Source organism: Corynebacterium minutissimum, assembly GCF_000805675.1.
GTDB lineage: Bacteria > Actinomycetota > Actinomycetes > Mycobacteriales > Mycobacteriaceae > Corynebacterium > Corynebacterium minutissimum.
In genome coordinates, this window is record NZ_JSEF01000004.1 from 171,202 (window position 1) to 285,591 (window position 114,390).

General features: G+C 60.8%; 107 protein-coding genes, 5 tRNA genes, 1 other RNA gene and 1 pseudogene (2 of these 114 cut by a window edge). 68 read left to right on the plus strand and 46 right to left on the minus strand.

Annotated elements, in window-relative coordinates:
* The 4 genes from NX84_RS01560 to NX84_RS01575 all read left to right on the plus strand — a co-directional run.
* Positions 1-909: the 3' portion of a SulP family inorganic anion transporter gene (locus NX84_RS01560; protein WP_039673043.1), read on the plus strand. Its footprint begins 546 nt before the window's first position; 909 of the gene's 1,455 nt are visible here — the last part of the coding sequence; the start codon falls outside the window, past its left edge; its stop codon occupies positions 907-909.
* Between the two features lie 131 nt (positions 910-1,040).
* On the plus strand, positions 1,041-1,523 hold the full coding sequence (locus NX84_RS01565; RefSeq protein ID WP_039673045.1) for a ferritin: 483 nt from the start codon (positions 1,041-1,043) through the stop codon (positions 1,521-1,523).
* A gap of 63 nt (positions 1,524-1,586) precedes the next feature.
* Positions 1,587-1,994 carry a hypothetical protein gene (locus NX84_RS01570; protein WP_039673047.1) on the plus strand — a complete coding sequence of 136 codons (408 nt, stop codon included), beginning with the start codon at positions 1,587-1,589 and terminating at the stop codon, positions 1,992-1,994.
* On the plus strand, positions 1,927-2,505 hold the full coding sequence (locus tag NX84_RS01575) for an HAD-IA family hydrolase (RefSeq protein WP_039673049.1): 579 nt from the start codon (positions 1,927-1,929) through the stop codon (positions 2,503-2,505). Before NX84_RS01570 ends, NX84_RS01575 begins: the two co-directional genes overlap by 68 nt.
* 71 nt (positions 2,506-2,576) lie before the next feature.
* On the opposite strand, the gene NX84_RS01580 is transcribed toward NX84_RS01575, so the two are convergent.
* Positions 2,577-3,653: an HNH endonuclease signature motif containing protein gene (locus NX84_RS01580; RefSeq protein WP_231913722.1), complete on the minus strand. Its 1,077-nt coding sequence runs from the start codon at positions 3,651-3,653 to the stop codon at positions 2,577-2,579.
* Positions 3,654-3,705: 52 nt separating this feature from the next.
* Entirely contained in the window at positions 3,706-4,776 is a 1,071-nt protein-coding gene (locus tag NX84_RS01585; RefSeq protein ID WP_039673289.1) for an ROK family transcriptional regulator, read from the minus strand.
* A gap of 98 nt (positions 4,777-4,874) precedes the next feature.
* Between NX84_RS01585 and NX84_RS01590 the strand changes: the two genes are divergently transcribed.
* The 3 genes from NX84_RS01590 to NX84_RS01600 all read left to right on the plus strand — a co-directional run bounded on the left by NX84_RS01590 (position 4,875) and on the right by NX84_RS01600 (position 8,538).
* The gene (locus tag NX84_RS01590; protein WP_039673051.1) at positions 4,875-5,444 is read left to right on the plus strand and encodes an LOG family protein; all 570 of its coding nucleotides are present in this window, start codon (positions 4,875-4,877) and stop codon (positions 5,442-5,444) included.
* 69 nt (positions 5,445-5,513) lie between these two features.
* Positions 5,514-7,181 (plus strand): DUF885 domain-containing protein, encoded by a 1,668-nt coding sequence (locus tag NX84_RS01595; protein ID WP_039673054.1) that lies wholly within the window; start codon positions 5,514-5,516, stop codon positions 7,179-7,181.
* Between the two features lie 106 nt (positions 7,182-7,287).
* A complete protein-coding gene (locus NX84_RS01600) occupies positions 7,288-8,538 on the plus strand; it encodes an ATP-binding protein (protein WP_039673056.1) in 1,251 nt (416 codons plus the stop codon).
* Here the strand turns inward: NX84_RS01600 and NX84_RS01605 are convergent.
* Positions 8,518-9,570 (minus strand): AbrB family transcriptional regulator, encoded by a 1,053-nt coding sequence (locus tag NX84_RS01605; RefSeq protein WP_231913721.1) that lies wholly within the window; start codon positions 9,568-9,570, stop codon positions 8,518-8,520. The genes NX84_RS01600 and NX84_RS01605 overlap by 21 nt on opposite strands.
* A gap of 22 nt (positions 9,571-9,592) precedes the next feature.
* Between NX84_RS01605 and NX84_RS01610 the strand changes: the two genes are divergently transcribed.
* Complete coding sequence (locus NX84_RS01610) at positions 9,593-10,363, plus strand: TSUP family transporter (protein WP_039673061.1); 771 nt, start codon at positions 9,593-9,595, stop codon at positions 10,361-10,363.
* Between the two features lie 3 nt (positions 10,364-10,366).
* Here the strand turns inward: NX84_RS01610 and NX84_RS01615 are convergent, their stop codons facing one another.
* Both NX84_RS01615 and NX84_RS12445 read right to left on the minus strand, forming a co-directional pair.
* Positions 10,367-12,577 (minus strand): ATP-dependent RNA helicase, encoded by a 2,211-nt coding sequence (locus tag NX84_RS01615; RefSeq protein WP_039673064.1) that lies wholly within the window; start codon positions 12,575-12,577, stop codon positions 10,367-10,369.
* On the minus strand, positions 12,570-12,743 hold the full coding sequence (locus tag NX84_RS12445) for a hypothetical protein (protein ID WP_231913720.1): 174 nt from the start codon (positions 12,741-12,743) through the stop codon (positions 12,570-12,572). Before NX84_RS12445 ends, NX84_RS01615 begins: the two co-directional genes overlap by 8 nt.
* 137 nt (positions 12,744-12,880) lie before the next feature.
* Here NX84_RS12445 and NX84_RS01625 point away from each other — a divergent pair, with 137 nt between their 5' ends.
* The 9 genes from NX84_RS01625 to NX84_RS01665 all read left to right on the plus strand — a co-directional run bounded on the left by NX84_RS01625 (position 12,881) and on the right by NX84_RS01665 (position 17,732).
* On the plus strand, positions 12,881-13,417 hold the full coding sequence (locus NX84_RS01625) for an NADPH-dependent FMN reductase (protein ID WP_039673068.1): 537 nt from the start codon (positions 12,881-12,883) through the stop codon (positions 13,415-13,417).
* 5 nt (positions 13,418-13,422) lie between these two features.
* The gene (locus tag NX84_RS01630; RefSeq protein ID WP_039673070.1) at positions 13,423-14,139 is read left to right on the plus strand and encodes an SDR family oxidoreductase; all 717 of its coding nucleotides are present in this window, start codon (positions 13,423-13,425) and stop codon (positions 14,137-14,139) included.
* An 80-nt stretch (positions 14,140-14,219) separates the two neighbouring features.
* Complete coding sequence (locus tag NX84_RS01635) at positions 14,220-14,894, plus strand: LysE family translocator (RefSeq protein WP_039673072.1); 675 nt, start codon at positions 14,220-14,222, stop codon at positions 14,892-14,894.
* 30 nt (positions 14,895-14,924) lie between these two features.
* Positions 14,925-15,209 carry an RNA-binding S4 domain-containing protein gene (locus NX84_RS01640; protein ID WP_039673291.1) on the plus strand — a complete coding sequence of 95 codons (285 nt, stop codon included), beginning with the start codon at positions 14,925-14,927 and terminating at the stop codon, positions 15,207-15,209.
* Positions 15,209-15,913: a VOC family protein gene (locus tag NX84_RS01645; protein ID WP_039673074.1), complete on the plus strand. Its 705-nt coding sequence runs from the start codon at positions 15,209-15,211 to the stop codon at positions 15,911-15,913. The genes NX84_RS01640 and NX84_RS01645 overlap by 1 nt, the downstream gene beginning before the upstream one ends.
* A 28-nt stretch (positions 15,914-15,941) precedes the next feature.
* Positions 15,942-16,265: an MGMT family protein gene (locus NX84_RS01650; protein ID WP_039673076.1), complete on the plus strand. Its 324-nt coding sequence runs from the start codon at positions 15,942-15,944 to the stop codon at positions 16,263-16,265.
* Entirely contained in the window at positions 16,265-16,615 is a 351-nt protein-coding gene (locus tag NX84_RS01655; protein ID WP_039673078.1) for a DMT family transporter, read from the plus strand. Before NX84_RS01650 ends, NX84_RS01655 begins: the two co-directional genes overlap by 1 nt.
* Positions 16,612-16,920, plus strand: a complete 309-nt coding sequence (locus NX84_RS01660; protein ID WP_039673080.1) for a DMT family transporter — start codon at positions 16,612-16,614, stop codon at positions 16,918-16,920. Before NX84_RS01655 ends, NX84_RS01660 begins: the two co-directional genes overlap by 4 nt.
* A gap of 29 nt (positions 16,921-16,949) precedes the next feature.
* Entirely contained in the window at positions 16,950-17,732 is a 783-nt protein-coding gene (locus tag NX84_RS01665) for a hypothetical protein (protein WP_052319611.1), read from the plus strand.
* Positions 17,733-17,747: 15 nt separating this feature from the next.
* On the opposite strand, the gene NX84_RS01670 is transcribed toward NX84_RS01665, so the two are convergent.
* Positions 17,748-18,596: a PrsW family intramembrane metalloprotease gene (locus NX84_RS01670; RefSeq protein ID WP_039673082.1), complete on the minus strand. Its 849-nt coding sequence runs from the start codon at positions 18,594-18,596 to the stop codon at positions 17,748-17,750.
* A complete protein-coding gene (locus NX84_RS01675; protein WP_039673296.1) occupies positions 18,593-19,087 on the minus strand; it encodes a hypothetical protein in 495 nt (164 codons plus the stop codon). Before NX84_RS01675 ends, NX84_RS01670 begins: the two co-directional genes overlap by 4 nt.
* Before the next feature lie 42 nt (positions 19,088-19,129).
* Between NX84_RS01675 and NX84_RS01680 the strand changes: the two genes are divergently transcribed.
* Entirely contained in the window at positions 19,130-21,046 is a 1,917-nt protein-coding gene (locus NX84_RS01680) for a M13 family metallopeptidase (RefSeq protein WP_039673084.1), read from the plus strand.
* Between the two features lie 14 nt (positions 21,047-21,060).
* The gene (locus NX84_RS01685; RefSeq protein ID WP_052319612.1) at positions 21,061-21,915 is read left to right on the plus strand and encodes an alpha/beta hydrolase; all 855 of its coding nucleotides are present in this window, start codon (positions 21,061-21,063) and stop codon (positions 21,913-21,915) included.
* Between the two features lie 17 nt (positions 21,916-21,932).
* Here NX84_RS01685 and NX84_RS01690 read toward each other — a convergent pair whose 3' ends face one another.
* The 5 genes from NX84_RS01690 to NX84_RS01710 form a co-directional block, all read right to left on the minus strand.
* Entirely contained in the window at positions 21,933-25,277 is a 3,345-nt protein-coding gene (locus tag NX84_RS01690; RefSeq protein ID WP_039673088.1) for an arabinosyltransferase domain-containing protein, read from the minus strand.
* Positions 25,278-25,321: 44 nt separating this feature from the next.
* A complete protein-coding gene (locus tag NX84_RS01695; RefSeq protein WP_039673090.1) occupies positions 25,322-27,265 on the minus strand; it encodes a galactan 5-O-arabinofuranosyltransferase in 1,944 nt (647 codons plus the stop codon).
* 38 nt (positions 27,266-27,303) lie between these two features.
* A complete protein-coding gene (gene dprE2 / locus NX84_RS01700) occupies positions 27,304-28,062 on the minus strand; it encodes a decaprenylphospho-beta-D-erythro-pentofuranosid-2-ulose 2-reductase (RefSeq protein WP_039673092.1) in 759 nt (252 codons plus the stop codon).
* Positions 28,063-28,076: 14 nt separating this feature from the next.
* Positions 28,077-29,492 (minus strand): decaprenylphosphoryl-beta-D-ribose oxidase, encoded by a 1,416-nt coding sequence (gene dprE1 / locus NX84_RS01705; RefSeq protein WP_039673094.1) that lies wholly within the window; start codon positions 29,490-29,492, stop codon positions 28,077-28,079.
* A 171-nt stretch (positions 29,493-29,663) separates the two neighbouring features.
* Entirely contained in the window at positions 29,664-29,942 is a 279-nt protein-coding gene (locus NX84_RS01710) for a hypothetical protein (RefSeq protein ID WP_039673096.1), read from the minus strand.
* A 36-nt stretch (positions 29,943-29,978) separates the two neighbouring features.
* Between NX84_RS01710 and NX84_RS01715 the strand changes: the two genes are divergently transcribed.
* The 4 genes from NX84_RS01715 to NX84_RS01730 are packed head-to-tail and all read left to right on the plus strand — an operon-like array spanning position 29,979 to position 32,200.
* A complete protein-coding gene (locus tag NX84_RS01715) occupies positions 29,979-30,401 on the plus strand; it encodes a hypothetical protein (RefSeq protein WP_039673098.1) in 423 nt (140 codons plus the stop codon).
* A 20-nt stretch (positions 30,402-30,421) separates the two neighbouring features.
* Positions 30,422-31,297, plus strand: a complete 876-nt coding sequence (locus NX84_RS01720) for a plasmid pRiA4b ORF-3 family protein (RefSeq protein WP_039673100.1) — start codon at positions 30,422-30,424, stop codon at positions 31,295-31,297.
* Between the two features lie 44 nt (positions 31,298-31,341).
* A complete protein-coding gene (locus NX84_RS01725; RefSeq protein ID WP_039673298.1) occupies positions 31,342-31,731 on the plus strand; it encodes a GtrA family protein in 390 nt (129 codons plus the stop codon).
* A gap of 10 nt (positions 31,732-31,741) precedes the next feature.
* On the plus strand, positions 31,742-32,200 hold the full coding sequence (locus NX84_RS01730; RefSeq protein WP_039673102.1) for a GtrA family protein: 459 nt from the start codon (positions 31,742-31,744) through the stop codon (positions 32,198-32,200).
* Between the two features lie 21 nt (positions 32,201-32,221).
* On the opposite strand, the gene glfT1 is transcribed toward NX84_RS01730, so the two are convergent.
* On the minus strand, positions 32,222-33,136 hold the full coding sequence (gene glfT1 / locus NX84_RS01735) for a galactofuranosyltransferase GlfT1 (protein WP_174519870.1): 915 nt from the start codon (positions 33,134-33,136) through the stop codon (positions 32,222-32,224).
* A 33-nt stretch (positions 33,137-33,169) separates the two neighbouring features.
* Between glfT1 and NX84_RS01740 the strand changes: the two genes are divergently transcribed.
* A complete protein-coding gene (locus NX84_RS01740) occupies positions 33,170-33,775 on the plus strand; it encodes a GNAT family N-acetyltransferase (protein WP_039673106.1) in 606 nt (201 codons plus the stop codon).
* A 111-nt stretch (positions 33,776-33,886) separates the two neighbouring features.
* Here the strand turns inward: NX84_RS01740 and wzt are convergent, their stop codons facing one another.
* Together wzt and wzm are read right to left on the minus strand one after the other, a co-directional pair.
* Positions 33,887-34,684, minus strand: coding sequence for a galactan export ABC transporter ATP-binding subunit Wzt/RfbE (wzt, locus tag NX84_RS01745; protein WP_039673108.1), 798 nt, complete (start codon positions 34,682-34,684; stop codon positions 33,887-33,889).
* Between the two features lie 12 nt (positions 34,685-34,696).
* Positions 34,697-35,548 carry a galactan export ABC transporter permease subunit Wzm/RfbD gene (gene wzm / locus NX84_RS01750; RefSeq protein WP_052319621.1) on the minus strand — a complete coding sequence of 284 codons (852 nt, stop codon included), beginning with the start codon at positions 35,546-35,548 and terminating at the stop codon, positions 34,697-34,699.
* A gap of 195 nt (positions 35,549-35,743) precedes the next feature.
* Here wzm and NX84_RS01755 point away from each other — a divergent pair, with 195 nt between their 5' ends.
* Entirely contained in the window at positions 35,744-36,955 is a 1,212-nt protein-coding gene (locus tag NX84_RS01755; RefSeq protein WP_039673110.1) for an aminotransferase class V-fold PLP-dependent enzyme, read from the plus strand.
* An 18-nt stretch (positions 36,956-36,973) separates the two neighbouring features.
* Here NX84_RS01755 and NX84_RS01760 read toward each other — a convergent pair whose 3' ends face one another.
* Positions 36,974-37,930: an NAD(P)H-quinone oxidoreductase gene (locus NX84_RS01760; protein WP_039673113.1), complete on the minus strand. Its 957-nt coding sequence runs from the start codon at positions 37,928-37,930 to the stop codon at positions 36,974-36,976.
* Between the two features lie 15 nt (positions 37,931-37,945).
* The gene (locus NX84_RS01765; RefSeq protein ID WP_039673115.1) at positions 37,946-38,842 is read right to left on the minus strand and encodes an NAD(P)/FAD-dependent oxidoreductase; all 897 of its coding nucleotides are present in this window, start codon (positions 38,840-38,842) and stop codon (positions 37,946-37,948) included.
* Between the two features lie 225 nt (positions 38,843-39,067).
* Here NX84_RS01765 and NX84_RS01770 point away from each other — a divergent pair, with 225 nt between their 5' ends.
* The gene (locus NX84_RS01770; protein ID WP_039673117.1) at positions 39,068-40,789 is read left to right on the plus strand and encodes a SulP family inorganic anion transporter; all 1,722 of its coding nucleotides are present in this window, start codon (positions 39,068-39,070) and stop codon (positions 40,787-40,789) included.
* A gap of 119 nt (positions 40,790-40,908) precedes the next feature.
* Positions 40,909-40,996: transfer RNA gene (locus NX84_RS01775), tRNA-Ser, on the plus strand.
* A 424-nt stretch (positions 40,997-41,420) separates the two neighbouring features.
* Here the strand turns inward: NX84_RS01775 and NX84_RS12450 are convergent.
* From NX84_RS12450 to NX84_RS01795, 4 genes are all read right to left on the minus strand, one after another.
* Positions 41,421-41,627, minus strand: coding sequence for a type II toxin-antitoxin system RelE family toxin (locus NX84_RS12450; protein ID WP_231913718.1), 207 nt, complete (start codon positions 41,625-41,627; stop codon positions 41,421-41,423).
* A 9-nt stretch (positions 41,628-41,636) separates the two neighbouring features.
* A complete protein-coding gene (locus tag NX84_RS01785) occupies positions 41,637-41,891 on the minus strand; it encodes a type II toxin-antitoxin system Phd/YefM family antitoxin (protein ID WP_370664347.1) in 255 nt (84 codons plus the stop codon).
* Between the two features lie 61 nt (positions 41,892-41,952).
* Positions 41,953-42,696 carry an NAD-dependent deacylase gene (locus NX84_RS01790; RefSeq protein WP_039673122.1) on the minus strand — a complete coding sequence of 248 codons (744 nt, stop codon included), beginning with the start codon at positions 42,694-42,696 and terminating at the stop codon, positions 41,953-41,955.
* Between the two features lie 4 nt (positions 42,697-42,700).
* Positions 42,701-43,432 (minus strand): DUF1648 domain-containing protein, encoded by a 732-nt coding sequence (locus NX84_RS01795; protein WP_039673125.1) that lies wholly within the window; start codon positions 43,430-43,432, stop codon positions 42,701-42,703.
* A gap of 94 nt (positions 43,433-43,526) precedes the next feature.
* On the opposite strand from NX84_RS01795, the gene NX84_RS12455 reads away from it, so the two are divergent.
* Entirely contained in the window at positions 43,527-43,826 is a 300-nt protein-coding gene (locus NX84_RS12455; protein ID WP_082013882.1) for a hypothetical protein, read from the plus strand.
* Positions 43,827-44,663: 837 nt separating this feature from the next.
* On the opposite strand, the gene NX84_RS01800 is transcribed toward NX84_RS12455, so the two are convergent.
* The 4 genes from NX84_RS01800 to NX84_RS01815 are packed head-to-tail and all read right to left on the minus strand — an operon-like array spanning position 44,664 to position 47,767.
* A complete protein-coding gene (locus tag NX84_RS01800; RefSeq protein WP_231913717.1) occupies positions 44,664-45,743 on the minus strand; it encodes a ThiF family adenylyltransferase in 1,080 nt (359 codons plus the stop codon).
* A complete protein-coding gene (locus NX84_RS01805; RefSeq protein ID WP_039673126.1) occupies positions 45,740-46,159 on the minus strand; it encodes a molybdenum cofactor biosynthesis protein MoaE in 420 nt (139 codons plus the stop codon). The genes NX84_RS01800 and NX84_RS01805 overlap by 4 nt, the downstream gene beginning before the upstream one ends.
* Entirely contained in the window at positions 46,149-46,619 is a 471-nt protein-coding gene (locus tag NX84_RS01810) for a MogA/MoaB family molybdenum cofactor biosynthesis protein (protein ID WP_039673129.1), read from the minus strand. The genes NX84_RS01805 and NX84_RS01810 overlap by 11 nt, the downstream gene beginning before the upstream one ends.
* The gene (locus NX84_RS01815; RefSeq protein ID WP_039673131.1) at positions 46,616-47,767 is read right to left on the minus strand and encodes a molybdopterin molybdotransferase MoeA; all 1,152 of its coding nucleotides are present in this window, start codon (positions 47,765-47,767) and stop codon (positions 46,616-46,618) included. The genes NX84_RS01810 and NX84_RS01815 overlap by 4 nt, the downstream gene beginning before the upstream one ends.
* Positions 47,768-47,807: 40 nt before the next feature.
* Here NX84_RS01815 and NX84_RS01820 point away from each other — a divergent pair, with 40 nt between their 5' ends.
* Positions 47,808-48,062, plus strand: a complete 255-nt coding sequence (locus NX84_RS01820) for a MoaD/ThiS family protein (protein WP_039673307.1) — start codon at positions 47,808-47,810, stop codon at positions 48,060-48,062.
* Here the strand turns inward: NX84_RS01820 and NX84_RS01825 are convergent.
* Genes NX84_RS01825 through NX84_RS01840 form a run of 4 tightly spaced genes read right to left on the minus strand, consistent with a single transcriptional unit; the run spans position 48,059 to position 52,617 of the window.
* Positions 48,059-48,430, minus strand: a complete 372-nt coding sequence (locus tag NX84_RS01825; RefSeq protein ID WP_039673133.1) for a phage holin family protein — start codon at positions 48,428-48,430, stop codon at positions 48,059-48,061. The genes NX84_RS01820 and NX84_RS01825 overlap by 4 nt on opposite strands.
* A gap of 21 nt (positions 48,431-48,451) precedes the next feature.
* Positions 48,452-49,510: a histidinol-phosphate transaminase gene (hisC, locus tag NX84_RS01830; protein ID WP_039673135.1), complete on the minus strand. Its 1,059-nt coding sequence runs from the start codon at positions 49,508-49,510 to the stop codon at positions 48,452-48,454.
* Positions 49,511-49,520: 10 nt separating this feature from the next.
* Positions 49,521-51,194, minus strand: a complete 1,674-nt coding sequence (locus NX84_RS01835) for an alpha-keto acid decarboxylase family protein (protein WP_039673136.1) — start codon at positions 51,192-51,194, stop codon at positions 49,521-49,523.
* Between the two features lie 25 nt (positions 51,195-51,219).
* The gene (locus tag NX84_RS01840; protein ID WP_231913716.1) at positions 51,220-52,617 is read right to left on the minus strand and encodes an amino acid permease; all 1,398 of its coding nucleotides are present in this window, start codon (positions 52,615-52,617) and stop codon (positions 51,220-51,222) included.
* Positions 52,618-52,730: 113 nt separating this feature from the next.
* Between NX84_RS01840 and NX84_RS01845 the strand changes: the two genes are divergently transcribed.
* The 3 genes from NX84_RS01845 to NX84_RS01855 all read left to right on the plus strand — a co-directional run bounded on the left by NX84_RS01845 (position 52,731) and on the right by NX84_RS01855 (position 54,504).
* The gene (locus NX84_RS01845; RefSeq protein ID WP_039673138.1) at positions 52,731-53,885 is read left to right on the plus strand and encodes a PucR family transcriptional regulator; all 1,155 of its coding nucleotides are present in this window, start codon (positions 52,731-52,733) and stop codon (positions 53,883-53,885) included.
* A gap of 45 nt (positions 53,886-53,930) precedes the next feature.
* A tRNA-Ser gene (locus NX84_RS01850) sits at positions 53,931-54,019 on the plus strand.
* 137 nt (positions 54,020-54,156) lie between these two features.
* Positions 54,157-54,504: a hypothetical protein gene (locus NX84_RS01855; RefSeq protein WP_039673140.1), complete on the plus strand. Its 348-nt coding sequence runs from the start codon at positions 54,157-54,159 to the stop codon at positions 54,502-54,504.
* A gap of 63 nt (positions 54,505-54,567) precedes the next feature.
* Here the strand turns inward: NX84_RS01855 and NX84_RS01860 are convergent, their stop codons facing one another.
* From NX84_RS01860 to NX84_RS01870, 4 genes and pseudogenes are all read right to left on the minus strand, one after another.
* On the minus strand, positions 54,568-54,930 hold the full coding sequence (locus NX84_RS01860; RefSeq protein WP_039673142.1) for a DoxX family protein: 363 nt from the start codon (positions 54,928-54,930) through the stop codon (positions 54,568-54,570).
* On the minus strand, positions 54,927-55,355 hold the full coding sequence (locus NX84_RS01865; protein ID WP_231913715.1) for a TetR/AcrR family transcriptional regulator: 429 nt from the start codon (positions 55,353-55,355) through the stop codon (positions 54,927-54,929). Before NX84_RS01865 ends, NX84_RS01860 begins: the two co-directional genes overlap by 4 nt.
* Before the next feature lie 33 nt (positions 55,356-55,388).
* A pseudogene (locus NX84_RS13100) lies at positions 55,389-55,478 on the minus strand (hypothetical protein); the annotation flags it as partial.
* Between the two features lie 79 nt (positions 55,479-55,557).
* Positions 55,558-55,947, minus strand: a complete 390-nt coding sequence (locus NX84_RS01870; protein ID WP_039673144.1) for an NUDIX hydrolase — start codon at positions 55,945-55,947, stop codon at positions 55,558-55,560.
* A gap of 197 nt (positions 55,948-56,144) precedes the next feature.
* Between NX84_RS01870 and NX84_RS01875 the strand changes: the two genes are divergently transcribed.
* The 13 genes from NX84_RS01875 (at position 56,145) to NX84_RS01940 (ending at position 71,140) form a co-directional block, all read left to right on the plus strand.
* Positions 56,145-58,685 carry a YhgE/Pip domain-containing protein gene (locus NX84_RS01875; RefSeq protein WP_039673146.1) on the plus strand — a complete coding sequence of 847 codons (2,541 nt, stop codon included), beginning with the start codon at positions 56,145-56,147 and terminating at the stop codon, positions 58,683-58,685.
* Positions 58,685-60,733, plus strand: a complete 2,049-nt coding sequence (locus tag NX84_RS01880; protein WP_039673148.1) for a YhgE/Pip domain-containing protein — start codon at positions 58,685-58,687, stop codon at positions 60,731-60,733. Before NX84_RS01875 ends, NX84_RS01880 begins: the two co-directional genes overlap by 1 nt.
* A 120-nt stretch (positions 60,734-60,853) precedes the next feature.
* Positions 60,854-62,218 (plus strand): TrkH family potassium uptake protein, encoded by a 1,365-nt coding sequence (locus NX84_RS01885; RefSeq protein ID WP_039673150.1) that lies wholly within the window; start codon positions 60,854-60,856, stop codon positions 62,216-62,218.
* A 1-nt stretch (position 62,219) separates the two neighbouring features.
* Positions 62,220-62,903 (plus strand): potassium channel family protein, encoded by a 684-nt coding sequence (locus NX84_RS01890; RefSeq protein ID WP_039673153.1) that lies wholly within the window; start codon positions 62,220-62,222, stop codon positions 62,901-62,903.
* 60 nt (positions 62,904-62,963) lie between these two features.
* Entirely contained in the window at positions 62,964-63,326 is a 363-nt protein-coding gene (locus NX84_RS01895) for a YidH family protein (protein WP_039673155.1), read from the plus strand.
* Positions 63,323-63,622 carry a DUF202 domain-containing protein gene (locus NX84_RS01900; RefSeq protein ID WP_039673157.1) on the plus strand — a complete coding sequence of 100 codons (300 nt, stop codon included), beginning with the start codon at positions 63,323-63,325 and terminating at the stop codon, positions 63,620-63,622. Before NX84_RS01895 ends, NX84_RS01900 begins: the two co-directional genes overlap by 4 nt.
* A 346-nt stretch (positions 63,623-63,968) precedes the next feature.
* Positions 63,969-65,543, plus strand: a complete 1,575-nt coding sequence (locus tag NX84_RS01905; RefSeq protein WP_039673159.1) for an SLC13 family permease — start codon at positions 63,969-63,971, stop codon at positions 65,541-65,543.
* A gap of 33 nt (positions 65,544-65,576) precedes the next feature.
* Complete coding sequence (locus NX84_RS01910; protein WP_039673161.1) at positions 65,577-66,644, plus strand: GTP-binding protein; 1,068 nt, start codon at positions 65,577-65,579, stop codon at positions 66,642-66,644.
* A gap of 151 nt (positions 66,645-66,795) precedes the next feature.
* A tRNA-Arg gene (locus NX84_RS01915) sits at positions 66,796-66,871 on the plus strand.
* Positions 66,872-67,490: 619 nt separating this feature from the next.
* Positions 67,491-67,955 (plus strand): hypothetical protein, encoded by a 465-nt coding sequence (locus NX84_RS01920; protein WP_039673163.1) that lies wholly within the window; start codon positions 67,491-67,493, stop codon positions 67,953-67,955.
* A 931-nt stretch (positions 67,956-68,886) separates the two neighbouring features.
* Complete coding sequence (locus tag NX84_RS01930) at positions 68,887-69,792, plus strand: DUF418 domain-containing protein (RefSeq protein WP_039673167.1); 906 nt, start codon at positions 68,887-68,889, stop codon at positions 69,790-69,792.
* Entirely contained in the window at positions 69,792-70,940 is a 1,149-nt protein-coding gene (locus NX84_RS01935) for a trypsin-like serine protease (protein WP_039673170.1), read from the plus strand. Before NX84_RS01930 ends, NX84_RS01935 begins: the two co-directional genes overlap by 1 nt.
* 11 nt (positions 70,941-70,951) lie before the next feature.
* Entirely contained in the window at positions 70,952-71,140 is a 189-nt protein-coding gene (locus tag NX84_RS01940; protein WP_039673172.1) for a hypothetical protein, read from the plus strand.
* Positions 71,141-71,412: 272 nt separating this feature from the next.
* On the opposite strand, the gene NX84_RS01945 is transcribed toward NX84_RS01940, so the two are convergent.
* A complete protein-coding gene (locus NX84_RS01945) occupies positions 71,413-72,441 on the minus strand; it encodes a prephenate dehydrogenase (protein WP_039673174.1) in 1,029 nt (342 codons plus the stop codon).
* A 39-nt stretch (positions 72,442-72,480) separates the two neighbouring features.
* Here NX84_RS01945 and NX84_RS01950 point away from each other — a divergent pair, with 39 nt between their 5' ends.
* The 4 genes from NX84_RS01950 to NX84_RS01965 all read left to right on the plus strand — a co-directional run bounded on the left by NX84_RS01950 (position 72,481) and on the right by NX84_RS01965 (position 73,934).
* Positions 72,481-72,984, plus strand: coding sequence for a tRNA adenosine deaminase-associated protein (locus NX84_RS01950; RefSeq protein WP_039673176.1), 504 nt, complete (start codon positions 72,481-72,483; stop codon positions 72,982-72,984).
* Between the two features lie 34 nt (positions 72,985-73,018).
* Entirely contained in the window at positions 73,019-73,462 is a 444-nt protein-coding gene (locus NX84_RS01955) for a nucleoside deaminase (protein WP_039673311.1), read from the plus strand.
* Positions 73,463-73,554: 92 nt separating this feature from the next.
* Complete coding sequence (locus tag NX84_RS01960) at positions 73,555-73,752, plus strand: CsbD family protein (RefSeq protein WP_010188406.1); 198 nt, start codon at positions 73,555-73,557, stop codon at positions 73,750-73,752.
* A 91-nt stretch (positions 73,753-73,843) separates the two neighbouring features.
* Positions 73,844-73,934 (plus strand) — tRNA-Ser (locus NX84_RS01965).
* A gap of 48 nt (positions 73,935-73,982) precedes the next feature.
* Here NX84_RS01965 and NX84_RS12900 read toward each other — a convergent pair.
* Positions 73,983-74,150 (minus strand): hypothetical protein, encoded by a 168-nt coding sequence (locus NX84_RS12900; protein WP_010188407.1) that lies wholly within the window; start codon positions 74,148-74,150, stop codon positions 73,983-73,985.
* A 181-nt stretch (positions 74,151-74,331) separates the two neighbouring features.
* On the opposite strand from NX84_RS12900, the gene NX84_RS01970 reads away from it, so the two are divergent.
* The gene (locus NX84_RS01970; RefSeq protein WP_039673179.1) at positions 74,332-76,764 is read left to right on the plus strand and encodes an MMPL family transporter; all 2,433 of its coding nucleotides are present in this window, start codon (positions 74,332-74,334) and stop codon (positions 76,762-76,764) included.
* A gap of 6 nt (positions 76,765-76,770) precedes the next feature.
* Positions 76,771-78,054: a tRNA guanosine(34) transglycosylase Tgt gene (tgt, locus tag NX84_RS01975; RefSeq protein WP_039673181.1), complete on the plus strand. Its 1,284-nt coding sequence runs from the start codon at positions 76,771-76,773 to the stop codon at positions 78,052-78,054.
* On the opposite strand, the gene NX84_RS01980 is transcribed toward tgt, so the two are convergent.
* The 3 genes from NX84_RS01980 to NX84_RS01990 all read right to left on the minus strand — a co-directional run bounded on the left by NX84_RS01980 (position 78,042) and on the right by NX84_RS01990 (position 79,784).
* On the minus strand, positions 78,042-78,773 hold the full coding sequence (locus tag NX84_RS01980) for a sortase family protein (RefSeq protein WP_039673183.1): 732 nt from the start codon (positions 78,771-78,773) through the stop codon (positions 78,042-78,044). The genes tgt and NX84_RS01980 overlap by 13 nt on opposite strands.
* A complete protein-coding gene (locus tag NX84_RS12905) occupies positions 78,766-78,930 on the minus strand; it encodes a DUF6290 family protein (protein ID WP_169744695.1) in 165 nt (54 codons plus the stop codon). Before NX84_RS12905 ends, NX84_RS01980 begins: the two co-directional genes overlap by 8 nt.
* Positions 78,931-79,049: 119 nt before the next feature.
* On the minus strand, positions 79,050-79,784 hold the full coding sequence (locus NX84_RS01990) for a queuosine precursor transporter (RefSeq protein WP_052319615.1): 735 nt from the start codon (positions 79,782-79,784) through the stop codon (positions 79,050-79,052).
* A gap of 436 nt (positions 79,785-80,220) precedes the next feature.
* Between NX84_RS01990 and NX84_RS13105 the strand changes: the two genes are divergently transcribed.
* From NX84_RS13105 to NX84_RS02035, 9 genes are read left to right on the plus strand one after another with little or no spacing between them, the layout of a single operon-like run.
* Positions 80,221-80,871 (plus strand): hypothetical protein, encoded by a 651-nt coding sequence (locus NX84_RS13105; RefSeq protein ID WP_231913714.1) that lies wholly within the window; start codon positions 80,221-80,223, stop codon positions 80,869-80,871.
* Positions 80,871-83,954 (plus strand): vWA domain-containing protein, encoded by a 3,084-nt coding sequence (locus NX84_RS02000; protein ID WP_039673187.1) that lies wholly within the window; start codon positions 80,871-80,873, stop codon positions 83,952-83,954. The genes NX84_RS13105 and NX84_RS02000 overlap by 1 nt, the downstream gene beginning before the upstream one ends.
* A gap of 58 nt (positions 83,955-84,012) precedes the next feature.
* Positions 84,013-87,681, plus strand: coding sequence for a tubulin-like doman-containing protein (locus tag NX84_RS02005; RefSeq protein ID WP_039673189.1), 3,669 nt, complete (start codon positions 84,013-84,015; stop codon positions 87,679-87,681).
* The gene (locus NX84_RS02010) at positions 87,681-90,560 is read left to right on the plus strand and encodes a hypothetical protein (RefSeq protein ID WP_039673191.1); all 2,880 of its coding nucleotides are present in this window, start codon (positions 87,681-87,683) and stop codon (positions 90,558-90,560) included. Before NX84_RS02005 ends, NX84_RS02010 begins: the two co-directional genes overlap by 1 nt.
* Positions 90,561-90,584: 24 nt before the next feature.
* Entirely contained in the window at positions 90,585-92,981 is a 2,397-nt protein-coding gene (locus NX84_RS02015) for a SaeA-related protein (RefSeq protein ID WP_039673193.1), read from the plus strand.
* 2 nt (positions 92,982-92,983) lie between these two features.
* Entirely contained in the window at positions 92,984-94,663 is a 1,680-nt protein-coding gene (locus NX84_RS02020) for a GAP1-N2 domain-containing protein (RefSeq protein WP_052319616.1), read from the plus strand.
* 57 nt (positions 94,664-94,720) lie between these two features.
* Entirely contained in the window at positions 94,721-95,683 is a 963-nt protein-coding gene (locus NX84_RS02025; protein WP_039673195.1) for a hypothetical protein, read from the plus strand.
* Complete coding sequence (locus NX84_RS02030) at positions 95,680-96,690, plus strand: TRAFAC clade GTPase domain-containing protein (protein WP_039673197.1); 1,011 nt, start codon at positions 95,680-95,682, stop codon at positions 96,688-96,690. Before NX84_RS02025 ends, NX84_RS02030 begins: the two co-directional genes overlap by 4 nt.
* Complete coding sequence (locus tag NX84_RS02035; protein WP_039673199.1) at positions 96,687-97,211, plus strand: hypothetical protein; 525 nt, start codon at positions 96,687-96,689, stop codon at positions 97,209-97,211. The genes NX84_RS02030 and NX84_RS02035 overlap by 4 nt, the downstream gene beginning before the upstream one ends.
* Positions 97,212-97,214: 3 nt before the next feature.
* On the opposite strand, the gene NX84_RS02040 is transcribed toward NX84_RS02035, so the two are convergent.
* Complete coding sequence (locus NX84_RS02040; RefSeq protein WP_039673201.1) at positions 97,215-98,558, minus strand: hypothetical protein; 1,344 nt, start codon at positions 98,556-98,558, stop codon at positions 97,215-97,217.
* Positions 98,559-98,611: 53 nt separating this feature from the next.
* Here NX84_RS02040 and gluQRS point away from each other — a divergent pair, with 53 nt between their 5' ends.
* On the plus strand, positions 98,612-99,553 hold the full coding sequence (gluQRS, locus tag NX84_RS02045) for a tRNA glutamyl-Q(34) synthetase GluQRS (RefSeq protein WP_039673203.1): 942 nt from the start codon (positions 98,612-98,614) through the stop codon (positions 99,551-99,553).
* A gap of 11 nt (positions 99,554-99,564) precedes the next feature.
* Complete coding sequence (locus NX84_RS02050; protein WP_039673205.1) at positions 99,565-99,900, plus strand: hypothetical protein; 336 nt, start codon at positions 99,565-99,567, stop codon at positions 99,898-99,900.
* A gap of 302 nt (positions 99,901-100,202) precedes the next feature.
* On the opposite strand, the gene NX84_RS02055 is transcribed toward NX84_RS02050, so the two are convergent.
* Positions 100,203-100,291, minus strand: a tRNA-Ser gene (locus NX84_RS02055).
* Positions 100,292-100,458: 167 nt separating this feature from the next.
* Between NX84_RS02055 and ffs the strand changes: the two genes are divergently transcribed.
* The 6 genes from ffs (at position 100,459) to recR (ending at position 106,239) form a co-directional block, all read left to right on the plus strand.
* Positions 100,459-100,557: signal recognition particle sRNA small type (ffs, locus tag NX84_RS12465), an RNA gene on the plus strand.
* Positions 100,558-100,637: 80 nt separating this feature from the next.
* Positions 100,638-101,909, plus strand: coding sequence for an aspartate aminotransferase type Ic (locus tag NX84_RS02060; RefSeq protein ID WP_039673207.1), 1,272 nt, complete (start codon positions 100,638-100,640; stop codon positions 101,907-101,909).
* Positions 101,857-102,474 (plus strand): suppressor of fused domain protein, encoded by a 618-nt coding sequence (locus NX84_RS02065; protein ID WP_111689406.1) that lies wholly within the window; start codon positions 101,857-101,859, stop codon positions 102,472-102,474. Before NX84_RS02060 ends, NX84_RS02065 begins: the two co-directional genes overlap by 53 nt.
* Positions 102,475-102,545: 71 nt before the next feature.
* The gene (locus NX84_RS02070) at positions 102,546-105,029 is read left to right on the plus strand and encodes a DNA polymerase III subunit gamma and tau (RefSeq protein ID WP_039673210.1); all 2,484 of its coding nucleotides are present in this window, start codon (positions 102,546-102,548) and stop codon (positions 105,027-105,029) included.
* Between the two features lie 57 nt (positions 105,030-105,086).
* Positions 105,087-105,467, plus strand: coding sequence for a YbaB/EbfC family nucleoid-associated protein (locus NX84_RS02075; protein ID WP_039673213.1), 381 nt, complete (start codon positions 105,087-105,089; stop codon positions 105,465-105,467).
* A 115-nt stretch (positions 105,468-105,582) separates the two neighbouring features.
* Positions 105,583-106,239: a recombination mediator RecR gene (recR, locus tag NX84_RS02080; RefSeq protein ID WP_039673215.1), complete on the plus strand. Its 657-nt coding sequence runs from the start codon at positions 105,583-105,585 to the stop codon at positions 106,237-106,239.
* On the opposite strand, the gene NX84_RS02085 is transcribed toward recR, so the two are convergent.
* From NX84_RS02085 to leuA, 6 genes are all read right to left on the minus strand, one after another.
* A complete protein-coding gene (locus tag NX84_RS02085; RefSeq protein ID WP_197712570.1) occupies positions 106,236-107,228 on the minus strand; it encodes a DUF3800 domain-containing protein in 993 nt (330 codons plus the stop codon). The two genes, recR and NX84_RS02085, sit on opposite strands and share 4 nt — an antisense overlap.
* A gap of 130 nt (positions 107,229-107,358) precedes the next feature.
* On the minus strand, positions 107,359-108,138 hold the full coding sequence (locus NX84_RS02090; protein ID WP_039673217.1) for a type 1 glutamine amidotransferase: 780 nt from the start codon (positions 108,136-108,138) through the stop codon (positions 107,359-107,361).
* Positions 108,131-109,417: a Mur ligase family protein gene (locus NX84_RS02095; RefSeq protein ID WP_039673219.1), complete on the minus strand. Its 1,287-nt coding sequence runs from the start codon at positions 109,415-109,417 to the stop codon at positions 108,131-108,133. The genes NX84_RS02090 and NX84_RS02095 overlap by 8 nt, the downstream gene beginning before the upstream one ends.
* Positions 109,418-109,440: 23 nt before the next feature.
* Positions 109,441-111,036: a DNA polymerase III subunit epsilon gene (locus NX84_RS02100; RefSeq protein ID WP_039673221.1), complete on the minus strand. Its 1,596-nt coding sequence runs from the start codon at positions 111,034-111,036 to the stop codon at positions 109,441-109,443.
* Between the two features lie 49 nt (positions 111,037-111,085).
* Complete coding sequence (locus NX84_RS12310) at positions 111,086-113,323, minus strand: hypothetical protein (RefSeq protein ID WP_052319618.1); 2,238 nt, start codon at positions 113,321-113,323, stop codon at positions 111,086-111,088.
* Positions 113,324-113,769: 446 nt separating this feature from the next.
* On the minus strand, positions 113,770-114,390 hold the 3' end of the coding sequence (gene leuA, locus NX84_RS02110) for a 2-isopropylmalate synthase (protein WP_039673223.1). The gene runs 1,194 nt beyond the window's last position; 621 of the gene's 1,815 nt are visible here — the last part of the coding sequence; the start codon falls outside the window, past its right edge; the stop codon is at positions 113,770-113,772.

Consider the following 114,390-nt stretch of genomic DNA (forward strand, 5'->3'; position numbering starts at 1 on the left):
GTCAGCGTGCTCACCGCGCTGTGTGGTTGGGACGTTCCAGACGTGGCGGACCAGGGCGAGCTGCCCACGTCCTTGCCTGGTTTTGTCATTCCGGATGTGCCGTGGACGATGGACACGCTCATGCTGTGTCTGCCCTATGCGCTGGGAGTGGCGCTGGTGGGGCTCATGGAGTCCCTGCTCACCGCCAAGCTTGTCGACGACCTCACGGATACCCATTCCGACAAGACCCGCGAATCCGTGGGCCAGGGCATCGGTAATATGCTGGCGGCCGCGATTGGTGGCATGGGCGTGTGCGCGATGATTGGTCAGACCATGATCAACGTCAAGGAATCCCAGGCACGCACGCGCTTGTCGACGTTCCTCGCCGGCGTCTTCCTCCTTATCCTCATCCTCGTGCTGGGCGATACCGTGGGGCGCATTCCTATGGCCGCGCTCGTAGCGGTCATGTTCATGGTGTCCTTCCACACGGTGGATTGGCATTCGGTGCGCACTCTGCATCGTATGCCTTTGAGTGAGACCGTCGTCATGCTCGTGACGGTGATCGGGACCTTGGCCACGAATAACTTGGCCGTCGGTGTGATCCTCGGCGTCCTCACCGCCACGGTGGCCTTTGCGCGCCGCGTGGCGCACCTAGTGTCGGTGGAGCTGGAAGGCAACGTCTACACCGTGCGCGGCCAGCTCTTCTTCGCTTCTTCCAACGATCTGGTCTACGCCTTTGATTACACCCTGCCGGTGAAGGAGGTCATCGTGGACTTTAGTCGGGCCGATATTTGGGACGCGTCGACCGTGGCGGTACTCGACTCCGTGGAGAGTAAATACGCTGCGCGCGGGGTCACGGTGTCCTTCCGTGGGCTGGATGTGGCGAATGAGCAACGCTACCGCCGTCTCAGCCAGGGGTTGCGGAAATAGTAGGCGCAGCTTAGGTAAAGCTGTCCCAAAAACTGTTATGAAGTGCGAATTTGCTAAAGCTTACCTTGCTAGCGCGGGCGGAGTTTTTCTGTATTGTGGGTAACACAAAACGCACGAAAGGAATGACTCTCATGGATGAGAAACTGCAAACGCTCCTTAACGCCCAGGTCAACAACGAGCATGGCGCGGCCCTGATTTACACTCAGCTGGCCTATGAGATGGACAACCTGTCCTTCCCGGGCATGCGCGATTGGTTCTTCAAGCAGGCAGAGGAAGAGCGCGAGCACGCGCAGAAGTTTGCTGAGCACCTGCTGGACCGTGGCTACCGCGTCGAGCTGGAGGATATCCAGGTGGGCTCCGTCAAGGCAGCTACTCCGCTCGATGCCTTCGAGGCCTCCCTCGCGCATGAACAGAAGGTCTCGGAGCAGATCCGGGAGATTGCCCGCACTGCGGATGCCGCTGGCGATCTCGATTCCCGCGCCCTCATCAACTGGTTCCTCGATGAACAGGTGGAGGAAGAGGCCAGCGTGTCTGAGGTTATCGACCAGCTGAAGCTGGTGGGCAACGATGGCTCCGGCCTCCTGCGCATCGATAGCTCGCTGGCAGAACGGTAACGAAGCCATATAGTTTGAACGAATTCTCCCACAGCCCTCGCGGTTGATGGGAGAATTTCTTGTATGACTAACACGCGGCTGATGCTTCTAGGCGGTGCCCTCGCCGGGCTGGCAATGGCACTGGTGGGTGGTATCTGGCTAGCCGCGACTAATGTGGCGCTGGGGACCTTCTTTTTTGCGTTGGCACTTATGTTGGGCCCGTTCCTCGGCGTGGCTCTGTTGGTATGTGCTGCGGCGGCGTCGACCGCGCTGAGCCGCTCTCTGTTTAGCGTCGGAGGATTGTTCCTGGTGGGGGCAATCTCCACCCTGGGCGCGCTGCCGTGGGGCCGCGTGAGTGTCTCGCTGCCGCTCTTCATCGTTGGCACGCTGACTGGTGCGGTGGCGGTGTGGCTACACTGGGCGCATGGCCACTCTGCTCTTCGATCTGTACGGCGTGCTCATGCGCTCAGCCACGCCCGCCGGGCACGCTGAGCTTGAAGATTACGTCCGCCCGGTCAACCCGGATCACTTTTGGTCCACGTATGAGGAGTTTCGCCCAGCCTATGATGCAGGGCACCTGAGTGATTCGCAGTATTGGGGCCGCATTCGTGCCCTGACGGATCTTGCGCCTTTCGACGTCTCCCAGGCGGTGGAGCTAGATACGGAGCACCTGCTGGAGGCCGACGAAGAGATGGTGGACCTTGTCCTGAGGTTCATCGGGGAGGGCCACAGCGTTGGTATCCTCTCCAACGTTCCCGCGGCATTGGGGGCGAAGGTCCGTGCGTCGCAGCCTTGGTTGGAGGAGTGTGCCGCCGTGACGTTGAGCTGCGATATCGGCGTGGCGAAGCCCGACCCGGAGGCCTATCACGTGGCTGTCGATGCCCTCGGCGCCCAAGCCAAGGACACCTACTTCTTCGATGACCGCCCGGACTTTGTCGCGGGCGCACAGCGCGTCGGGCTGAATGCACATCTTTTTACCGGCCCCGATTCGGTGCGTTTTTAGCGCGCAATCGACATGTGGGATCGCCAACGCCGCGGAAGGCCCTGTGGGCGTCCGCGTGGCGTGGCTGTGGTCTAGCCGGGTTTGTCTGGTCCCCGTGCTGTAGCTTGCTGGGCTTGTTGATACGCTGCCTGGGCGGTGATTGGTTCTCCCCAGGGCGGAATGTAGTCCACCTCGCCGCGGAGGCGGAAGACGTAGCCGGCTCCGGTGGGTTTATCCGGGTCATCATCATTAACCCCGTTGTGATAAGCACACAACATGGTCAGATTCGGCGGGTTGGTAGCCCCACCGGCTTTCCACGGCACTAGGTGGTGCACGTGGGCATAATCAGCAGGTTTGTTACATCCCTTCCTGGCACAGGTGGGGTGCTCGGCACTGGCCATCATGCGCTGCTCGAACCCGGCAAGGCGTTTCATGCGATGCAGCCATACCGGCCCGATGGTGGGGTGGATGAGAGTGACGTAGCCGATCTCGGCAAACTTGTAGTTCAGAAACTGCGTGCCAGTCATACGGCCACCGTTGGTGAGCTCGAGGATGATGTCGTCACCGTCGCCGGAGATAATCTTGTCGAGCTTGTCCAATGTAACGACCACGCTGGTGAGGACAGCTGGTTTGGTACCGCCGTGAGATTTACTGAAGAAAACGTGCCTGGAAGCGTCAAGCAAGTTTTTCTGGTTGATGGATTCCAACACGCCACGCATCTCGGTGACGGTCATGGGGTCATCGGTAATCGTGAGTGAATGCGGGCCTTCCGAGCGGTAGGTCATGCGTACCCCCGGGGTGGGGATACGTTTGGGCTTGAGCTCTTTGAGCCGTTTGGCCGCCACAGCTGGGATGCTCGATGCTGGTGTACCGGCGAGCTTTACACGCAAGTTCCACGCGTGCAGCTGGTTCTTCAGTTTCTTCGTGTAAGACTCAATCAGGCTCAGCGTGGCCAGATCATGGTGTTGTTCGGCGACTCGGCTACGGGCAGTGCGTTGTTTGCCCGTGAATTTCGTGGCGCCGAAGTAAATGTGGTTTAAACGTGCCAGCTCGGCGGCATCGGCAGGTGCAGCGCCGAGTGCGCGTAAACGTTTCTCGCCTCCTACCGCTTGCTCCACCAACGTGATCCCCGAGTTGCGGTAGGAGAAATAGGTCTCTAAATCCCCCATGGGCCAGAACACTAAAGCACCCTCACCAACCCTGCAACCGGAGAGAAAAACTTTAGGCGGCCTTTGCCTCGCGGCCCAGCTCAAGCGGGACGCGCAACAACGGGTCGAGGGCCACAGCGCGGGTGCAGGCCCGGACAATCTCGGAGGGCGACGGAATCATACGCAGCTCCAACGCCTGGTCGGTGTTCTGCCGCACGGTAGCCGCGAAGAGCTTCGGGGCAGCGGGATCGTCGGAGAACGCGCCTCCCGCCACCACGAGGGTGTCCGGTGCGTGCTCAGCCACGAGGGAGGCGGCGATGGTGCCGAGGGAGCGGGCGCGGTCGTCGAGAAGCGCACGCGCAGATGGGTCCTGCACTGCATCCGGAAGGGACTCCGCACCTGCGGCCGCCAACACGGCCTGGGTGGCCAGGGAATCCGGGGCGGTAAGCTCCAGCGGAGCAATCTCATCGTTCACGGTGAGGGCCGCGCCGACCGAGTCATCCGCGTAGAGCACCATGACGGGTTTCTCCGCACCGAGCTCCGTGGATTGCGTCTCCGAGCCGAGGATGGCAGGGATGACGGAGGAGACAACAACCGGCACACCGAACTGGTACTGCAGGCGGCTAGTGATATCCATGCGCTCCCAGCCCAGGTTGTGGGCCGTCACGCGGCCGGATTCATCCACACAGCCGGACGTGGTCACGCCGACGGAGACCAAACGGCGGTCGAGGCCTGTCATGAGACGGTTCATGCCCGCGATGATGTGCTCGATAACGTCGCCCTCACTCAAACGGAACACGGGCGTTGCCACATCTTCCTCGCAGAGTGTACGGCCCTTGGTATCGAAGAAAGCGATGCGCGTGAACGCGGTACCCACCGCGATGCCGGCCAGCATCCAGTCATTATCCGCGACCTCCAACGGAACGGTCGGGCGCCCACGGCCGCGGGACTGCGTGAGGTCGGTGCGCTCGCGAATCAGTCCGGCACTCAAAAGTGCAGCGGTGGCGCGGGTAATGGTGGGCTGGGATAGCCCGGTGGCTTCTACCAGCTCACTGCGGGTAACGACGGGGTTGAGTCGAATGATGTGGAGGCACTTCGCCGCAGGGGTACGAGGGCGGGTGAACACGGGGCCAGACTTGATCATGGCGTCAAGTATAAATTCAGCAGACCGCATTGTCTAATAGAAATTAGCTTCCAGTAGACATCATGGTCTAGGGGTGGTGCTGCGATAGAGTGAAACTCATGGATTCTGTTGCTGTGTATTGCGGCTCAGCCGCCGGAAATTCTGAGGCTTATGCGCAGGCTGCGCGCCACGTGGGGGAGGAGCTCGCGCGCCGCGGACTCACCTTGGTCTACGGCGGCGGTGACGTTGGTCTTATGGGCATCGTCGCGGATGCCTGCCTGGCGGCTGGCGGTCATGTCATCGGGGTTATCCCACAGCAGCTCGTTGATGTCGAGCTCTCACATCCGAACATCACGCAGCTCGAGGTCGTTGACACCATGGCGCAGCGCAAGACACGGATGGAGGAGCTCGCGGATGCCTTCGTGTGTTTGCCGGGCGGTGTGGGCACCCTGGAGGAGCTCACAGAGGTTCTCACCATGCAACAGCTCGGCAACATCGACGGGCCTGTGGGCCTGGTGGATGTGCAGGGCTTTTGGCAGCCTTTCGTGCATATGTACTCCGCGATGGTGCAGGAGGGCTTTGTTCAGCAGCGCTTCCTCGATGCGCTCGTCGTGGAGTCGTCGCCAGCCGCTGTACTGGATGCTTTCAGCTCCTGGACCAGCCCGGGCAGCAAGTGGGGCAACAATTAGCTAACAACCTGGCACAAAGCCGCCGCTGGGTTGGCCGAACCGAGAGGTTTTTCGTTAGACTTCGCCCTTATGAGTTTTGACCAGAACGCAGAGCGCCAGCCGTCGTTGCTGGACGCGTCGTGCGATAACTTCGTTCACGACCTCGCGCAGCTCACACCTACCGATGCCACCGCGTGGGGCATCCCTGGCTTCGATGGGGAGCTCGAGGATTTCTCGCCCGAGTATTACTCCGCCGTTGCGGACCGTACGCGTGAGATGCTGGCGGACCTCGACGCACTCGATGACACCACCGATGAGTCGGATGATGACGATGACTTCGACGAGGTGGATTACGTTACTGCTGAGGTCTTGCGCGATCGTCTCTGCCTGGATCTTGACCTCCACCATGCTGGTGAGGACATCCGTTGCCTCAACAACATTGCCTCCCCAGTGCAGACCATCCGCGACACGCTCATGCTCATGCCGCGCGATACCCCTGAGCAGCTGGACATGTTGCGATCGCGTTTGTCGAGGGTGCCGGCGTCGTTAAGCGGCTACAAGGAGTCCCTCATCGAGGCGGCGTCGCGTGGCATGGTGGCTCCGCAGCGCCAGATTTCCGAAGTATTCGTGCAGAGCGAGCGGCTTGCCGACGCCGGCTCCATGCTCGAGGACCTCGGCCTCGACGGCGATTCTGCCGAGGTCACGAAAGCCAAGGAAGCTTTCGGCGAGTTCGCTGACTGGCTCTCCAACGAGCTGCAGCCGCAGGCCCCGTCGCAGGATGCGGTGGGCCGCGAGCGCTACGAGCGCTTCTCCAAGCTCTTCGTCGGCGATGCGGTGGACCTTGATGAGGCTTACGAGTGGGGCCTAGAACAGGTGCGTTCCATCAAGGCAGAGCAGGAGAAGATTGCCCACCAGCTGTACGGTTCGGACGTGACGGTCCGCGCGGCGATGCGCAAGCTCAATGAAGAGGAGCGCTATCAGCTGCACGGCACCGACGCGCTGGTGGAGTGGATGCAGTCCACCGCGGACCGCGTGATTAAGGACCTCAACGGCACCGCCTTCGACATCCCGGAGGCCGTACGCGACATCGAGTGTTGCATCGATCCGGCCGGTACCGGCGGCATCTTCTACACCTCGCCCTCCGATGACTTCTCCCGCCCGGGCCGCATGTGGTGGTCCGTGCCCGCGGGCCAGGAGCTGTTCCACACGTGGCAGGAGCTGACTACCGTCCATCATGAAGGTGCGCCGGGCCACCACCTGCAGATTGGTGCCGCGCTGACCCAGCCGGACCTGAACCTGTGGCGCCGCGCAGTGACGTGGAACTCCGGCCACGGCGAGGGCTGGGCTCTGTACGCGGAGGCGCTCATGGCGGAGCTGGGCTACATGGATGATCCGGGCTTCCGCATGGGGCTTCTCGACGCCCAACGTTTCCGCGCCGCCCGCGTCGTCGTGGACATCGGACTCCACTTGGGTAAGGCTCTGCCTGATTGCAACGCTTCTGGTGTTTGGGACAAGTCCCACGTCAAGACCTTTATGCGTGAGAACACCGCGATGGATGATGCCAACCTCTCCTTTGAGGTCACCCGCTACTTGGGCTGGCCGGGCCAGGCTCCGTCCTACGCGCTGGGCCAGCGCCTGTGGCAGCAGACCCGTGACGCTGCGGTGGAGCAGGGCATGGAGGTTCGGGACTTCCACTCCCAGGCCCTGGCGTTGGGCTCGGTGCCGATGTCGATCCTGCGCGAGACCATTCTGGATTAAATCCCCAGGTTGCGCGCCTGACTCTTGGATTTATCCACACCTGACTCTTGGATTTATCCACTAGTGACTCTGTGATTTATCCATTTTTCGGGCTAAGGTACCTGGTATGTACCTGCCCCGAATCGTTGATGCAGAAGTCGAACGAGGGCTCCGTGTTTCGGGTGCCCTCTTTCTTAAAGGCCCCCGCGCGAGTGGAAAAACTTCCACGGCACGCCAATTTGCCAAGTCTGTTATCCAACTTGACCGAGACTCCCCAGAGGCAAACCTTGCGCGCATGCAACCGGCATTGGGGCTTGAAGGCGCACGGCCGCGGCTCATTGATGAGTGGCAGGTTGTCCCAGCTATCTGGAATGAGGTGCGCCATGCAGTCGATGACTCGCAGGACAAAGGGCAGTTTCTCCTCACAGGTTCCTCCACGCCCGATGGTGATGCTACCCGGCATTCTGGTGCGGGCCGGATTCGTTCCATTCAACTGCGAACATTGAGCTTGGCAGAGCGAGGACTTGGTGCCGAGCACGTCTCACTGGGCTCAATCATTGCGGGCAATCAAGAGCCCACCGCTGGGACAGATGCTACCGTGGCTGATTATTCCCGTTGGATCGTTGCTGGTGGTTTCCCGGAGTTCTTTGAGCTTGATCCGCTCGACGCGCAGGAAGGGATGGAGTCCTATCTGACAGAAATGAGTGAGCACGACTATCCCGAACTCGGCGGACCACGACGCGATCCGCGCCGTTTTCAGTCGTTCCTTCATGCTTATGCCGGACTGGTTGCCCAACCGGCTACTGCTGCTGCGATTCGCAAACGCATTGGAGAACTCAGTAGCGCTACTTCGACGCCAGCCGCAGAAACTGTGAACGTCATTCACGATTTTGCTACGCGCCTCTTCCTCATTGAGGACCAGCCGGCGTGGTCACCACGTACTCGTTCGAAGACGTCCATGGTTCAAATGCCGAAACGTCAATTAGCCGATCCCGGTTTGGCTGCTGCTTTGTTGGGAACGGGGCCAGACAAACTGCTTGGGGATTTAGAGGCTCTAGGCATTCTCTTCGAGGCGCAACTTGTCCACGATCTGCGCGTTTATGCGCAGGCGCTGCGTGCGCGCGGAGTATTCCACTTGAGGGACATGAAGGGGCGCGAAGAAATTGATGCAGTGGTGGAGCTCCGAGACGGTTCGTGGGTAGGGTTTGAAGCGAAGCTTTCTCACAACGAGGTTGATGCTGCGGCGGCACATCTAAAGCGCGTAGCCGCTAAACTCTCTTCGCCACCAGCAGCGCTGATAGTTGTGATTCCGAGTGGGCCGGCTTTCCAACGCCCAGATGGGGTGTGGGTGGTTCCCCTAGCGGCGCTTGCGGAATAGCCCCAGGATCTGGGGCAGGTAGCCGGCGATGACGAGCACGATGATGAGCCGGATAATCTGCACGGCCACGACCGCAGGGCCGGCACCGCCTTCCGCGGAGAGCGCGAGGACGGTCTCCAGCGCGCCGGGTGAGGTGGCGAGGTACGCCTCGAAGTAGGTGATGTCCAGCCACGCGGTGAGTGGCAGGGCGGTGAGTGCGCACACGCCGATGACCACGACGATGAAGAGGATGGTGGCGGGCAGCTGCTTGGCAAAGGACGTGAGTGCTGGCACGGAGAGGCCACCGCCGCAGACCCAGCCGATGGACATAAAAGCCATAATTTTGAAGACGTAGAGCGGCTCCAAGGTGTGGCCGGCGGGCAGGAATTGCGCCACGATGACGGTGAGGATGAGCGGGCCCAACACCGCAGCAGCTGGTAAGCGAGCGAGTTTGCCAAGGTGCTCACCCAGAATCGCAATGGCGATGGTCAGCAGCACAATCCACCACGTGGTCTCGCCGTCGATACTCATATCGACGCTCTGGCCCGCGGGGGCGCTCAGAAACGAGACCACCAAGGGGAGGGACACCGACACCGCGAGAAGGCGCAGGTATTGGGTCAGCGCCACATAGCGGTAGTCCGCACCCAGCTCGCTGGCCAGTGCCGGCATGAGCGAGGCACCGCCCGGCAGCATGGATAAGATGCCCGTCTCCCAGGAGATATCCTTCGGCTGCGAGCGGTGCAGAAGCACGCCGCCGGCGACGCCGATGAGCACGGTGATCAACGACATCGTCACCGCAGCCGGCACAAAGCCGATGAGCGTGGAGGCGGGGACCAAAGTGAGTGGAATACCGGCCATCATTCCGATGAAACCGCGGGCCATGGCGTAGAAGCGGTCATTGACGGCGAGTTCCTTGCCCGTCGTCAAGGCCATGGCTCCCGAGACCACGATGGCGCCGAGGATCCAGGCTGCGGGTACGTGAAGGTAGCTCAACAGCGCCCCGAGAGCTGCAGACCCCGGGGCTACGATGAGCCACCTCGCGCGAACAGACATGCAATCGAGTTTAATGATGGGCATGGACTTTGGATTGAGCGGTTGGGCGGTTCTCACCATTGGCGCTGCCGTCGCCGGGTGGGTTGACGCCGTCATTGGCGGCGGCGGGCTCGTGCTCATTCCGCTCATTCTGGCCGTGGCTCCGCAGCTCGCACCCGCGACGGCGTTGGCGACGAACAAGGTGGCGGCGGTGTCGGGAACGGCGTCGGCGGCCGTTACCTTAGTAAAGAAGGTGCGCCCACCGAAAGGCGAGCTTATTCGCATGGGACTCATCGCGCTCGTGTGCTCCGGCCTCGGCGCGGTGGCAGCCGCGCTCATGGACAAGGACGTCATGCGCCCGGTCATCATCGTGCTCATGGTGGCCGTTGGTATCTTCGTGGCCTTTCGCCCGGATTTTGGCAGCGGTGACGGCCAGGGCCTGCGCGGCGGCTGGCGCACGTGGGCAGCACTGGGCGCTGTGGCTGCTATCGCGTTCTACGACGGCATCTTCGGACCCGGCACCGGCATGTTCCTCATCATGGCGTTTACCGCCATCTTCTCCCAGAATTTCCTCACCTCAGCGGCGATGGCGAAGGTGGTCAACACGTGTACCAACGTCGGCGCCCTCGTGGTGTTTATCGCGGGCGGCCACGTGGTGTGGGCGCTGGCCCTCGTCCTCGCGGTGGCCAATATTATCGGCGCGCAGCTAGGGGCGCGGACAGTGCTTGGCGGCGGCGCGAAGCTCATCCGCTATGCGTTGCTGGTACTCGTCGTGGTGATGAGCGTGTACCTGTCCTGGCAGCAGTGGGGCTGATTTCTACATTCGGTTCTTCGTCTTCGCCGTAGCCACCGCGTTCCACGGATCTTCTGGCCACGGGTGCTTGGGGTAGCGCCCGCGCATGTCGGCACGCACGCCGGCATAAGGCCCAGCCCAGAAGCTCGCTAGGTCATCGGTGACGGCGAGCGGGCGGCCGGCGGGGGAGAGCAGGTGAAACTGTACGCGGTGGCCGCAGTATTCGGGGGATTCGGCCAGGCCGAAGCATTCTTGCAACTTGATGGAGACCACGGGGCGCTCGCCGGACCAGTCGATGCGCGCGTCGCGTCCGGAAGGCACCGGCAAGCGTTCTGGTGCGAGCTCTTCGAGGCGGCTAGCCTCGGGCCAGGGCAGAAGGCGCTGCAGTGCTGGGTACATGTCCGGCTTGTGGCCTTCTGCTAGCTCACGTAGTTCTGGCTCGAGCCACTCCAGGCTGGCGCTGGCACTTTCGACGTCCGGCCACGGATCGCCGTAGGCTGCCCGCAGGTGGCGCATACGTTCCCGCAGGTTCTGAGCCTTCTCACTGAACTTAAACAGTTCGAGGCCGTGGCCCGAGTTGCGCAGGGCCGCAACGGCTTCATCTCCGGAGACCTTCACCGGGGTTTCAGAAAGCACAATGGCGCCGGCCGCGCGCACCCGAACGCCGCGGACCTTGGAGCCCTCAAGGAAGGCGCGGGTCTCCTCGGTAACGCCGACGATATCGAGGGCGTCATTCTCCGCGATGGGCTCCGCCGCGCGGATGATGGCGTTGCCGGCATTCGACAGGGATACCTCGGCGACGGCGAGCCACTCGTGGCCTGCGTTCGCGGAATCCAGGACCCGGGCACGCGTGCCACTCGCGAGCAGGTACTCTTTCTCGTCCACGCGCTTGGCCACGAACTCGGGGAACGCGTTGGCTACGACCACGCCCGGGTCCACCGGGCCCTCGTTCGGTACCAGGCGGGCCAGGCGTTTCGGATCGGAATCATCGAGGCGCGCAATCGTGTCAGCGGCACCGGAGCCATGTTTGAGCAGGGCAGCTCCCCACCGCGGGTGCGTCGGTAGCAGCGCGAGCTCCTCGGTGGCGTTGAGGGAGCGGAGGGTGCGGTGGGCGTCGGCAAGCGCGGCGTGGGGCGGGGGATCCAGGAGCGGGAAATCCGGGCCCGCGCCCCAGCAGTCCAGGAAGAGCGCTGCCTGGGTGAGGTCCGCAGAGAGGATCTCCGGGGTGACGTGCGGGGAAAAGTGCTGGTAGTCATCCTGTGAATAACAGCGGATGACGGCGCCCGGCGCCTCACGGCCGGCGCGGCCGGCGCGTTGATCGGCGCTGCTTTTCGACGTCGACACCGTCACCAACCCACTCATCCCGCGCTGCGCATCGCGCTTGGGAACGCGCGCAAGACCCGCGTCGATGACGGTGCGTACGCCCGGCACGGTGAGCGAGGACTCGGCGATGGACGTGGCCACGACGATGCGCTGCTCGGCGGTGTAGAGCGCGGCGTCCTGCTCGTGGGTGGTCTGGCGGCCGTGGAGGGGGAAAACGTTGTGGCCGGCCAGTGCCTCACAGACGAGGTTGACCTCGCGCACGCCGGGCACGAAGACCAGGGTGGACTCGTGCTGTTGGGCCGCGATGTTCGCCACGGCTCGATAGAATTCTCTGTCTCCTGCCGCGCGGCCCGGGAGTGGTTGGTAGGAGATGTCGAGCGGGTAGGTCACGGCCTCCGTGGAGTGAATGGGAGCGCCGCCCATGAGCTGGGAGAACCGGGCGGCGTCGACAGTCGCGGACATGGCGATGACGCGGAAATCCTCACGGAGCTGGGCCAATTCGAGGCACATTCCGAGGACCAGGTCGGTATCGAGCTGGCGCTCATGGACCTCATCTATGGCAACAGCAGCCACTCCTTCGAGCTCCGGATCGCGCAACAGGCGGCGCAGCAGCACGCCGGGCGTGACGAACTCGACGTCCTGGCCCTTGCGGGAATCACCGCGTACCGCATAGCCGATGCGCTGGCCAGACAGCTCCTGAAGGCGGTTGGCCGCCGCACGCACCGCCACGCGGCGCGGCGCGGTGACGAGAACCTTGCCGCAGCCCGCCGCCTGGTTGGCCAGGGCCGGCGGAACGAGCGTGGTCTTACCCGTGCCCGGCGGGGCCTGGACCACCACGTGTCCCTCGGCAGGAAGGGAATCGATGGTCTCCAGGACGGGCAGGCCGCGGCCGATGGTGGCGAGATCAAACATGGAGATCCTGGCGCTCCCGCACGTCCTCGTTGAGCTCCTTGACCAAGCGGAAGCCGCGCTGGTGCTCCGCGCGGACCTCGTCGTTGACGCCTGGCATGAACCACTGCCCGCTGGCCATTCGTTCAAAGGATCCGAGGTGGGGGTCGACCGAATTCTCCTGTGGCATGCCGAAAGAATAGACATGTTGCTCGGAGATGTCGATTTTTATCTTTCTGATGTGTCAAAGGGGCCGGCATATACGCGTAGGCTCAATGAAGGAAAGTTGACGTGTAAATAAAACACAGAAGGGTTCGTTGAATTCTTATGGCAAAAATCGGCATCATTCTTGGCTCTACCCGTGACGATCGCGCCGGGCTGGCCATCGCTCAGTGGGTCACTGACCTAGCCCAAGGCCGCGACGTTGACTACGAGCTTATTGACCTTAAGGCTTTCGACGTACCGATTCTCACCTCATCTGTCATCCCAATGGCCGCCAACAAGAACTATGACGATGACAAGGTACAAGCCTGGTCCGATGCCATTGATGCCTGCGACGGCTATATCTTCGTTACCCCGGAGTACAACCACTCCGTCCCGGGCGCCTTCAAGAATGCCGTCGACCAGCTCGGTGCCGAGTGGGTAGCCAAGCCGATTGCGTACGTGGGCTACAGCTTTACCGGCGGCATCCGCGCGGTGGAGGCGTGGCGCCTCATCATGGCTAACTTTTCGATGAGGCAGCTGCGCACCCAGCTCGATATCTCGCTCAATACCGACATGACGGACGGCACCTTCACCCCGGCTGATTTCAAAGCGGAGATTGTGACAAACATCTGCGCGGAGCTGGAAGAAGCCCTATCCTAAAGCGCATGGCAGATACAGCACGCGTCGCAGTCGTTACGGGGGCATCGTCGGGGATTGGGGAGGCGTCGGCACGAGCATTGGCTGCCGACGGCTGGCATGTCGTCGTCGGCGCACGCCGCATCGAGCGCCTAGAGGCCCTAGCCAAGGACATCGGTGGTGAGGCTTATGTGCTGGACGTGACCTCGGACGAGTCCGTCGCGGAATTCGCCTCCCACCTGGACCGCGTGGACCTGCTGGTCAACAACGCCGGCGGCGCGAAAGGCTTGGAGCCGCTCGTGGAGACCACCGTGGAAGACTGGCAGTGGATGTACGAGGTCAACGTGTTGGGCACCGTGCGCATGATTCAGGCACTCATGCCCCAGCTCCACGCCGCGCCTGAGAACTCTGGCCTCATCATCAACATGGGTTCCGTGGCGGGGTGGAACGTCTACGAAGGCGGGTCCGGCTATAACGCCGCGAAGCATGGAGTGCGCGTGATTTCTCGTGCGCTGCGCATTGAGGAACATGGCGTGCGCGTCACCGGGCTCGACCCAGGCCGCGTAGCGACGGAGGAGTTCTCCCTCAACCGCTTCCGCGGCGACCAGGCTCGTGCCGATGCCGTGTACGACGGCGAACTCAACCTCACCGCGGAGGACATCGCTGAGACGGTGCGTTGGGTGGCCTCCCTGCCCAGCCACGTCAACATTGACACCATGACGATTAAGCCGCGCACACAAAGTTAAAGTACCTGTTTCGCTGCAGGTGAGACGCCCCTTATAGTGGCATGCGTTAGTAACAATGCATGTGAGTATGGGGGTGTTAGATGGCACTTGGTGCCCTTGCGGCCTTGATGGGAGTGTGGTTCGCGGCGATGGCCTCGCCGGGACCGGATGTGGTGCAGATTATTCGGCTGGGCGCACGGTCAACACGCGCGGCAGTGTGGGCAGCTATCGGCAGTACCACGGGCTTGGTGGTGTGGACGGTGGCCTCGCTGGCGGGATTGACCGCGCTGATTTCGGCGCATCCTGTCATCCTCGTAGCACTGCAGGTTGCTGGTGGTGGCTACTTGCTGTGGATGGCTTTTTCTGCCATTAGCGGTGGCATTAAGGAGCGTCGGGCGCCCGCAACCGTGGTGGGCACCGAAAAGAGCGCTCCACAGCCGCGCGGGTTTACCCCGGACGGGATCATCAAACTCGGTACCGCGTACCGCATGGGCCTGGTCAGTGATCTCTCTAACCCCAAGGTGGTCATTTTCTTCGGCGCTATCTTTGCCAATTTTATTGACCCAGGCATGGGATTTGGCGCCAACGCCTTGGTGGGCTCCGTGCTTATCGTTGAAAGCCTCATGATTTTTGTCGGCGTCGCGCTGTGCACTCGTGCGGTGTCGAAGTGGATGTCGAAGAACTCAGCCAGTGTCGACATTTTCAGTGGCGTGGTGTTCGCCCTACTCGGTGTGATCATTTTGGCAGAGGGCATCCGTGGGGTCCTTGCTCTTTAACCACGGTGGTGGCTAGGTATGCTGGTCAGCATGCTAGACGTCTCAATTAGGGGAGAATCCATCAAGCTCGGCCAGTTCCTCAAGCTGGCTTCCTTGGTCGCTACCGGCGGCGAGGCTAAGGAGCTCATCGAGCAGGGCCAAGTCACCGTCAACGGTGAGGTTGTTACGCAGCGCGGAGCCACGCTCGCGCTTGGCGACGTCATCTGTGTCACCGACACCTGCGTCCGCGTCGCCGCTGAGGACGAGGATGATGATTACTTTGATGAAGCCACCGCCGATGATGATTTTGATCCCGAGAAGTGGAGGAACCTCTAATGCCGGCTTTTGAAGCGGAAGTAGGCATGCCCTACGGGATTACCTTGGCTAGCTCTGATGTGAAAGCGTCGGAGAAGTTTTACTCCGCGGTGTTGGGCTGGGAATTTGAGGATGGCGTTGCCCGCCTCCAGGGCCTGCCCGTCGCAGAGATAGTTCCGGGCCAGGACACCTGGGCCACCTACTTCCTCTCCCGTGATCTGGAAGCTGATTGCGCCCGGGTGGAGCAGCTCGGTGGCAAGATTTTGGCCTTAGGAGAGCCTTTGGCTCTCGTCCTCGATAACACCGGCGCCGTGTTCGGGCTGGTGCAGCCGGAGCTGGACCGCTTCGTGGCCGGCGGCGAGCCGGGCACCCCGGTGTGGCATGAGCTGGCTGTTTCCGAGAACTTCCGCTCCGCCTTGGACTTCTATGGCGAACTTTTTGACTGGGAGATCCGCGGCGATGAAGAGTACGCGCTCGCGGAAGAAGAAGGCGCTGCCTTTGCCGGCTTCTGGCATGCAGAGGGCCTGCCCAGTTTCTGGCAGACCTACCTGGGCGTGCGGGATGTCGACCGGGCGGCCAGGGCCGCCCTTGATAATGGTGGCGAGGTGATTCGTGAGCCCTATGAGTCTCCCTTCGGCCGCCTGTGCCTCATTGCCGATTCAACCGGTGCGACCCTGACCCTGTGCGAGGTCGAGGACGCCCCCGACGAGCCCATCGAGCTCTAACCGGATCTCTTGGAGAGCACGCGTCACCATGACGACACCTGGACGTATCGAGGACGTGCGGGCCGTCGTGCGCCGAATTCCGCCCGGTAACGTGTCCACCTACGGTGAGATTGCCAAGGTGGTCGGCGTGGGCGCGCGGTACGTGGGCTGGGTGATGTCGAAGGGCGCAGACCTGCCCTGGTGGCGCGTGGTCAACAGTACGGGCCGCGCCCACACCTCTGCCGCCCACGACCACTGGGATGCGGAAAGGATTCCGCACAACGGTGACCGCGTGCTCCTTGCGGAGTGTGGGTTGGATGCGGAGGATCTGAGGGGCGTCGGCAAGCACGCCCATAAAAGAAAGGACACGTGATGCGCGCCTGGTTGTTTCTTGGCATCGCCATCCTCAGTGAGGTCATCGCCACGCTCTGCCTCAAGGTCGCGCTAGCGCACCCAGCGGTATACGTCGTGGTAGTGCTGGGATACGTTGCAGCCTTTTCCTCGCTGCACCAGGTGCTGCGCTGCGGCATGCATGTGGGAGCGGCCTACGGAATCTGGGGCGCTACGGGCGTGGTCCTTACCGCGGGGTTATCCGCATTGCTCTTCGGGGAAGAACTTACACCCCTCATGCTGGTGGGCATGGGCTGCATCATTGCTGGCGTGGCCTGCGTGGAGATGGGCGGCCGTGAGCCAAAGCCTGAGCTCGTGGAGGTTCAGCCGTGACCTGGCTAGCCCTCGCGATCCTTATTGAAGTGGCCGGCACGCTGGGGCTGCGCATGCTGGCCGTACACGGTCAGAAGTCGTGGGTTGTGTGGGTCGTGGCGGCCTACGTGTCCTCCTATGTGTTCCTCTCGCTGGCCCTGCGCGACGGTATGCCACTTGGCGTGGCGTATGGAATCTGGACTGCCTGCGGTGTTGCGCTTACCGCGCTGGCCTCCTTTGCGCTTTTCCGTGAACCGTTTACGTGGCTCAAAGGACTCGGCGTGGCGCTTATCATTGGGGGAGTACTCCTCGTAGACATGGGCTAAACCTCAAGATGAGGTCTAGACTCAGCATCGTGCTGACAAAAACTGGAGCCCTCGCGCTTACCCTCACCGCTACGCTTGCCGCGGCGCCGGCCGCCCAAGCCCTCACCTTTGACCCGGGAAAAGTCCCGCCACGTACGCAGATGACCGTGCGCTATGCCGACGGCAATGTCGCATCCACGCCTAATGGCCACGAGTCCCGTCCCGCTGTGTCCCTGGTCAAGCTGTACCTGGGTATGTGGGTGCTGAAGTACGGTGCGCCGGAAGACAAAGCCCGCGTGGAAAACATGATCCGTTTCTCTGAGGACGGCACCGCAAGCGACTTAGAACGCAAGTACCCCCAGGCCATCCCTGGCATTATTAGCGAATACCAGCTGGGGGAGACCCACCACAATGGATATTGGGGCCAGACTACGACGTCGACGGAGGACCTCGCCCGATTCCTTGGCGCCATCTTCACGGACCCGGTTGCAGCCCCCATTATGAAGGGCATGTCCACGGCAGCACCCGCGGCATCGGATGGCTACCGTCAGGACTTCGGCACCGCGCAGATTCCGGGCATTTTGGGCACTAAGTTTGGCTGGTCGGATGACCGCCAGGTGCACGCCACCGCGTCCTTTGGCCCAGGCTACACCGTGGCGGCCAATACCTATGGCTCGCCGGGTGACCTCACTGCGGATGTACTGGGTGCTGTCGACGTTTCTGCACCGCCGGCGATACCTGCACCGCCCGCCCCGCCGGCACCGCAGGACCTGCGCGATCGCGCATGCGAGGAGCTCAAGCGCATTGTGCCGGGCTCCTCCCACGCGTGTTAATCACAAGAGCCTCACCTATGCCCCGCGCAGGCTGGCCGCGCCAGGCGAGTGCGAATACGTGTCATCGTTCTTGGCTAGGCGATGCGCGCGGATGCCCAGGTAGATGACCGTCGGGTACATAATGAGCGCCACGAGGATGTACTGCGTGACGAGCTGCCACGTTTCTTCCCACATGTAGTTCCACGCAAAGTGGAGGCAGAAGGAGAAAAACAGCGCGCCTACGCCGATGCCGAGGCGCCACCACCAAGGCTTATGCGCGGCATAGATGGCCCATCCGATGCCGAACCCGGCGATGGCCGTGAGGCTCATGTGCAGGCACGGCCCGGCCACGAGGCGCAGGCCCCACATTTGGAACATGCCAATCCAGTCTGAGGAGTGGTGCATCAGTGCACCCATGGCGGAGTACAGGCAGTTTTCTAGGACCTCGAAGCCCCAGCCGACGAGCGCGCCGACGATGAAGCCGTGCCAGGGCCGGTTGAGCTGGCGGAAGCTGAGGAGGACGAAGACCACGCCAAGGGCCTTGGCAAATTCCTCCGGATAGGCGCCGCCCCAGGACATCATGGATTCCTCCCAGCCCAGACCCACGGAGAGGTCGGTCAGTGGGGTCGCTGACAGCAGCGCCAAGGTCACGGCAGCACCGGCGCCCCAGAGCACGCTTGCCGACGCCCACCCTTTCCCCGGCCGTGCCCACATCGGACTGCGACTCCACAGGAACAGGCCCAGCGCCAAGAAGGCGAAGCCGATGATGAGACTTACGAGGCCCGGCAGCGGAGCCACGAAGAAAATGCCGAGCAGGTTAAACAGGGAAATCGGCAGGCACAGACCAATGATGATCCAGAGGGTAACGCGGAAGATTTTGCTCATCGGAAAGCCTCCATAAATTGTTCGGCAAGGTCGGCCGGCTCACCATTAGAGAAGATGATCTGGTAGTTAAGATCTCCTTTGGCCACGCTGAAGGCGAAGACCGGAGTGAAGCCATCTTTTTCAAGGGTAAGAATGCCGTTGGCATCTTTCACGTCCTCTTCCCGCGGCATGCCTTCGAAATTGGTTGCGCGCACTGCGCGGCGCAGGGCGAGTTCATCGTCCTCAACGCCTTCGGTGATATAGGCCTCGACCAAGGTATCGCCGCAGTCCCAGGCCTGGTTGGCCATGGAATCATGGTTCACGCTGCATTTCAGACCGTCGATGGGCTGGCGCCAGTCAGGGTCATCGAGCACCACCTCTTCCATCTCAGGTTCGCGCTCGGGCAAGGCCAAGCTCAGTACAGCGGGTGAACCAAGGACAAGGAGGGTTGCCCCGAGCACGGCGAAGAAAGGTCCCGTCATCTTCGCCGGCGGAAAACGATAAGAAGTCATGCGCACCACACTAACGTGTGCTTCTGGCATAGAGTGGCGTGCATGAAGGATCTGTACCAATTTGTTAACGGCCCGTGGGTTGAATCCCACGTCATTCCGGATGACCGCGGAGTAGATGGCACTTTCCACGCACTGCGTGATGAAGCCGAAGAGCTCGTCCATGACATCGTCAAGGAGGATTCTGGCCGCCCAGGAACCCTCTACGCCTCCCATATGGACACGGAGGGAGTCAATGCTGCGGGTACCGATACTCTGGCAGCTGACCTAGACAAGCTCGTTGCCGCTGACCCTGAGGAGCTGGCCCACAACCTCGGTGTGCTCGAGCGCGAAGGTGTGGGCGCGCCGGTGACGTTCTGGGTCGAAAAGGACTCGAACTCTGAAGATGCGGTGGCCTACATTATCCAGTCCGGCCTGGGCCTGCCCGATGAGGCCTATTACCGCGAGGAGGCCCACGCTGAGGTCCTTGCCGCCTATGAAAAGCACATGGCCGCCATGCTGGGTTTCCTCGATCCGGCTCGCCTGTTTGGCCTCGGTGCAGAAACCGCAGCGACCCGTATCGTGGCCCTAGAAAAGGAGCTTGCGGCCGGCCACTGGGACGTGGTGGCCTCGCGCGATGCGGTGAAGACGTATAACCCGGTGGACGTCGCCAAGCTGCCCAGCATCACCCGCGCCATCCTGAAGGGTGGGGGACTGCCGGAGCACCGCGCGGTGGCAATGATGCCTTCTTATTTTGAGCACCTTGAGGGCCTGTTCACCGCTGGCCGCATGGCGGATTGGCAGCTGTGGGCCACGTGGCACATTTTGTTGTCGCGCGCACCCTACCTTACTGAGGAGATTGGCCGGAAGAACTTCGAGTTCTACGGCACCACGCTTTCTGGTGCTACGGAGCAGCGCGATCGCTGGAAGCGCGCCGTGGGCCTGGCGGAAAACATGGTGGGACAGGAAATTGGCAAGGTCTTCGTGGACAAGCACTTCCCGCCGTCCTCCAAATCCGAGATGGATGAGCTGGTGGATTACCTCACCGCTGCCTACCGCGAGCGCATCTCTCGGTTGGAGTGGATGACCCCGGCCACCCGCGAGCGCGCGCTGGAGAAGCTCTCCCAGTTCAAGGCCAAGATCGGCTACCCGGACATCTGGCGTGACTACTCCGACCTGGAGTTTTCCCCCAAGGGCGCGGACCTGGTGGCGAATGTGCGCGCAGGTAGCGCGTGGAACCACGACTACGAGCTGGCCAAGATTGGCAAGCCGGCCGACCGTGATGAGTGGTTCTCCACCCCGCAAACCGTCAACGCCTTCTACAACCCGGTGGTCAATGACATCACCTTCCCGGCTGCTATTCTGCGCCCGCCTTTCTACAACCCAGAGGCAGACGCTGCGGAGAACTTCGGCGCCATCGGTGCGGTTATCGGCCACGAGATTGGCCACGGTTTCGACGACCAAGGCTCGCAGTACGACGGCCAGGGCAACCTCAATTCGTGGTGGACCGATGAGGACCGCGCCGCCTTTGAGAAGCTCACCGCCAAGCTCGTGGATCAGTACCAGGGCAAGGTGCCGAAGGTGCTGGAAGGTACCGACTCTGCCGGCGTGAACGGCAGCTTCACCTTGGGTGAGAACATCGGTGACTTGGGCGGACTGGGTATCGCCGTGGTGGCTTACAAGAACTACTGCGCCGACAAGGGCCTAGACATCAATGGCCAAGTGGCACCGTTTGAGACCGAGGGCGCTGAGCCGGAACTGGCGCAGCACGAGTACACCGGCCTGCAGCGCTTCTTCCTGGCCTGGGCGCGCGTATGGCGCACCGCTATTCGCCCGGAGATGGCCGCCCAGTACCTCGCCATCGATCCGCACTCCCCGGCGGAATTCCGCTGCAATATCATCGCGGAGAACATCGATGAGTTCTACCAGGCCTTCGACGTCGAAGGCGGCATCGCACCGGAAGAGCGCGTCACCATCTGGTAGTACCCTGGGGTGCCATGAGTGAGTGGACCATCGGTGGTACTGACCGCCAGCTAACACCGGAAGAACAACTGGAACAGCTTTCCTCCTACATGGAGGTGCACTACCCGCTACCGGATTTCCGCCCACCGTGGGCCGGTGGCGGGTCGCCGGAGGCCGATCGCTACTGTGCGCTGCTGCCCGATCGCATAGTGCAGGCCTCCATGATGGTCTTAGGCTCTGCGGTCGATCACTCCCTGCCGGGGACGGTGTTTACGGACGGCGTCAGCGTCCGGGAGGCTGAGGTCGGGGCGATCTTTGAACCGTCAGAAGCTGAGGGCGGTCGCTGGGCGGTGTCGCTGCACTCCGGTGGTTGGTGGCGTGGTGACGGCAAAGCACTGGAGATGCAGTGGCGTCCCGAAGTGGCCGCGGCGGCGCAGCTATCCGGAACCACCATCATTGACGTCGATTACCCGCTCGCGCCTAAGCACACCGTGGCGGACATGGTTGAGTCCGTTCAGGCGGCCGTCGATTATGCCCGCGCCCACGGCGCGGAACACGTGACGGTATGGGGCTATTCCTCTGGCGGCGCACTAGCGGCGCTCGTGCCTGCCGACGCCCTCCTGCTCACCTTCCCCGATTTCGACGCGCTGGAAAAGCTACCGGAGGAGATCCGTGGCGACTATGCCCTTGACGAGGAGGCACTAACCGCCCAGTATTCGCGCATCCTTGTCCAGACCGCGCTGCAGGATGAGATTGCCGCGCGCGTCAATATCCCCGGAGCGCAGACCGCCGAGTACGTGTCGATGCACCGAATTTCCACCCCCACGGTGGCCCGTCAGCGCATTAAAGAAACGGCGGACTTTCTTAAGTCCGCCGCCTCAACTTCTTAGCTAGGCCTGTCTAGCTTTTACTGTTCCCACTCGGGGCGAATCTTCATCTCCGAGTTCTTCCACAGCCCGGAGCGCTGGATGACCTCGTGGTTAATATCCGCCTCGATGGGGGCGTCACCCTGGGAGTTCGTGCGCAGCTCGTACTTCTCAATGGAGCCCCAATCGCGCGCCCAATCGTTGTTGAGGTAGCTCGGGATCTCGTAGGAGTAGTTCACTGCCTCCGCTGTGGCCATGGCGCCACCGCCGGAGAAGGACTGGAAGTCCGTCAGGGAGTTCTGCGCGGCGGCGTCGGGAAGAATGCGGAACTGCGGAATCTCCGTCACGCCGGCATAGTGGTCAAAGGTGCGCTGGCACGGGAACTGCAAGGCTACCGACCAGTCCAGCAGGGCCGGGGTACCGGAATCGAACTGCGAGCTAATCGTGGCCAGCTCCGGAACGCGCGGCGGGGTAAAGGCCATCCAATCGTCTTCATCCGTGGAGTCATCGACCGCCACGAGACGCACCACGTTGGCCTCCTCCGGCAAATCCTTGAGGGCGATGCGGAGGTTGCGCCACTTCGGCGTCGCGCCGACGTCGGAAAGCTCGGCTTCACCCGTGTTCGTGACCTTGCCGTTCTTGAGGGTGCCGTACTCCAAGGTGAGTTCGGTACCTTCTTGCTCCACGCCGTTGACGTCGTGGTGGTAAATCTTGCCTGCGGCAGACACCGCCAGGACCGGGGTGTTCTCGGACTCTTCCGGCAAGTTGTACCACTGCGTCGTGATGGTGGCGGAGGAGCGCTGCGACTCAGAATAGGAACCCATGACCGGGACCTTGCGGTAATCCAGGTTGAAGGGCAGGTGCATCTCCGAGCCGTTGACGCCCAGGGTGCCGCGCACGCCACCCGCGGAGGAGTCGGTAACCTCGGCGGCCTTCTCCTCGTTCTCCGTGGTCTCAGTGAGCTCTTTCTGCTCGTTGGATGAGGCGGAAGAATCACCGGTGGTGTTCGCAATAGCGCCTACCGACGCCGAGTTGAGGTTCTCCGGCTCGATATCTTCCTTGATCATGTTGGGGCCGAAACCGTAGTTGTCCTCCTTCGTATTCACGAGCGAGTCCTTGAACTCGCCCTCGACCGGGGTGAGGAAGGCATCGTTGGTGTTGGTCTCTACCAGAGTGGAATCCGCCAAGGAGCACACATTACCGCGCAAGGACGCGAGGTTGCCCTTGCCCACCGAGTAGGAATCCGCCTGTGCCACGTAGCCCTTGGCAAAAGAGGCACACGAGAATGCCACGATGAGGATGCAAGCAGCGGCAATGGGAGCAGACATGGCGCCGGCCCAGCGCGAGACCTTGGCAGCGGAGGCCCTCTCAAACTCCTCGAGGGTGCCGTTCGCCTTGGCCTTGTTCTTGCGGTAATCGTGAACCAGCGACTGGTAGAGGCCAATAGCCAGCACCACCATGCCGATGGCCAGCACCACCGTGTTGGCCTCGATGGCCTTGAATTGTACGGTACGGTCCCACCACGGGATGCCGAAGGAGGAGACGTACCACCAGGCGTTCCAGCCACCCAGGGAGATCGCCATGAGGAAAATCACCGCGGCGATGGAGAAGGTACGGGCGCGCGGCGAGCGCATGGCGATTTGGGAGAGCACCACGGATCCGAGTGCCGCGATAACACCAGCGATGCCGGCGTAGATACCGAAGTGGTGTGTCCACTTCGTCGGGGTAAACATGAGGAAGAACGCCGACAGCGCCATGATGGCGAGCAGGCGCTGGGTAGGACCAACCTCCGCGCCAACAACGCGATGGTTCTTGATGAAGGCGTAAATAATGAGTGCCAAGCAGAAGAGCATGGTGAACATGGCAAAGCGGCGCGTGAGCGAGCCGTCCACGGAAGGTTCAAAGAGCGTGGAGTAGCGCACGAACTCCGAGTACCACGGCAGCGAGGGGCCTACCTGGGAGCGCACGCGCGTGGACTCGAGAACCGAAGCCAAGGTTTGATCACCAAAGGCCGCGACCATGACAGCGGTGCCGCTGGCGAGGAACGGGGCGATGAGGGCCAGCCATCCCACCTGCTGTGCCCGTTCGCCCATGATGCGGAAGAGCGCGGGCAGGCACACCAGGAAGATGCCTACAGCCGTCAGGCCCGTCGGGCCTGCGGCCAGGGTAATGGACGCAACGATGGTGCCTACCGCTGCCGGCAGGAGGCGGTGTGTGGAAATAGCACGCTCAAAGGACGCCCACGTCACCATGACACCCAGCGCCACGATGGGCTCGGGGCGGATGCCGTTGTTGTACGGCAGCCAGAAAGCCAAGAACATGAATGCGGCGGTCCAGTGCGCCAAGCGCCTGTCGTTAACGCGGCCGCCAAAGCGCGGCAGCATCTCACGCGAAAGAATGAACCAAATGATCAGCGCCGAAATAAGGGAGGGCAGGCGCACGATGATAGAGGCGCTGGAGAGCTGGGAAAGCCACGCCACGAGGTCATAGTAGGGTGCGCCGAACGGAGCCTCGGGCACGCCGTACCAGCGGTAATAGTTCGCCATATACGTCGCATGATCCGAGACTCGGCCCATGGTGAGGATGAAGCCATCATCAGAGGTATTGGAACCGAAGATGTACCACCAACCGAGGATGGCAGCCACGACGCCATCCAGCGGGCGGATCTGCTTCCAGGTCTCCGGCATGAAGCCAAAGTGCTTGCCATCGAGGCGGTCAATGCGCCACAGGCACACCAAGCTGACCACGACCATGGCCAAGCCCAGCCACATGGCGATGAGCTTGATCACTGTGGGTGAGGACGTGAATCGGGAGTTGACCTCCACGTGGATGCGCAGGTCTTTTCCAAGTTCCTGGAGGTTGTCCGGAGTGTCATCAATTTCGGTGTACACGCCGGTGACCTGCGGACGCATGTCCTCGTCAGAGGTGGTTGTGTGCTTGCCCACGGTGACGGTGGTGCCGTCCTCTGTGGCATTGATGCTGAGGGTGGCGTCGTCAGGCAGCTTCGCCACCTGCTCAGGGGTAAGTGAGAACAGTACCTCGTCGAGGCTGGTGACGGAAAGCCCATCCTCGCCGGCGCGGACGAACATGCCGCGGTTGGAGGCCTTCTTCGACTCTGGCGGAATGGTGCCGTAGAGCAGGTCTTGGCCTTCGCGGAGCTTATCGACGGCCGCCAGTGGGATCTCTGCCTCAATCTCCTCCGGCGCCACTGAGATGAGCGGTGCGTTGATGGACTGCAGGGAGTCCTGCTGAGGCCAATCGAAGGAGGACTGGGTTTGGTTCACCGGCAGCAGCGGCGTGGCCACAAAGCACAGAAAGCCGATGAGGCCGGCAATGATGGCGGTGAGCCGCAACGACTGCGGGGCTGAGGTTTTCCTATCTGACACGGCGATCAGTGTACGTCACTGCCTCGCCGTATTGAGAAATGCTGTTATGTACGCGCCGCCACAACGAAGGGACCGATTTGGGTTGTTTCCCAGCCCTTCTCAAAAACTTCGGGGTTGAAGAACACCGCACGGTAGCGCACGTTGGGTTGGTTCGGGTAGATATCCTCCGCCAAATGCGTCTTGTATCCGTCCCCGGGTTCTTCCACATCACCGCGGAAGATGAGGACATCGGGCGCGCGCCAAGGCGAGGAATCGAGAGATGCTGCAAACTCCTCGGGGCTCTGCTCCCAGGAACCCTTCGCCCAGTCCTCAATTTGCAGGTTACGGGTGGTGAACTCACCGAGCGGGTTGGCGTAGTGGCTGGTGAAGGCGTTGAACCCGTAGTAGGGGTTGTAGGCCATGAAGAGTTTTTCGTCGGTCAACACGACGGTGTCGTTAGCCGCGTGGCCTTGAGTATCGATGAACTCTCGAATCTTGCCATAATCAGCAGCGGAATCGCTGGTGTAGCGGTCTGCGCGCTCGCCGTAACCATCGGTATCGGTATAGGCGTGGTCGAGGGCCGATTCGTTGGTGGCAGGGATCTGCTGGGCATAGTAGACACCGCCCATGCCCAAGATGATGGCGAAGGCTACGGTGACTCGCTTGCTCGTGGTGCCGATCATGTGTGCTGGGTAGAGGGATGGCAGTCCCATCAGCCGGAAATCCGCGAGTGCGAGGATGCCGGCAGTGGCGAAGAGAAGCACCACAACGATTTCGAGGCGGAAGCCCAACAACGTGTGGCCAGCCAGGGTCATGACCATGGAGGCCACAGTCCACAGGTAAGTACCTACGAGTGCGGTGCTCAGTGAACGCAGGTCCGGCTCATCGATGCGCAACACCAAATACACCAGGCCAATAAGGCTGAGCATGCCGATGACCGATAGTGAGAGGAAAGGCGCAGGGATCTGGGTCCCTTCCTCCGGAAGGTAGTGCTGCGCGGCGGACTCCAAAGGACTGGTGGCCTGCAGGACACCAGCGATATAGGGAGCCCACGCGATAGCCGCGATGGCCAAGGAGCCGACGGCGATGGCGGCGAGATGCACGAAAGGAGTCCACGTGCGCTCCGATACGCCGATAACGAGTGCGATGAGGGTGACGATAGTCAGTGACACCGCGCCGGTATAAAGCGTATAGAAGCACGCGGAGATACCCAGGTAGAGAGCAATAGCGAGCGTTGCGAACCAGGAGCCGTCGAAGGCACGGGAACACAGGAGGGCGACCGCAGGCACGCCCATGGCGAGGACCGCGGAATAAGGTTCCTCGGCACCCAGAGTGAGTGTCACCGCGGTAGTGGTCAGCGCGATAGCGGTGGCCACGGGAAGGGAACTGACCAAACGCTGCCACAGGGGAACCAGGATGCACCCGGCTACTGCCAGCGAAATGAGTGCCCACGGCTGGTAGACCTCCCAGCCAGGCATGTTGAGAAGATTAGCCAGGCGGCCGCCCATCCAGAACCAGCCCAAGGGATAGAACGTGGGCAGCCCCTCATAGTTCATGTCCGCATAGGAGCTGGCCTCAGTGGCGCGGGTCAGGAACTGGGTACGGAAGACTTGGTCCACCTGGACACCATCGAGCCACAGGCGCGACGCCGAGAGCGGCAGGCCGATGGTGGCGAGGGTCAGCAGGGCAGGCGAAATGTAGCACAGCGCAATCGTGAGCCACGAGCGCCAGCGCGGGCGCTGGGTGCCATTGTGCTCGTCAAAGAGCCACCACACGCACAGCGCGCCGACGAGTCCGACGGTCAGCACCGTTCCCGTCGTGCTGAGAGCACGAGTGACCATGGAGGTGCTAAACGCGGGCAACGAGACCGTCTTGAACGCAAAAAAGCCAAGGAGCGTGATGAGGCCGCCGCCAAGAGCGGCGGCGGCGATACCCACAAGGCTGGCGCGACGCGAGAGACGGTCAGCGTCATATTCCATGGCGGGGGACATGGCAGGGGACTCAGTCATGCTTTAAGTCTCCCACACGCTACGGACTTAGCGGAACTTTAGAACGGCAGCTTTCGGAAGATTGCCTGCGGGATGAACTTGAAGCCCAAAGACACGTACTCGAAGAACGGGTGTACGTAGATGGACTGCTTGCCATCCAACACAGCCTTGACGGTGGCCTTGGCCACGTCAGAGACGTTAACGGTCAGCGGTGCTTCACCAGCGTCGGCGGACATCTTCGTGCGCACCTGGCCCGGGCGGACCACGAGCACCTTGGCGCCGGATCCGCGCAGGGCCTCGCCCAGGTTGATGAAGAAGCCATCGACGCCGGCCTTGGAGGCGCCGTAGACAAAGTTGGAGCGGCGCACGCGCATACCTGCGACGGAAGACAGTGCCACGATGGTGCCGTGACCCTGCTCCTTGAACTTCTGGCCCAACAGCACGCCGAGGGAGACCGGTGCGGTGTAGTTGGTTTGCGCAGACGCCACGGCCTTGGCCTGGTCCTGCCACAGCTCTTCTTGGTCACCAAGGGTTCCGAAGGCAACGATGGCGATGTCGACGTCGCCACGCTCAAACGCGCGCTTGACGACGTCCCCGTGGCCCTCGAAGTCAGTCGCGTCAAAGTCAATGACCTCGACGTCGCCACCGCGGGACTCGATGGTTGCGCGGGCATCCGCGATACGCGGTGAGTCGGCACGAGCCGCCAGAGTGACCTTGGCCGGGCCGCGCTCGAGGAATTCCTCGACGATGCCCAAGCCGATTTCGGAGGTGCCGCCGAGAAGGAGGATGTGTTGTGCTTGGCCTACTGCATTCAGCATGAGGTGATTCCTTTCTAGTGCAGCTCGAGGCGGCGGGACATATCGGAGGCAAAGACGCCGGTCGGGTCAATCTCGTTGCGGGTCTTGAGCCAGCCTTCCATGCCTGGGTACATCTTATGGAACTTCTCCGCCGAGGTGCGGGACTCCTTGGCCAAGTAGAGGCGGCCGCCAAACTCCATGACGCGGTTATCCAGATCGTCGAGGAAAGCGCCCAGGCCCGGCTTAATGGGGAAGTCCACGCAGACGTTCCAGCCCGGCATCGGGTAAGACAACGGAGCCTTGTTACCCGGGCCGAAGAGCTTAAACACGTTCAGGGCAGAGTAGTGACCGGACTTCTGCATGTCGCGGATGATGTCCTTGAAGGGCTCGACGGCGTCGGTCGGCACCACAAACTGGTACTGCAGGAAGCCGTTGGATCCGTAGCCACGGTTCCACTCGCCGATGAGATCCAGCGGCTGGTAGAACTGCGTGAGGTTTTTGACCTGGTTACGCGCCGGGGAACCCATGAGGTAGTACGCCTCACCGATGGCCATGAGGGACAGCTTGTTCATGGTGAAGTTCGGGAAGATATCCGGAACGGTCATCAGCTGCGGGGCGTTGAACTTCAGCGGGTCCTTCGCCAGCTTCGGGGCGAGCTCTTCCAGCTGTGCCAGCGTGGCCAGGGAACCACGGGAAATGGTGGAGCGGCCCAGCTTCGGCTCTGGGGAGATGACGTCGAACCACGCGGAGGAGTACGTGTAGTTGTGCTCCGAACCATCGGAGTGGAAGGCTACGGTCTCATCAAGATTGCTTGTGCGGTCGGTATCCGCGATGAAGTAGGCGGTCTCCGTCTTGGTCATCTTGATCTTGGCGCGGAGGATGATGCCGGTCAGGCCCATGCCACCGACGGTGGCCCAGAAGAGCTCGCCTTCCGGATCCTCATCTGAGCCTTCCGGGGTCAGGTGCAGGACGCGGCCATCGGCCACGAGCAGCTCCATGGAGACGACGTGGTTACCGAAGGAACCTGCAGAGTGGTGGTTCTTACCATGAATATCCGGACCAATGGCACCACCGATGGTGACCTGGCGGGTACCCGGCAGGACCGGGACCCACAGGCCGTAGGGAAGGGCGGCCTTCATGAGCTGGTCCAAAGTGACGCCACCGTCAACGTCGACGATGCCCGACTCTGGATCTATAGAGTGGATGTTGTTGAGGGCCTGCATATCGATGACGAGGCCGCCGCCGTTCTGGGCGGGGTCACCGTAGGAGCGGCCCATGCCGCGGGCGATAACGCCGCGGCGCAGGTGGGATGGTTTATCGGCGTTGTCCTCGGCAACCTGGGCAACGGCGGTCTTGATGACGTCCACATCCGGGGTGGACAAGACATGAGCGGTCGACGGCGCAGTGCGGCCCCAACCGTACAGGGACTTCTCAGTAGTATGCAGTTCCATCTCTTCTTCTTTTGACTCGATGTGATGGGTCGATTCTCCACCCTACATAGCAACAGAGGCATATGGCGTGAGGGAAAACGTGAGATTAGGTACACATACAAAACAAACCGGACAGGCGTACTGTCCGATTGTGCCCGTTTGGGTACATGCTAAAAGTCGAGGAGTGCGGCCTTAGTACAGATCCATGATGTCTCGGATCTCCGCGGGCAGTTCCTCTTGGCTCGTGATCTCCGGTCCCTCATACTCGCGGAGGAGCTCGTAGACTCGCGTCCGTGATGCGGAATCGAGGATTGGCAGCTCTTCAGCGATGAGCCTGGTCATGAAACCGTCGAGAGGCAATGCGGTGTGCTCGGTGGCCAGAAAGTGGCCGTGGCGCTTATCGTCCTCAGCACGGTCGTCGTGAGCCGCGCGCTGCGCCGGGGTGAGGTGCTCTTTCTTGGAGGAGTACATGCACGGTAGCCTACCGTCCGCCTAAAGTGGGGCGGTATGACTTCACCCAAGACCGATAATTACGCGCTGGATGACACCCTCGCTGGACGTATTACTCAAGCCGCGGCCGTGGGCATCATGACCGCGTTTCCTGATTGGATCAAGAACAAGACCGCTTTGGTCTGCGCTTATGTGCTGTCCTTCCTCGGGTTCGGTGCGCTTGTAGCCTACGTCAACGCCGAGAGCCACGAGGACCAACCGGAGCCGGAGACTCCCGACGTCCCCGTATGGGCCATCCCGGTTGCCTTCGGCATTTTGGTGCTTGGCGGCTGGCTTTCCATCAAAACTCAGAAGAGCCTCGTGGGCTTTATCCGCCGCCGCGGAGTGTCCAAGCCATGGACTGTGTGTGGCGCTATCGGTGCTGCGCTCGTCTTCGTTCTGAGCGAGTTGGAGGCGCGCGAGAACGCCGCCCGCAACTAAAAATGCGTATGGTGGGGCACATGAGCTCAAAGGTCACAGATCTGGCGCAGGTCCGCGCCGATCGTGGCGACGCCGCTCGCACCTTGCTCTGCCAGGTCTCCAACGTCCGCGCGGATGCTGAAGTGCACCGCCAGATTGGTTTCTCTGACGCGCTGACGCTCAACGAGCTTCACCACATCCTCGAGGTTTGCTTCGGCCTTCCGGACGAAGATTCTCCGTGGCACTTCTTCGAGCACCACGACGCCCGCGGCGAGCGCATTGATCCGAATCACGCCGTGCGTGAATTTCTTCGCCGCGAAGGCGAGCAGATGGATTATGCCTGGGGGCTGTGGGATTTCGAGATCGTCGTTGTCGAGACCTATCCGCGCGATAGCGGCACCCCGGAGGCTCTGTGCGTGGGCGGCTCAGGTTCTTTCCACACGCCGTTTGATCTCACCGCTGTTAATGCAGAACTCACGGGTCAAGAAACCATCGACGAGGTCCTCGAACTTGTCGTCGCCCCCGTTCGCGCGCTCATTGAGCGCACCCGGCTCTACGATTTCGTTCCACTCCTCCAAGCACTAGACCTGCGCCGCGAGATAACCGTCGATGCCTCCACACTCAGCCAATTGCGCACGTTGCCGCGTGAGGTCACCAACGAGGGCAGGGACGCTTTCTGGTCCATGGCTCTCGCATTGTCCTGCATGGGTGGCCGTGAGCTGACAGATTCCGTTGTGGAAACGTCAATGGCGGCGCTGGGCTGGGTCGATGATGATGGCGAGGAGCTTCGCGGCCCTGAGATCCGGGACTTGTGTACTGCGTCCCTCGAGGTTTTGGCGTCCTTAGGAGCCTATGGCGCAAATGCCGCCGCGCCGGTAGATCGCTTGGACATTTACCGTGCCCTTGTGCGCGGGTAGAGTATTCGGCCGTGACTAAACCAACCTCGACCGGTGACTCCACTCTGAAGACGCAGCTCGTCCGCTTCGTCTCCGTCGGTGTCTTCACCGCCGCCATTGATTATGGCCTTACCTTATTCCTTACCTATCTCGGGCTGCACCGTTCTCTAGCTAAGGCCATCGGCTGGGTCTTTGGCACCATCGCAGCCTACGTGGCCAATGCTCGGTGGACCTTTGGCGCACAGGTGTCCGGCCGTACTGCCGGCGCGGTGGGAATGCTTTATCTATCCACCTTTGCGGTGCAAAACTTCCTCTACTGGGTACTCAATGCTCCTCTTATTAGTTTGGGCTTTGAGGGTGCCCTCAAAGACACCATTGCCTTTGTCATCGCACAGGGCGTGGCAACGGTGACCAACTTCGCTATTCAGCGCGTCTTTATTTTCAGGGGCAAGTAAACTCCCTGCTATGCCCACTCGCGCCGAACGCCTTTCCCAGTCGAATTCCCTGCATGCGCAGGGCGCGAAGTTCGCTATTACGGGAGCAATCGCCGCGGTTATCGACGTCTCCATAACCTGGCTCTTCCAGATTGGTTTGGACCTCTTTGGTGACGTGACCTCGCGCACCTTGGGCTTTGCCGCCGGCACCCTCGTGGCGTACGTGCTTAATCGGCGGTGGACCTTCAACGCGAATGCGTCGAAACGCCGCTTTGCGGCTGTCATCGCTACCTACGCCATGACTTATGCGATCAATATCCTTCTGTATCGCTGGGCGTTCCCTTTCTTTGACCACAACCTGGAATGGCCCTCCTCGTGGGCGCTCGCCGTGGCTTTCGTCATTGCGCAGGGCACGGCGACGATTATTAACTTCCTTGTGCAGCGCTGGGTCATTTTCCGCAGCACGCGGAAATCCTTTGAAGTGGAGTAGCGACGGAGCGTGGCAGAGACTTTATGGGCGGCGAAAGTCTTCCTTGCGGCCACGGTTGTGCAGGCGCAGCCACTCCATAAAGCCCTTGACATCATGCTGCTGGACAAGGAAAAACCAGCCAAAGCGCGCGAACTCCTGTGGCAGGAGCTTGCGCATGCCGCGCTGCCACAGCAGGTAGCCGCGATTGCGGTAGGTGAAGAAGCGCTTGAACTCGCCTTCCGGGTACTGAGTGTGCATTTTTCCACCGAGGATGGGCTTGAACTCATCGGAGCCGTCCGGGTGGAGGTAGCTCGTGGTCAGCGCGGTGCCGAAGCTCAAGCCTGAGTTGACCAGGCGGCGGTGGTACTCCACTTCATCGCCGCGGATGAACAGGCGGTAGTCCGGCACACCGATGATCTCCATGGCCTCGGCGGAGATGAGCGCGCCATTGAAGAGGGAGGCGATGCCGGGGAGAAAATCACCTTCGAGCTCGCTCATGTAGCGCCGCCACACTAGACCCTGGCGCAGTGGGAAAGCCAGTTTGGCGGGCTCGTTGATGTTGCACACGGCGGGGGAGACCTCGTGCAGGCTGTTTTCTTCCGCGACGCGGTAGAGCTCCTCCAGCACGTGGTGGTCGGCAGGACGGCCGTCATCATCCGCGCACCACACTGCGTCTGCACCCAGGGCGAGTGCGGTGAGGAAGCCCAGCGCGAAGCCGCCCGCGCCGCCGAGGTTGGTTTCGGAAGGCACGTAAACGCCACGCTCGCCGGCCAGTTCGTGGAGTAAATCCTCCACGGCTTGTTCCGCGCCGTTATCCACCACGATGACCCACTGCACCGGGTGCGTTTGGTTCACCACCTGCTCAAGCGAGGCGCGCAGCAGCTCTACGCGCTGGTGGGTGACGATCACAGCGGCCGTCGTTCCGGCTTGGGACAAGGTGGCAGTCATGCGTTCCATTGTGCCACCCACAGTGCTCAGTAGGATGTTGCCATGGCTGTGAAAGATATCGAAGAGATGTGGGCTCCGTTCAAACTCACGGTGCAGGTAGGCAAGCTGACGCTGCGGGTTCTGCGCGATAGCGATATCGCCGCCATTCACGGCGTTACCGCCGCCGAGATTTTCGGCGAGCCGCTTCCGGATTACACGTTCCCGTGGCTGAAGGAGAAACCTGATCCCAGCTTTCGGTGGGCACACCGCGCGCAGATGTCCCCAGAAGAATGGTCGCTGGACTTCGGTGTCCACCTCAATGGTGAGGTCATTGGTTCAGTAGATCTGCGGGCGAAGAATTTCCCCGACAACCATGAGGTTGAAACCGGTTCGTGGATTTACCACCGCCTTCAGGGCCGCGGGATAGGTACGCAGATCCGTCATGCCGCTGCAGTCTTCTGCTTTGAGTACTTGGGCGCATGCCAGCTGCGCTCCGAGTGGGAGCCGGGAAATGAAGCTTCCCAGGCTGTATCGCGCAAGCTGGGCTACACCATCAACGGCAACAAAGCAGTGTTGCGCAAAGAGGATTATCAGCCGGGGCCGGAAGTGACTGTCAGGGGCATGACCGAGGAGCTGGGTGCGATGCTCGGGGTGAGGTGCCCTAAGTGACGAAAGTTTGGTCAGCCATTCGCTGAGGGCCGGCAAGATTGGCAGCTAGGGCAGTAGGAACAGCGAGGATTTCGTGAAAACAAGTGAATAGTTGCCTGTTTTCACGGAAACTTAGGCGTTCTCCTCGTTATCGAAACGCTTGCGCAGATCCCGCACGTACTGGCCAACCTCAGGGCCTTCGTACTCGCCGACGACGTCGGAGACCTCGCCCACCGACCGAATCTGACCGTGGTCGATCCATAGGGCGGTATCGCACAGTTGCGCCAGGAAGTCATTGGAGTGGGAAGCGAAGACTAGGATGCCGGAGCGCTTCACCAGATCCTGGAGGCGCACACGGGCCTTGGCCATGAAGGCGGCGTCGACGGCGCCAATGCCTTCGTCGAGAAGCAGGATCTCCGGCTCAATGGAGGTCACTACGCCCAGCGCCAGGCGCACGCGCATACCCGTGGAGTAGGTGCGCAGCGGCATGGAGAGGTAATCACCCAGCTCAGAGAACTCGGCAATCTCATCCATCTTGGCCTTCATCTGCTTGATGGTCTGGCCCAAGAAGAGGCCGCGGATGATGATGTTGTCGTAGCCGGAGACCTCTGGGTCCATGCCCACGCCGAGGTCGAAGACCGGGGCCACGCGCCCGCGGACGTCGGCAGCGCCGCGCGTAGGTTCGTAGATGCCGGAGAGAAGGCGCAGCAAGGTCGTTTTACCAGCGCCGTTGTGGCCAACGAGCCCCACGCGGTCACCTTCACGCAGGTGGAGGTTGATGTCTTTAAGTGCTTCCACCATGACCACGTTCTGGTCATTCTTACCAATGGAGCCACCGGCGGTGGAGAGCATTGCCTTCTTCAGCGAACGGGACTTGGCATCAAAGATGGGAAAGTCCACGCAAGCGTTATACGTATCAATGGAAACCATGGACAATCCTTTCTAGACCCAGTAGGAGACGCGGAAGCGCCACTGACGCATGGCCAAACCGGCGATGAGCAGGCCGACGACGGTGCAGCCAATGACGATAAACCAGTGATAGGCCGGCACGTGCACACCAATGAGCGGGCCGCGGACAATCTCCATGTAGTGATAGAGCGGGTTGAGCTCCGCAATACGCGCGCGGCTCGCCACGGCTTCGCCCTGTTCTTTGAGCGTGCTCGTCATCCACACGATCGGCGTGACGTAGAAGAGCAGCTGTGTCAGTGCCTCCAGCAGCGGGGCGACGTCACGGAAACGAGTGGCGATGATGCCGAAGAACATGGCCACCCACACACCGTTGACCAGCAAGAGTGCAAAAGCCGGGATGCACAGGAAGAACTCCCAGCCCAGGCTGCGCGGGAAGATAATGATGAGCAGCAGCCAGATGATGAGGTTGTGGCCCAAGAAGAGGGTTTGCCGCCAGACCAGGCGGTAGACGTGGACCGAAAGTGGCGCAGGCAGCTGCTTAATCAGACCCTCGTTTTCAATGAAGACGGTGGCGCCTTCCTTGATGGCGCCCGAGATGAAGTTCCACATGATCAGGCCCACGGTCACGTGGGGCAGGAATTCTGCAACCGGGATCTGGAAGAGCATGGAGTACAGCAGGCCCAGGGCCGCGGCCATCACGCCGGTGGCGATGGTGATCCAGAAAGGACCCAGTACCGAGCGGCGGTAGCGCTGTTTGATGTCTTGGATACCCAGCTTGAACCACAGCTCGCGCTGGCGGGCTCCTTGCAACAGGTCGGCGAAGGCCGCCGACATGGTCATAGACCGCGAAGCTGGCTCTTCGCCGGGTGCAGGCGGAGTGGTCATGCGGGCGACGTCGTCACGCAGGTTTTTCTTGTCTTGCACGCCCTTCACCCTAGCGCGCGCTTATGCCAAACAGCTACACACACGCCCGCCACCTGCGAAAACATCGGCGAGCTGGGAAAATCTCGGGTTAGGAAAGATTTACGTGGGGAGTATAGAGTAGGGAGACGATCGGACGATATGAGAAAGGGCCGCAGCATGACGCAGCAGTATGACGTCGCCAGTGTGCGAGGTCTTTACACTGGGTTGTCCGATGGCTGGACCTACCTCAACGCGCATGCCGCGCCGCAGATTGCGGAGCGCGTGGCATCGGGTGTGGCCCGTTCCTTCCGCACGTCCGCTACGGTGAAGCCGCAGGAGGATACCGTCGGCGCGCACTCGGCTCGCCGCGCGCCGGGCGAGTTGCTGGCGGATGACATGTATTCCTCCGCGCGCCGTGCCGTGGCCGATCTCACGGGTGCGACGGCAGACCGCGTTATCCTCGGCCCGTCCCTGCCGGTGCTCTACCAGTCATTGGCGGCAGCGCTGCGTCCGCTTGTACGCCGTCAGTCCTCAGTGGTGCTCTCGCGCCTCGATCCTCCGGAGCTGTCCAGGGCATTCGCGCACCTCGACGCAGACATCCGCTGGGCCCAGCCAGACCTGGGCACGGGTGAGCTGCCGGCGTTCCAGTACGCCGAGTTGGTCGATGGTTCCACGCGGTTCGTGGCCTTCCCCGCCGCGCACGAGCTGCTGGGCACGGTCACGCCGACGGCGGACATCATTGATGCGGTCCATGAGCGTTCCCGAGCCTGGGCGCTTGTCGACGTCTCCTCGGTAGCCCCTTACCGCCGCATCGAATTCGACTCTGTGGGCGCGGATATCCTCGGCGTGGATCTAGGCAAACTGGGCGGGCCGCAGTTGGCGGCGCTGGTCTTCCGCGATACCGCGATGTTCCGCCGCCTTGATGACCTCGTGGTGGGCCCGGTCTCGCCGGGCCTAGCCGGTGGCGTGGGGCCGCTAGCGGATCACCTCGCTGCCCTAGCCGGCGGCGAACGCGGTTCGCGCCGCGTGCGCCTGGGGCGCTCGCTCGATGCACTGTCGTCCTACATGGAGGAGCTCTGCGGTGATCTCTATAGCCTGCTGGGCACCCTGCCGGCAGTCCACATCTTGGGCGTAACAGGTGAGGCGGCTGCCGACGCCTCCGATGACCGCCTCCCGCGGCTTACCTTCGCCGTGCGCGACGTACCCGCGGATGTGATTCACCGCCGCCTTTTCGACAACGGCCTCGTCACCACCACCGCGCCGCACACGCCGCTGCTCACCGAGATGGGCGTGGATGAGGTCGGCGGTGCTGTCACGGTTTCCCTGAGCCCGTTTAGCACGTACCAGGATATCGAGCACCTGACTCGCGTCGTTGCCTCCTTGGCCTAGAACCTCAACGAGGGAGGTTTAGACCTCGAGGACGAGTTTGCCCGTGACCTCGCCGGAGTCGAGGGCTTTGTGGGCTTCGGAGGCGTCGGCAAGCGCGTAGGTGGCGTGCAGGTGGTGCTTGACGCTGCCGTCTTCCAGCCACGGCCAGACATTCTTGACGGTGTCGGCGACGATGGCAGCCTTGCCCTCCAACGAGCGGGAGCGCAGCGTGGTGCCCTGCAGGGTCAGGCGCTTGCTCAGCAGAATAGCCATGTTGAGCTCGGCCTTCGTGCCGCCCTGCATGCCGATAGTGACCATGTGGCCGCCCTGCGCCAGCGCAATGAGGTTTTTCTTGAGGTACTTCGCGCCCATGATGTCGAGGATGACATCGCACTGATTCTTCAGCTCTTCGGCGAAGTCCTGCTCGTTGTAGTTGATGAGGATGTCCGCGCCGAGTTCCTTGCAGGTCTCGAGCTTCTCATCGGAGCCAGCCGTGACGGCGACGGTAGCGCCGAGCTGCTTGGCCACCTGGATGGCGAAGGTGCCGATGCCACCCGCGCCGCCGTGGATGAGGATGGTCTGGCCTTGAGTAAGACCAGCTTCCATAGCGATGTTGGACCAGACCGTGCAGGCCACCTCGATGACGGATGCGGCCTCGGCAAAGGAATAGCCGGTGGGGATGGGCAGTAGCTGGCCTTGGGGCACGGCCACGTACTCGGCGTAGCCGCCGCCGGCCAGCAGTGCACCGACCTTGGAGCCAACCGCGACGTCGGTGGTGCCTGCGTCAACGACTTCGCCTGCGACTTCGAGGCCGATAATCTCCGAAGCGCCTGGCGGCGGTGGGTAGTGCCCACGGGCCTGCAGCAGGTCGGCGCGATTTACACCGGCGGCTGTGACCTTAACGAGGACTTCGCCGTCGTGGAGTTGAGGTTTGTCGGTGTCCCCCAGCTCCAGCGAGTGTGGGTCTTCCGGATTGGTCTGAATGATGGCTTTCATGCCACACCACCGTACTTAAATCCAATCATCCTCGACGAGGAAGCCGTTGACCGTGATAGCAGCAGCGTTGGCCTGGCCCATGGCCATCGCCACCTGTGCGCCTGGATTGACCACGTTGCCCACCGCCCAGACGCGCGGGTGGCTGGTGGCACCGGTGAGATCAGCCTCGATCAGGCTGCCGCCCATCGCCGGCGGCGGGCTGTGGCGCTTGAGGTTGAGGTCAGCGAGGAACTCATCGTGGGGGCGGGGAATGGGCATGTAAAACAGTGCATCGACGGCATGCTCGTCGCTTTCCAGCAGGACTTTTCCGTCTTGGAAGGCGGTGACGGGGCCGTCGATAAGCGCAATGCCCCGCCGAGTCAGGTCCGCGCGCTGCTCGTCGGTGAATTCCATTCCATTGGTGAAGAAGGTGATGTCCTTCGACCACTGGCGCAGAACCGCGGCATGGTGGAAGGAGAACTCGCCGATGTAGAGCACGCCGAGCTTCTTGTCCGCCACCTCGTATCCGTGGCAGTAGGGGCAGTGGAGGGCCGTATTTCCCCAGTTTTCTTGCAGGCCCGGGATAGCTGGGTGCTCGTCGTCCACGCCGCTGGCGACGATGATGGAGCGGGCAGCGACGGTCTCACCGTTGCTCAACGTGGCGGTGAGCGTGCGGTCATTATCGGTGACAGCATCCACGGTGGCGTTCACGATTTGTGCGCCATAGCTGCGCAGCTGTTCCTTGCCGCGCTCCTGGAACTCAAGGGGTGGCGTGCCCTCGAGGGCAATGACTCCATGAATTTCATGGGCGAAACGGTTGCGGGGAGTGGCGGAATCAACAATGAGCACGCTGCGGCGGGCGCGGACCATGACTAGGGCTGCCTGCAGGCCGGCCGCGCCACCGCCGATGATGAGGGTATCTACTGTCTGCATGGCCCCGAGCAAACCAGAGGAGGGTTTATATGGCAATGGTTTTCAGTAGTTTGTGGCAGGCGTCACGCCCAACCCTGACTTGGCCAAGTTAGTGCCGAAGGGTTGGGGTGTGGTGGGAATTCGTCAACATGAGGCATCGGCCAGAATCGGGAATCCGGCCGTCGAAGGAAGGCGCCTTGTGTATCCTTTGGATGTCGTTGAGCCTCTAAGGAGCAAGAAAGTAGCATGACCCACCCCTCCACCGTCTCTAAGGTGGGCATCCGATCCCGTGCCCTGCGATTCGCACCGCGCCGCTCGGACTGGTCCCGCGCGACTATCGGGCGCGACCTTTCGGCCGGCCTCATGGTGGCCCTAGTCGCACTCCCCCTGGCGCTCGGCTTCGGCGTTGCTTCTGGTGTCGGCGCGGCAGCTGGAATTACGACGGCCATCGTCGCGGGCATCCTGTCCGCAGTCTTCGGCGGTAGCAACGTCCAGGTAAGCGGCCCGACCGGCGCAATGACCGTGGTGCTCATCCCCATCGTGGCCGACCATGGTGCCGATGGGGTGCTCGTCGTTGGCGTGCTGGCGGGGCTCATGCTGCTCTTGCTGGCATTCACCGGCGCTGGCCGCGCGATGAAATACATGCCGTTGCCTGTCGTCGAAGGTTTCACAGCCGGTATTGCGGTGATCATCGCCCTCCAACAGCTACCTGCAGCACTCGGTGTTGACGTAGATGGCGAGAAAGTCCTCGGGTTGGCGTGGGACGCAATCAAAGCTTGGCTAGATGCTCCGGTATGGCAGGCGCCCGTTATGACCCTCGCGGTGGCGGCCGGAATCGTGGTTGCTGCCCGCATTCGTAGTGGCTTTCCCGCGGCGCTGGTGTTGGTAGCTGCTGCGACGGCCATCAACATGCTGGCAGACAGCGGTCTGAAGACTATCGGCTACATCCCGTCGACGTTGCCTGCCCCGCGCTGGCCGCAGATCCCGTGGGAGCACCTGGATTCCTTGCTGTTGGCAGCGGTCGCCGTCGCAGCGCTTGGTGCATTGGAATCGTTGCTGTCAGCGACGGTTGCCGACGCAATGACTGTCGGCGACCGGCACGATCCTGACCGCGAGCTCTTTGGACAGGGCGTGGCCAACGTCGTCGCGCCCCTGTTCGGCGGGATCCCCGCAACAGCCGCGATCGCCCGAACTGCTGTCAACGTGCGGGCAGGCGCAGGCACACGCCTGGCAGCGGTGTTCCATTCGCTGCTCCTGCTCGTCGCCGTACTCGTTGCGGCCCGGTGGGTGGGCGAGATCCCTCTCGCCGCGCTCGCCGGTGTGCTGATCGCCACTGCGATCCAGATGATCCACCCGCGGAACATCCGCTCGGTGATACGCGCCACCAAGGGTGACGGGGCTACCTTGCTCATCACGGCTGCCGCCACCGTCGTGTTCGACCTTGTCGTCGCCGTGCTCATCGGTCTTGTTATAGCGGGCTTCTTCGCGCTGCGCGATACCGCCCGCACGGCGGTGTTAGAGGCCGCTCCACTGGAGACAGGAGACCACCGCGACAAGGAACGCGAACTCCTCGACGAGCACATCGCCGCCTTCCGCTTGGAAGGCCCACTCTTCTTTGGCGCAGCGCACGATTTCCTCCTCGATCTCGCTGATGCTTCGTCGGTCAAGGTTGTCGTGCTCCGCATGCGCTACGTCACGACGATTGACGCCACTGGTGCCCAAATGCTCGCCGACACCATCGGGCACCTCGAACGCCGCGGTACCACTGTCTTACTCGCAGCCACGAAGCCCGAGCATGTTCCGGTGTTGCGCGAACTCGGCGTATTTGATCAGCTTGCGCACGAGAATCACGTCTTCGACGACACTCTCGACGCCATCGCCCACGCCCGACTGCATGTCTCACGCATTCAGCATGAAGAGTCTGATGGCGCACCCGCGGCGTCGCAAAGTAATCAGCACGACGAGTAGCGCTGACGAACATGCGGTTGTGAGGCCATTATCGGTGACGTGTTGAGCCGAATTCTTCTCCGGCGGCGGAGTCTAGTACTCTGAACGTGTTGCGCGCGGTGCATGCTGACGCGTGACGAGGAGGCGTGGCAGAGCGGCCGAATGCACTGGTCTTGAAAACCAGCGTGGGGAAACTCACCGCGGGTTCAAATCCCGCCGCCTCCGCCAACTATTTTTGGGGGTCATTTGTAGCGGCTTTGCTCCTGTCCCATGCGGCTGTAACGAAGCTCAGAACGCATCCAGCTAGTAGGAACCCGCTGATCTGTAGGTGCGTGGCCCCGTTTCCGCCGCCGCCAGGCAGGGCGAGAAAAATCGAAAATGCAATCGCGACAAGGCAGTGGATGACCAACCGGCTATGCGCTCCAAGGTGGCATTGCGGCCAAGCTTTCTCGATAGCCCAGCTCACTGCTGTGAGAATGACATAAAAGGTGATTCCCGCTAAGGCTCCTGGGACAAGGTAGAGCATGGATTCATCTCCTCCGAAGGGGTGGGGTGACTGGCCGGTTTTGTTTATCTGAGAGGAATTTTGCCTATTTCCGGTAAACATCTCGTCGGTGAGCAACGCGCAGGACGAAGACTACGAGCTTTCCGTCTAAGTTTCGTAAACCACGCGATAGTGCCCGATTCGAATTCTATACAGATTGGTCGAGGCTTTTAGCTTCTTTACTCCATCCGGACGAGGGGTAACAGCTAAGTCTTCGATTGCAGCAAGAAGTCGCCTTTGTGTCGGTCTATCGAGCTTGCGTAATTCCTTGGCTGCGGATGCCTTATAGGTGATGCGATAAGTGGAGTTAGCCATAGAAGGCGATTAGGTGAGGCCCAGTTCTTTTTTAAGGTCTTCGTGTGAAATCTCTACGGACTCTCCTAGGGCAAGCTCAGCGGCCTGAACGTCCTCACGATCTTCCAGTGCTTCAACTGCGCGGGCGAAAAATGAAGGAGAGACGACAAAAGCGCGAATCCGGCTTCCACGACTAGTGATGGCGACGGGCGTGTGCTGTGCCTCGTCAAGAAATTGGCTTTGGGATTGGCGGAATTGGCTGGATGCCACTGACATCGTTTTCATACTGAAAATGTACATCTTGTACATTTCGGTGGGCAAGGGCCGCGGGAAAGAGGGTTCCTGTTTATCCGATCCGCCCCGCTAGGATACGAGGAAGCGCCTCCGCTGCGGTGGCGGTGACCACCACGTCGGCAAGCGACGAGAGGTCCGTGGGCTGCGGGGTGACTTCCACGATGGGGATGCCGCGCGCGTGGGCAATCTGCGGCAGGCCGGCGGCGGGGTAGACCACGCCGGAGGTACCCACGATGAGCAGCGCGTCCGCGGTGGACATGCGGTGCTCGGCCTCGGCCCATTCGCCGTCGGGCAGGGCCTCGCCGAACCACACGACGCCCGGGCGCACGAGCCCGCCGCACACGGGGCACTCGGGTGGCGTGATGCTCTCGACCGGTTCGTTCGGCAGCGCAATGTCCTCGTCATATGGCGTATCGCAGTCAGTGCAGCGGAAGGCGAACAGGGAGCCGTGCAGGTGGACCACGTCCTGGCTTCCGGCGCGCTCGTGCAGGTTATCGATATTTTGCGTGGTCACCGTCATGCCGCATGCGGCGGCAATTGCGCGGTGCCCGGCGTTGGGCTCGGCCCGCTGCGCCAGCTGAGCGCGCCACAGGTACCAGGCGAACATGGGCTTTGGTTCATTACGCCATGCGCTTATCGACGCCATCGCAACCGGATCCACGTTCTCCCAAATACCCGTCTGCGCATCGCGGTACGTGGCGATGCCGCTATCCGCGCTCATACCCGCGCCGGTGAACACCTCAACGTGGGTGGCATCAGAAAGGATCGAGTGTGCGCGCTCAAACAGGTGCTCCATATGCCTAGAGTACGGCGATGAGCACGCAGAACGCTATGGAAGCGAAAAGGGCAATGCCTATGCGCCACAGGTAGCGCCGTCCCGGTTCGTGGGCAGTGTTGATCTGCAGCTTCGAAGGGTTCGTGGAAAAGACCGCCATGCACATCGGGTCTTTAGGTTCTTTGTAGACTCCCATGCCACCGGCAAAGCGGAGTGCTGTGTTCCGGACTTGTTCATCCTGGTCGGTGGGTATGGCTTTCACGTCCTTCGCGGATCGCAGTGTTAATCGGACGCCCTGAATCATGATGAACAGGGTGAAGCCTACCCACGCGGCCACGAGGAGAAAGCCCGAGAAGGGGATGTCCGGTACCACCGTGCAGACCGCGGTGAGGCACACGCAGGTCGTCATGGTGAGGACTGTCTGGGCGATGAACGTGGCGGTCTTTTCGGTGAGAAGCTCCGCGCGCTGTGCCGTGGCCTGCGAGAACGGAAGTGACTCACTGGCCGGAACCCGTGTTGTCTTTCGCGCCAGCGAGACCGGTGGCACGCACAACGGCAGCGCGATGGCGAACACAACGCCGATCCACACCAGGGCCGTTGCGTTGAAGAAAGACTTGGGTTCGAAGCGGTCCGGGTTGCCCGAGCCATCGAAGTGGACGGGGATGGGATCGGGGACCGAATCCCAGCGCAGCAGCATGTACACCAGCGTGAGAGCACACATCATAGCGGTGGCGACGTAATACTGGCGGTTTCTCATGGCCGCGAGTCTACAAAAGGGGGTGTCTGGTTGGGGGCGTTGTAGGAGTCGATCCCGTGCATGGTTCGAGGTCCATTCCTATAGCATGGGCTTCATGGAAGAAAAACGACTGTCCTCATTATTTTTTGGCAATGTTGTTCTTGAGTCCCAGGCGTCAGGAACATTCCCAAAAATCTACGCTGATGATATGCACTCGTATTGGATGCGTCCGAGTAATGATGGCATGCTCTCTGTACCGCTAGATGATCTACGCGGAAACATCAGCTCCGATAGGGCTGAGAAACTCTCCAACAAAATATTTGAATCTGTGTCCGCAGAATTGAACGCTAATTATCCAGGAGGAAAAAGCCAAGCAGTAAAAGAACTGACTGCCTGGCTTTTACAGGACTCCTAAACATCGAAGGGGAGATGTACTTCCTTAGAAACGTCATACCCTGTATGTTCCCCTGCTTGAATTTTTCCGTCTATACGGTAGTCATGACCTGATTTAGAGGATCCGCAATCTACTTCCCCTTGAACAAATCCATAGCCGCCCTCAGTGAGATTCTTCTCCATTTCATCTACATTTTGGTAGAAAAATCCGGCATGCTCTTCTTGAAGACGAATCTTAGCGCTTAATGGCAGAAAACCACTTCCAACGCATTTGACATGCAAACCATAAGTAAGCTTGTTACCGGCTTCGACTCGCGGACCTGCAAACGTACCTGTGCAAGTTCCTGCCCCGATTGCACCATAAGCTGTGTGTGCGGGAACTCATATCCTCGTCACCGAATGTAAAGGTAAAACTATCGTTGGTGGTTCCTTCGTCCATAGGAGAAGAATCGGCTAGAGCGGGCGGGGAAAAAATAAGTGCTATAGAAAGCACGGTTGTTGGGACAGTGCAAGAGAGAACCTTACGCATATTTCCTCCTTGCTTATTGAACTCACTCTGGCTGTATCGCAGATACGATAGTTGCGATCGTCTAAAGCCAAACACCTTCCCCAAGGTGTTGATCACGCCATAACCGTTCTTAGTTTCTCTTACTCAGCCGCCGAGTGAGGCGTTGTAGGGGGCTGTGCCTTTCGGGCACTTTGCAGATGGCATCTGTCAAAAGGCATCTTTGGGTTTAAAAACGTCATCTGCGCGGGGTAAAAGGCGTTTTTAGCTCTGAAAACGCCTTCTGATAGATGCCTTCTATCAGATGCCATGTGGGTAGAGGAAAGGGAGCAAGGGTTCGGGCTATGGTTTGGTCTATGTGTCGTCGTGTTCGGCCTCTAGGTTATCGAGAGAGATGGTCTCCAGATCGCCTCGGCGGGCGGCCGCGGCCTCGGACTCAAGCTCAGAGATGTGTTCTTGCCAGGCGGTGATGCCGCCGCGCAGCGAGTAGACGTTGCTGAAGCCGCGGGCGCGCAGGGCCTCGACTGCTTGGGCGGAGCGCAGGCCGCTGGCGCAGTAGAGCACGGCGAGGTCGTCAGGGGCTAGGGGCGGGTTGTGGCCGGCGAGGATGTCATCGAGCGGGAGGTGCTGCGAGCGCGGGATGAGGGAAGTGGCGCGTTCGGGGGAAGTGCGGACGTCGATAAGCGTGGCGTCCTCTGGGATCTCGCGAATATCCGTGGGGTTGTCGGGGCGCGCCGGGGTAGCGCCGCCTGCGCGCACGGGGATGTATTCCCAGGTCCCGGCGAGGGAATCGTAGTAGCCCAGCGTGCCGATGAGCGGGGTGCCGATACCCGTGAGGAGCTTAAGCGCCTCCACCGCCAAGGCGGAGCCGGCCACACCGACGACCGGGCCCATCACGCCGGCCTGCGAGCAGGAAGGCACCTGCGGGTCGGTGGGGAAGAGGTCCTCGTAGACCGGGCCGTGGCCGGAGTGGAAGACGGTGAGCTGCGCGTCGTATCCCAGAAGCGAAGCCCACACGTGCGGAATGCCCAGCTCATGGGCGGCCCAGGAGGCTAGGTGGCGGGAGTAGAAATTATCGGTGCCATCGATGATGAGGTCAGCGCCGCGCAGTTGCTCCAAGGCGGTATCGGGTGTGAGGCGTGAGAACTGCTCGACGGTGCACTCCGGGTTGAGGGCATTCAAGGCCGCAGCGGCGGATTCGGTTTTGGGCTGGCCTACGGTCGCCGTGCTGTGGATGACCTGGCGGTGCAGGTTGGAGAGGGAAACGGTGTCGTCATCGAAAAGCAGGATGCGCCCCACGCCCGCGCCTGCCAGGTAGAGCAGGGCAGGCGAGCCCAGGCCGCCGGCGCCGATGACGGCGACTGTGGAAGAGTGAAGCCGTTGCTGTGTGGAGGTGCCCCAGAGGGTTTCCTGGCGTGCGTAGCGTGAACTCATTCCAGGCCTACCCAGGTGGTGGTGTCATCGGTGTGCAGCTGTTCCTTCCAGATGGGGACTTCCGCCTTGACGCGGTCGGCGCAGGTAGAGGCTGCCTCGAAGGCGTCCTTGCGGTGCGCGGAGGCGGCGGCAACGATGAAGGCGGATTCGCCAATTTCTAGTGGGCCAGTACGGTGTGCGCACCAGAGGCGCACGGCGGGGAAGGCAGCAGCGACGTCAGCGGCCACGCGCTCGATTTCCTGCTGGGCTGAGGGATGCGCGGTGTAGGTCAGGAGTTTCACACCCCGGCCGGAGTCGTGGTTGCGCACGATGCCGTCGAATAAAACGACAGCACCCGTTTCTGCGGTAGCGATGTCCGGGGCGGAGATGGGCTCAGCGCTGATGTGGGCGCCGAGTAAGCCGAAGTTAGTGCTCATTGATGCCTTCCAGCTGGTTGATGATGTGGTTAAGCACCGGTTCGAGGACCGCGCAGCCGTCTTTGGCAGCGCCCGTGGAGCCGGGCAGGGCCATGGCGAAAGTGGTGTTGGAGACGCCAGCAACGGTACGCGAGAGCGCTGCAGTGGGAATGGCGGCGGAGTGCGCGTAGAAGGCGTGGGCCAGGCCGGGGAGCTCGCGCTCGAGGTGTGGGGCGAGTGCTTCGACGGTGTGGTCATCGGGGCTGATGCCCGTGCCGCCGGAGGTGAGGATGACGGAGGGGGCATCGGCGAAGGCGGTGGCCAAGGCGGAGTCGATGTCGGCGTCCGCGACAACGAGGGGCTGCGGGGTATCGAAGCCCTGTTCACGCAGGAAGTTCACCAAGATGGGTCCGGAGCGGTCCTCGTACTCGCCGGCGGCGGCGCGGGTCGAGGCAACGATAACGAGTGCGCGTCGGGTCATGAGAGCGGGAACACCTCCACGAGGTCGCCGGCTGAAAGCTGCGTGTTAGCCGGGATACGGATGAGGGCGTTAGCACCGATGGCCTGGGACATCAGGTGGGAGCTGGTGCCGCCGAGGAAGGAGGCTGTTGCTGTGCCATCGGAAATACTGATAGTTCCGCGGCGGAACTGCTCGCGGTTGTTGAGTCCGTCTGCGGGTTCCACCAGGTGTGCGCTGAAAGGAGCCGGGGCATGACCAAGGACGGGCGCCAAGTAGAGGCGGAAGCTCACCAGCGTGGAGATAGGGTTGCCGGGGAAGCAGACCACGGGGACGTCGCCAAGGCGGGACAGGCCCTGTGGGCCGCCGGGCTGCTGCGCCACGTGGCCGAACCAGCCATCCTCTTCAAAGATTTGGCGGATGACCTCGAACTTTCCGTGGGAGATGCCGCCGGAAGTAACGATGACATCGGGGCGGTGGGTGATGACTGCTTCGGCGAGGTCCGCACGCAGGGCAGAAGGATCGTCATTCGTTCGCACGAAGCCAGCCACCTCGATGCCATACTGCGCAGCCAAGGCCGCGAGCATCGGTGCATTGGAATCGGGGATGGTGGCCTCGCCGTCGCCACCGATTTCCGCGCCGCCGGTGCAGATGAGGATGCGGGCGGGCGCGAAGGTGAGGACTTCGGTCAGGCCCTGGGAGGCGAGGGTGGCGATGGAGGGGGCGTCGAGAAGCGCGTGCTCTGTGACGAGAGTGGTTCCGGCCTGGACGTCGGAGCCCGCGCGGCGGATGAACTGCTCGGGGGCTGCCGGCACCGTGACGGTAGCGCCTTCCTCCGGGAAGCGCGGGGGCTCGCAGTGCTCGACGGGGACGATGGTCGCGGTGCCCTCAGGGACTTTCGCTCCGGTCATGATGGGAAGGGCGGTGCCTTGCTCGAGCGAGCCCGGGGGATCACCCGCCGCGATAGTGCGGCCGACGGTGAAGGTGCCGCCGTCACATGTGGGAAGCGCATAGCCATCCATCTGCGAATTATCGAAAGGCGGAAGGTCCTGCTCCGCATGGTACGTCGCGGCGGCGCGGCGGCCGAAGGCGCTGGTTAGGGGAGTGGAGACCGCGCGAGGCTGCGGAAGGGCCGCGCGAACGGCGGCGAGGTGTTCCTCATAGGTGCGCATCAGATTCCTTCCTGTCACGGAGGCTGGCATAGTGGCAACCATGGTTGACATACACTACTTTGCCGCAGCCCGCGCCGCCGCAGGGCGCGCGCAGGACACAGCGCAGGCAGCGACGCTGGGGGAGTTACTGGACGTGTTGCGTGCTCGGCATACCGGCAGCACCGAGGCCGGAATGAGCTTTGCGGAGGTGCTGGAGCGCTGCACCTTCCTCGTGGATGGTGCGAGCGCTACCGAGGACGCTGTGCTTTCCGACGCCTCCCGCGTCGACGTCCTCCCACCCTTCGCTGGTGGTTAGTTTCGGCTGCGCAGGGGACTAGTAAAGAAGTTCACCACGCCGGAAACGATCGCGAGAACAATCGCGCCGATGATGGCAGCACCCCAGCCGTCGATGACGAGTGAGTCCATCAGCGCGCTGACGAGGAGCAGGACCGCGCCGTTAATGACGAGCGCGAACAGGCCCAGTGTCAGGCAGGTCAGCGGGGCGCCGAGGAAGCGGAGCACCGGGGTGACGACCTCATTGACGATGATGAAGACCGCCGCGATAAGCAGGAAATTCTGGGTGCTAGCGGGGACGATGTCGATTCCGGGGACAATCGCCACCACGGCCCAGAAGGCCACCGCGACGGCAATGACGTTGAGTGCAAAATTGATAAATGTCTTCACAACTGCACTCTAGCGCGAAAACTACTCCTCTGCAGCGAAGGCAGCGTCCCACGCCTTAAGCAGGACGTCGGTTTCCTCAGCTGTGGTCACGGTTACGCGCACGCCCTCGGGAAAGGCGCGGACGAGAACGTCATTGCCGGCAAGCTGTGCAGCAACGTCCTGCGGGGAGCCCAGCTTCGCAATGGTGTCTGCCGCGAACCAGATGTGGTTGGCCTGGGATTCCGGTACGCCAAAGTCCGCGAAGTGCTCCACCAGGCGGTCACGCTGCTTAACGGTCTCATCGGTGCGCTCGCGCAGCTCCTTCTGGGCGGCCAACGAAGCCACAGCACCTGCCTGCGCGATGGAGTTCACGGAGAACGGGATGGACACCTTGCTCAGCGCCTCGATGATCTCGGCGTTGCCGAAGGCATAGCCTAAGCGGACACCGGCCAGGCCATAGGCCTTGGAGAAGGTGCGCAGGCCAATGATGTTGTCGTGGGTGTGGACATAGTCGGTGGCCAGCGGGACGGCGTCGTTGCGGTTGTATTCGATGTAGGCCTCATCGAGCGACACGATGACGTCCTTCGGGACCTTGGCCAAGAAGGCGTCGAACTCTTCCTTGGTGATGATGGAGCCGGTGGGGTTATTCGGGTTGCACACGAAGACCAGGCGGGTCTTGTCCGTGATGGCCGCCGCCATGGCCTCTAAGTCGACGCGGTGATCTGCGGTGAGCGGGATCTTGACCGGGGTAGCGCCAACGACCTGCGCGAAGATGGGATAAGCCTCGAAGGAGCGCCAGGGGAAGACAATCTCATCACCGGGTACTGAGGTGATCTGCACCAGCTGTTGGCAAATCGCGGAGGAACCCGCACCGGTGGTGACCTGTTCCGGGGTGACGCCAAGGTTTTCTGCCAGCGCCTTGCGGATTTCCACCGCGCCCATATCCGGGTAGCGGTTAACGTGCGCGGCAGCTACCTCCATGGCCTTGAGCGCGCCGGGCAGCGGCTCCTGAGCCGCCTCGTTGGAGGAGAGCTTCAAGGCGTGCTCGGCGTTCTTTCCGGGAACGTAGGCGGGCAGGGAGGAAAGGTCTGGTCGAATCATGGTCTCCACCTTAGGCGTTGCGCGGGCCGCGGGGCCCGAAGTCGAAGTCAGCGGTCTGCGGCCCGAAGGCCTGAAGTCCCTTCGGCGCGTCGAAAGCATCAAGGCGCACCTCGAGGAAGGCGCCGCGCTCTGGGTGGGCGGCGATGTCTTCCAAGGCCTTGGCCAATTCGCCTTCAGTCGAGGCCACGTAGGACTCCATCGTGGTGTCCTTCATGAAGGCCTTCGGCAGGGCCGTGTAGTCCCACATCTGGATCTCGTTGTATTCGCGCTCCATGCCCAAGATGTAGCGCTCGATGGTGTAGCCATCGTTGTTCACCAACACGATGATGGGCTTGAGGTCCTGGCGCAGGATGGTGGACAGCTCCTGCGCGGTGAGCTGGAAGGAGCCATCACCGATGAAGAGGACGTGGCGGCGCTCCGGGTTGGCCAGCTGTGAGCCAAGCACGCAGGGCAGGGTAAAGCCGATGGAGCCCCAAATGGTGGAGTTGATGTACTGCACGCCCTCCGGCATGCGCTGCTGGCCCAGACCGATATTGGAGGTGCCGGCTTCGGCGATGACCACGTCATCTTCCTGGATGAAGCCGAGCATCTGCGGCCAGATGCGCTCCTGAGTCAGCGGGGCATCCGGGTTCGGCTCGAAGGGCTCGGGCTCGAAGGCCGTGCTTGGCGACGTCTCGGCTTCCGGGATGCGGTCCAAGAGGACGTCGAGAAGCTCCAGCGTATTGATGCCCACGAAGAACTCGCCGTCGGCGTTGACGTGCTGGTCACCGAAGTTGTAGACGCGGGCCTCAGCCAGGTTGTGGGTGAAGGAACCGGAGTTGACCTCGATGAAGCGCGGGTTCGTGGTGACCAGGAAGTCGGACTTTTCGATGCGCTCCTGCACACCCGGCGCCGATGCTGCGCCGTTATAGGTGCCGATGAACAGCGGGTGGCGCTCAGACAAGATGGCCTTGCCGGAGGAGAGCTGGGAGTAGGGCAGCTGGGCTTTGTCGATGATGGCGCGGAGTTTCTCCGTAAAACCGTGGCGGTTGGTGTCCTGATCGATGAGAATGATCGGGTCCTTGGCCTTCGCGAGGTGCTCCAACACGTAATCCGCAGCGGCGTTGAGGCGCTCCGGATCGGAGGTTGCCAACTCGGTGGAGAAAGACTCGTCGGGGACCTCGATGGTCAAGTGTGTGATATCGGAAGGAATCTGGATGTGCACCGGGCGCTTTTCGCGCAGGCAGGTGTGCAGGGCGCGGTCGAATTCCTCCACCACGTTCATCGGAGACACGCGTGTGGCCACCTCGGTGAAGGGTGCGAAGGAATCGAGCATGTTGGCAAAGTCGCCGTCGGCAAGCGAGTGGTGCAGGTTCCAGCGAAATTCAGTCGCATACTGTGGCGGCGCGCCTGCCAGTGACACCAGCGGGACGTGCTCGGCGCGGGCACCCGCAATGCCGTTGAGGGCGGAGAGCTCGCCCACACCGTACGTGGTGAGCAGGCAGCCCACGCCTTTCTGGCGGGCGTAGCCGTCGGCGGCATAGGCGGCATTGAGCTCGTTGCAGGCGCCGACGAAGCGGATGCCTTCGGAGGCCTCGATCTGCTCGAGGAAGCTTAGGTTGAAGTCACCGGGCACGCCGATGATTTCAGTAATGCCGATGGCCTTGAGGCGGTCCAGGATGAAATCACCAATGGTGGTCTGCATGGAGGAAAGTCCTTTTCTTCATTAGTTACTGAGTGCGGGCGTCGTGGCGCTTCTTGCCCAGCCAGATGAGGGCCAAGGTCACAATCCAACAGGGTAGGACAATGGCGCCGGTGCGGTAGTCGGGCAGCATGAACATCAAAGCGATGATGAGGGCGAAGAAGCCCAAGCACAGGTAGTTGGCAATGGGGTAGAGCGGTGCGCGGAAAGCAGCATCCGGGCAGCGCTTGCGGAAGTTCAGGTGCGCTACGGCAATGGCGGACCAGGAGATGAGCTCCGCGCCCACGATGATGGCGAGGAGAACCAGCAGGATCTTCCCCTCAAAGAGGAAGTTGAGCAACACCGCCGAACCCATGAGTAGGGAGTTGAAGAGCAAGGCGCGAACCGGCACGCCCTTGGCGCTGACGGAATCGAAGAAGGGAGGAGCTTGGCCGCCGCGGGAGAGATCCCGCAGCATACGCGCACCAGAGAAGGTCATGGTGTTGAACACGGACACAGCCGCGACCAACACGATGAGGTTAAGGCCAGTGGCGGCGGCCGTAATGCCCAGGGTGCTCAGCGCGCGCACGAAGGGCGAGGTAGAGGTATCGAGTTCGTTCCACGGGGCGAGCAGCACGATGATGCCGATGCCGCCGACGTAGAAGATGAGGATGCGCCAGATGACGTTGTTGATGGCCCTGGGCAGGCTCTTGGCGGGATCTTGCGCCTCGCCCGCGGCGGTGCCGATGGAGATGATGCCGCCGAAGGAGAAAATCACCGCGACGAGGGAGAAGAGCACACCGGCGATACCATTCGGAAAGAAGCCGCCGTGCTCAGTGATATTGCTCAAGCCCAGGGCCGGCTCCGGGGTGAGGCCAAAGACGATGGCCGCACCGACGATGATCATGAGGATGAGCGCGGCGACCTTGATGAGGGAGAGCCAGAACTCTGCCTCGGCGAAGGCGCCGACGTGCACCAAGTTGATGGCGGTGACGATGACGAGTGCGACGAGGGCGGTGAGCCAGTGCGGAATTCCGGGGAACCAGAAGTCCATGATGGTGCCCGCAGCGGTAAGCTCCACCATGCCGACAACGATGGTGGTAAACCACCAGTTCCAACCAGTGACAAAGCCGGCGATGGGCCCGATGTATTCGCGGGCGTAGGCGCTGAAAGAGCCGGCGACGGGGTGCTCCACGGCCATCTCGCCGAGCATGCGCATGATGAGGAAGATGATGAAGCCGCCGATGGCATAGGCGGCGATAACACCCGGGCCGGCCTCCTGGATGGAGGCGCCGGAGCCCAAGAAGAGGCCCGTGCCGATGCACGAGCCAAAAGCGATCATCTGCAAGTGGCGCGACTTCATGCCGCGCTGCAGGCCGTCGTCTGCACTGGCGTTGTCGCTGGCGACAACGTCCTGTGCCTTGACGGAATTGTTGGTTGTGGTCATGTAGACGCCCTTCATGAACGTATATCTGTGACGTGAGTCATTGAACTGTAGGAGATTATGGCGCACCACAGTTTTGTTTGTCATCAGACAATATTCGTAAGTATCTTTGACATATGTCAAAAGTGACACCCCCGCAGCTGACGAGCATCCAAGATATCGTCGACGAATGCGCCCAGATCCTGCAGCGCTCCGTTGAGGTGACTACCCCCGCCATCGCGGTGATTGCCGCTAGTGCGCAGATTGGTGCCATCGATAAGAACCGCGCCGCTTCCATCCTTAACCGCACCCCGCCCCGAGAGCCCATCCCGTGGATGCTGAGCTTCGGTATTCAAGAGGCGGTCCTGCCGGTACGCCTGCCCGCCAACCCGCGCTATGACATGCTGCCTCGCGTGGTCATCCCCCTGCGCCACGAGGATCGGCTCGTGGGTTATCTGTGGATCATCGATGAGCCCGCGCTGGGTGATGCTTCATTGGTCCGCGTCGGTTCCTTAACAGCGCCCCTGGCCAGGCTTATCGACGAACGCGATGCTCCCCTCGCCGCCCGCGCCCAGCAGCTCGGTGAGCTGGCCCGCGAGGTGCTCACCGGTGATCCAGTCGCGCTGGCGGGTGCGCGGGAGCGCGATCTCCTGCCCAACGATGGTGAGTTGACCGTGCATCGCGTGCTGGTTGAAGGCGATCAGCGTGCGGTAGCCGTGGAACTTGCCCGCCCACTGGCGCGCCGGCCTTTCTTGGTGGCGGATTCCCACGATTCCCTCGTGCTTGTCGAGTGCCGCCGCGACGACAAGGACACCGAGGCCCTCATGGAGGAGCTGAAGAGTGCCGCGCTTGTCACCGGCGCTGAGGTAGTGGCGCGTGGCTCGGCGCCGACGGGCCCGCAGGCGCGGCTCATGGCGGATGTGGCCAAGCTCTGTGGCCAGGATTCGTTGCGCTGGGAGGAGGCCGGCGCGTGGCGGCTGCTGCGTGGGTGGGAGCTGACCCCAGCAACGGTGGTGGAAATGAGCCCCGATGCCGCCGTGCTTCTCGACGACCCCCGCAACTCCTACTGGCACACCCTGCTGACCTATTTTGAGCATTCCCGCAACGTCTCTGCGACCGCCGCCGCGCTCTACATTCATCGCGCCACGCTGCACTACCGCCTAGACCGCGTCCGTGAGATTCTCGGGCCTGGCGTGTTGGATGATGGCTGGCGTTGCGCGGCTCTTTACGTGGCCCTCAAGCTGCATGCGGCCCTTCAGGGAAAGAATAGGGAAGCCCCATTTTGTCCCTAGGGGAAGCGCTCAGGTAGAGTGATGGACGATTCATTGCGAATCGCTGGAGACGTGCCAGAGCGGCCGAATGGGGCTCCCTGCTAAGGAGTTGACTTACTTGCGTAGGTCCGGAGGTTCAAATCCTCTCGTCTCCGCAAACTACAGAACCCGAGTCATCGTTTCACCGGTGGCTCGGGATTCTACGTTTTCAGTTCCTTCGTATGACGGCAGTCCGTGAGCCGAGAACTTAGAATGAAGGCACTGAGCTTAATCTGTGCTGGCTGGGAGCGTCATGGAGTTACTAAACGGGCCAATTTGGGATGTGGAAAGTAACACGAACATCGATCCCGATGAGAACTTTGTCCGAATTATGCTGCATGAAGAAAGCGTTGTAGCTGAATTTACTATTGCCGAGCTGTGTAGTTTCTTCGGAATTAACGGTTTCGATTGTCTGCAGCGACAATTCAAGGCCTGGCATGACTTGAACGCTTTCGCGTGGGATTCAAAAGGTGAAGTTCACTGTGAACAGATCCCTTTCTCCGAATATTTTGTTCTTTCCAAAATTCATGAGTGCTATTCCCCGCAGCCACTTCCCGAAGCAACGAACGGCATAGTGAGATGGGGGATGAAAAAGAAGTAAATATCGGGCGAATGTGCTTGATAGCGAAATGGGGCAGGGTGGTTCCGAAGAATTATAGGTCTCCTAATTCAGCACTAGCGTCAGGACCAATACACCGGTTGAGAGCGCGAGCATGCCTAAGCAGTTAATCCAGAATTCACTGCCGAGGAAGTGGGCGCGGACATGGGCTGCTGCGGCTGCGCAGAAATATGCGATGATGCCAACCATGGCTGCGATTCCTACGCCGGGGAACCAGAGGCCGGCGATGAGTCCTGTGGCTGCAAGGCACTTGATGACAATGAGTGCCCACCACCAGTCCTTGGGGAGTTTGACGCCGCTGAGGCAGGCTTCGATGAAGGGGACTGGTTTGAGGGAGAGGGCGGCGTCGCCAAGCAGAATGGCTGCCAGTAGCAGGGAGGGCCAAGCGGGGGAGGATTCTAGGATCATTGGTGTACTCCGAATGCGGTGTTGAGGCGTTCGATGGATGAGGCGGCTTGGGATGTGAGGTGCTCGGTGTCGTAGAGGCCGGCGGCCCAGCCAATGAGTAAGCCGAGGTAGACGTTGTACAGCAGGTTGGAGTACTCGGCCGCATCGTCGCTGTTGAGTCTGGAGCCAAGGCGAAGGGCGATTTCATCGGTCAGGAGCGCTTTGAGCGCGGTGAGCGCTTCGCCTTGGTTACCTTGTTGGATGAGCGCCGCGCCGAACGCGCGGGAGAGTTCATCGTGGCCGGTGAACATCTGCAGGAATGGTTTGAGGACGTCGAGGAGGCTATCGGATTGTCCCCGGATGTCATCGTGGAGTTCTGAAATGTGTTGGCCAATGGTGTGGATAAGCAGCGTTTGTTTGTCGCCGACTCCCATGACGGTTCCCACGCTGACGCCAGCTTCGGATGCGATGCTCCGGATGCTGGTGGTGGCGTAGCCCTGAGTGAGGAAGAGGTCGTAGGCGGTGGCTAGGACCTTGCTGTCGGTGCCAGCTTGGCGACCGAGCGCGATGAATGAACGTGTTCAGTGAACATGTTCAAAAGAGTAGCTGTTGATGTTTTCGGAGTCAATGGTGCCGAGAGGGCGGCGGCTAGGTTAGTGCAGGGAAGACGCGGTTACGCAACAGATGTGCAAGCGCGCGGTCGGGGGCTGCTGGGTCGACCCAGGCGGTGTCGCCGATTTCGGCGGCCGCATGGGGTTCGTCGGCGGTGACGGTGCGGATGTAGGTGAAGATGGTGCCGACGACGACCTCTCCCGGTTCGTTGGCGGCGGGAGCGTCGAAGGTGCCGAGTTTGTTGAGGTTCTCGGCGTCGAGGGTGAGGCCTACTTCTTCGGCGACTTCGCGCAGGGCGGCGTCGACAAGCGCCTCGCCCTTTTCGGGCTTGCCACCGGGCAGCTGGTACTTGGTGGAGGACTTCTTACGCACGGTGAGAACGTGGCCTTGCGGATTGCGGATGACGACGGCTGCGACTTCAATCATGGCCGCCGATTGTAGCGCTGGGGTGGATTGAGGTTTTCGGGTGCCGAGAATTTTGTTTATCAATACAAGTTGGCGGGGTGTGGGCAAGGGTTTTGTTTCAGCAAACCATATCAATCGTTAATTGTTAATTATGGAAATTTGCTTTATGGGTTTCGGCAGGCTAGAGACTTGGACTTTCAACGGGTACACTCCCTTCAGTGCGCCAAAGTTGGAAGATTTTTATCAGAGATGTAGCCAGGCTTGGCCGCGTCCCCAGGGCGTGGATCATCCTCATCGGACTCATCATCACCCCCGCGTTGTATTCATGGGTGAACATCGCGGCTTTTCGTGATCCTTATGGCCATACCAACAACATCAAAGTGGCCGTGGTCAATGAGGATAAGGGTGCAAACAACGAGCTCACCGGGGACATTGATGTCGGCAGCGAGGTCATTGAAAAGCTGAAAAAGAATGACCAGCTAGGCTGGCAATTTCTTGAGCGCGACCAAGCCGAGAAAGCCCTTTTAGAGGGAGACGTGTATGCCTCGGTGACGATTCCGGAGGACTTTAGCGAGAACCTCGTGAGCATGCTCGACGGGAAGTTCACGCAGCCGCAACTGGTCTACCGCGTCAACGAGAAGAACAACGCCATCGCCGTGAAGATCACGGATACCGGTGCCAAAGGTTTGGACAAGCAGATTACGGCAGCCTTCAAGGAGCAGGTGGCCACGGTTGCGGCGGAAAATGTTAAGGACACCGGTACCGACTTCGAGCGAAAAGTCACGCGCGCGATGAACAACACCAGCTCCGCGTTCGGGGAGACCGCGCAGGAGATTGACGGCAACCGCGAGAACCTCGCGCGGATCCAGGGAAAGCTTGACGCCGCTGCTGATTCCACGTTGGGCGCCAAGTCTACGGTGGCTGATGTGAGTGCTGCGCTGGGCGACGCCCAAACAGCCCTCGCCGAGGTCTCCTCCCTAGTCGAGCAGGCCCAAGGGGGCATCGGTGACTTCACCGACCAGACCACAGGTGCCTTCGTCAGTGGCGCAAGTGCGGTGGCGGACGGTACCGCCCAGGCGCAGGAATCCATTGCGGATGTCACAGCTGGCCTGAACCAGGCCGGTGACCGTTTCGATTACGCCACGCAGCGAGCCAACACCGCCATTGATGCGAGCGCAGAATCGATTGCGCAGCTTAAAGCCCTGCGCGATTCCGCAACGCTCTCACCGCAGGTGGCCAAGGAAATTGATGATGCCATCCAGCGCCTTGATGAGGGTAATGAATCCAACCGCCAGTTGGTGGGAAACCTCAGTGCGCTGAGCAAGGATACTCAGGCCGCGGCGGACAACCTGCAGGCTAGTGCGGAGGCCATCAACCAGGCAGCAGCCGATACTAAGGCCACGTCGCAGACGCTGCGCGATACCGTGACCACCGCCGTTCCGGAGATCAACCGCGCCATGAGCAGCCTGAGCTCCACGGCGAGTGCTTTGAGTTCCACCCTGGAAGCCCAGAAGGGAACCATGCAGGAAGCTGATGGGCTTCTGGAAGGTGTGGCCCAGCAGCTTCGGGCCACGAAGGACACCTTGTCTGATTTCGATGCCAACCTCCTTGCCCTACAGGACAGTTTGCGCGCTATGCAGGGTGATGTGGGTTCGCTGCGTGCTGCGATGAACTCCAAAGTCGTTCAAGATGTCACCGGGCTGGATGCGGAAGAAATCGGTAAGTTCTTTGCCGAGCCCATCGAGCTGAAGACCGAAACCGTGTACCCGGTGGACAGCTACGGCTCCGCCATGGCAGCGCTGTTTACCAACCTCTCCCTGTGGATCGGCGCCTTTGTCCTCATGGTTATCTTCCGGGTCGAGGTGGATAAGGAAGGATTCCACCGCGTCACGGTGGGTCAGGCCTACCTAGGCCGCTTCCTCCTCATGGCCTTGATGGTCATCATCCAGGCCATCACGGTGACCGTCGGTGACCTGCTCATCGGCGTGCAGACCGTGAACGCGCCTGCCTTCATCCTGACGGGCGTGCTCGTGGGGCTGGCCTACTTGAGCATTATCTATGGGTTGTCGACGTCGCTGGGGCACCTCGGCCGCGGCCTCTGCGTGGTCTTTGTCATTATCCAGATTCCGGGTGCTTCGGGCCTGTACCCGATTGAGCTGTTGCCCAACTTCTTCCACAGCATCTACCCGCTGCTTCCGTTCACGTACGGCATTGACGCCATGCGTGAAACCATCGGTGGATTCTACGGCAACCACTATTTCAAGAACATGGGCGTGCTGGCCTTCATGTTCCTCCTCTTCTTCGTCTTCGGCCTGTTGCTGCGTAAGGCTTTGGCGCACTTCAACGTCATCTTTAACCGCGAGCTGCGGGATACCGAGCTCTTTGACTATGAAAATGTGCAGGTTGTCGGCTCCGGCTACCGCATCGCGGACGTCATCCAGGCGTTGGATAGCCGCAGTGGTCTGAAGAAAGATTTGGACCGCCGCGCGCATGACTGGGGCTACTGGCTCAAGCTGGTGGCCATCGCCGGTGTTATCGGAGTGGTGATCCTCATCGTCGTCTCGGGTCTCTTGCCCGACCAGAAGCCGCTGCTTCTGGCTATTTGGACGGCATGGTGCTTCCTCATCATTATCGCCGCGGTCACCCTGGACTACCTACGCATCAGTCTGAAGCAGTCCGCAGAGCTGGTGACGTTGGATGAGGATGACATCAAACATCCGGCTCGCATCGGGGCCGACTCCACGGAGGGGGATAACTAATGCGTGGAACACTCGATCTTTTCGTCAACGACATGCGCACCGCATGCCGCAACGTGATGAGCACGGTGATGCTCGTGGGCCTCGTCGTTATCCCGATGCTGTTCACCTGGTTTAACGTTCTGGCCAGCTGGGATCCCTTCGATAACACCAGCCAGCTCAAGGTGGCGGTGGCTAGCAAGGACACCGGCTATAAAAGCGATCTGTTGCCGGTGCCCATCAACGTCGGCGACCAGGTGCTCAATGAGCTACGTGCAAACGAGCAGCTGGATTGGGTTGTGACGACTTCCGATGAGGCGATTGAAGGTACCAAGTCCGGTGAGTATTACGCAGCCATCGTGCTGCCGGAAGATTTCAGTACCGACATGATGAACTTCTACACGGATGGATCCAAGCCCGCCGACTTGTCCTTCTATACGAATGAGAAGAAGAATGCGCTGGCGCCGAAGATCACTGGTCAGGGTGCAGAAGGCGTGTCGGCTCAGGTGGCCGAGGCCTTCACCACGACGGTCGGTGACGTCTCCTTCGATCTGGTCACCTCACTCTCCGACTTCTTGAGCCAGGGCGATACCAAGGCTGTGTTGGACCGGATGCAGGCGCGCGCGGATGGTGTGCAGACCCAGCTGGACATGGCCGCGCGTACCGCGCGTTCCCTCGCGGGCCTGGTGGATACCGCGGTTCCGCTCATGGAAAGCGCCCAGCGCATTGCGGACTCGGCAGACCTGGAGCTGCCGGAGATCCAGTCTTCCTCACTCAATGTTTCCACCGACGCCCTGCAGCAATCCCTCGATGCCACCGCCGCCAGTTATGACGTGGTACGCCAACGCATTGATGCGCTTTACGACGACGCCTCCGCCTCCCGCGCCGACCGCGTTGCCGCGCTCAACACCTTGGCCGGCCAGGTAGAAGGCACCATTGCGCAGTACCAGAACCTGCATGGCCACATTGAGGCCCTCCCGATTCCCGTAGGGGATAAGGAGAAAGCGCTAAGCAGGATCGAGGACGCTATCGACGCCGAGCGTGCCCTTCATGCGCGCCTTACGGCCGCCGCCAACGCTCCCGAACCGACGAAGCCGGATCTCTCCAGCCTCGATGATGCCAAGAAGGCAGTGGAGGGGATCTCCACCTCTGGCCTGCGTGAATCCTTGCGCGCGCTGCAGGATTCCCTGGGCCAGGTCAGCGCGGATCTGGATACCGCGAAGACTCCCGTCACCATTGATTCCTCTTCCTTGACGGATGCTCGGGATGCGGTACAGAAGCTCGCCTCTGGCTTGCAGGACAAGGCGAACAAGTTTGGTGATCTAAAGAAGGACATCGATTCCGCTGCGGAATCCGGGGATCTGAAGAAACTCGCGGACCTTATTGGTTCAGATCCGGACGCCTTAGCGCGTGCGATTGCGGCCCCAGTGGACGTCGACAGGCAAGCGGTCTACCCCGTCAAGAGCTTCGGCGCCGGCATGACGCCCATGTACACGGCGCTGGCGCTGTGGGTGGGCGCGCTGCTGACCGCAGTGAGCGTGCGCACGGATGTTGTGGACAAGGACAAGTATTCGCCGATGCAGCGCTTCTTCGGGCGCTTCGGTATTTTCGCGGCAGTCGGCCTCATGCAGTCGACGATGCTCATTTTGGGCCTCATCTTCTTCGTGGGCATCGAGCCTGCGCACCCGATTCTCATGCTGCTGGCAGGCTGGGTAAGCTCGCTCATCTTTATGCTGATTTGCTACACCTTCGTGGTCTCCTTCGCCAACGCCGGTAAAGCCTTAGCGGTGCTGATGCTGGTGATTCAGGTGTCCTCGTCGGGCGGTGCCTATCCATTGCAAGTGCTTCCGGAGTGGTTCCAGAACATTAGCCCCTGGTTGCCGGCGACCTACACCATCCGTGCACTCCGCGCGGCCATCGCCGGAACTTATCACGGCGATTTCTGGCTCTCGCTGCTTGCCCTCTTACTCTTTGCCGTGCCGATGCTGGTTTTGGGCGTGGTCTTCCACAAACCGTTGGAGAAGTTCACCAACGGCTGGGTAGAGACTTTGGAGAAGACCAAGTTGATGTAGCGCCTACTTTGTGGCGCTACCTTCGGCGTTATTGATTGTGAAGCTTCGCATAATGAAATCGCACTATCCAAGGCTTAGGGGAGTGTTCATCTGAGGTAATAGGTTGTAAGCTGAAGCGCTGTGAAACGCGGTCATTTCTTGGGCCCAGCTCGGCTCACCGCCGCGGGCTTTATCCTGCTCATCCTTGTGGGAACGGTGCTGCTGATGCTGCCGATTTCCGCCAACGTTCCGCAGTGGACTCCATTTTTGCCTGCGTTTTTCACTGCGACCTCAGCAGTTTCCCTAACGGGTCTCGTGGTGGAGGACACCGGGACTTACTGGACGCCCTTTGGCCAAGTGGTCATCATTACGCTCATCCAGCTGGGCGGCCTCGGCATCATGAGCTTGGCTTCGCTATCTGGCATGCTTCTGACCGGCCGCATCAGCTTCAAAGCTCGCAGAACTAGTGCTGCGGAGGGCCGCGCCGTGACTTCTGGCGGAATTCGCCGCGCCTTGCTGCTTACCTTGGTGATGACTCTGATCTGCGAGGCCATCGTTGCCGTATTTATCGGCGTGCGTTTAGCCACCGAACACGGAGTAGCACCAGGACGCGCGGTGTGGGAAGGCATCTTCCACGCTATTTCGGCCTTCAACAACGCCGGGTTCAGTACCTATTCCGATAGCGTCGTTTCCTTTGCCGCTGATGGTTGGATCCTTCTTCCCCTTGCCTTCGCCCTGATTACCGGCGGCTTGGGCTATCCCATGCTGGCGGAGTTCGTGCGACGGGCCCGCGCACGGCTAACGCGCTGGCGTGGTGGTACACCGCGCATTCACCGCATGTCCATGACCGCCCGGATGACGCTGGGCGCCACTGCGTTCTTGCTGCTGGGTGGCACCGTTGTTTTCCTCCTGGCAGAAAACTCTGGGGTACTACACGGGATGCCGCTGGGCCAGAAGCTCATCAACGCCTTCTTTATGAGCGCTTCGCCCCGAACGGCAGGTTTTAACGCCATCGATTACGGTGAGGCGAACCCGTTGACGCTGATGGTCACGGACATCTTGATGTTTATCGGCGGCGGCTCCGCCGGTACAGCGGGCGGCATCAAGGTCACCACTACATGCGTTCTGGGCGCGGCGATGATTTCTGAATTCTTGGGCCGGGAAGACACCTCCATCGGGCACCGTCGCCTGCCGCTGTCCACCTTCCGTCAAGCCCTCGCGCTGACCGCCGCCGGAATGATCGTCGTTGCCGTAGGTGTGGCAACGCTGCGCATCTGGGACCCCGAGTTCACCGCGGACCAGGTCACTTTCGAAGTCATGTCCGCCTTCGCCACCGTGGGTTTGTCCACGGGTATTACCGCAAGTTTGTCCGCACCATCACAGCTCATGCTGTGCCTCATCATGTACGTTGGCCGCGTAGGCCCAACCACCTTCGTGGCGGCACTGGCCGCCCGGACTATTAGCCTGCGCTACCGCTACCCCGAAGAAAGGCCGTTCATTGGCTAACATGTTCAGCGCCCTGCGGCGTGAAAAGTCTTCCATCAATATTCCGCCGGTTGTTGTCATTGGCATGGGGCGGTTCGGTTCTTCCCTGGCCCGCGAGCTGATGGAGCATGGAGTGGAGGTCCTCGGAATCGATGCCGAGGAGAAGCACGTGCGCGAACACGCTGCGTACCTCACCGAGGCGGTGACCGCGGATACTACCGACGCCGAGGCCCTCCGCCAGCTGGGTGTTGATGAAGTAGAGCGCGTGGTCGTGGCCATCGGTTCGGATCTGGAGGATTCCATCCTTACGGCCTCCAACCTCGTGGAGCTCGGGGTGAGCGATATCTGGGCCAAGGCAGATTCGGATGCGCACGCCCGTATCCTGCGCCAACTGGGAGTGCACCACGTGATCCGCCCGGAGCGCGATACGGGCCGCCGCGTGGCACACCTGTTGGGCGGGCGCTTCGAGGACTTTGCGGAGATCGCCACCGACTATGGCGTGACGGCGATGACCCCGCCGGCGTCGATAAGCAAGGGCCCGCTCAACCTCCACCAGGTGTGGGAGGAACACAACGTCCAGCTCATCTCACGCTGTGAGGGGCCCGGCCAATGGCGCCCGCTTGTCGACGGCACCGAGCTCACCCACCGCGACCTCATCGTCGTCGCCGGTAGCCCCGCAGATCTTGAGGCCTTCTCGCAGTCCTAGGCACGGCGTCTGGGGTGCCTCGCACTGTGGAGCGAGGAGTGGGGCACTACAGTGGCGCGTATGACGAAGGCACGTTTTCCGGGCTCGGTGTATGGAACAGGGGAAGAACCCGACCCGCGCTTCAGTATGGCTAATGAGCGCACCTTTTTGGCGTGGATCCGCACGTCGTTGGCCTTTATCGCGGGTGGTGTGGCTCTGGAGACCTTCGAGCTGCCCCTGAACAGCACGTTGACTCGCGTCGTTTCCGTCATCATGCTGATCGTAGCCATCATCCTGCCGGCAGTGGCATGGTTTCACTGGGGTGCCTCTGAGCGCGCGATGCGTCATGGGCGTCCGCTCCCGGCCAGTCCGGCGTTGGCGTTGATTGTTGGTGTGGTGATCATCATCGGCCTGATGATTCTGGTGGGCGAGCTGCTAGCGTGAGCGAGCTTTTTGATCCCGGCCTCCAACCTGAGCGCACCCGCTTAGCCTGGCAGCGCACGGGCCTAGCCGGCCTCATCGCGGGTTTGCTGGTCGTTCGTTCCGTTGCGCCATGGGCGGCTCTGATTGTTGGAGTAGTAGTGGGTGTTGTGCTGTGGTTGGCCACCGCCAAGCTTCGCCATGCTGACGAGATCCTGGCTCGAGCCCAATCGCCCGCCCTGCCCGGAGCTCCGGCGCTCGCCGCAGTTGCGCTGGGCACGATGCTCCTCGGGGCAGTTGCCTTCGCCGCCGTCTGGTAGCACCAAACCCCCAGAGCTCGATCCCGAAACACCCTGGTGGGTGGTGGGGCGTCGGCAAGCGCTTGGCGACGCCCACCTGCAGGTTGCGGGATCGAGGTCTGGGGATCTGCGGAAGAAGGGAATTGGGTGCGGACTGCCCACACATTGGTGAGCATTCTTTGCAGCTAATCTGCAAAAGATTTTGCGAACAGGGGTGAATCTGCGGCCTGAGTGGGGGTAATGACCGGAAAGTGTTTGTTGGCGGTCTGTGACCTCGATAACCTAAACGTGTAGGCCCATTCGGCGATCCCTATAACTCTCTCTCGGCTGAATGGGGGGCTGGTTAACCAGGAAAAGGAGGGGGCAGATGACTACCCCGCATACTCACGTCTCAACATCGCACACGGAGGGTGAAGACGACCACGGCGTTGATACGCGCGAATGGCGTCGCATGGCTATTGGCCTTATCCTCGGGCTCGTTTTGGCTGCTCTCGTGTGGTTTATTTTCCCGAGCAACGCCGTCGACACCGTGCTGCAATCGCCCGGTGCTAAGGATGACACGGAATACACCCAGAGCGCGCTGCGCGCCGTAGCGGCCGTGACCATTCTCATGGGTGTGTGGTGGATGACGGAGGCCATCCCTCTGGCCGCCACCGCGCTCTTACCGCTGGTCATCTTCCCGCTGGCCGGCGTTGGCACTATTAAGGATGTGGGCGCGCCCTATGCCTCGTCCACCATTTTCTTGTTCATGGGTGGCTTCCTCATCGCCCTGGCCCTGCAGCGCTGGAACCTGCACCGTCGTATGGCGCTGTTCGTGGTGAAGGTTGTTGGTACCTCGCCGAAGCAGCTGATCCTCGGCTTCATGCTGGCTACCGGCTTCTTGTCCATGTGGGTGTCCAACACTGCTACCGCGGTGGTCATGCTGCCGATCGGTATTTCGGTTCTTTCTCTTACCGCTGATGCCGTGGGTGGCATGGCGAACCAGAAGAAGTTCGCTACGGCCCTCATGCTGGGTATTGCCTACTCGGCGTCGATTGGCTCGCTGGGCACGCTCATCGGTACCCCTCCGAACGCCCTGCTGTCTGGCTACATGAAGGAATCCCACGGAATCGTCCTGGGCTTTGGTAAGTGGATGATGGTGGGCATGCCGCTGGCATTCATCTTCCTGTTTATTGCGTGGTTCCTGCTCATTACGGTGTTTAAGCCTGAGGTAGACAAGATTCCGGGCGGCCGTGAGCTCATCGATTCCGAGATTGAAAAGCTCGGCCCATGGACCGGCCCGCAGGTCATGACGGGCATTATCTTCCTGGCTGCTGCGCTTGCCTGGGTGATTATCCCGTTCTTCGTAGATAAGGAATCGAACTACGACGATGCCATCGTGGGCATCGCTGCTGGCCTGCTGCTCTTCACCATCCCAGCTGATGCCAAGAGCGGTGTGCGCCTTCTGGACTGGAAGACTGCGAACGAAATGCCGTGGGATGTTCTCCTGCTCTTCGGCGGCGGCCTGTCCTTGTCCTCGATGTTCAACAAGTCCGGCCTGTCCCTGTGGATTGGTGAGATGGCCAAGGGGCTGGGTAGTCTGCCGACCATCCTGCTCATCGGTTCGGTGGCCCTGCTCGTGCTCTTCCTGACGGAGATCACCTCCAACACCGCAACCGCTGCGACCTTCTTGCCCATTATGGGCGGCGTGGCTGTGGGCATCGGTCTTACCCAGAATGGCGACATCAATGTCCTGCTGCTCACCATCCCGGTGGCGCTGGCCGCAACCTGTGCGTTCATGCTGCCGGTGGCAACTCCGCCGAACGCGATTGCTTACGGCTCTGGCTACGTCAAGATCGGCGACATGATCAAGGGTGGTATCGGCCTCAACCTGATTGGCTGTGTGCTCATCACCATCACCGTTTACCTGCTTGCCATTCCGGTGTTTGGGTTGGTTCTGTAGCCCTCCAGTATTGAAAAACGTTATCATTACGGGATGGCTACACCCGTTACCGTGCTGTCCGGATTTTTAGGCAGCGGAAAGACCACCCTTCTCAACCACCTGCTTGCTAACCGTGAGGGGCGCAAGCTGGCAGTTGTTGTCAATGACTTCTCCGAAGTCAATATCGATGCCGCCCTCGTCGCCGGCGAGGGCCATCTTGAACGCGGCGAAGACCGTTTCGTTGAGCTCTCCAACGGCTGCATTTGCTGTACGTTGCGCGAGGATCTCATTGAGTCCGTCGGCAAGCTTGCCCGGTCCGGACACTTCGACCAGATTGTCATCGAGTCCACCGGCATTTCTGAGCCCATGCCTGTCGCTGCCACCTTCGAGTGGGAATTTGAAGATGGGACCACGCTTGCCGATGCCGCCCCCATCGACACCATGGTCTCCCTCGTGGACGCCTCCACGTTTCTGGCTAATCTTCGCCGCGGCCGCAGCCTGGTCTCTGAGAACATCGAGGCCACGCCTGACGACGACCGCACCATCGCCGACCTCCTCGTGGACCAGGTCGAATTCGCCGATCTTATCCTCATCACCAAGACGGACCTAGTGGAGGCCGCCGAAACCGAGCGCGTCATTGCCACCGTGCGTGCCATGAACCCTCGCGCCCGCGTCGTGCCCGTCACCAACGGTGTCATCGACCCCACGCTGGTTCTCGACGCCCACCTCTATGACACCGCCACCGCCGCGACCTACCACGGCTACGCGGAGGAACTGGCCAACCCACACACCCCCGAAACCGAGGAGTATGGCATCTCCTCCGTGGTCTTCCGCGCTGACCGCCCCTTCAACCGCGAGCGTCTGCTCAAGGCCCTGCGCGCCAGCACCGGCCTGGTGCGTTCGAAGGGTTATTGCTGGATTGATACCGATCTGCGCGTAGCTCACGCTTGGCAGCAGGCCGGCCCCAACCTGCAGATCATGCCGGCGTCCCTATGGGCTGCTAACGGCGTCACGCCCGGCACCGAACTCGTGCTCATCGGTATCGACTTCGATCACGAGTCCACCCTCAGGGCCTTCCGTAACGCCGTGCTGTCCGACGCCGAAGTGGCTGACCTCGTTTAGTCCCTCATAAAGGTGAACACGGGGTGAATTGCTATGCCCATTCGCGCGGGCGAAAACATGCATTGACAAGGGGATTTGTCAGTTTTCGGGCGTGTGGGTATAGTTATTCCTCGTTGCACGGCAGAGCGCACGCACTGCTTGCCAACGGACTGCGCCCGTAGCTCAACGGATAGAGCATCTGACTACGGATCAGAAGGTTGGGGGTTCGAATCCCTCCGGGCGCACCATGTGAAGTCTCGAGACATCGTTCCGGTCGGTGTCTCGAGATTTTTCGTTTTCGAAGCTGAGGCCGACATTGAGGCTTGAGGCTACATTCACGGTAGATAAGGTCCAGAAATTTGTGATTTTTAGCCCTTATCTACGGTGAATGACAGTGACAGGTGTGCGAGACCCAGGGCTGTGGGCTGGAGCCCGAGAATCGGATAGCCGCAACGCCTCGGATACTCCTGAGGACAGGGAACTGTGTGGGCCGAGATTGTGCCCCATTTGTGGTCTTTAAACGCGATAATAGTTCCGACCTCAGCTGTCGTTCATAGGTTGAGACACTTCTAGAACTGCTCCCGAAAGCGCTAGAAGCACCCGAACTGGGCCTCACACAGGCATATTTTCAGCAGCCGCCACTTCGGTGTGGAAAGCCGCAGAGGATAGATGTCTCAAGACATCGCTTTTCGTCGTGTCGGGGCGGTAGTGGCTTCAGGGCTTTCTACCGGAACGATCTCATGAGACATTCGGAACGATTTCTCCGAACCAGACACCTCTGGGCACACCAAATTTTTTCGCCGCCTTCGGGTGGCTTTTCTCGTTTTCGACTCCGTGGGCTGGGCAAACCCGGTAGTGTTCTGAAATATGATCAAAGCGATTCTCACCGCCATCCTGCTATTTATCTCCTCGCTGTTTTCTAGCGCGGGTTCCTCGGAGCTGGCGGGGAGCTCGGAGGCGTGGGGGTTAAACGTCGCCAAGCATGGCATCATCACGGGCACACCCGCGGGACTGGTCGAGGCAAACGATGAGCAGATGGAGCACATCACTGCTTTCAGGTGGGAGTCTGAGGCGAGCCCAGAGGACTTCTCCTTGAATTTTCAGAACCAGGCGGTGTGGTTGCCCTGTAACGGCGGCGATTTCACCTTGGTTGAGGGTGGCGTGGAGCTCAGCATGCTGACGGATAAGGCCTGCTCTGGAGGAAAGGTTGACCTTCCCTTCGTTGTGTTCCTGTCCGAACCGGCAAAGGTAATGGTGGACCGGGATGCCTCCGCAACGCCTCAGCGCATTTACCTCGTGCGTGGGGATCAAGCTATCGCGCTTACCCGCTGAGACGCACATCACGCAGCGCTGCGTGAAACGCAGAGCTGAAAACGACCATAGATACGACCAAGCAGAACCATTGGTCAGGCTTTAGACGTCAATCACGGGTTTAGGAGTGTCAAAGATAGCGCGGTGTGTCCTGTCGGCACGGGCCAGCTATGTATCAAGCTTATTCGACTGATTGACTATCGTTTCGGAACGGCAGCCTGCAGCTTTTCCTCTAAATAGTTGCTCCGTTCTTCAAGCGCGCCAATCATTGTTATGAGTGATAGGGCCAACCGATCGGAGTTGATGCTCCCGTCCTCGTTGGGGTACTGCTCGGACAGAGTTTCCAAGCGCTGTATGAAGGTGGCGGTGATTGGGAAATGGGAAGAATCTATGTCAGGCGCGGCCTGCTTTAATAGCTGAAGTATGGCATTATTGCTGTTAGAATTCATTTTCATTTTGGTTCGGGGGGAGCTTTGAAAGTAAACGTGAAACTTATCGGAGCGGCTGCTCTGTCGATGGCAACCGTAGCAGGTGCTTCGCCCATTGCGCAGGCAGCTACTGTCAAGGTGCCAGTGGGAACCATTGCAGTAGAGGGGACATCGGTAGTCCAAGTCGTTTCCTTAGATGACCCCGAGGAAACACTGGTGCCTACGGGAATACGAAGCTAAGTTCAGCGGCATTGGAGTATGCGTACCAACCAATAAAGGAACGTGGCTGTTGTCGGTTAAATGGCGTGGCTAAAGCAGAGATATGGCTACTGCGATCGGTAATAAAGCGTAACGCCGCAGCGCATCTACCTTGTGAACGGGGACCAAGCCATCGCACTCACTCGCTGAGACGCACATCACGCAGCGCTGCGTGAAACGCAGAGCTGAACACCAACACAAATAAGAAGACCGGCCAGAGCCACTGGTCGGTCTTTCGACGTTTTCGACTGCAAGGAGATGAATAGGTGTCAGCGCGTGCCCGAATAGTGGGCCTCGATATTGCACGTTCCTTGGCCATCATCGGGATGATTATTCTGCACATGGCCAACCTGGTGTGGAGCGCCAAAGTGGTGCTCTCCGGGTTGCCGGCGGCGGGGTTCGCCATTATCGCAGGTACCACGATGATGATTCTTGCCCGCGATTACTCGCTGCGAGTTTTCCTCAAGCTGGTTGCCCGCGGCCTGCTGGTCATGCTCATCGGCGTGGCCTTGCTGCCTGTGGGCGGTGAGATTCAGGTGGTGCTCGTGGTCATGGGCGCGGCCATGGCTCTCACCGCCTGGGTGCCGCCGCTCGCCACCGTCTGGAAGGTTCTGCTCTTTGCGCTGGCTACTGCGGGCGCCACGGTGCTCTACGCGCCCTACACCCTCCCGCAGGTCTACCCCCTCGTGGCGTTCCTGGCGTACATGGTGGCGGGCATGCTGCTTTACGACGTCTACCTCACCCGCCCCACCCGCGCCCAAGCCATCACTACCGCGGTGGCTGTCGTTGTCGCCGGCATCGGCCTGTGGCAGCGCTTCAACCCGGACATTCCAGGCTGGCTGCGTTTTACCGGGCATACGGGTGTGCTTGGTGAAATCCTTCTCTCCGTGGCGGTCACTGCGGTGGTGCTGCACCTGTGCCTGATCATTGGCCGTCAGCTGCCGCGCTTGACCTTCCCCTTCGCGGCATTGGGTTCGATGTCTCTGACCATCTATATCCTGCACATTCTCACCGCTCGTTATTGGCAGGCGAATGTCTCGCTGCACAACACCATGGCAGCAGTGGGCTTTGTGCTCGCGTTCCTTCTGTTGAGCGCGCTGTGGAAGAAGTTCTGTGGAAAGGGCCCGGCCGAGAGGGCCGTGGCTTGGGCAATCAAGGAGGTGGCCGCGTAATGGTGGCACGAAAGATAACTGCTGCCCTGGCCAGCTTTGTGGCCGTGGGGCTGGGCGCTGCGCCGGCCATGGCCTTGGAATTCGCCCAACCCGCACCTCAGTCGGAGGAAAGCGCTGCCGTGGCCGCGCTGCGCATGGGCAAGATCGGTAACTTTGGCGATTGCACCGGCACACTGGTGGCCGAGCAGTGGGTGCTCACCGCCCGCCACTGCTTGGAGTCCGTCAATAACGAGGGCTCGCAGGCACGCTTTGGCCAGGGCAAAGACACCCGCGTGTATGACGTGGACTCCTGGGCGGTTTCACCGACTATCGACGCCGGCCTTATGCACCTGACCGAACCCGTCGAGGGCATCAAGCCTGCCAAGCTCGCGGATGCAGTTCCCACCGCCGGTGAGAAAGGCCACTTCTACGGCTGGAGCAGCAGCTCCCGCATGGCCCGCAAGGGTCAGCTGCCGATGGCCGAGATGGAAGTCGGCGAATTGCTATCCGGCGGCACCCCGCCGGCGAGCCCAGACGAATCCGGCCAGAAGATGACGCCGGTAGCTCCAGGAGGAGAAGCAACTGCGCCGGGTGATTCCGGTGCCATGACTCCTGGCGGCATGGCCGTTCCCGCACCAAACGGACCTGGCGGAATGGTCGCTCCCGCCCCTGGCTCGTCCGACGCTCCCCAGGTGATGAAGGGCGGCGAGATGCCAGACATCACCTCGGGCCCAGGTGGCGCGGAAAGCATCCCAGCTGGTGAGCTTGGGGGAGTGGGGCCGATGATTGCCGCTGCCATCATGGATGTGAAGTCCCTCAATGGTGAGGGCATGCAGGGCGGCGACTCCGGCGGACCGTTCTTCGTCAATGGCCATCTCGTCGGTGTGGCCACCGCTGGCACGTCGAATGCAGATCCGGACCTGCCTTCCCCGACTGCTGCTATTACGTCGGTAGTCGAAGTCCGCGATTGGATCGAGGACATCACCAGTGGTCGGGATACCGACGGCGTTCTCAACGCCGATAACTCCCCGGCGCCACCAACAACTATGCAGGTCAGTGCCTTTGTCGCGTGGCCAGCGAGCATTGCCGCGGTAGTCGGACTTATCGCGATCGCCATCTTCTCGCGTTTGCTTAACCGCAAGTCTGTCGCCGCGCGGGGTACCAACTAGGCTGAATCTCCATGAAGGAGAAACTCGTTCCGTGTCTGATCGCTGGTGCCATCCTCGGCCTAGTTCTGTGGTTGGCCTCCGGCATGTTGTGGTTGTTGCCGGTGGGCCTAGCAGCGGGCCTCATGGGCTACCCGCTCCTCGGCATCACGCGCGATGAGTCCCAAGCTCGCAAGCGCCGCGACGACACCTTCCGCGACTAAGTGCCCCACGCCACCGCACTACGCCACCGCGCACGCTGCTTCACGGTCGGTCGCTAGATGGCACCCCACAAACCGTCGACAAATGGCGCCCCACAAAAGGCATCCGCTAGAAGGCGTTTTAGGGGCCAAAAACGCCATGTGCACACCCCAAAAGGCGTTTTCAGGCGAGAAAACGCCTTTTGACAGATGCCATCTGCAAGATGCCTTTTGCTAACTGCGGGCTGCCCTATGGACAGAACCGCCTTCCGGCTGATATTCGCTGTCAGAGCCGACTAGAAGATCTCGATGCGCCCACCTAAGGATTCCGTCTGGCGTAACTGCGCTACCCAATTCGGTGCACCTGGGTGCAGGCGCAGCACCGGGCGGGAAGAAATCTTGACCGGAGAAACGGATTCCTTACGAGCACCGGATCGGGCTTCGATGCGGGTGCGGGCTCTGTAGCCAGCGTCGGCAAGCTCGGCGATTGAAGGCTCATCTGAAGCCAGCGAGTCACGGGCAGACTGCATCAACTCAATCGCCTCATCCAGGGCGGTGACCAAAGCCGTCGCGTTGGTCTCACACATCTGGCGAACCAGGTCCGGGCGGGTACCGGCCACGCGCGTGCCGTCCTTGAAAGAGCCAGCCGCCAGGGACTGCGCCAGGATGCCGCCATTATCGCCCACTACCGCGAGGGTCTCTGCCAGCACGTGCGGCAGATGAGAAATGCGAGCAACCGCAGCATCGTGGTTCGCCACGCGCACCGGCACGGCTTCTGCATGGACCATCTGCGTCATGCGGACAACATCAGCGAAAATATTCTCCCACTCGGTCGGGATACGTTCGCCGCGCGCGTCGCACTCGGCGGCGTAGTCATAAGTAATAACCCAGGCAGCGCGGTTGAACAGGCCGGTCTGCGAGTTCTCCCAGCCGGACTTGGACGTACCTGCCATGGGGTGGCCGCCCACGTAGCGCGGGTGCATGTTACGTTCAACAACGAGTTGGCGGATTTCCGCCTTCACCGAGACGACATCCGTAAAGCCGCAGCTCGGGGCGTGTTCCTGAATGGCGTCAAGAACCGAGGCAACCGCATCCATGGGCACCGCGATAACGATGAGCGCCTTGTCTTCCTCCGCGCGGCGAAGAATGGCGGGGAGGTCATCGGTGACGTCAAAGCCCTGTTTCACAGCAATGCGGGCACCGGACGTGGAGTGGTTGTAGCCGTACACCGGATGGTTGCTTGCGGCGAGGTCACGCAGCAGGGAACCACCAATGAGGCCGAGGCCGATAATGCAGACGGGGCGTTGAACATCTTGAGAACTCACGGTGACAATTGTGGCACAACCCGACTAATCTGACGAGGTATGAGCCACGACGATCTGTCTTTTTCCATCACCGTTGCCCGCAGCGAGCACGGATGGGTGATTCGCCCCTTCGAGGATGACTTCACTAACGTCAACACCTCCATTAAGGCAGTGCGCAACCTGCGTTCCGAGGGTGCGGCCTTTGCGCTGTTGTGCGTGGAGGATGACTATTTCGTCGTGGTCCGCCCAGTGCCGGGGGATGTGCGCATGCTGCTTTCCGACGCCACCTATGCCGCCGAAGACGACTTCGCCGCGGATTTCCTCGACCTGCGCGATCTCGACATCCCGGATCTAGACGAAGATGAGTGGGAGGACGCCGACCCTTATGGCGACGGTGACTTCGACATCTTCGCTGACCTCGGCCTTGATGAGGATCAAGTGGGCTACATCATTGACAACGATGAGGATTGGCCTTCCGATATGCTCCTGCGCATTGCCGGCGAGCTGGGCTTTGGTGATGAGCTGGAGGATTTCATCGACGGCCTCGACTCGGATGACTCTTAAACCAGCAGCGGGCCTGGTGCGCGCGGAGTCTCGCATGCGCCGCGCTCTGGAGGTTGCACGGACCACGCCGGCGGGGGATATCCCGGTGGGTGCCGTGCTTTACGACGCCTCCGGTAACGAACTCGCCACCGGCGTTAACCGCCGCGAGCAGCTGAATGACCCCACCGCGCATGCAGAGGTGGAAGCCATCCGCCAGGCGGTGCGCGCGCACGGCGATGGCTGGCGGCTGGAAGGCTGCGAGCTGGTCGTCACCCTGGAACCCTGCGCGATGTGCGCAGGCGCGATTCAAGCTTCCCGGGTGTCCTCGGTGGTCTTTGGCGCTTTTGAGCCGAAGACGGGGGCGTGCGGCTCGCTTGTTGACGTCCTCCGCGCCCCCGGCGCCCTCCACGTGCCCGAGGTACGCGGTGGAGTGCTGGAGGAGGAGTGCGCGGAGCTGCTCACGAGCTTCTTTGGGGGTCTGCGCGGAAGCAGCGAGTAGCCCTGAGTTGGGTAGTGGCCCCGGATCCACCTTCCGATTCGCGTGTAGGCTGGGTGGCCCACGTGAGAGACGTAGATATTAAGGAGAAAATCATGGGTGATTTCGAGAACAAGAAGGACGAGTTCGTTGGCAAGGCTAAGGAAGCTGCTGGCAACGTAAGCGACAACGAGAAGCTGGAGAACGAGGGCAAGGCCGACCAGGTCACCTCTGAGGCCAAGCAGAAGGCTTCCGACGCCGTCGAGGGCGTCAAGGATAAGGCCAACGAGGTTATCGGTAACCTCAAGGACTAATTCCTAGCCTTAGGTAGCTGAATCGCTGTCCCCGCCGCCTGGCGTGGGCAGCGATTTTGTCGCTCGGGACGACTCCCGTAATCTGGAACGCGGTGGCGTGTCCGAGCGGCCGAAGGTGATCGCCTCGAAAGCGATTGTTGGGTAACCCCCAACCGCGGGTTCAAATCCCGCCGCCACCGCCACATCCGGCACTCCAGTTTTTAGCTCTGGGGTGCCGGTCCTTTTATGTTTTAGAAGCCAGCCCGCCCTCTATCAACATCTCTTTGGAAATCCAGCGCGGCTTGGCGCGCCTCGGGGTCGTGGTCTTCCGTACGTTTGTGAATCCGCCGGCTCATCATGCCCGCTGGGATGGCAATGAGAAGGATGGCCGCGACGGCGACGATGACGAAAGTAGACATGGCGGGTCTCCTAGAGCACTTCAGTAGCTCCACATTGTAGCGCAGGCCATACTCCGCAGGGCTGGTAGAGCTCTTACGGGACCGTTAGGGCTTCACAGCCCAACTGGTTAAACTGGTGCACATTCGTGTCCACCGCCAAAGCTTCCGCGAGCAATAATCGCGCATGTGAAGGGGAATTTCCGTGGCAAAGCTGCTTTACCACCTAGGCCGCTGGTCTTACATCAATCGATGGAAGGTCATCATCGCCTGGATCTTCATTGTGGCGGCTGCGGGCGGAGCGACCTTGAGCTTAATGAAGCCGATGACCACGGAGTACTCCATCAGCGGCACGCCCGCTATTGACGCCACCCGCCGCGCGGTGGAGCTCTTCCCGGAGAACGGCAACCCGGCCAATGCGCCGACGGTCAACCTCGTCTTCAAGGCCCCGGAAGGTGAGAAGCTCAGCGATCCGCAGAATGAGGTAGCGGTGGGGGATGTGGTGCGCCACATTGCTGAGGGCTTAGATATACCGGAGGGCAGCCAACAGCGTTGGGGCAACCCGCTTGACGTATCGCCAGCACTTCAGCAGCAAGTCATTGAGCAGTTCACATCCATGGGATTGCCGGAGGAGACCGCACGGGCGGATGCCGACAACCTGGCCATGGTTAATGCTGATGAGACGATTGCTTATACCACCTTCGACTTTGACGCGGAAAGCCCCTATTCAGTCGACCCCGCGGATAAAGACGTGGTCCATGAAGCCATGGATATTGGTCGCGCCGCGGGCCTGGAGGTAGAAGCCGGCGGTGCGGGCTTCGGTGATGAAATCCAGGTCAACTCGATTTCTGAGGTCATCGGCCTCGCCGTGGCGTTTATCGTCCTCATTATTACCTTCGGTTCGCTGGCCTCCGCTGGCATGCCGCTTATCTCCGCGGTCGTGGGCGTGGGCCTGGGTGCGATGGGCGTCATGATTGCCACCCACTGGATTGAGCTCAACAACCTCACCCCGGTTCTGGCCGTCATGATCGGTTTGGCCGTGGGTATCGACTACGCGCTGTTCATCATGTCGCGCTACCGGCAGGAGCGCTCCCGCATGGACGGGCCGGATGCCGCCGGCATGGCCGTCGGCACGGCGGGCTCCTCCGTGGTCTTTGCCGGTGCGACGGTCTTCATCGCGCTCTTCGCTCTGCTCGTGGCACGCATCAGCTTCCTTACCGCCATGGGCCTGGCCGCTGCGGGCACGGTCTTCATGGCCGTGCTTGTGGCGCTGACCTTGGTGCCCGCGATGCTGGGCCTGCTCGGTGATAAAGCCTTCGCCGGGCGCATCCCCGGCGTGGCCGGCAACCCCACGAAGCGCCGCCCGCGCCGTACGAAACCAACGATGGGTAACCGTTGGGTGCGCACGGTTCAGCGTGTCCCCGGTGTCGTCATGGCCCTGGTGGTGCTCGGACTCGGTGCTTTGACCGCCCCGGTCTTGCACATGGAGCTGGCGCTTCCGGCGGATACCACGTCTAATCCGGATACCACCCAGCGCAAGGCGGCGGATCTGCTCTCCGAAGGCTTCGGCCCCGGCATCAACGGCCCCTTCCTGGTGATCGTGGATGGCGCTAACGCCAACCCGGATTCCGCAGCCTTGCAGCCCTATATCCAGGGCCAGGAGGGTGAAGAGGACGAGCAGAAGAAGGCGGCCCTTTCTTCCTTCATCTATTCCGTGCAGCGCCTGAATCAAGTGGGCGGTGTCAAGCACGCCCAGCTGGTGGGGGTGAGCAAAGACATGAAGTCCGCGCAGATCATGGTCAGCCCTACCACGGCGCCGACGGATGATGCCACGGTTGGCACCGCCTCCGCCCTGCGTACTGCCGGTGCGGAGCTGGAGGATGCCACCGGTGCCGAGATCGGCATGACGGGCCTGACCGCGGTGCAGCTCGACATCACCGAGCGCCTCGAAGAAGCCATGGGGCCATACCTTGCCATCGTGGTGGGCCTGGCCATCTTCCTGCTGCTGGCGGTCTTCCGCTCCATCTTGGTCCCGCTGGTGGCCGGCTTAGGCTTCCTGCTCTCCGTCGGCGGTGCCTTCGGTCTGACCGTGCTGGTGTGGCAGGACGGCTTCACCGGACTGGTGCCCGCGCCGGGCCCGCTGATTTCCTTCATGCCCATCTTCCTCATCGGCGTGACCTTCGGCCTTGCCATGGATTATCAGGTTTTCCTGGTCACCCGCATGCGCGAGCATTTCTCCCGTTTCCCGCAGGGCAGTGGCGGGAAGTACAGCAAGTACAACGCCAACGATGAGGCGACTATCGCCGGCTTTACCGCCGGTGCCCGCGTGGTTACTGCTGCGGCCATCATCATGATTTCCGTCTTCGTGGCCTTTATCAGCCAGCCCCTGCCCTTCATCCAGATCTTCGGCTTCGCGCTGGCAGCGGGCGTGCTTTTCGACGCCTTCCTAGTCCGCATGTCCCTCGTCCCCGCCACCATGTTCCTCATGGGGCACACTACCTGGTGGATGCCGAAATGGCTGGACAAGCTGATCCCGCAGCTGGACATCGAGGGCACCGCACTCGAGGAAGAATGGGAGCGCAAACACGCAGCAGCATCCCGTGAAGCAGAGGATAAAGCAGCGCAGCCCGTAGAATAGTTCCCTATGACCCACCCTAAGCCGCAGCTTGAGACCGACCTGTCCTTCGATGTGAAGAAGGAGCTGGACCTAAGTGGTCCAGCACAACCGGGAAAGCACGGCCGCACCGGCGTTATCCATACGCCGCATGGAGATATCCAAACCCCGGCCTTCATCCCGGTGGCCACCAAGGCCACGGTGAAGACGCTGACCCCGGAACAGATCCGGGCCACCGGCGCGCAGGCCATCCTGTCCAACGCTTATCACCTCTACCTGCAGCCGGGCCACGACATCGTGGACGAGGCCGGCGGCGTGGCTACCTTCGAGAACTGGCATGGGCCGACCTATACCGACTCGGGCGGATTCCAGGTCATGTCGCTCGGCGTGGGTTTCAAGAAGGTCCTCGCCATGGATGTGGCAGACCTGACGGACTCCGACATCCGCGCGGCCAAGAAAGAGCGCATGGCGCAGGTGGATGAGGACGGCGTGGACTTTAAATCCTTCATCGACGGTTCCACGCATCGCTTCACCCCGGAGGTCTCCATGCAAATCCAGCATGGCTTGGGCGCGGACATTATGTTTGCCTTCGACGAGCTCACCACGCTCGTGGATACCCGCACTTACCAGGAGGAATCCGTCGAGCGGACGCGCCGCTGGGCGCAGCGCTGCCTGGATGAGCACGACCGGTTGACGCTCGCCCGCGGCCCGCAGAAACCGCGCCAGTCCCTGTGGGGCGTGGTGCAGGGCGCGCAGTACGAGGACCTGCGCCGCCAGGCCGCGCGTGGGCTGGTGGAGCTCTCCGATCGTGCCGAGGCAAATGGCCGTCGCGGCTTCGGTGGCTTCGGCATCGGTGGTGCTTTAGAGAAGGAGAATCTGGGCACGATTGTGGGGTGGGTATGCGATGAGCTGCCCGTCGATAAGCCCCGGCACCTGCTGGGTATTTCTGAACCGGATGATATTTTTACCGCCGTTGAGGCTGGTGCCGATACTTTTGACTGTGTGGCGCCGACCCGCCTAGCGCGCCGCGGTGGCGTCTACACCCTCGACGGACGCCTCAACCTCACCAATGCGCGCTTCAAACGGGATTTTGCTGGCGTGGACGAGGAATTCGGCGGTTACGTCTCGGAGAACTACTCCCGCGCCTACATCCACCACTTGCTCAAGGCCAAGGAATTCCTCGCCGGCACGCTGTGCACCATGCACAACCTGGAGTTCATGATCCGCCTGGTGGATAACATTCGGGAGTCCATCGACGGCGGCTATTACGAGGCCTACCGCGATGAATTTATGGGGCGCTATTACGCCAAGTGACCGGTGACGATGACGTTGTACTCCAAGTCTGATGTGCCGTCCACCGCACACGCAATGAGCACGATACGCCCGGGAACCTCGGTATTCATGAGGTCGGCGTCGCTGCCGAGCTGATTCTTGGGGATGAGGAAGGCGTTATCCACGATCCACTCGCGGCCCGCACCACCCTCGGAGGTCATGCGGATGTGGGAGCCGTTCAGGGTGGACGTCGCAAAGCGCTGTACCTGCTCCCCGTCGAGGCCTTCCACCGTCGTGGGCGCGGTGAGGTCCACGTTGGCCGTGACCACTTCGGAGAAGGGGTTGAATACCAATTTCTGCTGGCCCCACGCATGGCCCAACACGTAAGTAGTGCCCTGTTCCGCTGTGGCGGGGGACTCGCCCCAGTCTTGTACCCAGCGCACCATGGTCTCCTGCGGACCGGCCGGGTTGAGGGGGACGACGAAGGGCATCGAGTCATAGGTCGCGCCCGTGATTGTGGCCGGGCCATCCATCTCAAACGCACCGGTCAGTGCTGGTGCCGGGCCCTCATTGAGTGGGGGAGGAGTGGGCGCTGCGCTTGAAGACGTCTCACTGCTCACCGTCATCGACTCCGACGCGGCCGCGTCGCTCGTCGTTTCAGACGACGTGGTGACTTCCTCGGCGCCCGAGCACGCCACAAGGATTAAGGCCGTGGTAAGGCCAAGGATAGGGAGGAGGGACGTTCGTAGATGCTTATGCATCGTAGATGTCCTTTAAGACCTCATCGAGGTTAAAGCGCTCGCCGGAATCCTCTGCCATTGCTGCGCGCAGTTCCTGAAGGTCGTAGTAGTCTTCGACCCGTTCTAAAAACGCTGCGCAGGCAAAATCAGATATCGGACGGCCTTCACATGCAGCCATTAATTCTCCTTTGTCACCGTGAATGCATCGTATTACGCAAGATGGGTGAAAGGAAGAGAGAAATAGACCCCCTCGGCACAGTGTGTGCCAAGGGGGTGAGAATTCGCGACGGGTCGCTGCTACTGAGGCTGTGTTGCCGTTGAGGTTTCGGCCTCATCGATAGGCACGTAATCCTCGCGGCGCTTGACCCAGGAGATAACCAGCGTGGTCAGCGGAAGCATGATGACCTCGCAGGCGGTCTTCCACAAGAAGCCCACGATGACGTAGTTCAGGAAGCCACTGAAGGAATCGATGCCGATGACGGGTGCGGCGATAGCACAGAACAGTAGAGTATCGCCGAACTCGCCAACGACGGTGGACGCAACAAGGCGGGCGATGAGGCCCTTCTCGCCTGAGCGGGCCTTCATCTTCACCAAGGTGAAAGAGTTGAGCAGCTGGCCCACAACGTAGCCGACCAAGGAGGCAGCAAGAATCTGCGGAACCAGGCCGAGAGTTGCTTCGAAAGCTTCTTGGCCTTCATAGAAGTCCGCGGCAGGTAGCCAGATGGCGATGTAGAAGGAGAGCGCGGCAAGGATAGCCATGGCGAAGCCGATGTAGACAGCGCGGCGGGTGGACTTGAAGCCGTAGCACTCAGAGAGAACGTCGCCCACGATGTAGGCAAGAGGGAAGAGGAAGAAAGCGCCATCGGTAATGAGCGGGCCCAGCTGGACGCCCTTCGTGGCATTGATGTTCGAGATGAGGAAGGTGACGACGAACACCGTGACCAGCCACGGGTACAAAGTGGAATGTACCGGGATGAATCGGATGCTCTCGCCACCGGGTTTGGTGGTTGCGGTTGCCGATTGAGTTGTCATAACACAGCATTTTTCCATGAAGATGGGGGAACTAGAAATGGGGTGGATCAAGCGCTACTACTGGGGAGTAATCCCTAAGGTGTCATTGTGAAACAAAACTGCAGATGAGCAGGTTGTTTTCGGGATCCATTAAGAGGTTAGTAGTCAGAAAGTTATCTGAACTGGGCAGAAAAGGTGGCCATACTATGGCATTCTTTTGCTTGCAGTGTTGTCGTGTTCCCTGCACGTTTCTTGTCTGCTGTGCTTGCTGAGCGCTCGAAGAGATTCGGGCGCGTTCGAATTTTTAGGTCAGCACGAGAAGAACGTGTCCGAGACTGCGACTACCTTATATCTCAATGCTCTCAGCACTCCGGCTGATTCTTTGTCTTCCACGCACTTATGCAGGGAGGAGAGGGAGGTCGGTCGGGGCAAACACCGTTATAGAGAAGGTATCGCTATGACATTTGGTTCCCCAGGTTCGTCACCACAGTTTGGCGGGCGCCCTCCACAAGGTGCGCCCACGCCGAACCTCGGCGCAGGACACAACGCCGGCTCTGGATTCGGTGCGCCCGGTGGATCCGGCGGATTTGGTGTTCCCAATCCGGCGCAGAACCCGACCCCTAACCCTAGTCCAGGACAGAGCGCAGGCACGGGCCCAAGTTCCGGCTTTGGTTCCGGTTCCGGTTCGGGCTTTGGCGCGCCGGGCTCGTCGGATGGCTTTAGCCAGTCCTCCCCAACCCCGGACTTCCGCCGCCAGGTCGCAACGCCGAGCGAGCCGACGAAGGGACCGTGGTCACTGCTCATCGCAGCAGGTGTGTCTGCAGTTATTGCGCTGATTTTGCTTATCGTGGCGCCCCTCGTTGCCTCCCCGACGCAGGGCCTGTATTTTGGCCTCGCGATTTTTGGCTGGCTGCTGGCGGGCATCGTTACCTTTGTTCTTTTGGGTCTGTACACCTTGAAGAACACGCAGCGGCAAGCAGAGACCTTCTACATTGAGGACACCACACAAACCTTGCTCTACCGCGTCATTATGGGCGGTAGTTTCCTTCTCGTCATCGTCGCTGCGGTCGAAATCGCCTTCTACGTAGGAAAGGCGGTTGGCGCCTAATGAAGAAGTTCACTCGTGCACTAGCTTTGTCCGCAGCAGCGATGATTGCCGGTTTCGGCGGTAGCTTGGGAGCCGTAGCACAAGAAGCTCCACCGGCTCCTGATGCACCAGCTCCTGAGGCGCCACCGGCACCGGATGCACCCGCGCCGGATAATCCGGAAGGGAATCCGGACGATAAACCTGAAGACCACCCAGAGGACAACGGCGACCACAATCCTGACGAGCACCCAGAGGACAAGCCTGCTCCGGAGGAACACCGCGAAGGTATCGGTTCTGAGTCCAAGCTTTCTGAAGTCTCCCAAAAGAACCTGTCTGACTTCGGCTCGTGTATCGCGAGTGAGAAATCTGCGGACCTACTTTTTGTTCTGGACCAATCGGCGTCGCTCGTTGGTTATGAAGGCTCAACGCCTACGGATGCTGACTTTTTCCGCGTAGATGCTACGGCGGACATTGTGAAACAGCTGGCTAACCTCGGCGAGGATAACGGCGCCGACATCAACGTCAAGCTCGCTGGTTTCGGTTCTGAGTACTACAGTGACCCTGCCGAATATGGCGGCTGGACCAACGTCTCCGGTAAGGAAGATGCTCTGGACAGCGAGCTGGAGAAGTTTCGTAAGGAAGACCGAGTCTCTGATCTGGAAACCAATTACGGCGCTGCGTACTCAGGTGCGCTCAAGGAATTCGCGTCTCATGAGAGCAGCAATTGCCGTGCCATCGTGTTCTTTACCGATGGCAAGTACTACACCGATGCCGAAGCACATGATCTGAAGGGCGCACAAGACAAGCTGTGTGAGGTTAATTCTTCAGTAACTGCTTTCCGCAACTCGAACATTCGCCTTTTTAATGTCGGGCTGGTTCCTGCTGCCGAAGCGCAGGACCAGATTAGCCAGCTGACTCGCATGGCAGAAGGCGAGGACTGTGGCCAAGGTGCCCCGAACGGTGCGTTCTTTGATGCTGGTGAGGACCCCGCGGCACTCTTCGCTGCCTTCCGAAATCTCATCCCAACTTCGGGTGGTGTGACTAAAGACGGCAACCTGAAGGACCAATTCGACTTCGTTCTGGATGACTCCGTCTCCCCAGTGCGCCTGTCCGCAGTACCGAAGAACTCGGTGGAGGAAGGCACTCTTATTCCTACGTTGACCGGCCCCAATGGTGAGGTGGTTGAGCTCCACACTGATACCACCAAGGTGGCTGGCGCGAAGGTCTCCGTGACCGAAAACAACAAGCTACCGGGCATGGTGGATATCGCTATGGAAAAGGATGGCGATGACTGGGCTGGCGCATGGACCTTCGGCTACAAGGTGGCGGAGGGCACTGATGGCGAGTACCTTGCATCTGTCGTTATGGTCCCCGGTCTCACCCTTGACCTCAAGCGCGAGGATGGCACCAAGGTTGAGGGAGGCATTAACTCCGACCAGATACTTAAGGGCCAGCTGGTGGACGGCAAAGGTGAGGCCCGCACGCTAGAGGGCGAGGGTACACTGCACGCAGAGTTCGTACCGGAGGAAGGTTCCCCGGTCACTCTCGTGGACAACGCCCCGATTACTGATGGGCAGCCTGTCGATATTCCACTCGAACGAGTAGAAAACGCTGCCTCTGGTCAGCTGGTCACTCGCGTGGACATCACCACGAAGGGCACGGAGGATCGTCCGGGCTCCAAGCTGGATCCCATCAATGCCGAAACCCCGCTGACTATTACTCCAGTGAACATGCCCACTGTTGGCTCGGCACAGACAATCACGATGACGGAGAAAGAAATTACCGTCGACGTCCCTGTGACCGGCCCGGGCAAGGTGTGGGTTGCAGACCAGACAGTGAATACCGAAGACGCCATGCTGCCTGCAGGAGTGTCCTCCATCGCTGTGTCCTCCAAGAACAACTCTGAGGACTCTGCACTGGAGCTGTCCAAGGACGAGAAAGCCACCATTCCGGTGACGTTGAGCGTGGAGAATATGGCTGACGGTCCGCTGCGCGTGGAGCCGATAATTAATCTCCAGTCAGCAGAAGACAACCAGCAGATGGAGTTGCCGTTGACCTTGCAGGGCTCCATGAGCGCTCCCCTGAGCAAGTCCGCATTTGGCTTGGCATTTGTCCTTGCAGTGCTGCTTGCACTGCTCATTCCGCTGGCCATCCTGTACTTCATGAAGTGGTTCTCTGGCCGTATTCCAGAAAAGCCACGCATGTTCGTTAAGACCATCCCGGTCAAGCGCGACGGGGCCAACCTGGTTCGCACCGATAATGGCCGCCCATTTGCAGTGAGCAAGGATGAGTTCCAAGGTGCGGTACCGGTGGAGACCTCGGCACGCTCAGCTCAGCTGGGCCGCAATGAAGCCAAGGTGAAGATGGGGCTGAGCCCCTTTACTGCCGCGCACGTAGAGATTCAGCGTGACGGCACAATCTCCGGCAAGGGCAAGAAGTCCGGTTACCGCGCAGTGCTGCCGCTGGCCATTCAGAATGAGTGGTTCTTTGTTGGTAACCAGAAGGACCGTGATTCCGGTGAGATTGTTATGACCGTCGATACGCTGGCGCAGGCCAGCCAGTACGACGAGATGTCGAAGGAAATCAGCCGACAGGCACTGCCGCTCTTTGACCAAGTAGCGTTCCCTGCTGAGAAGGAGCCGACCCCGCCGCCAGCAGGGCAGCAGACCCCACCTCAGCAACCGGGTGGTCCGTCTGGCTCCACCGGTCAACCAGGACCATCTGGTCCACAGGGCCCGTGGGGCCCGCAAGGTGGCCCACAGCCTGGACCACAAGGAGCTCCGTACCAGGGCGGTCAACCACATACCCCGCAACGCGGTGGCTTTGGTTCCTCGCAACCTGCGGGACCGTCCCCGCAGACCCCGCCGCAGCACGGCCAGCCGGGCCGCCCGAATCAGCCCGGCCAATCTGGCTTTGGTGGAGGGCCAGGATTCGGTAGTGGTCAGGGCTTCGGCCAGCCACAGCGTCCGAATCAGCCAGGCTGTCCTGGACCGCCTGGTGGCTCCGGGTTCGGTCAACCGGGACAGCAACGCCCGAACAATCCTGGTACCCCTGGTAACAACGGCGGCTTTCCCCCGAACCCCGGGTTCGGACCCCGGAACTAAGTCGGTTTAGCACCACACAACAGCACAGAAGCGAAGCCCCTTCGAAAGGTAGTTAAAGATGAAGAAGTTCCTCGTCGTCGGTTGCGGTGGCTCCGGCGCCAAGACCCTGGCGTTCATGATGGATCAGCTCAAAGCAGAGCTGCGCAGCATTGACCCGGACATGACCGAACTGCCCAAGGCGTGGCAGTTCGTCAACATCGACGTGCCTCTTGAGGAGGAAGCCGGCCCGCAGAAGCTGCCCAACGTGACGCAAAACGGCGGACAGTACGTTGGCATTGGTTCGCGCCAGAATTACAACACCTTCGACGAGGGAGTATCCAGCATCCTCGGCCGCTCCGGCAAGCTTGGTGAGATTGCCACCTGGGCTACCCGTAACCCGGCGTCCAATGACGTAAAGCTTGCTGATGGCGCCGGCCAGTACCGCGCAATCGGCCGTATGCTGACCCTGCCGCACCTCAAGGAGATTCGCCAGTCCCTCAAGGCAGCGGTGGACGAGATGTTCACCCAGGAAGCAATCCAAGAACTCAACCGCTTGAATTACAAGCAGACCAAGCTGGACTCCGACACTGGTGACTCCCAGCCGGTCGTCCTCGTGGTCTCCTCCATGGCAGGCGGTGCTGGTGCCTCGATGTTCCTTGATGTGTGCCGCGTGCTTACCACTATTCCGAATGTGAACCCACAGGGCACTCTCGTCTTCATGTACACCCCGGAGATCTTCTCCGATAACAAGGCCGATGACATGGCTGGCGCGTGGCCGAACTCCTTGGCTATGTTCGGTGAGGTCGTTGCCGCCCAGATGGGTAATTCCAGCAAGCATGACCGCGCCATTTTCGAAGCCTTCGATATGGGTAACCCGCCGGAGGGGCAGACCTTTGGCCGTATCTTCCCGATTGGCTCCAAGATGGGCACCACCAGCGCACGTTTCGGCGATGGTTCTGCCATGTCCATTTATCGTGGTCTGGGCCGTGCACTGGCTGGCCTGATGGCATCCACGAAGGCCAGCGACAACCTTGTCTCTTACGCGTTGACCAATACTCCTGCGGGTGACGGCGGCCGCCGCTTCTTTGGCTGGGATAGCCCTACCGGTGGTACTCCGTGGGGCCGCTTGCCCTGGGGTTCTCTTGGTTATGCCCAGGTATCCATGGGCCGTGACCGTTTCGCCGAGTACTCCTCTCAGCGCCTTGCTCGCAGCGCCTTTGAGCGTCTCTTCAACGGTCACCTCGATCCGCAGAACCCCGAAGCCGGTGAGATGCAGATTGCCAAGAAGCTAGAGGAGCGCCTGCCCAACGCTTTTAGCTCCATTACTCTTGATCCGTCCTGGGCGCACGGCGGTCAGATTGATAGCGGCAGCGTCTGGAACTGGCTCAACAGCGTTTTCGGTGGTCAGGCTCAGCAGGCTGCGGATAGCGCCACGAAGTACCTGCAGAACTACATCCCGGTAGGCCAGGGCCGTAACGTCAACGAGTGGCGTGACGAGTTCGAAGGCAACATGGCTGACCCACGCAACGAACAGGCGATTGCCTCCGTACTGAACAACGCTGCGTATGACATTGTCTACCGCTACGCCAACTTCTTCACTGACAGCGTGCTGGCTACCGTCGAGGGCGAGCTTGCGGCCGTCGGCGTGCCTTATGTGCGCGAAATGCTCTCGAAGATTACGGATGTGTTGACGAACTCCGACCGCCTCATGCCGGTTCTAGGAGAGTACTCCGGTTACTACCAAAACACCCGTGTGCTGACGAAGCCGGAGGGCGCGGATCCCATCCTGAGCCCGCTGACCGGTAAGGGTCAGATGACGGATCCGACGCCGACGGTTAATGCACTCATGGGCTTGTATTACAACCAGTTCTACAGCTATGCGCTCATGGCCATCGCACACCTGCTCAAGGATGTTCTCCAGGATTATGCCGACGAGAACCTTTTCCACCTCAAGCGCGAGCTGGCAGATGCCCACGCCGTGCTAGAGAAGGCAGTGTCCAAGCGCGCTGAAACTAACAAACTTGCGGATGTGCGCACCGATGAGGTCAACGCGTGGCCCACGGAAATTGATGAGGTTGTCGAAACCCGCTTCAAGGGTGCCGAGAACGAAATCATGCTCACGGACGTCAACTCCTTCATCGTTGACTACAAGGATCAGATGCTGCGCACCATCCAAGGCCAGCAGTCCACGGCGGACGTCACCAACTATGAGCAGGCGTATCCCTTCGCAGTGCGTTCCGTCATTCGCGGTGAGTGGGAATCCCTCGACGCGGCCCAAGCACCGAATGACACTTTGGCACCGCAGAAGCGCACGAACGATGCTTATTCCAACCGTGCTGGTTGGGTTTCTAAATACCTATCGCGTCACCCGCAGACTGGTGAGTCCCGTGAATCCCAGCGTGCGCACTACCACGCCAAGATTCGCCCAACGGATCTGCTCGAGCGCTCCCGCCAGTGGATTAACCGTCGTGATTACGAGTTCCAGAAGTTCAACTCGGTCGACCTGCGCCGCTACCTCACCCTGACCCCGGACATCAACGAGGTTGAGCACGCAGAGCGTCAGCGCCGCTTCGTGGAGGCCTTCCAGTTGGCACTGAGCTATGCCCGCCCGCTGGCGGCTGTCAACGACGACATGGTCCAGCGCATCCATGGCAAGTCAGTGCAGTACACCTACTCTTTCTCCGATATCCCATTTGCTGAGCTCGGCTCCGCAGAGAGCGGTATCGCTGCGCAGCTGGAGTCCGTGCTCAACCGCCCGGAGATTGACGGCCCGTCTTCGGTTGCTCTCCGCAACTCTCTGAACATGTCGGATCATGTTCAGCACATCGAGATTTTCGGCTCCTACCCGAACTACTCGCCGATTGTCTTCTCCTCCATGTTCAATTACATCGCCAAGGACATTGAGAAGCAGGACAACTTCGATGGTTCTTGGTGGTCGGAGCGCCGAACCCGCCCGCTCCCGGCAGCGTTGCCGCTCACGGAGACCGAGCGCCAGGCCATGGTTGCCGGTTGGATCATTGGACGCATCACTGGGCGCGTGTACATCTCCAACCCGGACGCCAGCAACGCCGCGGCCCATATCTTTGATGACACTGATGGTGGCGTGAACAATTGGGTTGACTTCCCGAACCCCATGCTCATCTCGCCGCGCCGCATGATCAAGAAGTCGGACTGGATGTCCTCGGTATTGGAATCCATCTTCATCGCATACGCCAAGGTGCAGGAGAACGGACCTCACGGCTTCGCGTCCTCGCTGTATCCGTACCAGTTGCTGCGTGGGCTTTTCGACGACGGACTCGACTTCGCTCACTCCGGCGCATCAACGCACCCGGTTGTTCACCGTTTGGCGCAGTTCCTTGCGTCCGGTGAAGTTCCGAATCGCGGCACGGTGGGCACGTCCATCCAGGATCGCTACGAAACCTTCGTCGCGGAGTTGGACAAGTTCGCACGCGGTGCTGATCACTTCGTTCCGGGCCACACCAACGCCTTGCCAGGCCAGGGCCGCGCGAACAAGCCATTCGCAGAGATTCGCTCCCGCGAGGTGGCGTCCATGACGCCGTACTACCGCGACTTGGCCGAGGACGTTATCGCTATGGTGCCGGTTATCCGCAACTACCTGGACCAAGCCAAGACCGTAGCCGAGAATCCCGTGGCGCAGCCGAGCCCGCAGGCACGCACCTCAGAGTCAGATTTCGGGCAGACCACTTCACCGGAATTCAACCTCAACGATCTGGATGACACCTTCTAATGACGAACGTAATTATCTTCGGGCACGGCGCGACTGCGGATGATATCCGCTCGCGGTTGAGCGATTTGCGTGCCGTCGGCCTCCTGCAAGACTTCGTATGGATCGACTACGCGCACCCCACCAACGGAGCGGTTGTGCGTTCCTTCACGGAGGAAGGCACTGTGCGCTTGTCGACGCTTGATGATGCTCTCCGCGGCTTTTCCGGTGACGTCCTCCTCGCCACCATCGATCCGATGGATGCGGACCAACCACAGGACGCCAACAAGCTCACGGAGTGGGTCAGTGCAGTCGACCAACGCCTGATTCAGGCCTCCAACCTGCGCGTTCGTCTGCTGTTGTCCGCCTTGCCGATGGACAACGTTGAGGTAATGCCGCTGCAGGGCTGGAGCAACCTCGTGCTTTCCCCGGAAGAAGGCGGAACCCCGGCCTCCTCACGGATTCGCCCCATTAAACGGGCCAAAGATGGTTTCGAGCTCGCACAGTTTGCCGCTCCTGCCGTGGCCAGCATCTTCGGCCTGTGGCGCGGCATGCCGGAGCCGGCCGTGCTGGACCCCGATACTCATCGAGTCATCGAAACCGGTGACCGCCAGCGCTTCCGGCTTGTGCGTGCCTTCCACCGCACGATCGACGCCAGTGACATTGAGGACAAGGTCAAGAAGGCCGTCTTTGACCCCACTCAGCGTCTTCCGCAGCCGCAGGTCAACAACATTTCCCGTGCTGTGCACTACGCAAACCCGGAGCAACTCACGGATCAGTGCGCCAAGATGTTCATTGACCAGCAGATCTCCCCATTGGTGAGCGCACCTACCGCTTATGAGGAACTACAGTCTCACAAGGTCAGTGGTTGGGCAGCACTTAAAGATAATCTGCGTCTGTACTGGTCAACGGTCGTCGGCAAGCCCCAGGATTGGGTCGAAGGACAGCGCGGTGCCATGAACAAGAACGCCGCCACGTTCCTCCAGAAGATGTTGTACGGCGAGAATTCCAGTGTTGAGGTTGTGCTGGCAGGGCACTCTGGCAAGGGGAGCGGTGCCACCAGCGTCGATGAACTGCGCCAAGCCAGCGAACACACGATGCGCGTGGCAAAAGAACAGCACTTTTCGCTGGGCCAAGAGCCGCAGTTGTCCCACACCTGGGAGGCCTATCACGATTACGCGCTCGGACTGGTTGATGGTTCCTGGCGCGAGAGTATTGATACCCAGGGTCTTCGCAACAACCAAGGCAACATGTACATCGTGCAGTACGGTGGCCAGTCCGTGCAGGATGTCAGCGCTTCCTTCCACGGCTTCCATCCACTCATGACCAGTACTTTGGGGTACACGCATGAGTCACAGGCAACGGTGGCTCCCTTCGACCCAGTAGGTGCAGAGCGCTTCGCCGCCGACATCGAGTACACGAGTCAGCAGACCCGTAACGAAGCTGTCAGCCGCAAGAAGCATGAGTTTGCTTCCTGGCGTGCGAAGAACAGCACCACCTTCGCATGGAAGGTGGGCCAGGGACTGTGGGATAAGTTGGGCCATGCTCAGCAGAAGTACCGTGAGGCACACGCTATGGCCCGCGAGCTGCAGGAGCTGGCCAACAGCTTCCAGGCACGTGACTTCAACGCAGAGAACAAAGCTCTTACCGGCAAGCTACGCACGATGTGGGTTGTCCTCTTCGTGTTCCTTGCGCTTCTGACCTACATGGTGGCTGGCCGCTACAACCAGGATCTGCCGCTCGGTGAGTACCTGCAGTGGTTTGATTGGCCGTGGTACGTGGTGGGCGTCATTGTGGCGATTCTGCTTTTCCTCCTGTGTTCGTGGGCGGTGTTTACTAAGGCCCAGCGCGACATTTTCGACTATGTACAGCGCCGTAAGCTTCTTGCCCGCAACCAAGAGATTGCAGCGCAGAACCTGGCAACATCTTCGGCGGAAATCGCTCGTATTTCCAATGCCTACAACCAGTTCTTGAGCTGGTCGGCGTTGTTGGGCCGTGCTATCTACGCCCCATTCGGCCGCAAAGAAACCTCGAGCGATCACCTGCGTACTCCGCAGTCAGGTCTGCCGGAGAACGCTCGGATTGCTCAGGCCGTGCTCAACCGTGATGATGCTGTGCGCATGACGGATGAGATTCGTTCCCATATTTTCCAAACGGAGTGGGCGCACCGGTCGCTGAAGTCCATGTTGGATGACATGAATAACACCTTTGAGCGCAACCGTACTGGTCACACGGCCGTGGCGCTCAATGAGATGTGGGGAATGGCTGGTCTGGGTTCGAGTACTGCGTTGGATAACCTCTCGCGCAACCTTGATCACCCTTATATGAAAGACCGTGACTTGAAGCAGCAAGAGTGGCAGAAGGTCATTACGGACCCGCGCATGTCGCGCAGCTTGCAGCAGTACTTGGGCCACGTCACCTTCCGTGAGGAAGGAGGCGCCCGGAGCCAGAGTACGAGCGAGTTCCTCGCCGGCATGAACCAGGAGAAAGGCGCTTTGCAGGCCTTCAGCCCCAATGCGTTGACAAGTGCTGGCGGCGCTGAGGGCTACACCGAGATTGATGGCTCCCGCACTCGCATTGTGGAAGTGGATAGTCAAACCGCACTGACCAGTCAGCTTTCCCGTTCAGTCACGGTGGTGCAGTACGGCAAGATCACTGATTTCAAGTACCTCATCCCTGATTCCGTCCCCGGTGCGCATACCTTTGACAACACCGCGGACTTGTCCCTCGACGAGCTGGATGACACCAGCCACATGGGCTTCGGAGCACCAGCACAGACCGATGCGCCAAGTGACTCCCGTGGTACCCAGGAGAGCACTCCGTGGCAGCCGGGCTCGAACGCTAACCCCGTGTTTGGTCAGCCGGGGACTCCGGACTTGTCGGACCTCGATGAAACCTTCTAAGGAAGATTGATCTAAGGAACGTTGATGACACACACCCCGAAACCCTCAATCAAGGATGTTCCGTTTAGCGAGCTCACAACGTTGCATGAGCTGAAGCGTGTGAGTGCTGACGATGTCCGCGAGGCTGTCTCCGCCCCGTTTAGGCAGTTTGCCGAGCAGATTGCCGCTGCATTTAACGGTGAGGAAGTAGATCACCCAGAGCTGAGTGCGGAATCCCTCAACGCAGCGGCGGCACAGGAACGCGCTGCCGACCATAAGGCTGCACAGCAGGCAGCCAACGAACGCGCAGCGGCAGAACGGGCCGCCGCAGAACGCGCAGCGGCAGAGCAGGCACGGCGTCGGCAGCACGATCAGCAGGCCGCCGCCGTTCAGCAAACGCAGCCTCACGTGCAGCCGGGGTCGGAAGCGCCGGCTGCCGCAGCGCCGCGCGACTTCTTTGCCGAGTGGGCAGAGCTCCAGGCGGAAGAAGAGCAGAAGACCCAGGTCAACGAAGAGGACTACATCACCATCCCGGGCTTCGGTATCCGGGCAGAGTACCAATACCGCCAAGACCCCAACTGGGTTGCACCGGGCATTGAGTTTGAGGTTGAAGTACCAGATACCGCCGCAGCCGAGGATGAGTCCGGTGACGAATTTGGTTATGGCGTGGAACCGGAGCCAGAAGAAGAGTCCGACCAGCGCCACCCGGTACGCCTGTGGTGGCCGGAGCTTGAGCATGAGCCGAACGAGGTCGTGTTCTATCGCGTGGTGGCTGATGATTCCGAGATGGTTGCCTCCCCCGACGCTGGCGATACCCTTGTGTACACCAAGGGCACTGCCTACCGTGATAACAACCCGGGTGAAGCAGGACTGCGGCACTACGCCGTGTGGGCCTATAAAGGTACGGACCTGCGTGAACTGGTCAATAGTCAGCCGGTCTTCATGGGTGATACCGCTGTGGTATTCCCACCGGTCAACGTGCGAGTCTCAACCATCAAGGGGGCCATCCAAGTCTCCTGGGACCTGCTGCCAGGCCATTCCAGCGCCATGGTCTATGCCTGCCGTGATAGCGAGAAGGAGCTGCTTTCCCCGCGATTTGAGCAGGACGTGGACAGCTCCGGCCGCAAGGCCACCATCCCGGTTCAGGAATCCGGTCAAACCATCGTCATCTCCCTGTTGGGCCAAGCAGAGTTCCATGGTGCTACCGAGCAGAGCCAGGATGAGGTTGCGGTGCAGCGCTCCGTGAAGCTGGCCAGTGAGTTGGAAAAGCTGGAGCTGTCGCGCTGTGAGCGCCGCAGCGAGTACGGCCACGATTCCATTGAGGTGGATTGGTATTCACCAAAGTCAGGTGAGGTGAATATCTATCTCACCCCCACCGCTCCACCAGCAGATCTAACTACCTCAGCGGTACCAAAGACGTACGTCGAAAGTGCGCTATCGAGCGCCTTTACTGAGACTCGCGGCATTTCTGAAGCGGGTTCCTTCCAGACCGTCACTATGACGTGGCCACCGGACTGGTACGAGGTGTACATCACCCCGGTGAACTTCAACGACGCCGATGCCTGGGTAGGCGAATCCAAGGTGCTGCAGCGCGTACAGTCCATCGAAGATGACCAGTTCCGTCTCATCGAGCGTGTGGATAGTCAGCTCATTACCTTCGATTGGCCGAAGGGCGCTACCGCGGTGGAATACTCGACAAACCGCGAACATGACCAGATTCGTGAAGAAGACTATGACCTCCAAGGCGGGATCCGCCTGCACCTCGACCAGCACGGCGATACCGTACGCCTCAAACCTTATGCAGTGTTTGCTGGTAAGCGCACTGAGGGCGAGGAGCGCGTCATTCAGTATGAAGGGCTGCGCCCCGTGACGTATGACTTTGACGTTGATGTTTACCAAGGCCAGGTCAAGGTCTACCTGTGGAGCCTGGGCAATGGCGATAAGCGTCAGTTCTCCTGCCAGGTGGTGTACCGAGCTGACCGCTTGCCACTCTTCCCGGAAGACGGTGAGGCACTGGGCATTGTGGAAACTAACTTGCAGAGCACGACCCACGTGGCACAAGGCTTGGGCCCTTCACGTGGGCAGTACCCAGACTTCACGGTGTCGCTTGGCCAGTACGCACAGCGTGGTGGATTCATTCGTTTGTTTGCTGTGGAAGGGTTCGATACCTACGTTGATTCTTCCTTCGACAGCTTCGGTGGTAACGATGCCTTCAGCGGATTTGCTGAGAGCTATAGCGAGGCATCGCCGACTCTGAGCGCATCAGATAAAGCCGTGGTCGTGGAAGGAGATGTGGCGAACCGCTTGATGTTCTACGCCGCTGGCCCGAATGATGGCCCGCAGTACTCTGAGCAGTACACCGAGCCGCAGCCCGGGCAGTACTACGACCAGAGCTATGGCCAGAATTATGGTCAGGACCAGTACTTCCAAGGAGGCCAGTAGCTATGGGCGGCGCATTTAGCTATGCATCCTTCTCCCGCGCCAAAGGTCGTGCTGGCGGTTGGGGAGTGGGCCAGAAAGTTGGTGACCTTACTCAAGAAGAGCTCGCGGAGCTGGTGTCTTTCGTGCCCACCTCGCTCAACAATGGCACTGCCATCCCGGATTTTCCTTCCGCGCAGCAGCGAGCTGAGCTTGTTCGCCGCACAGCAGTTTTCGCGCTGACGCCCGAAGCGGATAAGTGGGTAACCATGGTGTCAGTCCCCGCTGGTCTCGACGCCACTGGGCGCGGCGGCAATGTTTTCACTTACACCACCGTGACGCGAACCGGTACTCCGCCGGCTCCCTCCACGGTGCTTTATTCCCCCGATGTACCTGCTCCTTTTTCCATCTATGAGGTGGATAAGGTGCAGATTCCGGAGGGTATCGCGGCGCGCGGTCCGCTGCATTCAGATGTTTTGCTCGACGAGTTCCTCGACGGGGAATTCCGCCAGCCGGAGAAACTTCCGGCGCCGTTTAAGTCCGTAACCCCGAACCCAGATTCCACGTTCAACCGTGAGTTGGTATCGGCAATGGCCACGGTGCTTAACTCTCGGAATGGTCTGGTCATCCTGGTGGTGCCCGATAACCAGGCGGCATTGTGGATTGCCGCCACTGCCCGCGAGGTGGGGGAGGACGGTTTTGGCTTCTCTACTTTTGAACGGGCCGCAGCTATCAATGAATTTCCACTTAGCACCTCCACCATGATCGTGGTTCCGCCGAGCGAGAAGCAGCGCTTGGCAGACACCGCCATTTCCGGAAACCCAGTGGTGTTTGTGCTGGGTGAGGCCCTGCCTGATGTCAGCGCCTACGAACGAACTTCTGATGAGAAGGAGACAACCACAGCGGAGCCCGAAGCCCCAGCGGCGCAGGAGGCAGCACCGTTTGGCGCACCTTCTTTCGGTTCCTCGCCCTTTGCTGGTGGAGGCGATCCCGCCGCGCCATTCCCGCCGAATCCTCTTGCTGCGTCGCACCCACGGGAGGAGCAGCTTTCGCCGAGCGATGATGGGCTGCCACTGAACGCGGCATCAGATAATCCTTTTGCAGCTGGGGCAGCTGGCGCGGCTATGGCGTCGGCAGGTGCGGGGCCGGATAGGGAGACGTCGACAAGCACAGCCCCCAGTTTTACCTCGGCAGAGCCCGCTCCTGAACTAGCCACGGCAACAGTCACTCCGGGCACGCAGCTTGGGTCGAACGCGACCGTCCCAGCCTTGAGTACTGAGGAATACCAGAAGCTCATCACCTTTGATGCGCGCTGGTGGATTGAGTACCTCGATACCCATCGCGGCCGCTCAATCCAGTTGGCGTACCTGGACAAATCCACGTTAGGTGACGGACTCGACAAGCTACTCATGTCAGCGATTATTGCTTCGTGGGTCTTTTATTTCCCCCGGGATTTCACTCTGTTGGCTGAGGATGCACTGCGGCCGTGGGAGAACCGCGACCTTGAACACATCGCGCACCTCACCGCTGATCATTTTGTGAATGCGTTCCACCTTGAAAACTGCGAGCGTTATGCCACTGGCCGCGTCGCCATGGTGCTCGATGCCGTGGCGCAGCTTCTCGCAGAGCGCTCCGTGCGGCACCAACAGCACCACCCAGGTTGGCAGAACCGCGGACAGGGGCAGGGCAGGGGCACAGGGCTGTGAAGCGATGGATGTCAGGCAACACACGACTAGGCAAGATTAAAGAAGGTAAGAAGCGTCATGGCTAAATACACATTGCGGGACGGCGAGTCCCGCCGCATCGGCTCAGACGGCATCCTGCGCGTCGAAGCCTTCGAGATGGGCAGCGGTGGTGCATCGATGGAGCTGGCCATCGTCGGTGAAGGCGTCGATGCCGTCCGCGTGCACGACCTATCCCTGATGGTTCACTCCCTTCCGGAGCGTGCCACCATCGTGGTGCAGCCCAAGCGCGGCGGCACCTTTGGCCAGCGCAGCGAGGTGCGCCTCACGGTGAGCAACGCGGGCGATTCGGTGACCTTCCCGCGCGTGCTTATCGACGCCGCCGAGGACTCCCCCGAGCGCCTCGCCGAAGTTACACCCGAGTCCGGCAGCTACCGCCTTGACGCCTTCGGCACGACCGAAGGCGCTGGCATTACAGATTCCGCCCGCGAGGTGCGTTCCAAGATGCGGCGCGCCGAGCTCGATGCGTCCGGGCTGGATGATGTCACCGTCATCGTCGATGGTTCTGCGTCCATGCAAGTGAACGTCACACCAAAGATTGTCGAGGCAGCCGCCAAGTACATCGATGCGCTCTCGGATGCTTTCAAGCGCTTCCGCGCCACTGATGGCCAAGACAGCATCCAGACCCACAAGGTGGATGAGCTGACTCGCTTCATCAGTGGGGTCATTGAAAACGGTGCGGAGCGCGTGGGGCAGCGCCCGTGGCACGGGCCGAACATCGTATCCACGTCGTCGCTGGCTATTTACGTTACCGACTCCCCGGTAGCGTCCATGGTGGATACCGGCGTGCCCACTGTCGTACTTATCACGAGCGCTATTGGCCGCCAAGAGCTGGAGCTCGCCCACATCAATGGCACGCCACGCCAGGTGGCGTATGCGGTGATTGATGAGGACGTCGTCAAGCAGCTCGACAGCGGCGCCAACACTGAGCTTTCCGAGCTCACCGACCGAGTCACTGCCATGCTGAAGGAGAGGAATTCATGACCCAGGCACGTTGCCCATGGACGTTCAAGCCACTAGAGGCGGGCGTGACTGTGAGCCCGTACACGAACCGAGAATTGCCGGAAGGATGGACCGATGCGGTTACGCATTGCGTAGCTATGGCCGGTGCCCGTAACTCCGGCAAGTCGCTGTACACGGCGGTGATGATTAAGCAGCTCAAGCAGTTGGCTCACAAGCACGATAGGTCCGTGCAGCCAGCGGATGAGTCGACGCGCGAGCGCTACGCGGAGGTCTATGAAAAGCCTCTCTTCGAGGAGATGCGCGCCATGGATCCCACGCCGAGCGCTGTGGCGACGGACGCCTACCAGCGTGACCCACTCATTTTTGAGCTGGGCGTATGGCCGGATGAGCAGGGACAACCGCGCATGAACTACCTGGTCTTCCGCGATGTGGCGGGCGAAGACCTGGAAAACCCGCCGGAGAACGAAGCTGATCGCGAGAATCTCGCGTTCTTTTCCCACGCAGACCTCGTAATTTTCCTTTTCGATCCGCTGCGCGTAAAGCAGATTCAGGATTTCATCCACGGTCTTATTCCCAACATTGGTGAATTGGGCGCGGATTCGCTGAGCGTGCTGGACAACCTTCTGGATCTCCTCGATACGGATACCCCGCCGCCGCTGGCTGTGACTATTTCCAAATTCGATACCGTGCAGAAGCTTGAGCAGGTTGATGATGTGCGGTGGAAGAAGCTCATGTCCAACCGTGGTGCGGCCTTCCGACGTGATACCGGCTGGAATTTCAACGACTCGGACCGTTACATGGTCCACCAGGAAGCCGAGTCTCTGCTGCGCTTCCTGGGCGCGAACGATCTCATCAACAAGCTGTACTCCGCGGCGCCTCGTGAGGGAAGCTTCTTCGTCGTGTCTGCTCTCGGTGAGGCCCCGACGGGCCGTCAGTTGGCGCGCAGCGGCATCGCGCCCTACCGCGTGCTCGACCCGATCCGGTGGCAGCTGAGCCGACGTGGCGTGTTTACGCAGGACGTCTCATGACCTTCGGTACCCCACAGCCTGGGCCTTTGCAGCCGGGGCACCAGCCTCCTGCCCCAGCGCCCACGCCGGCAGGCCCGAATGCCGTGCAGGACTATCGCTATGGGCACGTCACGGATGCTGCCCGGGAATCGCGCCGAGCAGCGGATATGAAGGCCCAGTGGGCGCCGTGGCCGTTGAAGGTCGCAGCAGTCATTGAGCTGTTTATCTGCGCCTATGCGGTGTTTAATATCTGCAAGCTCGTGGCCTTTGAGAACAGTCCGGAAGCAGTGACCCGCACGGAACAGCTATCGACCGAATTTGGTGTGCTGCTGGGCGTTCTGGTACTGCTTGTCTGTGTGCTCACCACCTACGTGCTGCATGCGCAGCAGTCAGCGCGCATCGCGCTTACCGCCATCAGTGCAGTGCTGGTGTTGCTTATCCCAGTAAGTTCGGTCATGCCGGTGTCCATCGCCTCAGCTGTGGTTATCGTGCTGCTGTGGTTGCCGGTGAACCGTCAGTGGTTCGGTGGGGCAAAGACTTAAGCCCTAGGCTTTCTTGCGCAGCTCCTCCAGCGCGCGCGTATTGCCAGCAGCGTCGAAGAGGTTGTAGGCGAAGTGGTACATGTTCCGCGCGCGTTCTGCTACGTTGCCGGCGGCATAACGGTCACCGAGGAGTTCGGCTACCTCTGCTAGGGCGCTTTGCTCAGTCGGGGTGGTGGCTGCGGAGGCGGTGTGCTTCTCCAAGAAATCAAGCAGAACCTGCGTGGACTTGAACATGTCCTCGGCCTGCGTGCGCAAGCTCTCGGAGTAGAGCACCGTCCATTTAGCGGCCACCGGTAGGCTCTTCAGCTTTGTAGAATCCACATAACGGGAGGCCAGAATGTCATAGGCCTCCTGGGGATCATTGGGGAGAACATGCAGGTTTACCCGCTTGAGGATGGCCTGCAGCTCGTTGTCGACATCTCCGCAGCGGGCGTACTCCCGCTCGGCTGCCTCCAAGCATGCCAGGCGCTGGGCTTTATCACCGCTTGAGTTGGCTGCGGCATCGCTGTAGAAGCGCGCCAGCATCGCCGGTGGCAGCTGCTGGTATTCTTCCTCGCGGCGGGCGTTCGACAGGATGGCAAAGGACTGCGCGGCTACACGGGAACAGTCGTCCTGCGAGTTTGATGCCCAGAGAGCACCGACAGCGGATTCAAGGATGACCGTGAGGGCGTCCGCCAACGAGGTTCCCGAGCCATCAAAATTCCCGGAGGTCACCGCATCATTGATGGTGACAAACTCAGCGGCGTGAGCTTTCGCATCGCCGTTCTTGGCCGCGTCAAGGCGCGTGCGCAGTTCAGCAAGTGAGGACGGGCTGCTATCCCCACCAGAGGCAGCAGACGCAGCCGAAGAATCGGCAACGGGATGGGACATTGATGCAGTGACGGCCTCAGAAAAGTCCTTGTGGCTAGCAGCGGTCTGCGCGGCAGCAATCTCATCGAGCACGGAGCGATCCCCCGCAGCAGCGGCCTTGGCGGCGAACTTCTCTGCTTCTTCCTTAAAACCGTTATCCAGCCAGGCGCGCGCAACTCGGGCGTAGCCGGTAGCCACCAGATCCGGCTGGCCGGTCAGCACGCCGATTGAGGCAATAGCGAAAGAATCGTTGGCATCTTCGATGGTGCCTGCGGCCTGGCGGAGAGTCTCACGGGCTTCCAGGTAGAGAGCAGCGGGACGCGCATCTTCGATGCTGCCCAGGAAAGAATCTTTCGCGATGACCCGGTTAATTTGCTCGTCAATGTGCGCTGGCTCCGTAGTAGGCAGCGTCAGACCGGAGCTCTGGGAGCGCGCATAGGCCAGCATGTGCTCGGCGTCGGCGGAATCAAGCAGGGGATAGGTCGCGTCAGAAGCCATGGGGGCGATTCTAGTGGAGGACTCGCCTCCGCGCGGCCCCTAGACTGGACTGCATGGATTCTCTTTCTCCCGCCGGCCGCTATGCCCCGAGCCCGTCTGGTGATTTGCACCTAGGCAACCTTCGTACGGCGCTCCTCGCCTGGCTCTATGCGCGCAGTAGCGGACGGCGCTTCCTCGTTCGCGTGGAAGACATTGATACGCAGCGCTCCTCGCGGGAATCGGCTAGGCGCCAGCTGGAGGATCTTGCGACCTTGGGCCTGGACTGGGATGGGGAGGTTATCTACCAGCAGGATCGCTACGCCGCCTACGAGGAAGCCTTGGCACAGCTGCCCAGCTACGAGTGCTACTGCTCGCGCAAGGACATCCAGGAAACCTCCCGCGCACCGCATGCAATTCCGGGGCAGTACCCGGGGACGTGCCGCGCGCTTGGCGACGACGAACGGGCCGCCAAACGCGCCGAACTCGCCGCCCAGAACCGCGTGCCGGCCATACGCCTGCGAGCCGACGCCTCCTCCTTCACCATTCACGACGCTCTCGCCGGCGAGTACACCGGCGAGGTGGATGACTTCATCCTGCGTCGCGGCGGCCAGCCGCCAGCTGACCCGAACCAGGGCATGGACTGGGCCTATAACCTGGCGGTTGTCGTTGACGATGCCTTCCAAGGCGTGGATCAGGTGGTGCGCGGTGATGATCTCCTCTCCTCCGCCCCACGCCAGGCCTATCTCGCGCACCTTTTGGGCTTTCCGGAGCCAGAGTTCGTCCACGTGCCGCTCGTTCTCAACTCTGAGGGAGTGCGCCTTTCCAAGCGCGATGGGGCAGTGACCCTGCGTCAACTGCTCGCCGAACCAGGGAGAGAGGTGGGTGATATCATCCGCCTGCTCGCGCGCTCGCTGGGCTACGACACCGAAGAACTGTACACGCCTACGGATCTTCTCAAGCGCTTTAAACCCGATAAGCTTTCGCGTGAACCCTATGTCTGGGATGGAACGGTGTAGATCGGAGGAGCATGGACGCCTATGAGTACGCCCAGCTGGAAGACAGCCTGGATTACCTCTATGACTTCTTCGTCACGGATCTAGAAGAACGCGTGCGCGCTGGGCGTGAGCTCCTGCCAGAAGGCATGGAAGACATCTTGGGTGACCATACCTTGGAAGACTACGTCTGGCTGTGGATCAAAGAACCTGGTCTTCACGGCTTCCGCCAGTACCTACGTGATGGCGACTTTGACGAGGCAGAGGTGGAAGAGGCTTTTCTGCTTGCCCGCACGGAGTGGGGAATGAATACCCCGCCGCACGTGGAGTGGCTCAAGGAAGACGGTTTCGAGGCCCCCGTGTTCGACTAGGAGTCTGCGACTGTGGGCGTTCGATGGAGGCGCCCAGCTCGAGTGCCCAGCAGTAAAGGAACCAAAGTACTGGCACCTTATGCGAAATCTCGCATTCAACCACCTGCGGTTTTACGTGCTCAGCCCCGCAAATGGTGCCTTTACTTTGGTTCCTTTGCCCAAAAGGCTCAAGCCTCGCCCGCTCTCTAACCGGCCAGGCCCGAATTGACGGGCGGTCAACACCGACTCCGGCGCAGGCGCTAGACGCAGAATGCGAAAAATCCCGGTTCACAGCGTGATGCCGGTGAACCGGGATTTCCCAGTGGCGGAGGATAGGGGATTTGAACCCCTGAGGGATGTGACTCCCGCACGCGTTCCAGGCGTGTGACATAGGCCGCTAGTCGAATCCTCCGCTGGAAAACATTACATGAGCCCCCTAATGAAGCAAAATCGCCAGGTCAGCGCGAAGAACTTGGGAATGAGAAGCGGTAGAAGGGGAGGTCAGGCTGGGAGTCAGAGTGGGAGCTGGGTGGCGAAGGTGCGGTTTGGCGTCGGCAAGCACGGCACGCTAGGCTAGACCACAGGATTCCGCGTGGCGTCCATCCTCTGAACTCCCCCAGGGCAGGAATGCAGCAAGGGTCAGGAGGCTCTGGCGGGTGCGCGGGGTCCCCTTTTTTATGTGGCCTTGCACACGGGGGAAGCGTACGGCAGTTACTATAGGTGCCATCTGTCCGCCACATGTCCCGGAAGGAAGAGGGATGTCGCTTTCCAATCTCGACGCATCCGAGCTCAAGGAGCTTACTGCTGAAGTACGCAAGGATTACGAGGCTCTCAAGGCCGAGGGTCTCAACCTAGATTTGACCCGCGGCAAGCCGTCCAAGGCGCAGCTGGATCTGTCCAACGATTTGCTCGTGCTGCCAGGCCGCGGCCACTACACCGACGCTGCCGGCAATGACCTGCGCAACTATGGCAACCAGAAGGGCATCAAGGAGCTGCGAGACCTCTGGGGTGAGCTCACCAACATGGATCCGGAACTGCTTGTCGCTGCGGATTCTTCTTCGCTCAACATCATGTATGACCTGATCCACCTGTCGTACACGTTTGGCAACAACAGCTCTGAACAGCCGTGGAGCAAGGAAGAAACCATCAAGTGGATCTGCCCTACTCCGGGGTATGACCGCCACTTCACCATTACGGAGTCCTTTGGCTTCGAGCTCCTGTCGGTGCCGATGGAAGAGGACGGCCCAGATATTGACGCCGTTGAGGAGCTGGCGAAGGACCCGCAGGTCAAGGGCATGTGGGTAGTGCCGATGTTCTCCAACCCAACGGGTGCTGTTATCTCTGAGGAAAAGACCCGCCGCCTTGCTGCGATGGAGACGGGTGCATCAGACTTCCGCATCGTGTGGGACAACGCCTACGCCGTGCACACTCTCACCGAGGACTTCCCAGAGGTTCTGCCGATTCTGGAGATTGCGGAGCAGGAAGGCAACCCGGACCGTTTCTGGGCCATGTCTTCGTCGTCGAAGATCACCTTCGCCGGTTCTGGCGTGAGCTTCTTCGGCTCCTCTGAGGACAACCTTGAGTGGTACCTCGAGCATGCAGGTATTCGCGGCATTGGTCCGAACAAGATCAACCAGCTGGCACACTATGAGTTCTTCGGCTCCGCTGAGGGCGTGCGCGCGATTATGCGCCGTCACGCTGCACTTTTGGCACCGAAGTTTGAGTCCATCCTGCGTATCCTGGATAAGCGCCTGACTCAGTACGACATCGCGGAGTGGACTCAGCCCAAGGGTGGCTATTTCATCTCCTTGAACGTGCCAGATGGCACTGCTACTCGCGTGTGGGAGCTGGCGCGTGACGCCGGCATTCTCCTTACTCAGGCTGGCTCCGCCTTCCCCTATGGCGAAGACACCAAGGACCACAACATCCGCCTGGCCCCGTCCCTGCCGCCGCAGGAAGAGGTAGAGGCCGCGATGGATGGCGTGGCTACCTGTGTCCTGCTGGCTGCCGTGGAGAAGCTGGGGGCATAAGGCCATCAACGCTGACGAGACGGCCTATTGGCTCGATGACGTCATCCCCGTTGACCTCGAGTTCAAAAACATCGAGGGGCACCGTGTGGGCTTAGCCGCGCTTGACGACGATCAATCGCTCGCCGTCACCTGCGACTTCGCCGATGTGGATACGGGTTTGGCCCACGCGGAGCAAGGTATCGATGTGCGCTGTGAGCTTCTCGCTGTTGCCCGAACTGGCCAAGCAGAGGTGGCTGCCGCTGTGAGCGCCGCGTCCAGCCTCCTCGCGAAGGCCGCTGGCGTTCTGCCGGCGCAGCCGGGCTTGTTGCTACCAAATCTTTTCGGCGAGAAAGATGAGCGCTTCGCGCACCTGTCCGTGCGCCACGGCATGCTCATTGCTCCTTACCTGTGGGGTGGGCAGACCCCACAGGTCGCGGAGGAAAAGCGCCTGACGTTGGTGTGTCAGCTGCTCATGCTGACTGATGCCGAATATGCCTTCGCAGTTGATGAAGGTGTACCGGCCCTGCAGAACGCAGTGGCGGAGCATGGCATCGATCTGTTGGACTGGCAGCGCTCAGAGAGCTGAATCATCGTCTCCACTCGTGGGGCTTCCATGCGTGATCCGTGTGTCCGGGCAAGGCGCTAGACTGACTAACCGTGGCTCTTTACCGGAAATATCGTCCAGCAACGTTCGCGGAAGTGGTTGGCCAAGAGCAGGTCACCACACCGTTGTCCGCCGCCCTCGACGCGGGGCGCATTAACCATGCGTACCTCTTTTCCGGCCCGCGTGGCTGCGGAAAGACTTCGTCGGCACGCATCATGGCCCGTTCACTCAACTGCGAGCAGGGCCCCACATCCACGCCGTGTGGCGTGTGCGATTCCTGTGTTTCCCTAGCCCCCGGCGGCCCCGGCAACCTGGACGTAACAGAGCTTGACGCGGCCTCCCACAATGGTGTGGAGGACATGCGTGAACTGCGCGATCGCGCCTACTACGCGCCAGCCGAATCGCGCTATCGCATCTTCATCATCGATGAGGCGCACATGATTTCCGCCTCCGGTGCCAATGCCTTGCTCAAGGTGGTTGAGGAACCGCCGGAGCATGTTATCTTCATCTTCGCCACGACGGAGCCGGAAAAGATTATCGGCACCATCCGTTCGCGTACCCACCACTATCCTTTCCGCCTGCTGACCCCGCCGGCTATGAAGGGCCTGCTGGAACGTACCGTGGCTTCAGAAAATGTTCACGTGGATGACACCGTCTACCCCATGGTGATCCAGGCTGGTGGCGGTTCTCCCCGTGATACCTTGTCCATCCTGGACCAGCTCCTTGCGGGTGCTGGCCCCGATGGCCTGACCTACGACGTTGCACGTCCGCTACTTGGCGTGACGGACCTTGGGTTGCTTGATAACACCGTGGAAGCCTTGGCCAACCAGGACAAGGCTGGGTTGTTCAGGCTGGTCGATGATGTCATTGAAGCCGGCCACGAGCCGCGCCGCTTCGCCATTGACCTGCTCGATCGCCTGCGTGACCTCATGATCATCCAGGCCGTGCCTTCCGCCTTGGAGGAGGGGCTCGTGTCCGCGCCGACCGACCGCGGGGAGATCCTCACTGCCCAAGCGCAACGTTTCTCAGGCCCGCAGTTGGCCTACTTGGCAGAGACCGTTAACGAACGCGTGTCCTCACTTCGCGGTGCTACCTCTCCACGCTTGCTTCTGGAGATTCTCTGCGCCCACCTCATTGTGGGCACAGCCCCGGCTGCTGCCGCTGCCGGTCAGGTTCCTGCAGCCACGCAACCAGCTTTGGGCGCATCCTCCGCCGCCCCTGCGGCTGGTGGCTCGTCCGGAGCTCAGGGCCAAGGCCCGGGCACTGCAGCGACCCAGCGCCCGCAGTCTGCAGTATCTAGTGCCCAGGACCCTGCCGCCGCCGCTGCCGCCATCATTGCGCAGCGCCGCAGCCGCCAGGCAGCGAAGCAGAACGCTCAGCAGCAGGAGCAGCAACAGCCACAGCGCGAGCAGTCGCAGCCACAGCAAGAACAGCAGCAGTCCGAGCCGCAAGTGGCACAACAGCCTGAGCGTGAACCAGTGCAGCCTCAGCAGGCACCGCAAGAGCAACAGCAAAAGCAAGAGCAAGAACAGCGGCAAGAGCAGCGGCAGGACACCGCGCAGCAGGATCCGGCTAGTGAAGTCCGCTCTCGCTGGTCTGACCTGCGTGCCACCATTGGCCACCGCAACAAGGTCGCGGAGATCATGCTTGCTGAAGCCCGCGTCCTGGGCGTGCGCGACGACACCCTCGTCCTTGGCCACACCACGGGTGCTCTGGCAGAGCGCATCAATTCGCCGGGTACCAACGAGGTCATCGTCGCGGTCCTCAAGGAGGAGCTCAACCGCGAGCTCAAGGTGGAGTGCGTCATTGGTACTGACCCCAAGGCCCACGGCTTCACTGTGGAGAAACCTGCTCAGCGTACTCAGTGGAACCCCAACCAACCCCAGCGTGAGGCTTCCGAGCCTGAAGAGGAGGCAGAGAGTCCGGAGACGCCTAGCTCCACCGAAACCTCCGATTCTGGCCAAGCGGAAGCGAGTGAGCAGCCGGCCACCGCTGACACGTGGGGCGCGCCGCGCCGCATCGGTGGACAGGAGCCGTCATCTGACACGACGGAGCAACGCCAGCCGACACCGCAGCGACAGGAGCCGACACCGCAGCGACAGGAAACACCACAGCGTGATGCACAAGTGCCCCCAAAGAGGGAGGCTCGTGGCAGCCAATGGCGATCACGCATTGCTCAAGCGAGTCAGGTAGCAGCCCAACGCGATGAAGAGTTTGCCAAGGTTCCGCAGTTCGGAAACGGTGTTCCGTTGCCGCCGGAGCCAGGTCCGGATGAGGGTGAATACGACGCACCACCGGAGGAGTATGCACCGCCGGCGGGAGCAGGTGGGGCGTCGGATAGCGCAGGACACAGGCCTGAAACACCGTCGCAGCCGACTCCGCAGGAGGTTCCTGAAACCCAGCCGGAGTATTCACGGGATGACGAGGAACGCGACATGATGGAAGCCGCGCAGAACGCCGGCGAGATGGATCATCGCAACGCCACGGAGGTTGCCATGGAGCTTCTCGCGCAAGAGCTAGGGGCGCGGCGACTATAGCTCGGCATCTGTACACTTGTCGCGTAGTGAAAATAACCGTGTGAAAGGACTTTTAGCATGACTGAGAACGATCCGATGCAGCAGGCTAACGACATGAACGACATCCTGGCGCAGGCTGCCCGCGTCCAGGCTGAACTGCAGAAGGCACAGGAAGAAATCCTGGCTGCCACCGTTGAGGGCACCGCCGGCAACGGCCTGGTGAAGGTCACCATGACCGGTGGTGCTGAGCTGCAGGACATCACCATTGATAAGTCCGTGGTGGACCCAGAAGACATTGAGACTCTGCAGGACCTCATCGTGGGTGCCTTCAAGGAGGCTCACGCTGCTGCCGGCCGTCTGGCACAGGAGAAGATCGGCCCGCTGTCCCAGGGCATGGGCCAGTCCCAGCAGAACTACGATGGTCCGTCCATCCAGGATGTCTTCGGCGGCAACCAGTAAGTCGCGCGATACACTAAAAGGCCGTTGTTGCTCTCCTTTGCGGGGAGAGCAAGGCGGCCTTTTGTGTACCCGTGCTCACGCTGGGTTCGGGATTATGAAGTAAGGGGAGCATCGCGTGTTTGAAGGACCACTGCAGGATCTCATCGATGAGTTCTCGCGCCTGCCCGGAATCGGGCCGAAATCAGCACAGCGCATCGCTTTCCACGTGCTGCATCAGGATCCGGAGGACATCGACCGGCTGCAGAAAGCCCTCGGCGCTGTGCGCGATGGCGTGACCTTCTGCCGAATCTGCTGCAATATTTCCCGCGAAGAAGTGTGCCGCATCTGTATCAACTCGCAACGCGATGCTTCCACCATCTGTGTGGTGGAAGAACCGAAGGACATTCAGGTTATCGAGCGCACTGGCGAGTATGAGGGCCGCTATCACGTGCTCGGCGGTGCGCTGGACCCGCTGGCGAATGTGGGGCCGAAGGACCTCAATATCTCGCAGCTGCTGCAGCGCCTCGGCGGCGTGCTGCCGGACCGCGAGCTTGCGGATTCCACTCCGGAAGAGCCGCTGTACGACGACACCCCGGAAATCACCGAGGTCATCCTCGCTACTGACCCGAACACTGAGGGCGAGGCCACTGCCGCTTATCTCGTTCGCCTTCTCCGGGATTTCCCCGGGCTGAAGATCACGCGATTGGCTTCAGGTATGCCGTTGGGAGGCGACCTCGAGTTCGTTGATGAGCTGACGCTTTCGCGCGCTTTGAGTGGCCGCCTAACCGTCTAATCGCTTCGCTTCAGCGCCTCTAAATCGGTGGTGGAGCTCATGGGTACTTCGTTCTCGGAATAACAACTGCGATAGCTCCCGAGGTGATTGGCGTACATATCCCGGCCTGCTTCTGCTGCACGAATTTTGCTGTGCGGGCTGCTTGCATGGGCCAATCGGTTTCCGAAATACCTAATAGCCCAGTCGAATTCCTTGAATTCTGGGTCATATTTGAAGGCTGAGATTCTTCCAAGTAGTGCACAGATCCAATCTGCGCATTGGACTGTCTGGTAGAGATGGCTTTCGACTTCGAGTGGTGGTTCGAGGAGTTTGTCTGCATCCTGGTGGGAGAACATAAATGCGGTGCTTGAGGCGAAAATTTCCATACGTTCTTTCGGGCCCTGCTTATCGAGCACCATGAGATGTCTTTGGTTTGCCGACAGTGACCAGTTGACACGCTGAATGAGTTGTTTCATGGCATGGTCATAGCGCGATTGTTCGTCTTCACCGGTGTCTTCGTTGGTGCCTCGGGGCTTTTCTTGGCCGTAGAAGATGACTTGTGCATCGAGCTGCTCGAGCTTGTTGAGCATGCGGTTCATCATCTGTCGGACTTCACGATACTTTTCAACGTTTTTTGTGGTTAGTAGTGCCGCCCCTTTCTTCTCCCAGCGTTCTACGGGAAGGCCTTTCGCGATAACTTTTGCATCAATCTCAGCTTTGAGGCCGCGTTCTTTAATTTTGCGGAATGCGCCAGAGAGCTGCCGAACATTGTTGGCTGGGATGATGAATCCACCGATTCCGAAAACGGGGTGGGTTTTGAAATTCAAATCGCTACGGGAGATATAGGCCCCGTTATGTCCAAATTCGTCGAAATATCCGATATACATTCTTCCCCCCTTGAATGCACGAAAGCTCGTGTTGTTCACACGAGCTTCGGAAGTGGAGCACCTTGGTGCGTCCACTGAGTAATGTACCGTGTGTTGAAGATTTTGGTCAAGCAGTTCAAGCATGGTCGCGAGAGTCTCGCCTGGAATGACGTTTGTCCTCGTGTTGTATACATCCCCCCAGTTGGATGTGCTTGTTACTTTACGCGGTGATTAGCCTCGGCGCTAGGCATTTGCCGTTTACCGGTGTAGATGCCTAGCGCTGCGAGCGCGGCGGCTCGGAGGCGTTGAAGCGCTCGGTGCGCAGGCGCTCGATGGCGGGGATGTCGAGGGGCTCAAGTTCGCTGAGGGCAACACCCATGGCCTTGGCCAGCAGGAGATCTGCCAGCTGTGGATTGCGGGCGAGTACGGGGCCGTGCATGTAGGTGGCGATGACGCTGCCCTGAACGGCGCCCTCGGCGGCGCGCTGAGCAGTAGTGTCGGACAAGTCATAGGTGGCAGCGGTATCAGCATTGCCGGTGCCGCGAGTCAGGGTGCCCAAAGGCTGGGCGGCCGGGCCCAAGATGGTCGCGCCCATGTGGTTCTCAAAACCGGTGAGTGGCTCGGTGAGCTCAGCGGTGATGCCCGCCTTAGTGGGCTCGGAGGCCACTTCGCCGATGGCGCGCTCGGACAGGGAGGCGGTGGTGGCGTCGAGAAGCCCCACGCCGTCCACGACGCGGCCAGATGCCCGGAAGGATTCGCCGAGCACCTGCAGACCTGCACAAATAGCCATGATTGGGCGGCCGGCAGCAGCCGCGCGGGTCAGGCCACCGTCGGCAATGAGGTGCTCAGCTGCGAGGATCTGCGCAGTGTCCTCGCCACCGCCGAGGGTGTAGACATCGAGCGAATCCGGCACCGGCTCGCCCAACTTGATGGGCACAATTTCTGCCTCGTAGCCGCGCATGCGAGCGCGCTGGCGCAACACGAGTGCGTTGCCATCGTCGCCGTAGGTGCCCAGCACGTCCGGCAGGATGAGGCCAATCTGCAGGCTAGTCATTGGAGCGCTCCTTTACTGCGGCGGTGAGTGCCTTCTTGAGGTCACGGAAGGCGGTGTAGTTGGCCAGCACTTCGATGTGGCCTTCGGGGCAGGACTGAATGGCGGTGAGGGGGTCGTCGATAAGCTCATGCGAGATGTCCGCATAGACCAAACGCACCGCCAGGTCCGTCCCGCGCTCACCGGAGGCTTTGACCGGGATGTCCTCGAAGTCCTCAAAGCGCACGTCCCACAACCAGGACATATCGATACCATCGGCCACGTGGCCATTGGTGGCGATGACCAGACCATCGGCGTCACGGTCCCCCATGGACAGTGCCTCCTGCCAGCCGGCCGGGTTCTTGGCTAGGAGCAGGCGAATCGTGCGCTTGCCCAGCGTGATGGTGGAGTAGCGCCCGGCCACATCATCCACGCCCTCAGCGGCGGCGATGGCCTTGTGGCGGTCGACGCCGAAGGCTTCTACCGCGGCGGCGACGGCTTGGGCGGCGTTGCCACGGTTGGCACGACCGGGGAGGGAAAGACGCAGCTTATCGACGCCCTCCGGACTCACCAAGCCCTCCTCCGTGACGGCCCAGGTGGGGGTGGGGCGGCGGAACTCACGGCCGTCGGCAAGCTTCTTAACCGCATGCCAGTCCTCGCGATCACGCACAATGTGGCCACCGGTGCGCGGGCAGGTCACGGACTCGCCCATCCAGCCAGCACCGGCGGAGACCCAGATGACGTTCTTCGCGTCATAAGCCACCGAGGTCATGAGGACGTCATCGCAGTTGGCGATGACCAGCATGTCCGGGTGGGCCTCAACTGCACCGCGCAGGGCGCGCTCAATCTTGTTGATTTCGCCCACGCGGTCCAGCTGGTCACGGGAGAGGTTAAGCAAGACCAGCGCGGTGGGGTCGAGGTTGTCGGCGACGTGAGGGACATGGAGTTCGTCAACCTCAAGGACGAGGTGAGAGGCTTCCTTGCCCGCAAGAAGCGCGGAGATAATGCCGGCGTCCATGTTGTCACCGCCGTCGTTGGTCGCCACGCTGTGCTCAGTGCGCACGGCCGCTGCCAACATGCGGGTAGTGGTGGATTTACCGTTCGTGCCAGTCACCAGGACGGCTGGGCGCTTCTTGGCCAGGTTCTGCATGATGGTGGGGTCGATGGCACCTGCGATGAGGCCGCCAATCATTCCGCCGGCGCCGCGGCCAGTGGCGCGCGAGGCGGTGGTGGCCAGCGAGGCGGCAGTCGTAGCCACCGCGGTACGCGCCGAGCTCAGCGCGTTTCGGAAGTTAAAATTCATGTTCCCCAGGGTAGTCGGGGAGGCTAGTTATCTGTGGTGCGGGAGCGGTTGTGTCCCGAGTTTTGCTGGTTCTGCTGGTGCTGGTTGCCGTTGCCGCGCCGACCGCGTCCACCGCGGCGCCGGCGCCGACGTCCATTGTTGTTACTACCCTTGTTGGAGCCGCCCTTGGCGTTGTTCTTATTCGGGGATCCGTTGTTGCCGGAATCGTCCTGAGTGTTCTTGTGGTTCTGGCCCTGGTTGGCGTTGCTCTTTGAGCCTTGACCGTGGTGGGAGGATTTCCGGCGGGAGCGGCGGCGATTCTTGTTGTGGGAGGAGCGGTTGCGGTTGTTCTGCCCGCCAGAGCCACCGCCATGGTTGCCGTGATTCCCACCGTTACCTGCGCTGGAGCCGCTGGTCTTGTCTGTTTCTTCTGGCTCCTGAGCATCTTCAATGCGCTCAAGCGCAGCGAGGAAGGCAGTGTCGGACATCAGTGGAATGTCCTTGCGGTGAGCATGCATCGGCTTGCCCACGAGATCCGTGGTGATATTGCAGACCACCAGGGAGGTTTCCCGCGTGAGCTTTTCAGAGTAGTTAAGCTCCTCGCGGGTAAGTGCCGCGATGATGGTGTCGGGGTCCTCGGTGATTTCTGGAGCGACCACGATTTCCATGCCGCGGATGAGCTCCTTGCCCGGAACGTACGGGCCGGGGTTGTGATGCTGGCGGGGAGCTTCAGCGGCATCGACGCGTACATGGGAGCGCTGCAGTCCGAAGCGGTCTGCGCGCAGGTCCTCCGGGGAGGCTGTGCTCAGTGTACCTTCACGCTGGGCGCGGTAGAGCTCTATGAGGAGGCGGGTGGCCTCACGAGAGGTGTCCTTTTCCGTGCGTTGGGCGCGCTCGACGGTGGCCTTGGGGGAAGGTGCGTTGAGGCCCGTATCGCGAGCGACGGCGGCGAGGCGAATGTCGGTGCCCCACACTCCCTGGCGGCGGGCGGTGGCAAGCGTATCGATAATGCTGACCGGGGCCGGGACGTGGCCTACCTTGACGCGGCGGCGACGTCCTTTGTTGTTGCGGTTCCGATTGCGCGCGCGGTTCTGGCGGGCAGCCGCGGTCATGGCGCGGCGAGCCTCCGCCACGATGAATCCCCAGGTGTAGGTGGTGTCGTGGACGATGAGTGTGCGGCCATCGATGAGCCTGTCCAGCGGCTTGAGCAAGGAGGAAAAAGCCTGACCAGCGTTGATCTCCTCTGGGCTTAGGCCATGCAGGTGACGCGGGCCCGGGTCACCATCAGGGTTGATGACGGCGTGAAATTCTTGGCCGACCTCCCCTGCGTCATTCAGCGTTAGCGCATCGACGGTGAGCAAGCGGCCCGTCGAGGGATGAATGCCGGTGGTCTGGATGGTGAGCGCCACGTAGGGGAACGCCGCGAGGGCTTCCTCGCGCGCCGTGTCCCTAGCATGCTTGGGATCCCGCGTGTTCTGGGAGTTGTTTGCCCCGCTGGTGTCCTTCGGGGACGAGGACGTGTCGGTGGATGTGGGGCGTGGGCCGGGCTTGGGGGCGCCTGTGCTTGGCGACGCCAGCGCTGCAGCTGCCTCAGCGCTCTTGTGCGCTGTGGGCTCGGTGGGGCTGGGTGTCGTCGTCATTGTTCACAGTTTAGTACCCCGTCTATAGGAACCAGGGAAGGGCACACTCTTAGCGGTTGCGCAGCACCGGTGCCGGTCCGTTTTCCCGTTCCATCTTCTTGAGCTGGCCCGGAGGGATGTGCGAGTTGCGCTTGTTCTTTTCCCGTTCGTCCCGTTCATCCTGTGCGCCCCGTTCTTCGCGTTCTTCAGGGGACGGGGTGGGCTCGGTAGCTTCCGGTTCTGGGAGTGGCTCGATGCTTGGCTCTGCGCTCGGCGTCGTGCTTGGCTCCACGCTCGGCTCGTCTTCTACTGCGAGTTCGTCCTTTGGTTCGAGCTCTGCCTCGGAAGTCGCGGAAGGTTCTGTCTCCGTCACGGGAGCGGGGTCAGTGGGTTCAGTAGGTTCTTGAGGTGCGGTGCTTTCCGTTTCCGCCTCGGGGGTCGGTTCCTGAGGGATGTCGGGCGTTGTGCCTGGTAGTGGTTCCAACAGCTCAGGTGGAAGAAACGGCAGGAAGGGAACGATAATGAGGTCTTCAATTCGGGGTGAGTGCTCTTGGCCGGCAATTGCGCGGTCGTGGTCCATCGCGGAGCGATCCTGGCCAATGGGAGAGCGATCTTCGCCGACGGCTGCACGATCTTGTCCGATAGGGGCAGGCGGGGTGGGTCGTGGTGTACGCGGCTTGTCTGCGGGGTGTGAACCCGGAAGATAGGTCGGCCGTTGCGTCGGCGGCGTCGTAGAAGTGGGCGCAGTCTGGGGCTTAGTTCGCGGCGGCGTGTCTGCGTTCGGCGTAGTCGGTGCCGCAGCTGCCGTTGGAGCGGCCTTCGGAGTTGTAGGACGCGGTTTCGGCTTAACCTGGCGTGACTGTGTCGAACCACTAGCGGCAGTGTCGCGTTCCGCTAGGCGTAGCGGCGAAGAATCAGAATTCGACGTTGAGCGGGTGCGGTTGCTGGGCGAGGGACGGTGCTTTGGTGCTGCGTCGGTGTGTTGTGGTTGCTTGGGAGGTGTGGTGGCCTCGTGGTGTTCGCCGGCGCGGCCAGCGGCAGTGCTCTCACTAGGTGCCTCGTTAGCCATCGCTGCGGCGGGGCCAGCATCGCTAGAGCCGTCCAGAGTACCCGGCTCATCGTCAAGCAGGCGAGAAGGCGCATCCCAGAAGCGGCCTTGCGTCATGTCCTGGGTGACGTACTTTTCTTGAGACTCCGGGGCGTCAGAGCCCTTGGTAGCTTCGGCTTCGTCGGCGTCCTGTGCGCCGGCCGCACGCGGGCTAATAAGCGGGTCTTCGTAGGCCTCCAAGGCAGAGCCGGTGACGAGCTCATGGGATGAGCTGAGTGAGACTACTGAGGCGGCAAAATTCGCGGTGCCGCCAATGATGATTGCAACGCTGGCGGCGCACGCGAGCTTTAATCCGGTGCTGGCACCAGCGAGCTTGGCGCCAAATCCCGCCTTAGGTGAGGCACCGTCAAGGGAACTGAGCGAAATTGTCGGGGACTCGGAGCCCGCAGAGGTTCCGATGAACGGGGCAGAAGACGTCGCGCCGTGCGCTTCAGAGTGGACAATGGCCGCCGGAGTACCAGCGGTGGTAGCCGCCGCGACGACACCCGCGGTGCGCAAAGCAGGAATGCCGGTAGGGGCATCGTGGCCGGCGAAGATCGTAAGTGTTGGTGCGTCACACTCCGCCGAGTAGTACGCGCGCGACACGGCGACAAGACCGTCGTCGTTAACAGCGGCGATGGAATCAGCCAGCCACTTAGCCTCCCCGCGGGGGATCGTGGCGATGAGAACGTTATCTAAGGAGAGTTCAATGTGGCGATGGGCAAGGCCGCGCTTGTTATCGACACGTATGAGCAGGTGAGCAGACTGGCCCGGAAGGGCCTCGTGTGTGGCGTCGAAATCGGTGACGTGCAGGGCAGTATCGCCCTCCAGCAGTCCCCAGCGTTCAGCCGGAGGGTTATTGCTGGGAACGCACAAACCTGGTTCGGGGAGTAGGACTTCGAAGACAGGGGTCGTATCGTCGTCGCTATCCGTGTTAAGGCACACCGTTGCCGTAACTTGGGGGCTCAAGCCCGAGCTCATTACCCAATCGAGCTCGCTATACTCTTCCGATTGCTCCGCGGAGATCATTCCCACCACAGTGTCCTCGTGGCGAACGCGGAAACCGGAGCTGGAGTGGCCACACAGAGTCACGGTGAGCTGGTGGTCATCGCCTTCTTCATCCAGAAGGCTGAGGAAGAGGTCTGGGTCAACATTGTTGACGTTAAGGCGGCGGGGATCACCAAAGCCCTCGTGGGGGACCACATAGTTGGTGACCGTCATAATGTTCGCCTTTGTGGCTGGCTTAGGTCTACAGCCGCGGCTGCCGTGGAGTGAGAAAGTACATCAGCGCGGTAGAGAGAACTGAGCTTTAGCCTGAGAGTTTCACTTTTAAAAATAGTAAAAAAGTTTGCAGTACCATCGTGCTATGTACTTAGACTACAGTGCCCATTGTGCGGCTACAAGCTAGTGTGCCCAGCATAATGTTTCCCCTAGTAACCTAGCAAAAAATCTTGCATTGTTGACGTGTGCACATTTGGTTTTCTTATCTAGGGTGTATATACAATACGGTGACGCGTGGGGATTGCGAAGGTGGCAAAGGCAAAACGCCCGTCACACAATCCATGATAAGTGGGGTAGCGGGACGGGCTTTGGGTGGGGAGACTGCAACTAGTGTGTACTAGTTGCAGTTGCGTACACGGTGTAACCGTGGGCTTGGCGTGAGTGGACTAGGCAGCGCGGTTGATTGCTGAGGTGATCGCGTTGATTGAGGCGCGGGTGGTGGAGCCGGCGATGCCGGCGCCCCATACCTGGGTACCGTTGACCTCTGCGGCGATGTAGCAGGCAGCTTCAGCATCGTCACCGGACGTGCGGGACTGCTGGGAGTAATCAATGACTTCGAAGTCGATGCCAATGCCTTCCAGCGCGTTGGCATAGGCGGCGATGGGGCCGTTGCCGCTGCCGGAGACGACGTGCTTCTCACCGTTGTAGATGATCGAGGCAGTCACCTTGGCGTCCTCCGATTCCGTCGTTGAGCTATCAACGTGGAAGGTCTCCAGCTCCAGCGGGGTAGTGCGGTCGAGGAACTCGGCGGCAAAGATGTCCCACATGTTCTTGGAGTTGACCTCGCCACCCTCGGCGTCAGTGACGGCCTGGACGACGGAGGAGAACTCTGCCTGCATGGCTCGCGGCATGTTGATGCCGTGGTCGGTCTTCATGATGTAGGCAACGCCGCCCTTGCCGGATTGCGAGTTCACGCGGATAACGGCCTGGTAATCGCGGCCCACATCCTTTGGGTCGATGGGCAGGTACGGAACTTCCCAGGTGGTCTCACGCAGTTCTTCCCAGGA

Coding starts and splice junctions, on each gene's coding strand:
- NX84_RS01565 (WP_039673045.1), top strand. CDS start 1,041: ATGGATGAGAAACTGCAAACGCTCCTTAACGCCCAGGTCAACAACGAG.
- NX84_RS01570 (WP_039673047.1), top strand. CDS start 1,587: ATGACTAACACGCGGCTGATGCTTCTAGGCGGTGCCCTCGCCGGGCTG.
- NX84_RS01575 (WP_039673049.1), top strand. CDS start 1,927: ATGGCCACTCTGCTCTTCGATCTGTACGGCGTGCTCATGCGCTCAGCC.
- NX84_RS01580 (WP_231913722.1), bottom strand. CDS start 3,653: ATGGGGGATTTAGAGACCTATTTCTCCTACCGCAACTCGGGGATCACG.
- NX84_RS01585 (WP_039673289.1), bottom strand. CDS start 4,776: ATGATCAAGTCTGGCCCCGTGTTCACCCGCCCTCGTACCCCTGCGGCG.
- NX84_RS01590 (WP_039673051.1), top strand. CDS start 4,875: ATGGATTCTGTTGCTGTGTATTGCGGCTCAGCCGCCGGAAATTCTGAG.
- NX84_RS01595 (WP_039673054.1), top strand. CDS start 5,514: ATGAGTTTTGACCAGAACGCAGAGCGCCAGCCGTCGTTGCTGGACGCG.
- NX84_RS01600 (WP_039673056.1), top strand. CDS start 7,288: ATGTACCTGCCCCGAATCGTTGATGCAGAAGTCGAACGAGGGCTCCGT.
- NX84_RS01605 (WP_231913721.1), bottom strand. CDS start 9,570: ATGTCTGTTCGCGCGAGGTGGCTCATCGTAGCCCCGGGGTCTGCAGCT.
- NX84_RS01610 (WP_039673061.1), top strand. CDS start 9,593: ATGGACTTTGGATTGAGCGGTTGGGCGGTTCTCACCATTGGCGCTGCC.
- NX84_RS01615 (WP_039673064.1), bottom strand. CDS start 12,577: ATGTTTGATCTCGCCACCATCGGCCGCGGCCTGCCCGTCCTGGAGACC.
- NX84_RS12445 (WP_231913720.1), bottom strand. CDS start 12,743: ATGCCACAGGAGAATTCGGTCGACCCCCACCTCGGATCCTTTGAACGA.
- NX84_RS01625 (WP_039673068.1), top strand. CDS start 12,881: ATGGCAAAAATCGGCATCATTCTTGGCTCTACCCGTGACGATCGCGCC.
- NX84_RS01630 (WP_039673070.1), top strand. CDS start 13,423: ATGGCAGATACAGCACGCGTCGCAGTCGTTACGGGGGCATCGTCGGGG.
- NX84_RS01635 (WP_039673072.1), top strand. CDS start 14,220: ATGGCACTTGGTGCCCTTGCGGCCTTGATGGGAGTGTGGTTCGCGGCG.
- NX84_RS01640 (WP_039673291.1), top strand. CDS start 14,925: ATGCTAGACGTCTCAATTAGGGGAGAATCCATCAAGCTCGGCCAGTTC.
- NX84_RS01645 (WP_039673074.1), top strand. CDS start 15,209: ATGCCGGCTTTTGAAGCGGAAGTAGGCATGCCCTACGGGATTACCTTG.
- NX84_RS01650 (WP_039673076.1), top strand. CDS start 15,942: ATGACGACACCTGGACGTATCGAGGACGTGCGGGCCGTCGTGCGCCGA.
- NX84_RS01655 (WP_039673078.1), top strand. CDS start 16,265: ATGCGCGCCTGGTTGTTTCTTGGCATCGCCATCCTCAGTGAGGTCATC.
- NX84_RS01670 (WP_039673082.1), bottom strand. CDS start 18,596: ATGAGCAAAATCTTCCGCGTTACCCTCTGGATCATCATTGGTCTGTGC.
- NX84_RS01675 (WP_039673296.1), bottom strand. CDS start 19,087: ATGACTTCTTATCGTTTTCCGCCGGCGAAGATGACGGGACCTTTCTTC.
- NX84_RS01680 (WP_039673084.1), top strand. CDS start 19,130: ATGAAGGATCTGTACCAATTTGTTAACGGCCCGTGGGTTGAATCCCAC.
- NX84_RS01685 (WP_052319612.1), top strand. CDS start 21,061: ATGAGTGAGTGGACCATCGGTGGTACTGACCGCCAGCTAACACCGGAA.
- NX84_RS01695 (WP_039673090.1), bottom strand. CDS start 27,265: ATGACTGAGTCCCCTGCCATGTCCCCCGCCATGGAATATGACGCTGAC.
- dprE2 (WP_039673092.1), bottom strand. CDS start 28,062: ATGCTGAATGCAGTAGGCCAAGCACAACACATCCTCCTTCTCGGCGGC.
- dprE1 (WP_039673094.1), bottom strand. CDS start 29,492: ATGGAACTGCATACTACTGAGAAGTCCCTGTACGGTTGGGGCCGCACT.
- NX84_RS01710 (WP_039673096.1), bottom strand. CDS start 29,942: ATGTACTCCTCCAAGAAAGAGCACCTCACCCCGGCGCAGCGCGCGGCT.
- NX84_RS01715 (WP_039673098.1), top strand. CDS start 29,979: ATGACTTCACCCAAGACCGATAATTACGCGCTGGATGACACCCTCGCT.
- NX84_RS01720 (WP_039673100.1), top strand. CDS start 30,422: ATGAGCTCAAAGGTCACAGATCTGGCGCAGGTCCGCGCCGATCGTGGC.
- NX84_RS01730 (WP_039673102.1), top strand. CDS start 31,742: ATGCCCACTCGCGCCGAACGCCTTTCCCAGTCGAATTCCCTGCATGCG.
- glfT1 (WP_174519870.1), bottom strand. CDS start 33,136: ATGGAACGCATGACTGCCACCTTGTCCCAAGCCGGAACGACGGCCGCT.
- NX84_RS01740 (WP_039673106.1), top strand. CDS start 33,170: ATGGCTGTGAAAGATATCGAAGAGATGTGGGCTCCGTTCAAACTCACG.
- wzt (WP_039673108.1), bottom strand. CDS start 34,684: ATGGTTTCCATTGATACGTATAACGCTTGCGTGGACTTTCCCATCTTT.
- wzm (WP_052319621.1), bottom strand. CDS start 35,548: ATGACCACTCCGCCTGCACCCGGCGAAGAGCCAGCTTCGCGGTCTATG.
- NX84_RS01755 (WP_039673110.1), top strand. CDS start 35,744: ATGACGCAGCAGTATGACGTCGCCAGTGTGCGAGGTCTTTACACTGGG.
- NX84_RS01760 (WP_039673113.1), bottom strand. CDS start 37,930: ATGAAAGCCATCATTCAGACCAATCCGGAAGACCCACACTCGCTGGAG.
- NX84_RS01765 (WP_039673115.1), bottom strand. CDS start 38,842: ATGCAGACAGTAGATACCCTCATCATCGGCGGTGGCGCGGCCGGCCTG.
- NX84_RS01770 (WP_039673117.1), top strand. CDS start 39,068: ATGACCCACCCCTCCACCGTCTCTAAGGTGGGCATCCGATCCCGTGCC.
- NX84_RS12450 (WP_231913718.1), bottom strand. CDS start 41,627: ATGGCTAACTCCACTTATCGCATCACCTATAAGGCATCCGCAGCCAAG.
- NX84_RS01785 (WP_370664347.1), bottom strand. CDS start 41,891: ATGAAAACGATGTCAGTGGCATCCAGCCAATTCCGCCAATCCCAAAGC.
- NX84_RS01790 (WP_039673122.1), bottom strand. CDS start 42,696: ATGGAGCACCTGTTTGAGCGCGCACACTCGATCCTTTCTGATGCCACC.
- NX84_RS01795 (WP_039673125.1), bottom strand. CDS start 43,432: ATGAGAAACCGCCAGTATTACGTCGCCACCGCTATGATGTGTGCTCTC.
- NX84_RS12455 (WP_082013882.1), top strand. CDS start 43,527: ATGGAAGAAAAACGACTGTCCTCATTATTTTTTGGCAATGTTGTTCTT.
- NX84_RS01800 (WP_231913717.1), bottom strand. CDS start 45,743: ATGAGTTCACGCTACGCACGCCAGGAAACCCTCTGGGGCACCTCCACA.
- NX84_RS01805 (WP_039673126.1), bottom strand. CDS start 46,159: ATGAGCACTAACTTCGGCTTACTCGGCGCCCACATCAGCGCTGAGCCC.
- NX84_RS01810 (WP_039673129.1), bottom strand. CDS start 46,619: ATGACCCGACGCGCACTCGTTATCGTTGCCTCGACCCGCGCCGCCGCC.
- NX84_RS01815 (WP_039673131.1), bottom strand. CDS start 47,767: ATGCGCACCTATGAGGAACACCTCGCCGCCGTTCGCGCGGCCCTTCCG.
- NX84_RS01820 (WP_039673307.1), top strand. CDS start 47,808: ATGGTTGACATACACTACTTTGCCGCAGCCCGCGCCGCCGCAGGGCGC.
- hisC (WP_039673135.1), bottom strand. CDS start 49,510: ATGATTCGACCAGACCTTTCCTCCCTGCCCGCCTACGTTCCCGGAAAG.
- NX84_RS01835 (WP_039673136.1), bottom strand. CDS start 51,194: ATGCAGACCACCATTGGTGATTTCATCCTGGACCGCCTCAAGGCCATC.
- NX84_RS01840 (WP_231913716.1), bottom strand. CDS start 52,617: ATGACCACAACCAACAATTCCGTCAAGGCACAGGACGTTGTCGCCAGC.
- NX84_RS01845 (WP_039673138.1), top strand. CDS start 52,731: ATGTCAAAAGTGACACCCCCGCAGCTGACGAGCATCCAAGATATCGTC.
- NX84_RS01855 (WP_039673140.1), top strand. CDS start 54,157: ATGGAGTTACTAAACGGGCCAATTTGGGATGTGGAAAGTAACACGAAC.
- NX84_RS01860 (WP_039673142.1), bottom strand. CDS start 54,930: ATGATCCTAGAATCCTCCCCCGCTTGGCCCTCCCTGCTACTGGCAGCC.
- NX84_RS01870 (WP_039673144.1), bottom strand. CDS start 55,947: ATGATTGAAGTCGCAGCCGTCGTCATCCGCAATCCGCAAGGCCACGTT.
- NX84_RS01880 (WP_039673148.1), top strand. CDS start 58,685: ATGCGTGGAACACTCGATCTTTTCGTCAACGACATGCGCACCGCATGC.
- NX84_RS01890 (WP_039673153.1), top strand. CDS start 62,220: ATGTTCAGCGCCCTGCGGCGTGAAAAGTCTTCCATCAATATTCCGCCG.
- NX84_RS01895 (WP_039673155.1), top strand. CDS start 62,964: ATGACGAAGGCACGTTTTCCGGGCTCGGTGTATGGAACAGGGGAAGAA.
- NX84_RS01905 (WP_039673159.1), top strand. CDS start 63,969: ATGACTACCCCGCATACTCACGTCTCAACATCGCACACGGAGGGTGAA.
- NX84_RS01910 (WP_039673161.1), top strand. CDS start 65,577: ATGGCTACACCCGTTACCGTGCTGTCCGGATTTTTAGGCAGCGGAAAG.
- NX84_RS01920 (WP_039673163.1), top strand. CDS start 67,491: ATGATCAAAGCGATTCTCACCGCCATCCTGCTATTTATCTCCTCGCTG.
- NX84_RS01935 (WP_039673170.1), top strand. CDS start 69,792: ATGGTGGCACGAAAGATAACTGCTGCCCTGGCCAGCTTTGTGGCCGTG.
- NX84_RS01940 (WP_039673172.1), top strand. CDS start 70,952: ATGAAGGAGAAACTCGTTCCGTGTCTGATCGCTGGTGCCATCCTCGGC.
- NX84_RS01950 (WP_039673176.1), top strand. CDS start 72,481: ATGAGCCACGACGATCTGTCTTTTTCCATCACCGTTGCCCGCAGCGAG.
- NX84_RS01955 (WP_039673311.1), top strand. CDS start 73,019: ATGCGCCGCGCTCTGGAGGTTGCACGGACCACGCCGGCGGGGGATATC.
- NX84_RS01960 (WP_010188406.1), top strand. CDS start 73,555: ATGGGTGATTTCGAGAACAAGAAGGACGAGTTCGTTGGCAAGGCTAAG.
- NX84_RS12900 (WP_010188407.1), bottom strand. CDS start 74,150: ATGTCTACTTTCGTCATCGTCGCCGTCGCGGCCATCCTTCTCATTGCC.
- tgt (WP_039673181.1), top strand. CDS start 76,771: ATGACCCACCCTAAGCCGCAGCTTGAGACCGACCTGTCCTTCGATGTG.
- NX84_RS01980 (WP_039673183.1), bottom strand. CDS start 78,773: ATGCATAAGCATCTACGAACGTCCCTCCTCCCTATCCTTGGCCTTACC.
- NX84_RS12905 (WP_169744695.1), bottom strand. CDS start 78,930: ATGGCTGCATGTGAAGGCCGTCCGATATCTGATTTTGCCTGCGCAGCG.
- NX84_RS01990 (WP_052319615.1), bottom strand. CDS start 79,784: ATGACAACTCAATCGGCAACCGCAACCACCAAACCCGGTGGCGAGAGC.
- NX84_RS13105 (WP_231913714.1), top strand. CDS start 80,221: ATGACATTTGGTTCCCCAGGTTCGTCACCACAGTTTGGCGGGCGCCCT.
- NX84_RS02000 (WP_039673187.1), top strand. CDS start 80,871: ATGAAGAAGTTCACTCGTGCACTAGCTTTGTCCGCAGCAGCGATGATT.
- NX84_RS02005 (WP_039673189.1), top strand. CDS start 84,013: ATGAAGAAGTTCCTCGTCGTCGGTTGCGGTGGCTCCGGCGCCAAGACC.
- NX84_RS02010 (WP_039673191.1), top strand. CDS start 87,681: ATGACGAACGTAATTATCTTCGGGCACGGCGCGACTGCGGATGATATC.
- NX84_RS02015 (WP_039673193.1), top strand. CDS start 90,585: ATGACACACACCCCGAAACCCTCAATCAAGGATGTTCCGTTTAGCGAG.
- NX84_RS02020 (WP_052319616.1), top strand. CDS start 92,984: ATGGGCGGCGCATTTAGCTATGCATCCTTCTCCCGCGCCAAAGGTCGT.
- NX84_RS02025 (WP_039673195.1), top strand. CDS start 94,721: ATGGCTAAATACACATTGCGGGACGGCGAGTCCCGCCGCATCGGCTCA.
- NX84_RS02030 (WP_039673197.1), top strand. CDS start 95,680: ATGACCCAGGCACGTTGCCCATGGACGTTCAAGCCACTAGAGGCGGGC.
- NX84_RS02035 (WP_039673199.1), top strand. CDS start 96,687: ATGACCTTCGGTACCCCACAGCCTGGGCCTTTGCAGCCGGGGCACCAG.
- NX84_RS02040 (WP_039673201.1), bottom strand. CDS start 98,558: ATGGCTTCTGACGCGACCTATCCCCTGCTTGATTCCGCCGACGCCGAG.
- gluQRS (WP_039673203.1), top strand. CDS start 98,612: ATGGATTCTCTTTCTCCCGCCGGCCGCTATGCCCCGAGCCCGTCTGGT.
- NX84_RS02050 (WP_039673205.1), top strand. CDS start 99,565: ATGGACGCCTATGAGTACGCCCAGCTGGAAGACAGCCTGGATTACCTC.
- NX84_RS02060 (WP_039673207.1), top strand. CDS start 100,638: ATGTCGCTTTCCAATCTCGACGCATCCGAGCTCAAGGAGCTTACTGCT.
- NX84_RS02065 (WP_111689406.1), top strand. CDS start 101,857: ATGGCGTGGCTACCTGTGTCCTGCTGGCTGCCGTGGAGAAGCTGGGGG.
- NX84_RS02075 (WP_039673213.1), top strand. CDS start 105,087: ATGACTGAGAACGATCCGATGCAGCAGGCTAACGACATGAACGACATC.
- NX84_RS02085 (WP_197712570.1), bottom strand. CDS start 107,228: ATGCTTGAACTGCTTGACCAAAATCTTCAACACACGGTACATTACTCA.
- NX84_RS02090 (WP_039673217.1), bottom strand. CDS start 108,138: ATGACTAGCCTGCAGATTGGCCTCATCCTGCCGGACGTGCTGGGCACC.
- NX84_RS02095 (WP_039673219.1), bottom strand. CDS start 109,417: ATGAATTTTAACTTCCGAAACGCGCTGAGCTCGGCGCGTACCGCGGTG.
- NX84_RS02100 (WP_039673221.1), bottom strand. CDS start 111,036: ATGACGACGACACCCAGCCCCACCGAGCCCACAGCGCACAAGAGCGCT.
- NX84_RS12310 (WP_052319618.1), bottom strand. CDS start 113,323: ATGACGGTCACCAACTATGTGGTCCCCCACGAGGGCTTTGGTGATCCC.